The sequence below is a fragment of the Deltaproteobacteria bacterium genome, assembly GCA_029210625.1.
In the GTDB taxonomy this organism is placed as follows: Bacteria; Myxococcota; Myxococcia; order SLRQ01; family SLRQ01; genus JARGFU01.
In genome coordinates this window covers 112,277-224,991 of record JARGFU010000008.1, presented here as the reverse complement: position 1 = coordinate 224,991, position 112,715 = coordinate 112,277, and the positions used below count along the sequence as shown (strand labels likewise).

The window sequence follows — 112,715 nt, the reverse complement described above, 5'->3', positions numbered from 1 at the left end:
ACCGGCGCTTCCTCGAGGCCCTCGAGACGGTCGGCCACCGTCACTGCCACCCCGACGAGCCCGCGGACAAGGACCACACCCCCCGCTACTGGGGCGAGTTCAACCCCTTCCTGAAGGACGCTGCCTACGCGGCCGCCGCGCCCTTCGACGGGAGGACCTTCCTCGCCGACGACGCGCCGGTGGTCGGCGTCGACTGGTACGACGCCCACGCCTTCGCCGCCTGGGCCGGCGGGCGCCTGCCCACCGAGGCCGAGTGGGAGTGGGCCTGCGGCGGCGGCGGCACCACGGGCGCGCAGCGGCGCTGGCCCTGGGGGGACGACTGGCGCACGGGCCACGCGAACATCGGCGGCAAGGGGGATCCCCACGTCTACCCCGTGGCCCCCGGGCACTTCGAGCAGGGCCAGAGCGCCTTCGGCTGCCGCAACCTCGCCGGCAACGCCGCCGAGTGGGTGGCGGACGCCTTCGCCCCCTACCCCGAGACGCCCCGGCGCGACCCGCGGGTCGAGGGGGCGCCGGGCGCCGCGCGGGTGATCCGCGGGGGCAGCAGCCGCAGCGTCCCCTCCCAGGTGCGCTGCAGCGCGCGCGAGCAGCGCGAGCCCACCTTCCGCAACTTCGACCTGGGCTTCCGCATCGGGAGGGACGCTTGAACCGCCCCTCCCTCGTCGCGGCGCTGCTGGCGCTCTTGCTCTCGAGCCCGGCGCTCGCCGCCGCTCCCGAGGACGCCATCTCGATCCCGGCGGGCCCGGCGATCGTCGGCCGGGACGGCGGCCCCGCCGAGGAGGCGCCGGCCCACCCGGTGCGACTGCGCGCCTACCGGATCGGCCGGCACGAGGTGAGCAACGCCGACTTCCTCTCCCACCTGCGCGAGCACGGCGGCTTCGGGACCCTGGAGGGCCAGCCCTACCTGGGCAGCCTGGAGCTTGCCCTCGAGGGGCTCGCCCAGCTCGAGCGCGAGCAGGGCGGGCCGCTCTCGAAGGTCGAGGCGAGCCTCGAGCCGCAGGTCCGGGCGCGCTGGCAGGCGACGATCGCCGCGGTGCGGGCCGCCACCGGCGAGGACGCGCGCGCCGGGATCGCGGGCCTGTCGCTGGAGCCGCACCGCGAGCGGCTGCGCCGCGAGGCCGAGCTGCCGGTGCGCTGGCTGACCTGGCGGGACGCCCGGGTCTACTGCCGGGCGGCCGGCGGCGACCTGCCCACCGAGGCGCAGTGGGAGCGGGCGGCCCGGGGCAAGGGTGGGCGAGCCTATCCCTTCGAGGGCGCCTGGGAGGCGGGCCGCTGCCCGATCGGGCTCGAGGCGCCGGCGCCGGTCGACGCCCACTCCGACTGCGCGACCCCGGAGGGCGCCCGGGGGATGGCCGGCAACGTCTGGGAGTGGACCCTCGACTGGTACGACGCCGGCTACTTCGCCCGCTCGCCCGCGGCCGATCCCACCGGACCCGAGGGCCTGCCCGAGGGAAGGCTGCCGCCCCCCGACCCCGAGGCGATGCTGCTGCGCACCCCCGGCCAGGGCCGGGAGACGGACACCCGCAAGGTCCTCAAGGGCGGCGGCTACGCCAGCCCCTCCGATCACCGCGCGCGCTTCGACGCCCGCAGCACGCGCCGATCGCCGCTCGCCCCCGGCGAGGCCCACCCCGACGTCGGTCTCCGCTGCGTCTGGCCCTAGACCCGGCGACAGAAACAGTAGGTGAAGCTCTGGGCGGAGCCCCAGGGGGTCTCGTGCTGCTCGGTGGCCGAGCCGAGCTTCTCGAAGCTACCGCCGAAGACCGCGTGGAGGCCGTCGGCGTCGTAGCGGACGACGGGCAGGCCGCTGCACTGCTCGGGGCCGTCGGGGGCGAAGGTGGCGACCAGGCAGAGGCCGCCGGGCTTCAGCGCCCGCAGGACCTGCGAGAGGTAGGCGGCCCGGGCCTCCTCCTCGACCAGGAAGTGGAAGACGGCCCGGTCGTGCCAGAGGTCGACGCTCTCCGGCTCGAGCAGGGGCGTGGTCACGTCCCCGACGATCCAGTCGATCGCCGCGCCGTCCTCGCCGAGGCGGGCGCGCGCGGCCTCCAGGGCCGGGGCGGCCAGATCGATCACGGCCAGGTTTCGGTGGCCCCGGGCGAGCAGATCGTCGACCAGGGTGGAGGCTCCCCCACCCACGTCGACGATCCGCGCGTCGGCGGGGAGCGCGCAGCGATCGATGAAGCCCAGCGACTGCTCCAGGTGTGGCCGGTACCAGGAGACCCCCTCCGGGGCCTTCGAGGCGTAGATCTGCTCCCAGTGCTGCCGCCGCTCGCTCACTCCGGATCGTTCTCGTCGTAGACGGGTGTGGGGGTAGGGACCCGGCAGGTCTCCTGCCGGGAAGGGGGGCGAGAGCTCCCCCTTCAGCGCGGGGGTGGGGCCCCGACGGCTTCGCCGGTGGGGCGGGGGTGCGCGGCACCCCCGGTAGTACGGAAAAGCTTCACCATCCAGAAGAGCAGGCCGAGCATGATCACGAAGCAGAGGATGAAGAGGCCGGCGAGGCTCCACTGGGCGTCCACCCGGATGCTGGCGGGGTCGAAGACCTCGCGCAGCTTCACCAGGCGCAGGATGTGGCGGGTGATCACCATCCCCAGCAGGGAGAGGAAGATCAGGGCGCCGCTCGGCACGAACTTCTTCTTGAAGAAGAGGTGGGCCGAGCCCAGGGAGAGGACGACCGCGACCGTCAGCACCCAGATGCCCGAGCTCTGCATGAAGGGCTTGAGGTGATCCCCCAGCATGCCCACGTAGGCGAGGCCAGCCAGGGAGGCGCCGATGAGGCCCCAGAGGTAGAAGGTCTTGCCGATCTTGAAGGCCTCCTCGTTCTCCCGGCCCAGCAGGCCCACGAAGTAGCCGCCGACGGTGAGGGCCCCCAGGAACATGTGCGCCCAGCGGAAGAACCACTCCCCCACCACCGGGTAGATCACCCAGCCGCCGGGGCTGTTGGCGTAGGCCGCGGCCATCTTCTCGGGGCTCTCCGCCATGGCGAAGACGGTGACGTAGACCAGGCTGACGTAGACCAGGCAGGTCAGCGCCACCACCAGCAGGCGGGACTTGCGCTCACCCGAGAGGTCGAAGAGGGCGGCGCCGTAGAAGGAGTAGTAGCCGAGGATGACCACCGGCACGATGGCCAGGAAGAACCAGGCGCTGGTCACCGCCGCCGAGTAGATCACCTGGCCGTAGACCAGCTGGGCGAAGAGCAGGGGCGCCACGCCCAGGGTCACGGTGGCGGCCATCACCGAGGGGAAGGCCTTCACGAAGGTCTGGACGACCGGGTTCTCCCAGCGATCGGTCCACTTGCCCCAGATCATGATCGCCACCCCGCCCAGGACGAAGTTCATCGCCACGAAGTGGAGGGTGAGGGTCAGGATGTGGAGGGTGGTCAGCAGCCAGAGGGGCGCGGAGAGGAAGTCATGGGTGGGAAGGTTCACGATGCGTCCTCCTGGGCGGCGGGCTCGAGCGCCTCGAGGAACTCGATCAGCGCCGCGCGCTCGGTGTCGTCTCCGGTGAAGGCGGGCATCTCCTCGGCGTACTCACCGGCCGAGTCGAGGAGCGCGCCGAGCTCCTCGGCGTCCGAGTCGACCAGCGACTCGCTGATGTCCCGGAAGCCCCCGAGCTCGTGGCAGATCCCGCAGCGCCGGGCGTAGACCTCGGCGCCCAGCGCCTTGCCCGAGAGTCCCGTGATCTCGGCCAGGGGCCGCTGGTCGGTGGCCCGCGCCAGGTAGTCGGCCAGGAGCTGGACCTCCCCCTCGCTCCCGGCGAAGGGGGGCATGTTCCCCTTGATGACCTGGGTGCCCTTGATCACGCCCGCGATGAAGTCGGTGTCCATGCCTCCGAGGGCGGGCTCGAGGGGCTTGTAGCCGTCGAGGGTGTGGCAGTGCCGGCAGGCGTGCCGGAAGAGGTCGGCGCCGGCGTCCTCGGTGCGGTAGGGGATGTGGGTCAGCATCCCCTCCTTCTGGAAGGTCTCGACCTTCGCCACCTCGATCCCGTTGCCGTACATGTAGCCGCCGATGACGTAGGGCTTGCGGGCCGACTCCCGGAACCACTCGAAGGAGCCGAAGGAGAGGATGCCCACGACCATCGCCACCGCGGCGATGGGGAAGACGAAGCGGCGGGAGAGGGCGATGCCGAAGACCAGGAAGATGCCCGCCAGCACGGCGGCCAGCACGTAGGTCATCTTGAAGGCCATCATCGGGGTGGGCATCTGCTCGACGAGGGTCGTGCGCATCGCCTCGGGGATGGCCAGCCAGTACCAGTAGAAGGAGGGCACCGTGATCGCGAGGCCCAGCAGGCCCCAGGCCGTGGTGTGGCGCACCGCCCGGGCCTTGAAGTCGTCGGCCTTCCGGCGAGAGAGGACCATCACGCTCCAGAGGCCCGCCATGGTGATGGCGATGCCGGTGCGGAAGACCAGCGAGGGCCAGAAGGTCGGGTTGAAGTAGCCGTCCCAGAAGCTGCCCGTCTCCAGCCAGGTGCCGGGGGTGAGCATGAAGGTGATGATCCCGTTGATCACCAGGAGCGAGCCCCAGGCCGCGCCGAAGTAGAGCCAGCCCAGCTTGAGGTGGGCCTTCGGGTCCATCTTCTTCCAGCCGTAGAAGTAGAGGATCGCCGCGGCGATCTCGACCACGAACATGGTCCACTCGATCGCCCAGGCCCAGACGTAGTGGCGGATCAGGGCCTCGGTGGCCGCCGGGTTCAGCAGGCCGATGATGAACCAGATGCCGACGCCGGTCAGCGCCCCCATCACCAGGGTGGTCAGCACGAAGAACTTCGAGAGGCCCTCGAGGAAGTCGAGGGTCTCGGTGTCGTTCTTCTTGCGGGCGATGGTCTCGACCACCACCAGGTAGAGGCCGCCGCCCACCGCGAAGTGAGAGATGAAGACGTGGAAGATGGCTAGCCCACCCATGAGGGGGCCGTAGCCGAAGGGGATGTCCCAGAAGGGGTAGCTCAAGATTGCCTCCGGAGTGCGCCTGGGTTGCGGGGGGCACAATAGTCTTCACGGCCGCAGATTCAATGGTGAAAGGAGGGGGGGAGGGCCGCCGCTTCCCTGGTCCTGGGGCCGAGGCTGGTCCTATGATGAGTCCGTCTACTTCTCGTGGGGGGCGACGAGGGAGAGCGCCGATGACCGAACAACGCAGCTTGCCGCGGGTCCCGCTCGACGCCGAGGTGACCCTTCACGACTCAGTCTCCGACGTCGTCGCCCACGGGCGGGTGACCAACATCACCATGGAGGGGATCAGCGTCTCCTCCGACGTGCCCTTCACGCCCGGCCAGGAGCTCAAGCTGCGGGTGGTCGCCGAGGAGGACCGGGAGGCCGGCCTCGAGGAGGCCATGGTGGCGACGCTTCAAGTATTGCGCTGCAGCGAGGAGGGTCCCCCCTTCGAGGTGGCCGGGCACTTCCTCGAGCTGAGCCTGCCCTAGGGCGCTAGCGCAGCTCGAAGAGGTGGGCCGAGCCCCGGGCGCGGGCCCCCACCGAGGTGTCGTGGTGGAGCACCCCCACGACCACCTCCTCGCCGTGCGCCGCCAGGCTCAGGTACCAGTACTGAGCGGCGGCGTTCTGCGGGGGCAGCTCGAGGCTCTCGCCGGGCACCCACCCGGCGTCGCTCTCCTGGAAGACCAGCACGCCGGGGCGCTCGAGGCCGAAGCCGGGCTGCGCGGCCGCCAGGAAGAGCCGGCCGCCGGCCAGCCGCACCTCGGTGGTGTGGCTGGTCGGGTGCCGGGAGGGGGGCGGCAGATCCCCGGGGAGGCGAGGAAAGAGGGCCACCCCCTCCCAGGCCCCACCGGGGCCGGGCTGGTAGATCACCGCCGCGCCGTCGAGGGCCCAGCGGCTGCTGCCACCGGCGATGGCCACCCGGCCCCGCTCGTCCACGTCGACGGCGCCCCCGAAGTGGCTCCAGCGCCAGGGGGGTCCGACCGGCTCCAGCTCGCGCTCGTGGTGGAAGCGGCCCTCGGCGTCCCGGCGGAAGAGGTGCGCTGTGCCCCGGAACCACCACCGGTCGACGTGATCTCTCGGGGCGCCCACCACCAGCAGGTCGCCGGTCCCCGCGAGGCTCATGCCGAAGCCGTCGCCCGGCTCGCCCCGGGGGTGGTGGAGCGCGCCCGCGTGCCGCCACTGCCCGTCCTCGCCGCGCCGGAAGAGGTGGACGCTGCCGGCGGGGTCGAGCCCGCCGCCCTCCTGGGAGGGCGCGCCCACCGCGAGGGTGTCGCCGAAGATCGCCACGGCGTTGCCGAACCAGCTGTGGCCGATGAAGGCGCCCCCGGTAGGCGGGCGCAGGGTGGCCACCACCTGCCAGCGCCCGTCCGGATCCGGCGCGTAGAGGTAGGCGCAGGCCTTCCCCGGGGCGCCGACCAGCAGCGCGTCGTCGCCGAGGGCCACCGCCGCGCCGAAGCGCCCCCCGAGCTTCGGCTGCGGCGCCGGGATCCGCTGGATCGGCCGCGCCCCGTCCCGCCGGTAGAGGTAGACCGCCCCGGCCTCCTTCTGACCGCGGACCTCCGTCAAGGGCGCGCCCACCACCCGGCCGGCGGCCGAGGCGTCGGCCCGGTAGCCGAACCAGTCGCGGGCCGGGGCCTCGCTCGCGGGCAGGAGCTGCTGGCGCTCGCCCGCCCCCAGGCAGAGGAAGATCAGGAGGAGGCAGGGCGCAGCTCGGGCCATGCCCTCTCTACGCACGAGGTCTCGCTGCGATCTGCGAGAACCGGGCTCCTCGGGGCGGAGATGCGAGCAAGCCGGACGCGGGTGGGCCCGGTCGATCGCGCTCGCCGGTCCACCGGGTGTAGGCTGCCGGGAGGCTCGCCCCTCTCGATTCCCCGGTTGGACGGTTCCCCATCGAGGTAGACGACCATCTTCCTGCGCCCCGCCACTCCCCTCCTCCTTGCCGCGCTGGCCGGGCTGGCCGCCTGTCGGGACGCGCCGCCGCCGCCCCGCCTCGAGGCCCTGGTGCCCGCGGGTTGGATCGAGGGCGAGACGGTCACTCTGCGCCTCGAGGGAGAGCACCTCTACTCCCGGGTCCGGGGCGATCTCGTCGATCCGGGGGCCGCGTCGGTCGACGGTCGCTTCCGTGTCGAGCTGGTCGGCGACCCGGAACAGATCGAGGTGCAGGCCGAGCTCGTCGCCGAGGGCCAGCTCGAGTTCGAGTCACCGGCGACCCTGGGCGCCGGGGCTTACCAGCTGAGCCTCAGGGATCCGCGGGGCCGTCGAGCCTCCCTCGCCGCGCCGGTCCTGGTCTCGCCGCCCGGGTCGGTGGTGCCCTGGCCGGCGATCCTGGACGGCCACGCCCACCGAAAGCGGATCGACATCCCGGCCCGAGCTCCGGCGACCACCGAGGGCGACTTCCCGGTGCTGGTCCACCTCGGGCGTGACGCCGAGCTCCGGGCGAGCGCGCTCCCGAGCGGCTGGGATCTGACCTTCGCCGACCTCGCCGGCAACCGGCTCGAACACGAGCTCGAGCACTTCGACCCGGGGACGGGGGAGCTCGTGGCCTGGGTCAAGCTCCCGGTCCTGGACACCGTGGCCGGCACGACCTTCTTCCTCTACTACGGAGATCCCACCGTCGCCGCCGATCCGAGCGTCGCCTCGGTGTGGTCGAGGGGCTTCGAGGGAGTCTGGCACCTGGCCGAGCTCGGCGCGGGCACGGCGGGCGAGTTCCGGGACGCGAGCGCGAGCGCCAACGACGCCACCGGCGGCGACGGGGTGGCGGCCAGCGTCCCGGCCCGGGTGCCGGCCCAGATCGGGTGGGGTCAGGACTTCGACGGCGTCGACGACTTCCTGACCACCGGCGTGAGCCTCATCGACGGTCAGGCCAGGGCCTCGGTGACCCTCTGGGTCCACCTGCGCAGCACGGACAACGCGATCCGCCCGGGGCTGGTCGGCCAGGACAACGCCATGGAGCTGGGCCTCTTCTGGTCCGATCGCATCAACCTCTGGACGCCCGACCAGACCGAGCTGTGCCCGGGCAAGACCGCCCAGAGCCTCTGCACCGCCGAGTTTCCCCTCGACGCCTGGTTCCACCTGGCGGCCACCCTCGACGGGGCCGAGGCCATCCTCTACGTCGACGGTCAGGAGAAGCACCGGATCCCCGTGGCCGCCCTGGGCAGCTCGTCGAGCCCCTTCAACATGGGCGGGCGGATCTTCGAGGCAACCGGTAGCACGATCGATGGGATGATCGACGAGGTCCGCTTCTCGAGCGTCGACCGCACCCCGGAGTGGATCGCCCTCGAGTACGCGAACCAGGCCGACCCCTCGACCTTCCTGCGGGTCGGTCCCGCTGAGGCGCACCCCTAGAGGAGCCGGCCTAGAGGTCCAGCAGGTAGGCGAGGGTGAAGACCAGGGTCGCCCGGGGGAGCTCGATGAGCTCCGGCTGACCCACCTCGAGGGTGAAGACCAGCTCGGCCGAGAGCGAGCCGGGGCCGAGGCGGCGATCGCCGCCGAGGAAGAGCAGCCCGCCCGGGCGAGCGATGACGGCCCGCTCCGGGCCGACCCGCGCCCAGACCAGCCCCAGGTGGGGCCCCACCCCCACGCGGAAGAGGAGCGCCGGGGTCGGGAGCTCGAGGGCGAGCGCCGTCCCCAGGTCGAGCGCCCGGACCCGCTGCACGATGGGCTCCGGCAGGCCGGGCTGGGCCGGGATCTCTCCTCCCCGCCACCAGAAGCCCGAGAGCAGGGAGAGGCGGAGGCGATGGGAGAGGAAGGGCAGGGGGGCATCACCGCGGATCCCCAGGAGCAGGGCGGTCGCCGGCGACAGGGTGCTCAGCACCCCCACCTGGGGGCCCACCCGCAGGCCGGGCGAGGCCTCGCCGAGCCCGACGGCGATCGTCGAGCGTGAGGGGCCGGCGGCGGCGACCACCTCCTTCGTTGCCGCGGGCGGGCGGCCGTCCTCCCTCTCGAGCTCGGGCGCCGAGACCTCGAAGGTCCGCCAGGCCGAGGCGAAGGCCCCGCGCTTCCCCCTCGCCACCACCTGCCAGCGGTAGGCGCCGGGCTCGAGCCCGGCCAGCTCGCAGTCGAGCGCGGACACCGTGCACCCCACGACGACCTCGTCCCCGTCCGCCCGGGCGAGCTTGACCTGGTAGTCCGCTGCCTCGCGGTAGGCCCTCCAGCTCGGACGGAGGGTCGGGGCGTCCGGGGCCTGCACGAAGCCGTCCTCGGGCGCGACCAGGAGCGGGCCGCTGGGTTGCACCTGGAAGCGGCCCCGGGTGACGGGCCCCTTCTCCCCCGCGCTACCGAGGCCCCGCACCGTCCACTCGATGCGTCCGGCCGGGGGCACGGGGAGCCGGAGTCGGTTGGTGGGGCTCTGGTGGAGGGTGGGGGCGAGCTTGCCTCGCCGGAGCGTCACCTCCCAGCCCGTCGCCAGCGGCACCTCGCTCCAGCGCAGCTCGACCTCACCTTCGCCTTCGACGAGGAAGGCGCGGGCGCCGGGGGCGAGGATCTCCGGCGCCGCCAGCTCGACCACGAAGCTGCGAGCCTCGGTGGGGGCCGAGCGGGCGCCGCCCGCGTCGATGCCCCAGGCGCGCCAGTGGAAGCGGCCGAGCCCGGGCACGGGCCGGCGGCTTCGCAGGTCGCCGGTCTCGAAGCGGGTCGTTCCCTCGGCGAGGCGAGGATCGCGGGAGATCTCGACGACGAAGCGGACCGGGGTCAGCTGACCGGGCCGCGACTCGGGTCCGGCGAGCACCAGCTCCATCGTCGCTCCGGCCTCCTGCGGGGTGATCCGGGCGCGATCCGGGGGCGCCTCGAGCCGGGGCGGATCGACCATCCCCAGGGTGATCTCCCTGGTCGCGCTCCACGGGCCGGCCCGGTCGTCCGCGTCCACGGAGCGCACCCGGTAGACGAAGGTGCCGCGGGGCGGATCCTTCCAGACGTAGCGGGTGGTGGGGACCTTCACCTCGAGGACCGGGCGGGCGAAGGCGGGGTCGCTCGCGATCTGCAGCAGGTAGTGATCGGCGCCCAGCACGGGCTTCCAGCGCAGGGTGACCCCGCTGCTGGCCCGGGCGGGGAGCGGGGCGAGCCAGAGCACGATCAACAGCCTCGATCCGAGCCGGCGCAGGCGTACACCGAGCGCGCGGGGCCTCCCCGCGTGGGTGTCGGTTCTCCGGATCATCGCTGCGGTCACCAGGGCCCCCGGCGTCGAGTCCTGGAGACGATACTACGGCAGCGCGTCGCTGTGCCCGAAGCGCCGGGCGGAGGCCTCAGCCCAGGTGCGTCCAGACGCTCTTGGTCTCGGTGTAGAGATCCAGGGCGTGGCCGCCGAGCTCGCGGCCGAAGCCGCTCTCGCCGAAGCCGCCGAAGGGCAGGTCGGGATCGTACATGTTGTAGGTGTTGATCCAGACGGTGCCGGCCTTCAGGGCCTGCGCCACCCGGTGACCCCGGGCGCCGTCGGCGGTGTGCACCGCGGCGGCGAGGCCGTAGGCGGTGCCGTTGGCGATCTTCACGGCCTCGGCCTCGCCCTCGAAGGGGATGACCGAGAGCACCGGGCCGAAGATCTCCTCCCGGGCGATGGTGGCCGCCGGGTCGACGTCGGCGAAGACGGTCGGCTGCACGAAGTAGCCCTTGCCGCCGGTCGCAGAGGTGTCGCGCTCGCCACCGCAGCAGAGGCGGGCGCCCTCGGCCTTGCCCTTCTCGATGTAGCCGAGCACCCGCTCGAGCTGCCCGGCGGAGACCAGGGGCCCCATCCGGGTGGTCTTCTCCAGGGGCGAGCCCAGGGTGAGCTTGCCGGCCTTGGCGGTGACCGCCTCGACGACCTGCTCGTAGATCGGTCGCTCCACCAGCAGGCGCGAGCCCGCGGCGCAGACCTCGCCCTTGTTGTAGAAGATGCCGGTCAGGGCGGTCTTCACCGCCGCGTCCACGTCGGCGTCGGCGAAGACGATGTTGGCGCTCTTGCCGCCCAGCTCCAGGGAGAGGCGCTTGAGCGAGCCGGCGGCGGTGCGCATCACCTGCTGGCCCACCGCGGTCGAGCCGGTGAAGGCGATCTTGTCGACGCCCGGGTGCTCGACCAGCGCCTGCCCGGCGACCGAGCCGAGGCCGGGGATGACGTTCAGCACGCCGTCGGGGAGGCCGGCCTCCCGGGCGATGTCGGCGAGCTCGAGGGCCGAGAGGGGGGTGAGCTCGGCGGGCTTGAGCACCACCGTGCAGCCGGCGGCCAGGGCCGGCGCGACCTTCCACATGGCCATCAGCAGGGGGAAGTTCCAGGGCACGATCGCGCCCACGACCCCCACCGGCTGGCGCAGGGTGTAGAGGAGGGTGCCCGGCTTGTTCAGCGAGGTCTGGCCGTGGAGCTTGGTCGCCCAGCCGCCGTAGTAGCGCAGCAGCTCGGCGGCGAAGGGGATCTCGATCTTGCCGGAGTCGAAGAGGGTCTTGCCCGCGTCCCGGCTCTCGATCGGCGCGATAGCGCCGCGGCGCTCGTCGAGGATGCGCGCCATCTCGAAGAGGATCCGGGCGCGCTGGCCCGCGTCGAGGCCCGACCAGCGGCCATCGTCGAAGGCCCGGCGCGCGGCGGTCACCGCGAGGTCGACCTCGGCCGCGCCCGCGGCCTGCACCTCGGCCAGCACCTCCTCGGTGGCCGGCTCGATCACCTCGAGGGTCGCGCCGCTCGCGGCGTCACGAAACGCTCCGTCGATGAAGAGCTGCCTGAACCGGATCTCGCCGACCTCGCCCATGATCTAGCCTCGCACGAAGGGGTTGGTCTGCCGCTCGCGCCCGATGGTGGTGTCCGGGCCGTGCCCCGAGTGGACGATGGTCTCGTCGTCGAGGCTGTAGAGCCCCTCGCGGATGCTCCGGGCGAGGGTGTCGGCGTCGCCGTCCGGGAAGTCGGTCCGGCCGACGCTGCCCGCGAAGAGGGTGTCGCCCACCAGGACGTGACCATCCAGGAGGAGCGCGCAGCCCCCCTTGGTGTGGCCCGGGAGGTGACGCACCTCGATCTTCAGGGTGCCGAACTCGAGCAGGTCGCCGTCGGAGATCCAGTGATCCACCTTCGGCGTCGGGATCGGCGGCACGCCGAACATCGCGCACTGCTGCGGCAGGGAGGAGAGCCACATCTTCTCCCCCGGGTGAATGTAGAAGGGGAGGCCAAAGCGCTCCTGGAGGGCGTGCACCCCGGCGATGTGATCGATGTGCCCGTGGGTGTTCACGATGGCCCGGGGCGTCAGCCCGTGGTGCTCGAGGCGGCCGACGAGGGCGTCGAGGTCCGCGGCGTCGAAGGAGCCGGGATCGACCAGGACCGCGTCCCCGCTCTCGGGGTCACCGACGATCCACGTGTTCTCCAGGAAGGGCCCCCCTTCGAGGCCTTCGAACAAGAGGGACATGGGAGCTTCCTCGTATCAGGCGAAGGAGGAGCCACAACCACAGGTGGTCGTGACGTTGGGGTTCGTGAACTTGAAGCCCGCGCCCATCGGGCTGCTGACCCAGTCCACCTGGCACCCGGCGAGGTAGCCGATGGAGAGCTTGTCCACGAAGAACGAGATGCCCTGCTGTACCCAGACGGTGTCGCCCGGCCGCGAGCCCTTCTCGAGGTTCATCGAGTACTGGAAGCCGGCGCAGCCGCCGCCGACCACGGCGACCCGGATGCCCAGGTCGGGGTCGGGCTCGGCCTCGAGGGCCGTGCGCATCTGCTCCAGCGCGGCGTCGGTCAGGACCACCGGCCCGGAGGTGGGCAGCTCGGCTGCGGGCGTGCTCTCGTTGGCGGCGTCGGTGCTCATGCAAACCTCCCGATTCGAAGGCGGACAATGTGGATCCGCCCCACCGATGCCGTCAAATGGGGTGCGGCCCTACTGCTGGGCGTGCCTCGCCGCGCGCTCGGCCTTCCGGCGCTCGCGCTCCTCCTCGCGGGAGGCCTCGCGGCTCTTCTGGTTCTCGGCCTCCCGCAGCGCGGCGCGGCCGCCGAGGACCCAGCCGGCGACGAGGCCGACGGCCACGCAGACGGGGATGTAGAGGATGTGGGCCAGCGTGAAGTGCGACTCTTCCATGGGGGCGTCCTACTTTCCGTCCAGCTCCAGGAGCCGGGCCTGGAGGGCGTCGATCTCGGCCTTGAGGGCCGCCTGCCGGCGCCAGAGGTAGAAGAGGTAGAGGAGGGTGAGCAGCCAGATCACCACGTAGGAGACGATCACCAGGGGCGGCGCCTCGATGGGGGACTGCGCGGAGCCGGCGCCGCTGACCTGCTCGTAGCCCGGAGGGGGCGTGGGCGCCTCGGGGGCGGCCGCGGGCTCGGCGGGAGCCTCGGCGGCGGCTTCAGCGGCGGCCTCGGCCACGACGGGCTCGGCGGCCTCGGCCTCCGGGGTGGTGGCGTCGGCCGCGACCTCGCCCTGGGCGAGGCAGAGGGTGGGCGAGAGGAGGAGGAGGGCTGCGATCAGGCGAAGGGTCATCCGTGGATCTCCTCGAGGTCCTCGAGGTGGAGGTGCAGCTCGTCCAGGCGCCCCTCCTGCCGGCCGATGGCCAGGCGGAGGGCATAGAGGACGGCGAAGAGGAAGATGAAGGCGAAGACGCAGGTCCACAGGGCGGTGGCCATGTCGGAGTTCAGGCCGCCCTCGGAGACGAGGCGCGGGGGGTGGGTGCCGCGCCAGAGATCCACCGACCAGTAGATCAGGGGCACCTGCAGCACCGCGAAGATCGAGAGGCCGGCCGCGAGGTTGCGCGCCGAGTGGCCGCCGTAGGCGCGTACCACCAGGTAGGCGACCAGCACCAGCCAGAGGAGCAGGGAGGAGGTCAGGCGCACGTCCCAGACCCAGGGGCGGCCCCAGGCCTTCCATCCCCAGAGGGGGCCGGTGATGAGGACCATCAGGCCGAAGATCACGGCGAGCTCGGCGGCCCCGCGGGCGGCCCGATCGGCGCCGTCCTTCTTGGTGATCAGGTAGCCGATGCTCGAGCCGGCGTTGGCGGCCACGGCCAGGAAGAAGATCCAGGCCACGGGCACGTGGAAGTAGAAGATCTTCTGGACGAAGCCCATCTGGGCCTCGACCGGGGCGTGGAAGAAGGTCAGCCAGGTGCCCCAGGAGAGGAGCACGGCCGAGACCAGCCAGGCGGCGGCGAAGAGGAGGTTCTTCATGGGCTTCCTAGTCTATGACCAGCCGCTCGAAGGTCCAGAGCGCGCCGACGAACATCAGGACGTCGAAGACCCCCAGCAGGGTGAGGAAGAAGTTCAGCTGATCCCAGTGGGGCTCGGCGGAGAAGGCCTGGGTGGTGGCCATCACCCCCGAGATGAAGAGGGGCATCAGCAGGGGGTAGAGGACGATGAAGAGCAGCAGGTCGCGGGCCTGGCTGCGCGCCATCAGCGCCCCGAAGAAGGCCCCCACCACCGAGAAGCCGAGCAGGCCGAGCAGCAGGGTCAGGAGGAGCCAGCCGCCGTGGAGGAAGAGAGGGACGTCGAAGAGCACCGCCACCAGGGGCACGATCAGGGTGCTGGTGACCAGCAGGAAGAAGAAGATGCCCAGGGCCTTGCCCAGGTAGATGGCCGGCCGCTCGGCGGGCGAGAGGAGCAGCGCCCGCAGGCCGTCCGCCTCCCGCTCGCGGTCCCAGGCGCGGGAGAGCCCCAGGGTGCCGGCGAAGGCCAGGGAGACCCAGAGGATGCCCGCGGCCACGTCCGGCAGGGGCGCCCCGCCCCGCACGAAGGCGAAGGAGAAGACCAGGACCACCAGGACCGAGAAGAGCAGCATCGAGATGAGCAGCTCGCCCGAGCGCAGCTCGATCTTCAGGTCCTTGGCCAGCACGGCGCTGGCTTCTCTGAGGATGGCCATGGGGCCCTCCTATCGCCGAAAGCTCGGTGGGGTGTCCAGCCCGCCCGGAGGCGCTCCGGGCCGGCTGGCGATCAGGGTGTGAGGCAATAGTGGACGGTGCCGTTCCAGCGCCGGGGACGGAAGGGTGAGCTGGGGTTGGCGGTCAGCGGGTAGTCGACCCCCACCCCGGTGCGGATCTCGAGGTAGGCGTCCGGGCTGCTGCCGTCGCGGCTGTCCGAGTCGTCCACGGCGCCGAAGCAGCCGCCGGAGAGGAGCAGGAAGGGAAGGATCAGGAGCAGCCCGGAGCGGATGGGAAGGGAGCTCATCGGCACGCCACCTCCAGGAAATCGTTACAGAGCATTCATCGTTAGCACCCGGCTCCGGGGGGTGGATGTGAGCGGCGTCAAGCGCTGGCCCGAGCCTTCACCGCCGCCGTGTGCTGCCGGTAGAGCTCGGAGAGCTGCTCTCCGCTCACCGGCTCCTCGACCACGTGCTGCAGCTTGCCCCGGGCGAGGATCACGGTCCGGTCGGCGAGCTCGGCGGTGACCTGCAGGTCGTGGGAGACCAGCAGGACGATCCGGCCGGCGGCCTTGGCCTGCCGGACGATCTCGATGAGGCGCTCGGAGGCCTCGCGGTCGAGGCCGGTGAAGGGCTCGTCGAGGAGCAGGAGGCGCGGGTCGGTCATCAGGGCCCGGGCCAGGGCCAGGCGCTGCAGCATGCCCCGGCTGTAGGTCGAGGCCGGGCGATCCCAGGCGGCCTGGATCAGGCCGACCTTCTGGAGCATCGCCTCGATGGCCGCGCGCCGCTCGGGCACGTGGTGCAGCTTGCCGAAGAAGTCGAGGTTCTCCCGGGCCGAGAGCTGGGGGTAGACCAGCGCGGCATGGGAGACCAGGCCGATGGACCCGCGCGCCCGCTCGCCCGCCTCCCGGAAGGAGAGCTCGCCGTAGCGCACGCTCCCCGAGGAGGGGGAGAGGAGGGTGGAGAGGATGGCGAGGAGGGTCGACTTCCCGGCCCCGTTGGTCCCGACCAGGGCGGTGACCTCGCCGGCGCGCAGCTCGAAGCTGAAGTTCTGCAGCGCGCGCGTGCGCCCGAAGACCCGGCCGACCTTCTCGCAGGTGACCGTGTCGAAGGTCGGCGCCGCGTGGCTCAAGGGCGCTCCTGCGGCTCCGCGGAGGTGCTCTCCAGGGTCCGCAGCACCGCCGCCAGCTGGTCGATGGCCGCCTGCCGGTCCTCGGTGAAGGCCTCCTCGTCGATCCGGCCCTCGGCCCGGTCGCGCTCGAGCTCCTCGAGGTCGGCGAGGAGGGTGTCCCGCTCCTGGAGCAGGCCCTTGCGGGCGGCGCTCTCGAGCTGCTCGTCCTTCACCGGCGCCAGCCCGAAGCCGAAGCCGACCAGGGCCACCAGGAGCGAGAGGACCAGGGCGTACCAGCGGCCCTTCTGCGAGCGGACCTCGAGGTTGTTGATGGTGAAGCTCAGGGTGCCGGACTGCGGGCGCAGGGTGGCCAGGCGCCACTGGCGGCCGTTGCTCTCCCGGAGCTCCTGCCGCTCGACCTGCGGGCCAGTGAACTCGAGGCCGGGCTCCTCCTGCATGAAGGCGCGGGCGGTGCTCCAGGGCACCTCCACCTTCTGCTCGAAGCGCACGGTCGAGGAGTCGAGGGGCAGGTCGTAGCGCACCTGCACCTCGGTCTGGCCGGGCATGAAGGGGCCGGGCACCGAGGCGCCGACGTGCTCGAGCTGGAAGACGGGGTTCCCGCCGACGCCCGTGACGTTCTTGAAGCCCTTGGCCAGGGGGATGGCGAGGCCGCCCTCGGGCGAGAAGGCGCTCTTGCTCGCGTTCTGGATGAAGAAGACCTCGGTGATCTCCAGCCGGTTGCCCATGTTCTCGAGCTGCACGTGGCTGTCGGGGCCGAAGGAGAGATCCGCGATCGAGGCAGAGGAGGAGGAGAAGACCTTCATCTCCAGGGAGAGGCCCGCGCCCGGCTGCCCGGCGAAGGCCTTCTCGGGGGAGGTGAACTTCACGCCGTCGAAGCGGCCCTCGGCGAAGAGGACCACGCCCACGCGGAAGGGCACGTCGACCACGAAGAGGCCGGCCGCGTCGGTGGTGCCCTCGCCGTAGGTGATCTGGCCCCCGCCGGGGGGCTCGCCGATGAGGCGCAGCGCGAGGCCGGCGACGGGCTCACCCTCCTGGGTCACCTTCACGGTGACCTTCTCGAGGGGGCCGTCCTGCTGGGCCAGCGCGCCCAGGGGGAGCAGGAGGAGGGAGAGGAGGAGGAGCCGGGTGATCGAGGGCTTCATGCCTCACCTCCACCGAGCTTGGTGCCGCAGCGGGTGCAGAACTCGGCGTCCGCCTCGTTGCGGGTCTCGCAGGAGCCGCAGACCACCGGCAGGGGCAGGCGGCTCCCACACTTCTTGCAGAAGCTGGAGTCGGCGTCGTTGGAGGTCTTGCAGCTCGGGCAGGTGACGCCCGTCGAGTCTGCGCTCGCCGGAGCCTCGGCCGCCGGCGGGGCGGCCTTGGTCGTCTCGGCCTTCCGGGGCTCACGGCTCGCTGCGGCGCCGGTGGCCTTGCCGAGGTGTTCGGTGGCCAGGGCCTCGGCCTTCTGGCGCCAGCCCTCGAACTCCTCGTCGATGGCCTTGAGCACCCGCAGGGCGTCGCGCTCGTAGCGGGTGCGGAGCACCTGGAAGTCGCTCTCGTTGATCTTGTTCATGGAGCGGTCGAAGTCGAGCTCCTTGAGCGCGGTGAGGATCTGCTTCTTCTCCTCCTCGAGGGCCGCGTGGCTCGTCAGCGACTCGGCCAGGGAGCTGTCCCGCCTGCCGCGCAGGGAGGCGAAGGTCTCCCCGAGGAGGAGGACGGCGAGGGTCGCCGTGGCGGCGGTCAGCGCCAGGAGGACCCGGGCGGCCGCCGGGTCGGTGCCCCGGCCGAAGCCGATGACGAAGGCGAAGGCGAGGGCGCCGAGGATCCAGATCCAGATCGTTCCGGCCTTCTTCTGCCGGTCACCCCGGGCGGGGACACCGAGCAGGTCCGATGCTGCGATGGGAGTCTTCATGGAGGGAGTCTTTCGTCCGTGCGAGGGAAGGACCGTCAGGCGGTGCTGCTGCTGCCGAGGTGCTTCTTCCGGTGGCGATCCGGCCACATCACGATGACCATGCCGAGGATGAGGAAGGCCGAGCCGATCCAGACCCAGATGACCAGCGGGTTCACGATCAGCCGCAGCATCACGTGGCCGGTGCTCTCATCGAAGCCCGCGAAGATCAGGTAGAGGTCCTCGATGATGCCGGACTTGATCGAGACCTCGGTCGTGGGCTGCTGGCTCTTGCGGTAGAACCACTTGGCCGGGTGCTTCTCGGCGAGGAGCTTGCCGCTCTGATCGAGCACCGAGATCACCGCGGTGTGCTCGTCGCGGTGGGTGGTGCTGCCGACCCGCAGGTCGTCGAAGCGCACGAGGTAGCGGCCGATCGGGGCGGTCTGCCCTCGCGTGATGGAGACGTCGGTCTCTTGCTTGTAGGCCTCACCCGCCCAGCCGAAGAACATCAGCACGATGCCGAAGTGGATGACGTAGCCGCCGTAGCGCCGCTTGGCGCGGCTCATCAGGCCCACCAGGGCGTCGACGGCGCCCTCGCCGGTGTTCCTCATCCGCACCCGGGTGCCGCGCCAGAACTCCTGAATGATGGTGGTCGTGACCAGGCCGCAGAGCGCGAAGTTGACGATGGCCGCCACGCCGCCGGCCTCGGTGGCGCCGAGGGCGACCGAGAGGGAGCCGGTGGCCACGGCGCCGAGCGCCGGCCAGGTGAACTGCTTCTTCAGCGAGTCACCCGAGGCCTTGCGCCAGGCGATGAGGGGGCCGACGCCGGTGAGGAAGAGCAGGATCAGGCCGAGGGGCACCATCCACTTGTTGAAGAAGGGAGGCCCCACCGTGATCTTCTCGCCCATGAAGGCGTCGGAGATCGACGGGAAGATCGTGGCGATGAGCACGAAGTAGGCCATCCCCAGGAGGATCCAGTTGTTCAGCAGGAAGGAGAACTCCCGGGAGAACACGCTCTCGATCTTGATCGGGCTCTCGAGCTCCTTGCGGCGGTAGAACATCAGACCGAAGGAGAGGAGCAGGGAGCCGGAGAGGAAGGTCGTGAAGTAGGGGCCGACGCTCGACTGGGCGAAGGCGTGGACCGACTGCACGACGCCGGAGCGGGTGAGGAAGGTGCCCAGCAGGACGAAGGCGAAGGAGTGGATCACCAGCACCATGTTCCAGTTCTTGAACATGCCCCGGCGCTCCTGGATCATGATCGAGTGCAGGAAGGCGGTGCAGGAGAGCCAGGGCAGGAAGCCGGCGTTCTCCACCGGATCCCAGGCCCAGTAGCCGCCCCAGCCCAGCTCCTCGTAGGCCCAGAGCATGCCGAGGATGAGGCCGAAGCCGAGGAAGAACCAGGCGGTGAGGGTCCAGCGGCGGGAGAGGCGCAGCCAGGTCTCGTCGAGCTTCCCCGAGGCCATCGCGGCCACGCCGAAGGCGAAGGGGATGACCATGCCGATGTAGCCCAGGTAGAGCATCGGCGGGTGGATGGCCATGTAGGGGTTCTGCAGCAGGGGGTTCATCCCCTGGCCGTCGCTGGGCGCCGAGCCGATGAAGGTCTCGAAGGGGTTGGCCGGGAAGAGCAGGAGCAACATGAAGAAGGCCACGTTGCTCATCAGCACGGCGGTGGCGTAGGGCACCAGCCGGGTCTGCTTGCGGTTCCACCAGAGGGCGGCCGCCGAGTAGAGGGAGAGCAGCCAGGCCCAGAAGAGGAGGCTGCCGTCCTGCCCACCCCAGAAGGCGCTGATCACGTAGGCCAGGGGCATCGTCCGGTCGCTGTAGTGCTGGACGTACTTGACGCTGAAGTCCTGGGCCGTGAAGAGGTAGATCATCGCGAAGGCCGAGACCGTGACCAGGGCCGTGGTCGCGAAGGCGGCGACGTAGCCGGCCTGCTCGAGCCGCGGCATGCGGCGGCGATAGCCGACGACGCTGGCGGCGCCCGAGAAGACCGAGACCACCAGCGCGACCATCAGGGTGAGGTAACCGAGTTCGTGCATCTGTAGAGGCTCCCTGTCGGGTGGAGCGGGTGGGCGTTCCCGTCGCCCTCTCTTCAGGAGAGGCTGCCGGGAGGTCGCGGTGTCAGCTGCTGCTCACCCTGCGCGCAGGGTGAGGAATCAGGAGTCCGTGGTCGCCTCCTCGGCGCCGTCGGGGTGGGTGAGGCCGGACTTGTCAGCGGCCTCGTACTTGGAGGGGCACTTGGCGACGACCTCGTGGGCCTCGAAGGTCCCCTTCTCGGTGAGCTTTCCGGCGACGACCACCTCGGCGTCGTCCTTGAAGGTGTCGGGCACGATGCCCGCGTAGTGCACCTGGAGGCTCTTGCCGTTCTTCTCGACCGTGAAGAGGTAGTCGAGGGTGCCCTGCTTGTTGAAGATGGAGCCCTTGGTGACGTGGCCCCCGAGCTTCAGGCGCTTGCCTTGCCAGGCGCCCGGATCGACCATGACCTCGTCGACCTGCTTGTCGTACTCCAGGTTGTCCCCCAGGCTCTGGTAGACCAGAGCCCCCAGCCCTCCACCGACCACGACAACGCTGGCGACGATCTTGATGAGCTTCCTGGACATCGAAGTTGCTCCTGCCGCCCTCGCGGCGACGTTTCATCGTGGGTCCGGAGGCGCTGCCCCGGGGCTACAAAGTGTGGTGCCGTGTACGCCGTATGTCGAGCAAGATCCATACCCCGCGCAGGAGTCGCCTAAGTGCACTGAATGCGCGAGGAGGCCGCACGTCTCGACGCAGACAAGGGGTTTCAGGAAGATGAGATGCGCAATAATTGCACTGTTGGTGGGTGGTATGCCCCTTTGCGCGAGCGCAGCGGTGAGGGTGGGCCAGGTCTACGTCCGCGGCGCGCCGGGCGCCGAGATCGGCGCGCGGGTCCTGGCGCACCTCGAGGCGCAGGGGGCCGGCGCCACCGAGGGGCGGGCCCGGCGGGAGCTGCTGCTGATCGCGCCGGCGAAGGAGGGCGGCTGGCACCTGCTGCTCGACTCCACCCCCTCGGGGGTGGACCCCACCCTGGCTCGCTCCCTGGCCCGCCCTCAGGAGGGCAAGGCCCCCCTGGAGGTCCTGCGCCTCGAGGTCGACGGGGGGACCCTCTCCTGGGCGCGGGCGGCCTCGAAGGGGGGCGAGCTGCCCGATCCGGTGAGGGTGCCCGATCCGGGCTACGGCGCGAGCCCCTTCGAGGGGCCGCTGCCGAAGCTCGCCGACGTGGAGCTCCTGGCCTGGCACTGGCTGGCGGGCCACGACATCGAGTCGGGGGTGCGGCTGGCGGGGTTGGCGGACTTCAGCGAGGCCGCCGCCGGGGCGGGGCGGCCGGCGATCTCCCTGGAGGTGAAGGCCGGCGCGCCGCCCTCCACGCGCGAGGTGCGGGTGCGGATCCCGCCCCCCCGCAAGCTGCCTCCCACCGTGGCCGACACCGAGCTGCCCACCGGGGTGGGCGCCCCCGGGCAGACCATCGACCTGATCCAGCTCTCGGGTGAGCCCGAGCCCGCGGCCCTGCGCCAGCTCGCCAAGGTCCTCCTCGCCATCCAGCGGCGTCACCACCAGGCCGAGCCGAAGCGCCCCTTCTGCCACCTGGTGGAGGAGCCCTACCTCGAGCCGCTCTACGCGCTCCTCGCCCGGCAGAAGGGGCCCTGCCAGAAGACCTACCGGGAGCTGCTCGAGAAGGCCCGGAAGCGGCCGGCTCCGACGAACCCCCGGCCCTCGCTGCGGCTACCAGAAGCCCACGGAGAGTGAGGCGGCGCCATAGCCGGGCGCGGCGTCCCCCGCCAGGCTGCCCCGGATGTCGTAGCCGTAGAGCTCGAAGATCCGCACGTCGATCCCCCCGGTGACGTGCAGGCGCGGGGTGATGCCCTCGAAGCGGGAGGGCTCCAGCCACAGGCCGCCGCGCATCCGCACCCGGTCCGCGATGGGCTCGGTCTCGGTGCCCACCCGCAGGCCGACGGTCGGCCGCGGGTTCACCACCTGAGTGCGCCCCTCGAAGAAGGCCTCGAGGCCCGCGGCGTCGCGCCCGTTCACCTTGCGGGGGAGCACCAGCATCAGGTCGCCGGTCAGGAGCATGCCGTCGATCGCCGGCGGGCTGCCCTCGTCGTTCTCGGTGACGGCCATGCGCTGGTTGAGCGCTCCCTCACCGATCCACCAGGCGCCCCCCAGGGTGAACTGCCAGGGCTCCACCACCGCCTCGGGCAGGTCGGCGGTCAGGGTGCCGCTGTCGGGGACGACCCGCGCCGCCTGGGGCAGGCGCATGGAGAGGCCCAGCCGCCAGCGGCGGCCGGTCGGCCGCCAGAGCACGTTCGCGCCGGCGCCGAGCGCCAGGGCGCCCAGGCCGCGGGTCGCGGTCGTCAGGTCGTAGGCGAGGGTGTGCAGGCCGACGCCCACCACCCAGGCGTCACCGGGAAGGGCCCAGGCGACGCCGGCGGTGGAGCGCAGCACCGTCAGGGAGAGGGCGCGGTCCCCGAGGGAGGGGAAGGCCACCTGATCGATGAAGACCCCGGCGCCGACGCGGCCGAAGCGCAGCAGCCCGCCGGCCGCGACGAGGCGGACGCTGCCGCGGGTGGGGCAGCCGTTGTAGTCGACGTCCTGCAGGTTCGTGGGCACCAGCCAGGTGAGGGTGGCGTCCCAGTCGAACCACCCTCCCTGGTGGGGCCGCCGGTTGGCGAGCGCGGTGAGGGTGTAGGGCACCGCCTCGATGCCCTCGGCCACCGCGGTGAAGGCGCCGCCCATGCCCATGAGGCGCAGCCCGTAGTAGGGGCCCACGGTCGGCGACTCCACCGGGCGGCCGTCGAGGATCTGCGGGACCCGCAGATCGTCGAAGCAGGCCTGGAGCTCGGCCACCGGATCGGAGGACTGCGCGCGGGCGGGGGCCGCCGCCAGGAGGAGGCCGAGGACGAGCCCCGCCGCCCCGGCGACGTCGCTCGCCCGGCTCACCCTCGCCGACGCTCTGGAGGCCTCGCTCACTTCGCCGCAAGGTTATGCGCACGGGGAGTGCGAATCAAAACGGCCGTGCTATCGTGCGACCGCTCGTCGGCCGCCTGCCGGCACCCCCCCCACCTTAGAGAAGGCAAGAGGCTCATGGCCAAGGCGATCATCCAGGGCAAGGAGCACGAGGTCCGCTGCGACCTCATCATCCCGAAGAACTACGGCGTCGCCGTCCTGTCGCAGGAGGAGGTCCCCACGGCCACCGTGAACCTCGGTGTCCGCAAGGCGGCCCTCCACCGCTACAAGATCAACGCGAAGGATCCCGAGGCCGCGCTGCGGCGGGCGCTGGAGCTGATGAAGGCGTCGGGAGAGATCGACGACTACGTCCTCGAGCCGCACGAGGAGGCGCCGCCGCCGCCCCCGCCGAAGGCGAAGCCCGAGCCGAAGGCCAAGCCGGCACCCAAGGCCGCTGAAGCTCCTGCTGCCGAGGCCAAGCCCGAGGCTCCGTCGGAGGGTGAGACGCCCAGGGCGGATGGCTGATCGGGAGCGGATCCGGGCGCTCTGCCACGAGGCCGGCTTCGATCTCGTCGGCTTCGCCCGGGCCGAGGCCCTGGATCCCGCGCCCCTGCGGGCGTGGCTGGCCGCGGGCCACCACGCGAGCATGGACTGGCTCGCTCGCAGCGAGGCCGTGCGCTGTGATCCGCGCCTGCTCCTGCCCGGGGCGCGCAGCGTGATCGCGCTGGCGGTGAACTACCACCAGCCGGGCTCCACCGAGCTGCCGGGCGGAGGCCGGATCTCCCGCTACGCCTGGGGGCGCGACTACCACAAGGTGCTCGGAGGGCGCCTGCGGCGGCTGCGACGGGCGCTCGCGGAGGCGGTGCCGGGGATCGCGCTCTGGGGAGGGGTCGACGCGGTGCCCATCGCCGAGAAGGTCTGGGCCGAGCGCGCCGGGATCGGCTGGATCGGCAAGCACGGCAACCTCATCACGACCGCCTTCGGCTCCTGGGTCTTCCTCGCCACCCTCGTCACCGACCTCGAGCTGCCGCCGGACGCGCCGCACCCCGAGCGCTGCGGCCGGTGCGAGGACTGCCTCCCCGCCTGCCCCACCGCGGCCATCGTCGCGCCGGGGGTGATCGACGCGCGCCGCTGCCTCTCCTTCCACACGATCGAGCACCGCGAGCCCTGGCCCGCGTGGCTCGCCGAGGCGCCCGGCGAGTGGCTCTTCGGCTGCGACGCCTGCCAGGACGTCTGCCCCTGGAACGAGAAACACGCGACGCGCTCGAGCGTCGAGGACTTCGCGCCGCGCGCGGCGATCATGGGGCGATCACTCGAGGCGTGGCGGGACCTCGACGAGGCCGGATACGCCTCGGCGAGCGAGGGGAGCGCGCTCCGCCGCGCGGGCCGGGAGGGGCTCCGACGCAGCGCGCGGGCGCTGCTCGCCCATCATCGATCCGGCGAGGGGGAAGGCTGATCGACCGCGCTCTCGGTCGCTCGATCCAGGGCTCAGAGAGATGGGGCGCGGGCGCCTACCACTCTCGATCGCCGGGTTCAAGGTCTTCCGTCCGGTCGATCGATATGGCCCGCAAAAAAAGTATCCGAAAGCACTTGTGGCGCTGATCCGGCTGTGATCTAAAACAGCCGCCCGATCGGTCTTGGTGAGTGATCGGGAAGGTAGTTGAAATACACATCCTCAACGCAATCAGCGGGGAAAGTGAAAGATGACTCAGGGTCAGTTCAAGAAGGAGTGGGCCGCGCTCGTGCAGAAGCGCATCGAGACCGTGAACAAGAAGGACGCCATCGCGCTCCTCGACGACCTCATCGCCTACATCGCGAAGAACTCCAAGAAGGACAAGGTGAACGTGCCGGGCCTCGGCATCTTCACCGTCCGTGCTCGTCCGGCGCGCTGGGGCCGCAACCCCCAGACCGGTGAGAAGATCCGCATCAAGGCTTCCAAGAAGATCGCCTTCCGCGCCTCGAAGGCCTTCAAGGAGGCCACCGGCACCTACAAGGCCAAGGCCAAGTAAGCGCCCGGTCAGGCAGTAGAGGAAAAGGGGTCTTCCGGTTCGTCCGGGGGGCCCCTTTCCCGTTGGTTCACGCCTTGTCGCTCCCCGGAGGGGGGAATAAGACGCGGGCATGAGCGCGATCGAGATGAAGCTCTTCCACTCCGGCGCCTTCCACGAGGGCGTGGGCCGCCGGAGCGTCCTCCGCCCCTTCGACGGCTCCGAGGTGGGCAGCGTCCACCTCGCCGGCCCCGAGCAGATCGAGGCGGCGCTCGCCTCGGCGGCGGCGGCGGCGCCGGCCCTGCGCGAGACCCCGGCCCACCAGCGGGCGGCCTGGCTCGACGGGATCCGCCAGGGGATCGCCGCGCGGCGCGAGCGCTTCGTCGAGCTGATCGTCGCCGAGGGTGGCAAGCCCCGCCGCTTCGCCGAGGGCGAGGTGGCCCGCTGCCTCACCACCTTCTCCTTCGCCGCCGAGGAGGCCCGCCGCATCGGCGGCGAGGTCCTCCCCTTCGACGCAGTGCCCACCGGCGAGGGCCGCCTGGGGATCGTGCGCCGCTTCCCGGTGGGGCCGGTCACGGCCATCACCCCCTTCAACTTCCCCCTCAACCTCGTCGCCCACAAGCTCGCGCCGGCGCTCGCCGCCGGCTGCCCGGTGCTGCTCAAGCCCGCCGACGAGACCCCCTTGTGCGCGGGGCTCCTCGCCGAGATCTACGCCGAGGTCGGCGTGCTGCCGGGCGCGCTGGCGGTGCTCCCCTGCGAGGTGAAGGACGCGGCGCCGCTGACCGCCGACGAGCGGGTGCGGCTGCTCTCCTTCACCGGCAGCGCCACGGTGGGCTGGATGCTCAAGGGGCTGGCGGGGAAGAAGCCCGCGCTGCTGGAGCTCGGCGGCAACGCCGCGGTCATCGTCCACGAGGACGCCGACCTCGAGCAGGCCGTCGAGCGCTGCGCCTTCGGCGCCTTCGCCCACGCCGGCCAGGTCTGCATCTCGGTGCAGCGGATCTACGTCCACGCCGCCGTCCACGACCGCTTCCTCGAGGCGCTGGTCGAACGCACGAAGGCGCTGAAGTGCGGCGACCCCTCCGACCCCGAGGTCGTGGTGGGTCCGCTGCGCGCCGACCGCGACGCCGACCGGATCCTCGAGTGGGTGAGGGACGCCGAGGCGGCCGGCGCCGTGCGGCACTGCGGAGGCGAGCGCGAGGGGAGGGTGATCACGCCGATGGTCTTCACCGGGGTCGACCCCTCGGCGCGCCTCTCCTGCGAGGAGGTCTTCGGCCCGGTGGTGGTGGTCCACCGCTACGAGGACTGGGAGGAGGCCCTCGCCCGGGTGGACGACTCCCCCTTCGGACTGCAGGCCGGCGTCTTCACCCGCGACGTCGGCAGGGTGATGGAGGCCCACCGGAAGCTGGAGGTCGGGGCGGTGATCCACGACGATGTGCCCACCTACCGGATCGATCCGATGCCCTACGGGGGCGTGAAGGGCTCGGGGCTCGGCCGCGAGGGGCTGCGCTACGCCATCGAGGCCATGACCGAGCCGCGCCTCCTGGTCCTGCGGGGCTGAGTCCTTCGATTCGCTCCCGCCTCCGAGGCGGTGATAAAATCCGCCTCATGGGTCGGGCTGGTCTCTTCGCACTCGTGGTGTCTCTGCTGGCGGTCCCCGGGGGGAGCGCCCTGGCGGCGGTGGGGAGCGTGGAGTGGCAGCTCCAGACCCTCACCCCGGAGCTCCCCTCCAGCCGCGAAGGGATCGCGGCGGCCTGGGATCCGGTCGAGGAGCGGGTGCTGCTCTACGGTGGGCTCGACGCCTCCGGCTACAGCAACGAGCTGTGGTGGTGGGATCCCGTCCTGGAGGCGTACCACCAGGTGCCGACCCAGGCCGTGGCCTGGCCTCGCGCCCGGGCGTTCGGGCGGATGACCTACGATCCCGTGCGCGAGAACTTCCTCCTCTTCGGGGGCCGCGACGGGCTGGGCGTGATGGGGGATCCCTGGACCTTCGATCCCACGACGCGAACCTGGTCGCCGGTGACCGCCGGCACCCTGCCCCTGCCCCGCGAGGGGCAGGTGATGGCCTGGGATCCGTCGACCTCCTCGATCGTCGTCCACGGCGGCACCAACGGCGCCATCGAGCTGGGCGACGTGCAGATCTGGAACGGCACGCAGTTCCTCCAGAGCACGCCCGACGGCGCCAGCCCGGCGGCGCCCACCCTGCGTCGGCACATGGGCTTCTGGGAGCCGAACAGCGCCGAGCTCTTCGTCTTCGGCGGCGAGGCCGGCGGGGCGGAGTCCGCGGCGATGTGGGCCTACAGCCCCACCACCCGGCTCTGGCGCCAGGTGACGCCGGCCACCTCCCCCGGCGCGCGCCAGGACGCGGTGATGGCCGTCGACGCCACCGGCGCCTGGCTCTACGGTGGGGAGGTCGGCGGCGGCCTCCTCGACGACCTCTGGTACTGGGAGTTCTCGGTGGGCGACTGGGTGCTGGCCTCGGGGGCGGTCGCCCCGCTGCCCGCCGCCCGGGCCGCCGCCGGGGCGGCCCTGGATCCGGTGGTGGGCTCCCTCATGGTCTTCGGTGGGGTCACGGCAGCCGGGCGGAGCAGCGAGATCCTCGACTGGTCTCTGGGCGGCACGATCGGCTACGCGCTCCCGACGCCGGGTCCCTTGGGGCCCCTGGCCCGGACCGAGGCGGCGATGGCCTACGACGCGACCAACGACCGCTTCCTCCTCTTCGGGGGCGACACCCAGGGAGGCTTTCCCCTCGCCCGCACCTGGCTCCTCGACGCGACGACCTGGGCCTGGTCCGACCGGCCGCTGCGGGCCAGCGCGCCGCCGGCTCGCAGGCGCGCGAGCATCAGCACCGTGGGCAGCGACGGGACCATCGTCCTCCACGGCGGCGCCGACGCGGCTGGCGCGCTGCTCGCCGACACCTGGCGCTGGAGCCCGGCGACGATGACCTGGACCGAGATCGCCATCGGCACGGGGCCGACCGCCCGCTCCGGCGCCGCGATGGCCTACGAGCGGCAGAGCGGGCGGCTGATCCTCCACGGCGGCCTCGGCGCGGCCGGCCCGCTGGCCGACACCTGGGAGGGCGACGCCGCAGCCGGGACCTGGACGCCGCTCTCGCCGGGCGCGAGCCCGCCGGCGAGGGAGGGGGCGAGCATGGCCTCGCTGCCCACCGCGGGCGTGCTCCTCCACGGTGGGCGGGACGCCACCCAGGACCTCGCCGAGACCTGGCGCTACGATCCGGGCGCCGGCACCTGGGTCGGGGCGTCGCCGACCCTGGAGCCTCCGGGTGTCTTCGACGGCGGGATGGCCCTCGACGAGTGGAGCTACGTGCCGGTGCACTTCGGCGGCGCGACGACCTTCCCCACCCTGACGGTGCGCGGCCCGACGCATGTCTTCGAGGCGGCCGACTGGAGCCTCTTCTCCCCGAGCACGCCGCCCCCCGCTCGCGCGGGCCACGCGATGGCCGCGGCCCCCTCCCGGGGCGGGATCCTGATCTTCGGCGGTCACGACGGGAGCACCGGGCTGGACGACCTCTGGTGGGGCACGATCCCCTCGCCCGATCCGGTGCAGCTGGGCACGCCGGCCCTGGCGCCGCCGGTGGTGGTCTGCCCCCCGACCAGCGCGACCTACGACGTGCAGATCGAGGACGCGGACGGCAGGAAGATCCTCGATCCCGCCAAGGACTCGGCCGGGATCACCGCCACCCTGCTCAACCTGCCGGCGAGCACCCAGCTCATCGGCAGCACCCTCTCCGGGGGAACGCCGCTGCCGGCCATCGCCCAGGTGGGCACCCTCGTGAACGGCACGGTGCGCTTCACCCTGAGCGCCTCCGCGCCGGGGAGCGGAGAGCTGCTCGTCGTCCCCGACCCGGCCGGCTGGCCGAACCTGAGCGTGCCCGTCGACCTCGCGGCCGGCGCGCCCTCCACCGCCGCCTCGACCTTCTTCTCCTCCCACCCGACGGTGGTGACCGGGCTCGACGTCGCGACCCTCACCTTCTCGCCGAGGGACACCTGCGCCAACCTGCTCGGCAGCGGCCAGACGGTGACCTTCACGAGCGTCATCGGGACGATCGGCTCGGTGACCGACAACGGCGACGGCAGCTACGAGACCACCCTCACCACCCAGGGCGCCGACTGCTCCAGCAGCTCGACGCGGCTCGAGGCGCTGGTCGACGGCAGCGTGGTCTCCACCCTCAACGTCGCCCTCGCCTGCAACGTGGCCGACGTGGATCCGGCCTCCCCGGTGACCTCACCCCTCTCCGGCCGCGCCTGCGCGAGCCAGGGCATCTTCGCCGAGGTGACGATCGTCCCGCAGGACAACGCCGGAAACGCGCTGCCCCCCGGGCGGACCATCATCGTGCAGGAGAACCCGCCCTTCCTGATCGCCGGGCAGGTGCGCGAGGGCGTCAACCCCTCGGGCGAGCCCATCTACCGGATCGAGGTCGGCTCGAACCGCTGCAGCCCGACCCCGGTCTCGGTGCGCCTCACCGTCGACGGGGTGCTGCTCTCGACCATCCCGCAGATCCGCTTCGTCTGTGAGGACGTCGATCCGGCGACCATCGGCCTGGTGGCGCCGAGCGTGGCGGTGCCTGCCGACGGAGCGAGCCCCGCCCTCCTGGAGGTGGTGGCCCTCGACGAGTGCGGGAACCCTGCCCACAGCCGGCCGGTCTCCCTGGAGAGCGCCGACCCCGAGGTCACCATCGCCTTCGCGCCGGCGCTGGTGGTGAGCCAGGACGTGGTGGGAGACCCGGCCGACGCGACCGCCGCCTTCGAGGCGCGCAGCGCCCTGCCCGGGACCTTCGACGTGCGCGCCACGGTGGACGGCCGCTCGGCGATCCTGCGCAACGCGCTGACCTTCCTCGAGTCCGGGGGCCTGGCCCTCGTCCACCAGAGCACGACCCGCCGGGGTGTGGCCGGGCAGGTCGTGTCCCTGCGCCTCGAGCTGACCAACACCTACGCGGGGCCGCTCGACGCGGTGATCTTCGAGCCGCGCACCGCGGGCCTGCGGGTGCTCTCGGCCACCGAGGTCATCGATCGGGGGGACGGCACCTTCGAGGTCGGAGGGATGCCGGTCGGCAGCACCGTCACCGTCGAGCTCGAGGCCGTCCTGCAGCCCGGCCGCGCCGTGGCCAGCAGCGAGGTGGACGTGCGCTTCCGCCTGCGCGACAGCGGGCTCGCCGGCCTCGCTCACAGCCCGAAGGTGCAGATCGAGGTGCTCTCGAGCAGCACCGGCGGCTGGGAGTGCGGCACGAGCGGGGAGGCCGGCGCCCCGGCCCTCGCCGCGCTGCTCGCCCTGCTGGGGCTCTCGCTCATCGGCCGCCGGCGCCGCTAGTTGCCCTCGCCCATGTGCATCAGGGGCAGCGGCTTGGTGCTGTCCGAGTCGATGAAGTAGACCTTCGAGGCCGGATCCTTGGAGATGGCCTTGAGGGCGTCGAGGGCCTGCAGCTGGATGTAGGCCGGGTTGCGGGCCGTCGCCTCGTTGATCTTCTGGATCTCGTAGGCCCGCGCGTCGGCGAGCACCCGCTGCTTGGCGGCCTGCTCCTCGGCGGCGCGGCGCTCGGCCTCGGCGGTGGCGATCTTCTGCTCCTGCTCGGTCTTGAAGCGGGCGAGCTCGGCCTTCTGCTTCTCGGCGGCCTGCTCCCGCTCCTTCTTCTGCTCGATGGCCTTGGTGATGAAGGCCGGCAGCTTGATGTCGCGGATCAGCACGTCCTCGACCACCAGCCCCTTCGGGCCCAGGAAGGAGACCAGCTCGGACTTGATCTTCGTCTGGAGCTGCTCCTGGGTCTCCTTGAGGAAGAAGTCCTCGGCCCGCTTGATCGACTTGCCCTGCTCCCGCAGCAGCGAGCGCAGCTTGGGCGTGAGGTGGACGTTGATGGCGCGCTCCTTGGTGCCCGACTCGGCCAGGATCTGGGGCGCCATCTTCGAGTCGAGGCGGTACTGCACCGAGACGTCGATCTGGGTGGTGAGCTGGTCCTGGCTCGGCACCTCGGCGGACTCCATGTAGGTGTCCTTCCGGGAGTCGTAGAGGGTCCAGTTGTAGAGGGGGTTCACCGGGAAGTGCAGGCCCGACTCGTAGCCCTCGGGCACCACCTCGCCGAAGATCGTGGCCACCGCCACGTGGCCCACCGGCACCGACTTGAAGCTGCAGGAGCCCACCCAGGCGGCGAGCAGGATGGCGATGATGAGGATGGGGACGGATTTGTACTTCATGGCTTCCTCGCGATGGGGTGCGGGTTCCAGGAACGACGTTCGGGAGGAGGGGTCGTCCGACCTCCCGATCGTCTGACGGGTCCGAGGCCCGCCGGTCTCGAGAGCCAAGGTAGGGTCTCTCTCCGCTCGCGCCAGCCCCTCATCCCTCCAGAGAAAGCTGGCGCTTTCCGTCCGGGCGGGCTAGATAGCCCTCGTCGTCGGTGTTCTTCCCCGGCGGCCCGGCGAACAACAGAGCCTCGGGAGATCACCGGGGTGCGCCGCTTCGAGATCGACTTCTTGCCCTTCGCTGTTGTGTGGGTCGGAAACCCCTTTCAGCGAAAAGAGCAGAACATGTCCCTCTCCTTCGAGGCCTTCGGCCTCCACGACTCCCTCCTGCGCGGCGTGCGCGAGGCCGGCTTCGAGGCCCCTCGCCCGATCCAGGCCGAGACCATCCCGGCCAGCCTCGAGGGCCGCGACGTGCTGGGTCTGGCCCAGACCGGCACCGGCAAGACCGCAGCCTTCGCGCTGCCCCTGATGCACCGCCTCCTCGAGGGGGGGCGCAAGACCACCCACGGGCCCCGGGCGACGATCATCGCTCCCACCCGCGAGCTGGCCACCCAGATCGCCGCCGAGATGAAGACCCTCTCGGCCTTCACGCCGCTGTCGGTGATCACCATCTACGGGGGCTTCTCGATGAAGCGGCAGATCAACGCCCTGGCGCGTCGGCCCGACATCGTCGTGGGCTGCCCGGGCCGGATGCTCGACCTCGTCGGTCAGGGGGTCCTCAAGCTCGACCGGATCGAGACCCTCGTCCTCGACGAGGCCGACCACATGTTCGACATGGGCTTCCTGCCGGACATCCGCAAGCTGATGATGCCGATGCCCGATCGCCGGCAGAACCTCCTCTTCTCGGCGACCATGCCCAAGGAGATCCGCCACCTCGCCGACGACCTCCTGCGGGATCCCGAGGTGGTCGAGCTGAACCGCTCGGCGCCGGCCGAGACCGTCGACCACGGCCTCTACCTCATCGCCGAGGACCACAAGCGGGACCTGCTGGAGCACCTGCTCGACGCGCCCGGCTGCGAGAGCGCCATCGTCTTCACCCGCACCAAGCACCGGGCCCGGCGGCTCGCCCAGCAGCTCGACCGGGCCGGCCACCGGGCGGTGGGCCTGCAGGGCAACATGAGCCAGGGGCAGCGCGACCGCGCCATGCGCGGCTTCCGTGAGGGCGAGTTCGACGTGCTGGTGGCCACCGACATCGTGGCCCGCGGCATCGACGTCAGCGGGGTCTCCCACGTCATCAACTACGACGTGCCCAACACCCCCGAAGCCTACACCCACCGCATCGGCCGCACCGGGCGCGCCGAGCTCTCCGGCGAGGCCAGCACCTTCGTCACCGGCGTCGACCACGGCTGGCTGCGCGCCACCGAGAAGATGATCGGCGAGAAGATCCCGCGCCGCCGGGCCGAGGGCTTCGAGGAGGAGGCCGAGTCGCGGGACGTGAAGAAGAGCGGCGGCGGCCGCGGCGGCCGTCCGACCGGGCGCCCGGGGGCGCGGCGGGGCCAGGGGAGCGGGGGCCGGAGCCCGAAGGCTGCGGGCCGGCCTGGCCAGAGGAGGAGCGGCGGCGGTGGTGGCGGCGCAGGCGGGAGCCGGCGGCGCCGGCGGAGGAAGCCCGGGGCGGCCTCCGCCTGAGCACCGGCTGAGCCGGGACGGTCTTCCACCCCTACTTCGCCTGGTTGGCGACGGCCTTGGCGGCCTTCTTCGCGGCCTCGGGGTCGCCGAGGTAGCGGTGCGAGATGGGCCGCAGGTCCTCGTCCAGCTCGTAGAGGAGGGGGATCCCGGTCGGGATGTTGAGCCCCGGGATCTCCTCGTCGGAGATGCCGTCGAGGTGCTTCACCAGCGCCCGCAGGGAGTTGCCGTGGGCGACGATCAGGGGCCGCTGGCCGGCGCGCAGCTGCGGGACGATGTGATCGTGCCAGTAGGGGAGCATCCGCTCGACCACGTCCTTGAGGCACTCGGTTGCCGGCAGGACGTCGGGGGTCAGGAAGGCGTAGCGCCGGTCGTGCTTCGGGTGCCGCTCGTCCTCGGGCTCCAGGGCCGGGGGCGGGATGTCGTAGCTGCGCCGCCAGACGTGCACCTGCTCCTCGCCGTGCTTCTCGGCGGTCTCCTTCTTGTTGAGCCCCTGGAGCGCACCGTAGTGCCGCTCGTTGAGGCGCCAGTGGCGCTGCACCGGCAGCCAGAGCCGGTCCATCTCGGAGAGGCACTCGACCATGGTGAGGATCGCGCGCCGCTGCAGGGAGGTGTGGACGACGTCGAAGTCGAAGCCCTCCTCCTTCAGCAGGCGGCCGGCCTGCCTCGCCTCCTCCACGCCCAGCTCGGTCAGCCCCACGTCGGTCCAGCCGGTGAAGCGATTCTCGAGGTTCCACTCACTCTGCCCGTGCCGAAGCAGTACCAGTTTCGTGCTCATGGCGGCGGATGCTGGCACAGGGCCGGGTCCCCGTTCAACCGGGGAGGATCCTTGACGCACCGTGTCGAGGCTCACCAGGGCAGCGCCGCTTACGTTTGGTGGCGGCGCTTCTCCGGGGCGGGAGGCCTGTGCTACCGAGGGGCTCGCCGGTCCGGCGATGCGCCGCCCTTTGGGAGGGTGCGCGGGAGCCAGGACGGACCGGTCATGGGAGGAAGTCCAAGATGCGCTCGCTGCTCGCCCTGACCCTCGGTCTGACCCTGCTGGTCCCCTTCGCCTCCGGCTGCCCCAGCGAGACCGACGCGGTCTCCTGCACCGGTAACGCCGACTGCCCCAACGACCAGCGCTGCGTCGCCGACTTCTGCGAGGCGGTGATCTGCGATCCCGGCTGCCAGACCGGCTTCGAGTGCCGCCACGGCACCTGCGCCTGCCTCGAGGACGCATCCTGCCAGACCGGCGAGGTCTGCGACGCCACCGGAGCCTGCGTCCCCGACACCACCCCTCCGGAGTGCACGGCCGACGACGGCTGCGATCCCGGCGAGATCTGCGTGGACAACGTCTGCGTCGCCTCGCCCTCCTGCGCCGCCGACGCCGACTGCCCGGGCGCGCGGGTCTGCGACGCGGGCGTCTGCGTCGAGGCCTGCGCCCAGGACGGCGACTGCGGCAGCCCGGCCCAGGCCTGGGCCTGCGAGGCGGGGCACTGCAGCCCCCGCTGCCTCTCCGACAACGGCTGCCCGGCCGGCACCATCTGCGACCTGCAGGGCATGGGCGGCATCTGTCACCCCGCCGAGTGCGCCACCCTGGCCGACTGCTCCGGCAGCAACGTGATCTGCGACAGCGCCGACCACGGCCGCTGCCAGGGCATCACCCCCTGCACCGCCGACACGGACTGCACCTTCGGTGAGTGGTGCGGCCTGCCTGCCGACTGCCCGCCGGGCTACGACTGCACGGCCGGCAACGAGTACTGCGTCGCGCGCCCCTCCTGCGTGGTCGACATCGACTGCCAGGCCGGCGAGTTCTGCGACCAGAACTTCTGCTTCGAGGCTACCGGCTGCACCACCCGCGCCGACTGCGGCGCCACCTTCGACTGCGTGGGCGGCCTCTGCGTGCCCGGCGTCTGCCGGGGCCCGGCCGACTGCGCGGCCACCGAGGTCTGCGTGGGCGGCACCTGCGTCACCGAGGGCGGCGGCGCCGCCGTGGACCGGGTGGCGATCCTCTCGCCGGGCGGCGTCCTCCTGCCGGGGGAGAGCCGCGGCCTGATCGCCGTGGTCTACGACGGCAACGGCGACGCCATCCCGGGCGCCATCGTCACCTGGGCGAGCAACGCCACCGGCAGCGTGGACGTCGACGCGGCGGGCACCGTGACCGGCGGCAGCACGCCGGGCGCGGCCACGATCACGGCGGCCTCGGGCGGCCAGTCCGACACCGTCGACTTCATCCTCCTCGATCCCCTCGGCGGCGACTTCCGGGTGACCGTCCTCGACGGCGACACGGGCGATCCGGTGTCCACCGCCACGGTGCAGGTGGAGCCTTCTTCCAGCAGCGCCCTGGAGGCCACCGTGGACGCCACCGGCGTGGCCCGCTTCACGATGAGCTCCTTCCCGGCCAACGTGCACGTCTACGACGACGCCCACGACTACGTGAGCCTCTTCGGGGTCACCGCCGACGATCTGGTGGTGCCCCTGCCCCCGCAGTCGAACACCGGCCTGGTGGCCGGCCTCACCGGCAGCATCTCCTACGCCCAGGTGACCACCACCGGCGACGCCTCGGTCGGCCTGGCGGGCGCCTCCTTCGGGCAGAGCCTCTCGGACCTCGATCTCGGCGCGGTGATGGGTGACACCTTCGTGGTCACCATCCCGGGCCTCGGGCAGCAGATGCCCCTGCCCGGCGGCATGACCGCCGAGGCCTCCTTCGGGGGCTTCCCCATCCAGCTGAAGACCACCTGGTACGCCCGGGGTGAGCCCGGCCTGCGGGCGGTCTGGGCCTTCGGCGGCAAGGTCGGCTTCGACCGCTTCCAGGGCGGCGGCGGCGCGGCGGGCACCCTCGCCGGCATCCTCCCCCTCTTCGGCCTCTTCGAGCACGGCCTCGAGCCGCGGGTCCTGGTCTCCTCTCAGGCCACCATCGTCGACACCGCCGACATCGACGGCGACGGCAACACCACCGAGCTGGTCCCGGACTGGAACGCCTTCCCCCGCCGGACCCTCACGCCCGCCCAGGCCCAGACCCTGCGCCTCCACGTGGATCCGGCGCCGATGCCCACCCTGGCCGGCGCCCCCACCGACACCGTGATCCTGCTGGCCGGCGTGCGCAGCGGGCGGCTGGGCCTGACCCCGCTGGGCCTCTCGGCCACCGAGCTCGAGAACACCGGCGACACCGAGGCTCCGCCCGTGACCATGCGCCTCACGCCGGTCTACGGCGGCCTCGAGGTGGGGCAGTACCAGCTGCTGGCGATGGCCGCCTCGACCTCCGGCGGCGGCGGCGGCTTCGACATGCCGACCCAGGCCTCGGCCCGGGTGCTGACGGCCTCCAACCTGCCCACCGACGTGGCCCTCGATCCCTTCCTGGCCTTCCCGGAGGCGACCGCCTTCGCGGCCGGCACCCGGACCCTGGCGGCAGAGAACGCCAGCGGCGCCGACCTCCACCGGGAGCGGGTCGCCGCTGCCGGCCGGGCCTGGATCATCTACGGCCCGCAGACCGGCGGCAACTGGGTGCTGCCCGCGCCGCCCTCCGGCATGGACGATCCGGCGGCCAGCCCGCTGCAGGTGACCATCAGCGTGCTGGAGCTGACGGCCGGGGACTACCAGTCCCTGACGGCGGCCACGGGAGCGACCCTGCAGTCGCTCGACGAGGTGACCGCCGCCTACGCGCGCTTCATCCAGTAGCGCTGACGCGCCGGGACAGATAGCGCGCGATCAACAGCGCCAGCGTGATCAACCGGCCGCCGAGCCGATCTTCTTGAAGTCGCCGGCGACCGCGTAGGGCATGCCGCGGCCGGTGTCGATCGGCTCGCAGCGCGTCACCTCGATCACGCCGGTGAGGGCGTTGGTCAGGCGCAGGGGCGGGTCGACCTTGATCTCGACGAGGGTGCCCGGCTCCAGGGCGCGGTCGCTCTCGAAGGAGAGGCCGCCACCGCTGACGGTCTTGGCGTAGCCCTCGACCACCTCCTCGGTGCCCTCGATCCGGTACTCCATCACGCACCCGAGGCGCATCCGGGGGAGACGACGGCGATCCTTCTTGCTGCTCACGGCCAAGAACATGGGAACCTCCTCGAGGGTTCAGCGACTTCCAGCTTCAGGTAGGAGAGGCGGCTCGCCGGACCCACCGGCGACCTGCGAGTCGACCGTAACGTAGAATCCGCGGCCGTCCAGTTTTTCGCCTGGACCCCGGTGGTTCCAGGGGAGCTCGGGTCGATTGCCAAAGGAGGGGTCGGGGCGCTAGGAAGGGCACATGTCCGAAGGCGTCGGCACCTCGCTCGAGACCCATCCCTTCCAGACCTTCTGGAACTGGCTGCAGCTGCACCTCAACTGCGTGCTGCGCGCCGGCTCGGCCTCGGCCATCGTCTTCGACGACGACGACCTGCACTGGCACTTCGGCATCGAGGACGACGACACCTACCTGGTGCAGGTGATCCGGGGGAAGCGCATCCAGGCCGAGCTGGTGCTGCACCCCTCGGAGGTCGCCTACGTGCAGGCCAGGCCCGGGGACCGCAGCGACGAGTTCCTCTTCGAGCTCGTCCCGCCCACCGCCGACGCCGAGCCGATCTTCCACTTCGTGATGTCCCACGGCCTCGAGGCCGACGAGGCCGAGTCGGGCGCCGGCGCCCGCTGGACTCACTGACCCTCAGTCGATCGACCCAGCAGCTCCGGGTGCCTCGAGCAACTCGGGCTGCTCGACATATCGAGCCATGTTCTCCAGGCTCTTCACGCAGTAGAAGCCGTCGTTGATCCGCTCGTCGAAGGTGTAGCGGATCGGCACCACCTCGCGCACGCCGACGGTGTCGTCCTCCTTCACGTAGGGGACCTTCTTCGTCTTCCCGACGACGGCGAAGAGGGGGACCGTGCCGTACTCGAAGAGGTGGTGGTAGGCGGCGTCGAGGCCGACGCTGCCGAGGTTCGCCACGAAGAGGCTGGCGTAGAGGGGGTCGTTCTTGAGCATCGCCCCCGGGATCAACCCCCAGTAGTCGGCCACCCGCAGGAACCAGACGAAGAAGCGGATGAGCGAGCGAGGCAGGTAGCTGGCGAGGTTCATCTCCTTCTCGGAGGAGGTGTCCTTCTCCGCCTTGCCCACGCCGACGGCCTCCTTCACCCGCTCGCCGACCTTCGCGAGGGTGTCCTCGGCCTCGAAGATCACCTTCACGGTCGTGAGCTTGGCCTTGTCCGAGAACTGCTTCTTCACCGCGAAGGAGATCGCGACCTCCTCGCGCTGGTAGATCTTCCGGCCGGCGACGAAGCGGTTGAGCCCCGGCCGCTCGGCCAGGGCCCGGGCCATCGCCGCCAGGATGACCTGGAAGAGGTTCACCTCCTCGTGCTGTGCCAGGTAGGCGCGCGTGCCCGTGATCGGGATCTCCTGATCGAAGTAGACGATCGCCTCGGTCCGCGTCGGCATCAGGTGAGGCATGATCTTGCGCAGCACGTGCTCGCGCTTCGGCCGGACTCCGTCGCTCCTGCCCAGGATCCCCATCGTGCTCTCCTTTCGAGAGAGCTACAGCATACCGGCGATGTGCGCTCCGATGGCGAGGGAAGCCGTCGCGGCCGGGGAGGGGGCGTTGAGGACGTGCGTGACGGGGCCGTCGCTCAGGATCACGAAGTCGTCGGCCAGGCGCCCGTCGGGGAGGAGGGCCTGCGCCCGGATCCCCGGGCGGCCGGGCCGCAGATCCGACGCCTTCAGCCCCGGCAGGAGCCTCGCGGCGTCCGCGGCGAAGCGCCGCCGCGAGTAGGAGCGGCGCAGCTCGGCGAGGCCCGTGCGCAGGTTCTGGCGCATGAGCCGGCGCAGCCCCCGGCTGCGGAGGCTCTCGGTGGCGTCCCGCAGGGAGAAGGCGCCCCGCCGGTAGCCCTCCCGGGCCCAGGCCAGCACCGCGTTGGGCCCGCAGGAGACCCGGCCGTCGATGTGGCGGGTGAGGTGCACCCCCAGGAAGGGGTAGCGGGGATCGGGCACGGGGTAGATCAGGCCCTTCACCCAGGCGGCCGCGGTGGGCTTGAGCTCGTGGTACTCGCCCCGGAAGGGGACGATCCGCACCGGGCTCGAGAGGCCGCTCTTCTCGGCCAGCCGGTCCGAGTGGAGGCCGGCGCAGGCGATGGCCCGGCTTGCGCGCAGGAGGCTGCCGTCATCGAGGTAGACCGCCGCCGCCTCGGGGCTCGCCGCGATCAGGCAGGTGACCGCGCAGCTCCGGCGGATCTCGCCACCGGCGGCCTCGATCTTCTCGGCGAGCTTCCGGGCCACCTGACCGAAGTCGACGATGCCCGCGTCCCGCACGTGGAGGGCGGCCAGCCCCCCGGCGTGGGGCTCGAGGGCGTGGAGGCCGGCCGCCTCGACCAGCTCGCAGTCGACGCCGTTCTCCTCTCCGCGGGCCAGGAGCAGGTCGAGGGCCGGCAGCTCCTCGGGGCACGCCGCGACGATCACCTTCCCGCAGAGCTCGAAGGGCACGCCCTCGGCGGTGCAGAAGTCGATCAGCTGCTCGCGGCCCGCCCGGCAGAGCCGGGCCTTGGCGGAGCCCGGGGTGTAGTAGATCCCCGAGTGGATCACCCCCGAGTTGCGGCCGGTCTGGTGCGCGGCGAGCTCGGCCTCCTTCTCCAGGACCAGGACCCGCCAGTCGGGGTGGGCCACCAGCGCCGCGTGAGCGCAGGCCAGGCCCACGATGCCGCCCCCGACGACGATCAGATCGTGAGAGGGGGGCGCCGGTCTGCCATCAAAGTCGGGCACGCGCGGACTCGATCTCGGTCGAGGAGAGCGCGTTGGCCGCCGTCTCGAAGGCCTCGTCCTCGGCCGAGGCCAGACCTGCCTCGGCCTCGCGGGCGAGCAGGGCCGTGAGGTAGGTCACGAGCTCGGTCAGCTCGCGGGCCTCCTCCCCGGAGGCCGTCTTCAGGGCGTGGCCCGCGCGCAGCAGGCTCGCCTCGAGGGCGACGAGGGCCGTGAAGGCGTCGGCGACGCCGGCCAGCCGCAGCTGGTGCTCCATGATCCGCGGGCCGTACTTCTTGGCCATGGAGGAGAGCAGCGTGCGGGTGCGGGCCTGGAGGGCGTCCCAGCGCTCGCCCTGGGCCTTCAACGCCTCGGGCAAGAGCCCGGCGATGGCGCCGGCCTCGGTGCCGGCGAAGGGCAGCGCGCCGGCGGCGAGGTGGAAGCGCAGGACCTCGTTGGCGCCCTCGAAGATCTGCGTGATCCGGCAGTCGCGCAGGATGCGGGCGACGCCCACCTCCTCGATGAAGCCGGCGCCGCCGTGGATCTGGATGGCCTCGTCGGCGATCTCGACGGCGCCGTCCGAGCAGAAGATCTTGGTGGCGGTGGAGGTCCAGATGACGTCCGAGCCGTGGCGGGCCTGGAGCAGCCCGGTGAGGCGCACCAGGCTCTCCATGGCGTAGATGCGCGCCCGCATCCGGGCGAGCTTCTCCCGGACCTGGCCGAACTCGGCGATGGGCTTGCCGAACTGCCTGCGGGTGAGCGCGTGGCTCATCGCCATCTCGTAGGCGGTCTTGGCGCCGCCGAGGGCGCCGGCGCTCATCAGGGTCCGGCCCCAGGCCAGGATGCAGTTCATCAGGTCCAGGCCCTTGCCGGGCTCGCCGATGACGCGGTCGGTGGAGACCCGCAGGTCCTCGAAGGTCAGGCCGGTGGTGGAGGAGGCGCGGATGCCGAGCTTGTCCTCCTCGCGGCCGACCTCGAGGCCCTCCATCGTCTTCTCGAGGAAGAGGAGGGAGTAGCCGCGGCGGGCGCCGCCGAGGCCCGGGGTGCGGGCCAGCACGGTGAAGACGTCGGCGAAGCCGCCGTTGGTGACGTAGACCTTCTCACCGTTGACGGTGAGCAGGGTCGGGTCTTCCTCGTCCATCACCCCGGTGGTCTTCACGCCGGCGATGTGCGAGCCGGCGCCCGGCTCGGTGGCGGCGAAGGCCCCGATCAGCTCGCCGGTGGCCATCTGCTCGAGGAACTTCGCCTGCAGGTCGTCCGAGGCGTAGGCGATCATCCCGCGCAGGCCGAGGCCGTTGTGCAGGCCGATGGAGACCGCCACCGAGCGGTCCACCCGGGCGATCTCCTCGATGATCCGGCCGGAGCCCACCAGCGAGAAGCCGGCGCCGCCGAACTTCTCGGGGATGGTCAGGCCGTAGAGGCCCATCTCGGCGGCCGAGGCCCGGATCTGCGGGGAGATCGCGTGCGCCTCCTCGATGGCGGCGGCGTCGAGCGTGTCGTTCGCCCAGCGCCGCACCGGGTCCACGAGCATCGAGACGCTCTCGGCTTCCTCGGCGGTGGCCCCCACGAGATTCAGCGCCTCGGCGAGCGCTGCGTGATCCTCGTGAATCCTCTCGAAAGCGTGAACGGTCTCGGTGCCCATGGTGTACCTCTAGAACTGAACGGTGCTGCGTTGGTGCGAACGCTCGTCGAACTCGGCCTGACGACCCCGGTAGAACTCGCGCCACAGGTAGAGGTAGCCCTCCTGCAGGCGCTCCGGGCTCATCTGGTGCGGCTCGAAGACCACGTTCGCGTCGTTGTAGTGCTTCCAGGTGTGGTCGAAGATCCGACCCTCCTCCTGGTAGCGGTGCCAGATCGGGGTGCCCGGGTAGGGGGTCGAGACCACGAACTCGGCCAGCTCGATCCCGGACTTGCTGGCGAACTCCAGCATCCGATCGAAGGTGCCCTCGTCGTCACCCTCGTTGCCCACGAGGAAGGAGACGTAGGGATCGATCCCGAACTCCTTGCAGCGGGCGATGACCTTGTAGGCCTTCTCCAGCGCCTTGGGGTCGTTCGGGCCGAAGGCGTTGCGGGTGATGGGGTCGAAGCCGCCCACCAGGTAGAAGCGATCCATCCCCGTCGACCGCATCTGCTGGAGCAGCGTCGGATCGAGGTTGAGGATCATCGGCATCGAGATGCCGAGGTAGGAGATCTTCACCTTCACACCCTCCTGCTGGAGGCGCAGGGTGGTGTCGAGGAACTCCCGCAGGTGCTTCCGGGCGCCCTGGAGGCCGAAGATCGAGGTGTCCTCGGTCAGGGAGACCATCTTGCCGGCGTCGGCGTAGGCCCGCATCGTCGCCTCGAGCTGCTCCTGCGAGTAGAAGCGCATCTTCTTGCCCATGTGGATGGGCAGCACGCAGGCGTCGCAGGTGAGGGGGCAGCCCCGGGAGAGCTGGAAGGGGTAGTCGTCCGGGTGGTGCCCCTCGGTCTCGGCGTTGAAGTAGAGGTCGACCCGCGGGACCGGCGAGGTGGAGAGGTCGTGCGGCGGCGCGACGTACTTCTTCTTCAGCGAGCCCTTCTCGGCGTCGGCCAGGAGGTCGGCCCAGACCGGCTCACCCTCGCCCACGACCACGGCGTCGACGTGCTCGGCGACGACGTCGGGCATCTGGGTGGGGAAGATGCCGCCGGCGACGACGGTCTTGCCCGCCGCCCGCATCTGGTCGGCGATCTCCAGGGCCCGGGTCGCGGCCGGGGTGAAGAAGGAGAGGGCGACGACGTCGGTCTCGAGGCCGGCGTCGACGGGCGTCAGGCGGTCGTCGATGAAGGCGACCTCGTACTGCTCGGGGGTGGCGGCCGCCACCGAGGCGATACCCAGGGAGGGCGGGCCGAGGTACTCGTCCGCCGGGACGAACTCGAGGAGCTCGGGGTGCGCCTCGGCGTGCCGCTCGAAGCCGGGATAGACGAAGGTGACCTTCATCACGCGCCTTCCAGGTGGGCGGCGAGGGAGGTGATCACCTCCTCGACGGTGGCCAGATCCATGACCTCCTCGAGGTCGGGATCGATCTCGAAGGTCTCGCTCACGCGGGAGAGCAGCTCCATGCTCTGCAGGGAGTCGAGGCCCAGGTCCTCGCGGAGGCGATCCTCGCCCTTGATCTCGCCCGGCTCGGCGCTGACCAGCTCGGCCACGATCTCGAAGACGGCGGTCTGAAGTTCTTCCTTGCGGTCGCTCATGCTGTTCTCCTGGCGGGGGTCTCCCGCGGAAGGAATCCGTTCTTGCGATACCACCCGACGGCGGCATCCAGGGTCTCGTTCAGGGGGCGGGGCGAGAGGCCCAGGGAGGCCCTCGCCCGGGAGATGTCGACGAACTGACCGTCGCCGATGGCATCCGCCATCTCGCGGGTCAGCAGCGGGCGGCCCTTGCCCTCGGCGAGGACCCGCGCCTCCTCGGCGTGGGCCAGCGCGCGCGCGGCGGCCAGATCGAGGCGTCGCGCCGGGACGGGGACCTCGAAGCGATCGGCGATCTGCTTCACGAAGTCCTCGACCGTGATGTTGTGGCCGCCGAGGATGTAGCGCTCGCCGGGCTTGCCGCGCTCGGCCGCCGCGATGGCGGCCTCGGCCAGATCGCGAGCGTCGATGAAGTTCACCTTGCCCTCGATCCAGAAGTCGAGCTTCTCCGAGAGCTGGCCGAGGAGGAAGAAGCCGGTGCCGACCTTGTGGTCGTAGGGGCCGAGCACGCCGGTGGGCATCAGCTCGACGACCTCGAGCCCCTCTCCGTTGGCCGAGAGGGCGGCCTCGGAGAGGGCCAGCTTGATCGCGGCGTAGGTGTCCCCCTCCTCCGGAGCGGTCAGTCCGTCCTCCTCGGTGGCCAGCGCCCCGGCCGGCGCCTTGCCGACGGTGGAGACGGTGCCCACGTAGACCACCCGCCGCAGGCCGGCCTCGCGGGCCGCCTCGAGGACGCCGCGCAGGTGGCGCACGGCCATCTCGACCTGGGCCTCGGTGTCGACCGAGTAGCGGGGATAGTGGCCGGCGGCGAAGTAGAGGGTCTCGCGCCCCTCGAGGGCCTCGGCGAGGCCCTCGCCGGTCTCGAGATCGGCGGGCACCAGCGGCAGCTTCAGCCGCCGGGCGAAGATGGTGTTGCTCGACTTGCGGCGGGTGGAGACGACGTCCTCTCCGCGGGCGAGGAGCGCCTCGCAGAGGTTCAGGCCGATGAAGCCCGTGCCGCCGACCACCACCGAGCTCATGCCGCGCTCTCCTCGCGCAGCAGCGTGCGGATCGCGGCCCGGCGGGCGCTGGCGTCGCCCTCGCCGAGGTGCCCCGGGGCCAGGTGGAGGATGCGGTCGGCGCGGATGCCGAGCTGATCGAGGAGGGTGGCGCTCAGGGTGTTCTCGAAGGCCTTCCGGGCCTTCGGATCCGCCTCGTCGAAGGCGGGCCCCTCGAGGACGAGCAGGAGGTCCTCGGTGCCGCTCTCGGCGTTGCCCGTCGCCAGGGCGGTGACGCGCCGGCCCTCCAGCACGCCGGCGTCGAGGAGCACCTGCTCCACGTCGTCCGGGTAGTAGTTGCGCCCCATCTTGATGACCATCTCCTTGAGGCGGCCGGTCACGAAGAGGCGGCCATCCTCGATGAAGCCGAGGTCACCGGTCTGCAGCCAGCCCCCGGCCTTCAGCTCGGAGGTGCGCTCGGGGCGGCCGTGGATGCCCTCCATCAGGCAGACGCCGCGCACGACGATCTTGCCCTGGTGCCGCTCGGGGAGGAGCTCGCCGGCGGCGTCCACGATGGCGATCTCCTGGCCCGGCAGAGGCCGGCCCACCGAGGCGACGGGCGCGCCTGCTTCCGGCGAGGGAGAGGCGGCGACCAGCTCGCCCTTCTCGATGGTCGCGTCGAAGGGGTAGGTCTCGTAGGTGCGATCCAAGAGCGGGCAGGTCGCGGCCAGGGCGTTCTCGGCCAGGCCGTAGAGGGGATAGAAGGCCGACTTCTGGAAGCCCACCCCGGCGAAGCGCTCGGCGAAGGCGTCACAGGAGTCCGGCTGCACCTGCTCGGCGCCGTTCAGGGCCAGGCGCCAGCTGGAGAGGTCGACCCCCTCGAGGTAGCGGTCGCTCACCCTCCGCACGCAGAGGCGGTAGGCGAAGTTGGGCGCGGCGGAGAGGGTGGCCTTGAAGGTCGAGATGGCCTGCAGCCAGCGGTAGGGCCGCATCAGGAAGGCCTCGGGGGCCATCACGTAGGAGGGGAAGCGGAAGTAGAGGCTGGAGCAGAGCACGCCGACCAGGCCCATGTCGTGGACCAGGGGGATCCAGCTCATGCCCACGTCGTCCTCGCCCAGGGCCAGGGCCTGCCCGACGCCGGCGACGTTCGAGAGGAGCTGACGGTGAGTGAGGCGGACGCCGCCCGGCAGGTGGGTGCGGCCGGAGGTGTACTGCAGGAGCGCGAGGCCGTCGGGAGAGAGCGCGGGGAAGTCCGCCGCCGGAGCCTCGTCCGCCCGCAGGGCCTCCATGGTCTTCACGCGCCCGGGCTTGCCGAGGCCCTCCATCACCCGGCCGAGGGACTCCTCGGCCCGATCGGTGGTGATGCAGTGGCTCGCCCCGGCGTCGGCGACGATCCGGGCGACGGTGCCCTCCACGTAGGCGTCGATCCGGCCCATGGTCAGGGGCAGGGGCCAGGGGACGGGCACGCCTCCGGCCAGGAGGGTGCCGAAGAAGGCCTCGAGGAAGTCCGGGCCGGTGGGGAGGAGGAGCACCACCCGCTCGCCGGGCTCGAGCTCCCAGGCCAGCAGGGCCCGGGCGAAGGCCTCGGAGCCCGCCTGCAGGGCGCCGAAGCTGACCTCGGTGGGCTCGTTCTTGGCGTCGAGGAAGCCGAGGTAGGTGCGATCGGGGTGGGAGCCGGCGGCCCGGGCCAGGGCGGCCGGGAGAGTCTCCACCTCGAGGGCGGGCATCGGCGGACCCTCGAGGTGAGCGAGGGGGAGCCGGGTCTCGGCGGTGTCGGGGAGCGCGGTCATGAAAGGGCGCCTCGGTCTCGGGAGGCCGGCAAAGGGACCACGGCGATCGAGCGCCGGTCGCCAGGCCTGGTTCCGGCGAAGGAAAGGGGGCCGCAAACTACCCACCCCCAGCAGCAAGATCAATCACGCAAGCCGCTGTTTTGGCGGTCTTTTTTGGTCTGACCAACTGCAAAAAAGCGAAGCCCCCCTCCGCTTCCGGAGAGGGGCTGCTTCCCCCCCTCCCGCGAGCGGGAGAGGGGCGCGGCGTGAGGGCCGCTAGAGGGTCTTCAGGTAGACCTCGAGGGCCTCCTTCTGCACCGCGTTGAGGCCGTCGGCGTTGTGGCCGGTCTGCAGGCCGCGAGAGAAGGCCTCCTGCAGGGTGCGGGCCGAGCCGTCGTGGAGGTAGGGGCCGGTGGCGAAGACGCCCTTGAGGGTGGGCGTGTTCACCAGGCCGCCGCCGGAGGCGGTCGGGTGCTGCTGACCGTCGGTGAAGGAGGTGCCAGCGTGGCAGCCGGCGCAGTTGGACTGGAAGAGGATCCGGCCCTCGTCGAGCTGCGCCTGGGGCAGGATCTCGGCGGCGGGGTTGTCCGGCGGGCTGATGGTGTCCATGTAGGCCAGGATGTCCTCGGCCTCGGTCTGGGCCAGGCCGCGGCCGCCCATCCAGGAGACCATCACGTGGGCCAGGCTATCGAGATCGGGGCTCGAGCCGTCCCAGGCGAAGGGGGCGGTGTCGGCCAGATCCCAGAGGGCCGGGGTCTGGATGCCGATCCGGTTGTCGGGGTCGATGGGGTTGATGCGGCCGCCGGCCAGGGACCAGTTCAGGCTGTCGGTCCGGCCGTCGGGGTGGCACGAGGAGCAGGAGACGCCGCCCAGATCCGGCTCGGTCATGCGGGGGTCGACCGCGGAGTAGAAGAGGCGGCGGCCGTTCTCCTGGGCCGGGGTGAGCTGGGGCTCGTTGAAGACGATCTCGTTGGTGGTCACCAGGCGCTCGCCCTGCCGCTCGACGACGGAGATGCTGTAGTCGAAGGCGTTGTGGACGTAGGCCGCCGAGAGGTCACCGCGGACGGCCAGGCCGGTGGGGCGGGCGCCGACCCGGACCAGGTCGACGATGCCGCGCTCGGGATCGAGGAAGGTCGGCCACTGCTTGTTGCGGGCCGAGACGATGGCCAGGGCGTTGGAGTTGTGGTCGGCCACGTAGATCCACTCGCCGGTGGAGTCGACGACCAGGGAGCTCGGGGCGTCCATGGAGTCCTGGTTCGCCGCGGCGCAGAACTCGTCGTCGGTGGAGGCGAGCATCTGGCCCGGGTAGTCGCGATCAGGGTCGGACGCCGGGGTCGAGGCCGAGAGGATCATGTTGCGAGAGGTGGAGGCGGTGGAGACCGCCGGCGCCACGGCCAGGTTCAGGTTGTCGTTGGTGAAGCCGTCGGTGCCGGTCCGCGCCAGCACGTGGGCGATGTAGGCCCGGTCGCCGTCGGGGGAGAGGACCACGTCGGCGGGCTGGTTCGGGACGCGCTGCGGGCCGTTGCCCATGAAGCAGTTCTCGGACTGCTCGTGCTCGATCTCCATCTCGTCCTCGAGCTCACCGCTCTCGACGTTGATGATGGCCACTCGCGAGGAGAGGAGGTCGGTCACGTAGGCGGTCTTGCCCAGCGCGGTGACGGCCCAGGGGGTGCCACCGACGCGGATCTCGCCGACGTTGCCGAGGGTCTGGGCGTCGAGGACGGAGACGGTGCCCGAGGTCGAGTTGGCGACCAGGAGGTTGCCGTCCTCGGTCAGGGTCATGCCGACGGGCTCACCGCCGACCGAGCCGGTGGCCTCGACCTCCATCGAGCCGGCGGGGATGCGCATCACGGTGCGGCCGGCGCGGTTGGTGACCCAGACGGTGTCGTCGGGGCCGACCAGGATCCGCTCGGGGGCCGAGCCCACGGGGATGTGGCCGAGGACCTCCATCGTCGCGGTGGCGATGATGGTGACCCGGTTGTGATCCGTGTCGGCGACGAAGAGCGTCGCGTCGTCGGAGGTCAGACCCAGGGAGCCGGAGCTCCGGGGAACGTAGTTGCCCTGGTTGGGGCACCCGACCAGAGCCAGGGTGGCGACCAGGGTGGTGCCGATGGCAAGCTTCTTTCGCATGGCCTCTCCTTCGTCCTCTCGCGTCCTTGCGGCTATCGAATTCGTCGGGGCAGGGACGCCGACCGGCGTTCCTCCCTCGAAGGGGATCCTTTAGCAAGCCACGGGCCAGCGCCTGGATCGGTTCAGTCGCCGCGGGCCAGGCGTGCCAGCTTCCGGGAATGACCAGTGATCCAGGGGGGTTGGAGAACGAGGCCCCGCCCCCCCGGACAGGTGCCACCCGAATGTCAGGCGAGCATGGGTGCGGTGGGAGTGCGGCAGCCGCGTCAGGGGGGTGGCACCCGATCGGGGCGGATCGGGCCCCTCGCTACTCTCCCCAGGCCGCGATCTGCCTCTGGACGAGCACTCCGAGCAGTCTACGGCGGTAGTCCGGATCGGAGAGCACGTTGGGCAGCGGTGTGCACTGACGGCACACCCGTTCCGCGATGGCACGCCCGAGGGCGGCATCGGCCCGCTCCCCTTCGTACGCCTGGAGGCCGGTGACGATCTTCGGGCGGGGTCCGAGCACGCCGACCGCGATCCGGATGTCGTGCAGGGTCGCACCTTCCCGCACCTCCGCCGAGAGCCCGACCCCCACCAGGGGGAAGTCCACCGCGCCCCGGACCGCCCACTTCTGGTAGGCGCTGCGCCGCAGGGGCGCGGCCGGGGGGATCCGCAGGGAAACCAGGATCTCGCCGGGCCCGAGGGTGAGGGGTTCGCGGCCGTCCTTGCCCCGCAGGTCCTCCACCGGCACCCGGCGCTCGCCCGCCGGGCCGGCGATCACCGCCTCGGCCCGCAGGGCGGCGAGGGCGGGGAGGGTGTCGCCCGAGAGCGCCGCGACGCAGTTCTTCCCCTTGGGGACCACGTGGCAGACCTCGCCCTCGCTCTTCAGGCAGCCCCCGAGGGAGGCCCGCCAGGCCGGGCTCCGGTTCACCCAGCGGCAGCGGACGTCGAGGCAGACGTTGCCGCCGAGGGTGCCCATCTGCCGGGCCTGGGGGTGGGCGACCTCACCGGCAGCCTCGGCCAGCGCCGTCGCGCGCAGCCGGATGCGGGGATCGGCGGCCACCTCGACCAGCTTCAGGTTCGCCCCCAGGACCAGGGTTCCGTCCGCCTCCTCCCGCAGGCCGCGCAGCTCGGCGAGGCCCTCCAGGGAGATCAGGGTGTCGACCTCGTGCAGGCGGTGCTTGAGGTTCACCAGCAGGTCGGTGCCCCCGGCCAGCAGCCGGGCGCGGGGGCCGCCGGCGCGCAGGAGCTCGATCGCCGCGGCCAGCTCGGTGGGCCGCGCGAGGGCGAAGGGAGGGAGGCCCATCATGCGGCACCTCCCTCGTCGGTCGTGGCCTCGAGGCGGGCGTCGAGGGCCGCCAGGACCTTCTCGGGGGTCAGCGGCAGGGTGTCGATCCTCACCCCGATGGCGTCGAAGACGGCGTTGGCCAGGGCCGGGATCACCGAGTGCAGCGGCCCCTCGCCCGCCTCCTTGGCGCCGTAGGGCCCGTGGGCGTCGGGGGCCTCCACGACGATGGCCTCGATGGGCGGCGTGTCGACGCTGGTGGGGATCCGGTAGTCGAGTAGATCGGGGGCGAGGAGCCGCCCGCCAGGGCCGACCTCGTGGTGCTCCATCAGCGCCTCGCCCAGGCCCATGTAGCAGGAGCCCTCGATCTGCCCCTCGACCAGCAGGGGGTTGAGGGCCCGGCCGCAGTCGTGGGCGCACCAGACCTTCTCCACGCCGATGACGCCGGTCTCCGGGTCGACGATCACCTCGACCACGTGGGCGGTGGCCGAGAAGGCCGGCGTCGCGCCGATGGCGCCGCCCCGGTAGTCGCCGTGCACGTCCTTGGGGGTGTGGTAGTAGCCCGTCGCGCCGAGGGTGCCGAAGCGCGCCTCGGCCAGGGCGAAGGCCTCGGCGATGGGCAGGCTGCGGGAGGGGTCGGTGATGTCGAGGGCCAGGCGGCCGGCGAGGGCGACGTTCTTCTTCTCGATCTCCCAGGCCTCGGCCACGGCCTGGCGGACCTTCGCGGCGAGCTGGCGGGTGCCGTGGAGGGCCGCGTGCCCGGCCATGAGGGTGATGCGGCTGGAGTAGGCGCCGAGGTCGACGGGGGTCAGATCGGTGTCGGCGCTGACCACCCGCACGTCGGTCAGCTCGACCCCCAGCTCCTGGGCGCAGACGGCGGCGAGCATCGTGTCCGAGCCCTGCCCGATCTCCGAGGCGCCGCTGAAGATCCGCACCCGGCCGGAGCGATCGGCGGCGACCTGCACGGCCGAGAGGGGCATCTCGTTGGGGTAGACCGGGTAGTTGGTGCCGCTGATGTAGGCGCTGCAGGCGACGCCGAGGCCGTGCCCGAAGGGCAGCCTGCCGCGGCGCGCCTTCCACTCGCTGCGCCGCTCGACCTCGTCCAGGCAGGTGAGTAGGCCCAGGGACCCGACCCGCAGCTCGTTCACGGTGCGGGTGTTCTCGCCGATGAAGTTCCGGCGGCGCAGCTCGATCGGATCGATCCCCAGGGCGTGGGCCGCCTTGTCGAGGGAGACCTCCAGGGCGAAGCGGGGCTGCACCGCGCCGTGGCCTCGCTTGGGGCCGCAGGCTGGCTTGTTGGTGTAGGCGCGCCGGCTCCGGTAGCGGTAGGCGGGCAGCCGGTAGGGCAGGGCGGTGAGCTGCCCGGAGTAGTAGGTCGTGATCAGCCCGAAGGAGGCATAGGCCCCGCCGTCGAGGAGGAGGTCGGCCTCGTAGCCCTGCAGCCTCCCCTCGTCGTCCACGGCGAGCTTCGCGTGCACGGCGGTGGGGTGCCGGCCGCGGTGGGCCAGGAAGACCTCCTCCCGGGTGTAGAGGATCTTCACTGGCCGGCCGGTGCGCAGCGAGAGGAGCGCGACGCAGAACTCGAGGTCGAAGGGCTCGGACTTCCCGCCGAAGCCCCCGCCCACCGCCGGCTGCACCACCCGGATCCGGTTCGGCGGCAGCTCGAGGACGCGGGCCAGTGCCCGGTGGAGGTAGTGGGGTACCTGGGTGGCGGAGTGGACCGTGAGCAGCCCGTCGGCGCCCACCTCGCCGATGGCGCAGTGGGGCTCGATGGCGGCGTGCGTGGTGCCGTGGAAGAAGTAGTCCCCTTCCACAACCGTCGCAGCCTCATCGCCTGCGCCGGGGTCTCCGAACGAGAGCTCGATCTCTTTCGTGAGGTTGCCCTTCCGCTTCGGGTGCGGGTGGAGGACCGGGGCGCCCTCGCGCAGAGCCTCCTCGGGATCGAGGACGTGCGGCAGCACCTCCCACTCGACCTCGATCAGGCCGCAGGCGGCCTCGGCGGTGGCCTCGTCGAGGGCCGCCACCGCCGCCACCGCGTCCCCCACGAAGAGGGCGCGCTCGACGGCCATCACGTGCTCGTCCTCGGTCCAGGGGATGATCCCGTAGGGGGTCATCAGGTCCTGCCCGGTGATCACCGCCTCGACGCCGGGCAGGGCGAGGGCCGCCTCGACGTCGATGGAGACGATCCGCGCGTGGGCGTGGGGCGAGCGCAGGATCTTGCCGTGGAGCATCCGCGGCAGGCAGAGGTCGTCGGCGTAGATCGCCGCGCCCGTCACCTGGGCCGGCCCGTCGATTCGCCCATGGCGGCGGCCGATCACCGGCGCGTGGCCGGGGGTCTCCCGGGGCGGTCGGGCCTGGTCGGCGTAGCGCTCGAGGTCCCGGGGGAGGGGCGGGGTCTTCATGAGCCCCCCTCCTCTCCCGCTCCGGGGGCCCCGCGCCGGGCGGCCACCTCGAGGGTGGCCTCGGCGACGGCGTCGAGGATCTTGGTGTAGCCGGTGCATCGGCAGAGGTTGCCCGAGAGGGCGTGAGCGATCTCGCCGTGCTCCGGCGCCTCCGATCCGGTGTAGCTCTCGGCGAAGTGCACCGAGGACATCAGCATCCCCGGGGTGCAGAAGCCGCACTGGGCCGCGCCGTGCCGGACGAAGGCCGCCTGCACCGGGTGGAGCTCGGGGCCGTCGGCCAGCCCCTCGACGGTCCAGATGTTCTTCCCCTCACAGAGGGTGGCCAGGGTCAGGCAGGCGAGGGCCGGCTGCCCGTCGATGAGCACCGTGCAGGCGCCGCAGTCCCCCTTGTCGCAGCCCTGCTTGGTGCCGGTGAGGGCGAGGCGGTAGCGCAGCACCTCGAGGAGGGTCTCGTTCGGGGCACAGGGGAGCACCCGCGTCTCGCCGTTGACGAGGAGGCGCAGCAGCGCGGGGGCGGGGTCGGGGAGGGTCATCGCTTCCTAAGGTATGGAAATCACTGTCCGGGCCGGGGCCCGTTGCGGGTCGATCTACGCATTCTCGGGTGGACAGTGGTACACCACGGCCGCTCTGACGCAAATCGGGATGAAGGGAGCACCTCATGTCGTCCAACCAGCACGAGCAGAAGCTCGTCTACGACTGGAACACTCGCAAGCGCCGCCACCCCCTCACCGAGGGGTCGGTGATGCTGCAGGACGAGACCCTGCGAGACGGTATCCAGGGCCCCTCGGTCAAGGATCCGACCATCGAGGAGAAGAAGCGCTTCATCGAGCTCTCCGCGGCCCTCGGTATCCACTCGATCAACCTCGGCCTGCCCGGCGCGGGTCCGCGGGCGGTCGAGCACGTCACGGAGCTGGCCGAGTTCATCATCGAGAAGAAGCTGCCCATCAAGGCGAACTGCGCGGCGCGGACCCACCTGAATGATGTGCGCCCGATCGCCGAGATCAGCCAGAAGGTCGGGATGCAGCTCGAGGTGATGGCCTTCCTCGGCACCAGCCCCATCCGGCGCTTCGTCGAGGAGTGGGAGGTCGAGAAGCTGCTGAAGTTCAGCTCGACCGCCATCGAGTTCGCGGTGGGCGAGGGCCTGCCGGTGACCTTCGTCACCGAGGACACCGTGCGCTCGACGCCCCAGGACCTCTCGGTGCTCTTCCGCAACGCCATCGAGTGCGGCATCCACCGCCTCACCCTCTGCGACACCGTCGGCCACGCCACCCCCGACGGCGTGAAGAACCTCATCGAGTTCACCAAGGACATCATCGAGTCCTCGGGGCGCGAGGTGGGCATCGACTGGCACGGTCACAACGATCGGGGCCTGGCGCTGACCAACACCCTCACCGCCATGGAGTACGGCGCCACCCGCCTCCACGGCACGGCGCTGGGCATCGGCGAGCGCGTCGGCAACGCCTCCCTCGATCAGCTCCTGGTGAACCTCAAGCTCCTCGGTGAGTTCGACGGCGACCTGACCAACCTCCCCGAGTGGGTGAAGCTGATCTCGGAGGCCACCGACACGCCCATCCCCAAGGGCTACCCCGTCGTCGGCACCGACGCCTTCCGGACCGCCACCGGCGTGCACGCCGCCGCGGTGATCAAGGCCGAGAAGAAGGGCGAGGACTTCCTCGCCGATCGAGTCTACTCGGGCGTCCCCGCCTCGATGGTGGGGGAGTCCCAGCGCATCGAGGTGGGCCCGATGAGCGGCCTCTCGAACGTCCTCTACTGGCTCGACAAGAACGGCTACGAGGTCAGCGACGAGCTGGCCCAGGCCGTCTTCGCCGGCGCCAAGGCCGCGGACCACGTCCTCACCGACGACGAGGTCCACGCCCTGGCGAAGGCGCGGTAGCCAGGGCTACCCGGCCACCCGATCCAGCACCACGGCGGCCAGGCGGCCGGCGTAGGTGGTCAGCTGCTTGACCGCGATCTCCTCGTTGGCCTGGTGGTAGGTCTTCTCGTTGCCGGGGGACCAGCCCACCGCGTCGATGCCCTGCTCGACCAGGGCGTGGGCGAAGGTGCCGCCGCCGGTGCCGACGATCTGGGCCTTCGGGGCGTGGGCGAGGATGGTCTTCACGATCGGCGCGTCGGGCTTCACCGCGATGGGCGGCGCACCTCGCCGGGCCTCGACCGTGAAGCGCAGCCCCTTTCGCTTCTTCGCGATCCCGGCGCAGAGGTCCTTGATCTGCTTCTTGATCGCGGCCTCCTTCTGTCCGGGCACGTAGCGGATGTCCACCACGGCCTGGGCCAGATCCGGCACCGCGTTCGCGGCGTTGCCGCCCTTGATGATCCCCACGTTGAGGGTGGGGCGCCCGAGGATGGGGTGCTTGGTGTGGGGCATCTTCATCTTCTCGAGCTCGAGCACCAGCTGGGCGAGGCCGTAGGCGGCGCTCACCCCCTGGGAGGGATCCATCGCGTGGGCGGACTTGCCGCGTACGGTGATCGAGAGGCCCAGGCGACCCTTCTCGGCGATGTTGATCTCCTTCATCTCGCCGGCGATGTCCGGCACCACCGCCTCGTCACAGGCGATCTTGCCGTTGGCGAGGAGCCAGTCGAGGCCGTAGCCCGCCTGCACCTCCTCGTCGGGGAGGGCGGCGAAGATCACCTCGCCCGGGATCTGCTCGGCCTGCTCCGAGATGATCTTGAAGGCCGCGAGGGCCGAGACGAGCGGCCCCTTGTTGTCGAGGACGCCCCGGCCGTAGAGCTTGCCGCCCTTCTCGTGGGCGTCGAAGGGATCGAAGCGCCAGGCGCTGCGGTCCCCGGAGGGGACCGTGTCGGTGTGGAGCAGGAGCATCATCCGCCGGGCTCCCTTCTCCTTGCGGCCGACGCTGGCGAAGAGGGCCGGGCGCTCGGGGATGCGGCCCTCCCGGTGATGGGGCAGGTGCCAGCCGTCGAGGACGCGCTCGAGGCGCTCGACCACTCGCGCCTCGTGACCGGGCAGGTCCATGCCGTCGGGCCCCTCGCCGGGGTAGTCGGCCGGGTCGTAGTTCACCGTGCGCACCCTGGCGATCTCGATGGTGGTCTCGACGATGAAGTCGCGGAGCTCCTCGCCCCGGGCATGGATCTGCTTGATCTCGGTCTTGTTCATGTTCGACGCCTCCGGCGTTGGGGGGGTGCCGCAGCCTATTCGGAGAGGACCTCCTCCAGGAAGGCCGAGAACTGAGTGAAGGAGAAGGGCTTGTGGAGCAGCCGCACCCCCTCCTCGAGCACGCCCTTCCTGGAGAGGATGTCGGCCGTGTAGCCGGAGAGGAAGGCGTGGCGCAGGCCGGGGAGCTGGCTGCAGAGCTGCTGGGCGAGGGCGTGGCCGTCCATCCCGGGCATCACCACGTCGGTGAGCAGCAGGTGGAGCTCCTGGCCGTGGAGCTCGGCGACCTCGAGGGCCTGCTCGGGGCCGTTGGCGGTCAGCACCCGGTGCCCCAGGTGTTCGAGCATCATCTGGGTGGTCATGAGCACCCGCGGGTCGTCCTCGACCAGGAGGATGGTCGCCGGCTCGCCCTCGGCCAGGCGCAGGGGGGCAGGGCGAGCCTGGGCGGTCAGCTCGACCTCGACCGCCGGGAGGTACACGGTGAAGGTCGCCCCCTCGCCCGGCCGCGAGGCGGCGCGGATGAAGCCGCCGTTCTGCTGCACGATGCCCTGGACGGTGGCCAGCCCCAGGCCAGTGCCCTTGCCGATCTCCTTGGTGGTGAAGAAGGGCTCGAAGATCATCGGCAACACCGTCTCGTCGATGCCGCTCCCGGTGTCGCTGACCGTGAGCCGGGCGTAGTCCCCCGGCGGCAGCCCCGTCTCTCCGGCGAGGTCGTCCTCGTCGAGGTTCTGCACGGTGGTCTCGAGCGTGATGGTGCCCTCGCCCTCGAGGGCGTCGCGGGCGTTCACGCAGAGGTTGGTCAGGATCTGGTCGAAGTGCGAGGGATCGATGCGCACCTTCGTCCGGGCGTCACCGCGCTTCCAGACCAGCTCCACGTCTTCACCGATCAGTCGGCCGAGGAAGCGCAGGATCTCCTGGAGCTTCTCCTCGAGGTCGAAGACCTGCGGCGCCGAGGGCTGGCGCCGGGCGTAGGCGAGGAGCTGCCTCGTGAGCTCCCCCGAGCGCAGCGCCGCGTCGCGGATCTCCTCGAGGTACCCGCGCAGCTCGCCGGGGAGCTGGGTCTCTCGCAGCAGCGCCATCTCGGCATGGCCGATGATCACGCCCAGGACGTTGTTGTAGTCGTGAGCCACGCCACCGGCGAGGCGTCCGATCGACTCCATCTTCTGGGACTGGAGCAGCTGGAGGCGCAGGCGCTCCTTCTCGCTCTCGGCCCGGACCCGGTCCGAGACGTCCAGGACGATGCCGATCCGCTGGTTCTCTCCCTCGGCCGACGCCGGGAGCCAGGTCCCGTGCTCCCAGACCACCTTCTCCTCTCCCCCCCGGTCGATCAGCCGGTACTCCAGCTCGAAGGGCTCACCGGCCACGGCGGCCTCTCCGATCCGGGCCTCGACCCCTGGCAGATCGTCGGGGTGGATCAGGCTGGCGAAGGGGATCGCCCCGGGTCCGACCAGCGCCTCCACCGGGTGGCCGGTGAGCGTCGCGGCGCCGGCGCTGACGGTCTCCATCCTCCAGCCGGGGCGGGCGAGGCAGCGATAGACCATCCCCGGCAGGTTGCGGGCGATCGCCGCCAGCATCCGCTCGCTCTCGGCGAGCTGCTCCCGGCTGGCGACCAGGCTCTCCTGCCCCGAGAGGACCCGCCGGCGCAGGACGAAGACCAGCAGGGCGAGCACCGCCCCGAGGAGGATCAGGCCCGCCAGGGCGCTCCAGACCGCCCGGGGGGTGACCTGCTCCACGGCGAGATCGCGATGCAGCCAGAAGCGCAGGCGCCGGTGGTAGAGGGAGCTCGGCTCGGCCCGCCAGGCGTGCAGGTGGCGGTCGAGGGTCCGGAGCAGCTCGGGGTTCTTCCCCCGGGCGACGGCGAAGTAGATGGGGAAGGGGTGGAAGACCACCCCGGTGTCGACCACGCCCCTGGCCCTGCCATGAGCGGCGCCGTAGGTGTTGTTGACCACCCCGGCCTCGGCCCGCCCCTCCCGGAGGGCCTCGAAGACGGTGTCGAAGTCCTCGACCTCCACGAGCTCGCTCTCGATCCCGAAGCCCCGCATGGTCTCCTCGAAGACCGCGCGGTTGTAGTCGCCCCGCATCACCGCGACGCGCTTGCCGCGAAGATCGAAGACCGAGTGCAGCTCCTGCCCCTCGGTCGTGTAGACCTCGCTCCAGACGTGGAGCAGCGGCACCTCCCCGTAGTCGAGGAAGGCCTCCCGCTCGGGGGTGCGCGCGACGCTGGTGAGGAGGTCGAGCTCGCCGGCGCGCGCGCGGGCCAGGCCCTCGGCCCAGCCGCCGGGGACGTACTCGAGCTCCCAGCCCTCCTGGCGAGCCGCCTCGTCCAGGAGATCGACGAAGAAGCCCTGGGCCGCGCCCTCGGGGGTCAGCGAGATGGCGGGGGGCAGGTCGAAGACGGCGACCCGCACCTTGCGCGCCTCGGCCCGGGACGGGGCCGGGAGCAGCGCGGCCAGCAGGATCAGGGCGAGGCCCGGACGCAGGAGCGTGACCATGCTCGGTCTGCCAGGTGAGGTGAGGGTCTGGTCCACGGGGGCGTGCTCGAGGGGGGGGCTGGGGCCGGTGCAGGGCACCCTAGATCGAAGGGCACCCTCCGGGACAGGATCCGGGGTGGCCGGGGCGCTCCCTCCATCTGGGCTAGGATGCCGGGCACCATGAGCTTCGAAGCGAGGATTCTCCCGGTGGTCGAGAAGGAGGCCTTCCCCCTGGGGCTGGCCGTCAACTACGGCATCGGCAGCCGCGAGGTCCGCGACGCGGTCGAGGCGGGCGTCAACTACCTCTTCTGGAGCGGGATGAGGAAGGGGCGCGCCTTCCTGGGGGTGAAGGAGGCGCTGGCCGGCGATCGGGAGCGGATGATCTTCGCGGCGGGGACCGGCGGCCCCTTCGGCTTCCAGTACCGCCGGGGGGTCGAGGGCCTCCTGCGCAAGTTCGGCATCGACTACGTCGACGTCTTCCAGATGTACTGGCTGGGGGTGACCTCCTGGGACACCCGCGGCGTGATGGACGAGCTGCTGGCCCTGCGCGAGGAGGGGAAGATCCGCGCGATCGGCGTGACGATCCACGACCGCCCCCGGGCCGGCCGCCTGGCCGCCGAGAGCGAGCTGGACATGCTGCAGATCCGCTACAACGCGGCTCACCCGGGCGCGGAGAAGGAGATCTTCCCGTACCTGCCCGCGGGGGAGGGCGCCCGGGAGCGCTTCCTGGTCGCCTATACGGCCACCTCCTGGCGCAAGCTGCTGATGGCGCCGAAGGGCTGGGAGGGCCGGGTCCCCGACGCCGCCGACTGCTACCGCTTCTGCCTCTCCCACCCGGCGATCCCCCTGACCCTCACCGGCCCGGCCTCCGCCGAGCAGCTCGCGGCGAACCTCGCCGGGCTCGAGCGGGGGCCGATGTCGGAGGAGGAGCTCGCCTGGATGCGCGAGCTCGGGAAGCTCGTCCACGGCTGATCGCCTCGGGGCCTCTTTTCGCCCCGGAGGGCTTGGGAGTACACCTGCGCTCGCTCCCAACCGCGGTCCCCGACCGCACAGCCACGAGACCCAACCATGAAGAAGCTCCTCGCTCTCGCCCTCGCGTTCTGTCTCTCCCCGGCCGCCAGCGCCTCTCCGCCCGAGGCCGCCACCGGCGCCGACCACACCGTGGAGGCGCCCGCCGGCGCCCACGCGACCCACGCCAACCACGTCGGCGTCTTCCTCGGCGGCACCACCTTCCTCGGGGATCACCCCCAGACCGTGCTGACCGCCGGGCTCGACTACGAGCGGCGCCTCTCCGAGCTCTTCGGCGTCGGCCTCCTCGTCGACTTCCCGATGGACCTCGGCCACTACAGCTTCGCCGTCCTCGCCGCGCCGATGCTGGTCGTCCACCCCGTCGCCGGCCTCAAGGTGATCGTCGCCCCCGGCCTGGACTACGCCCACGAGGAGGCCGCCTTCGTCGCACGCGCGGGGATCGGCTACGACCTCCACCTCGGGGCCTACACCCTCGCGCCGACCTTCAACTTCGACTACGTGCTCGCCGAGCACCCCCACCAGGCGCTGGTCTTCGGCCTGGCTCTCGGCCGCGGCTTCTGATCCTCCGGGCGGCGGCTCAGCCCTCGGCCGGGCCGTCGCTCTCCTCGCGCCCCTCGAGGGAGAGGCCGCGCTCGGCGGCCTTGCGCTCCTCGGAGGCGCGCTTGGACTCGAAGAGGCGGCGGCCCTTCTCGGTGACCTCGCCCACCTTCAGGCTGTGATCCTGCGGCGGGCGGTCCCGATCGCGGGGGCCGCGCGCCTCGGCCTCCTCCCGCTGCGCCTTCAGGCGGCGGTCGAAGTCGATCCGCCAGGCCTCGAAGGTCGGGAACTCGAAGGCCGGATCCTGGCCGTCGAAGAGGATCCGGCGGGCGATGGCGTCGCGGTCGACGAAGACCGGGTTCAACTCGGCCGGATCGTAGCCCTCGCCCCGGTCGAAGAGGCCGGCGCAGATGGTCTTGAGCGAGCAGGGCTCGCAGGCGTCGGCGTAGAGGTGGCCCCACTCGGTCTGCCGCACCGTCTGCTTGGCGTCGAGGAAGTGCACGATGCGCTCCTCGCCCTTCACGATCTTCCGCGTCTCGGTGCTCGCCCAGGCGAAGTCGGTCATGAAGCACAAGGGGACCTTCTCCACCCGGAAGGTGCGGCCGGACTTCTGCAGGAGGGAGCAGGCCCGGGTGAGGGAGACCTCGAAGTCGACCAGGCGGTGGAGGTAGTGGGCCTGGTTCGCCTCGGCCCGGCCCATGGAGGGGTCGAGGTTGTTCCAGACGAAGTGCCGGACGTAGGGGTGGTGCTCGATGAAGTAGCGGATGTTCTCGTCGAGGTGGTCGGCGTTGAGCTTGTTGATGACGCAGTTGAGGTTCACGTCGATGCCGAACTTGTGGGCGTTCTCGATCGACCTCAGCGCCGCCGGGAGGGTGTCCTCGGTGCCGCGCAGCTGCGCCTCGATCTCCGGGCGCACCGAGTAGACCGAGATGTGCGCCAGCTGCAGGCCGGCCTCGGCCATGTCCCGGGCGAAGCCCTCCTCGGAGAGGCGCGAGCCGTTGGTGATCATCCGCACGTGCAGGCCCTGGTCGCGGGCGTAGCGGCAGATGGCCGGCAGCTCGGGGTGGAGGGTCGGCTCGCCGCCGGTGAGGATGACGCCGTAGTAGCCCCGCTCGACGAAGTCGTCGACCAGCACCTTCATCGAGTCGAAGGTGTGGACGTAGGGCGTGACCGGGTTGCTGCAGAAGCCACAGACGTGGTTGCAGTGCCTCACCACCTGGATGTAGCCGAGATTCGCCACGGGCGAACACTCTAACCCGCCCCCCACCCAAAGTCGGCCCGATTCGGGTATCCTCCGGAGGATCATGAGGCACCTCGTCACCTGCTCCCTCGCCGCTTCCCTCGTGCTTCTCCTGGCCGCCTGCGGCGGCCGCAACGAGCCGGACTTCGACACGCCGAACCGGGACGGAGGACGGGACGCGGGCGTCGACGGCGGCGACGATGGCGGGGGCTGGCCCGACGGCGGCGAGGACGGCGGCAGTTCCGACGCAGGCGGAAACCCCGACGGCGGCGACGACGGCGGGATCCCCGACGGGAGCCTCCCCGACGGGGGTGACGACGGCGGCACCGGGACCCCGATGCGGGCGATCATCACCCTCACCGACATCCCGCAGGTGCCCCTCTCGACCGTCGAGGCGGTGGTCACCGACGTCTTCGATCCTCCCCCGCCCGCCGGCTGCAGCAACGAGGCCTACGATCCGAACGCGCCGACCACCCTGCCCGGCTTCGACGCCGGCCAGATCGTCGTCGGCGGCCTCGCGGGCAGCGCGGTGACGCTGAACCCCGTCGCCGTGAGCGGCGGCGTGGAGTACCAGCCGGCCGGCTCCGTGCCGCGGCCCCTCTTCAACGAGGGCAACGTGATCACCGCCAACGCGATGGGCGGCCCGGACCTCGGCGCCTTCTCGATCAACCTGACGACCCCGCAGGAGATGGCGCTGATCTCGCCGACCCCCGGCGCGACGGTGGCTCAGCAGCCGGCCTCCTCCCCGATGACCATCACCTGGACGCCGGGCGGCGGCGACCTCGTCGTGATCACCCTGACCCCGGCCGACCTCTTCTACCTCTCGGCGATCTCCGGGACGATGCTGGTCTGCGTGACCAACGACACCGGCAGCTTCGAGGTGCCGGCGCAGTACCTCGCCCCGGTGCGGGACGGCGGCGCCCAGAACGGCAACGCCTTCCTCGGGGTGACCCGCTCGGCCAGCGTCACCAACCTCCTGGCCGGCGGCTCCCAGGCCGTGCTCTGGGCCGGGCGCTCCGAGGGCGCCGCGATCCACCTGCAGTAGCGCCTACTCGCCGGCGGCCGGATCGTCGCGGTCCTTCCGGGCCACGACGCGGAAGGCGTTCGACCAGCCGCCCTTGCGCAAGGCCCGCTCGGCCACGCGATCGACGATCCAGCCCGCGGGCAGGAGCCAGAAGCCCAGGGCCCAGACCAGGTCGTGGCGCACCCAGTCGGCCATCGTGGGCGCCGGCAGCCAGGGCCTCCCGGGGCTACCCGCCAGGCGGGTGACGAGGATCCAGGAGGCCATGAAGAAGTCCACCGGGATGTGGGCGCTGCCCCGCGCCCAGCGCACCGGCGTGAAGCCATGGCGCTGCAGCAGCTCGTCCACGTGGCGCGGCGCCAGGAAGTGCTGGTGCTGCGGCTGGAAGAAGGGGATCCAGTGGCGGCCGAGGAGCTTCGGGAGCTTCGACTCGGGGTCCGGGATCTCGATCATCAGGTGCCCGCCCACGGGCAGCACCCGGGCGGCGGCCTCGATCTCCGCCTCTTGATCGCGGACGTGCTCGAGGTAGTGGCTCATGCTCACCACGTCGTAGCGGCCCAGCCCCTCGGCGGACTCGGGGAAGAGCCCGCGGTGGCCCTCGTCCACCCAGCCCCGGCGCTTCGCGGCCTCGACGCTGTCGGCGAGGTCGAGGATCTCGAAGCGGCAGCCGGGGAAGTGCTCGCGCGCGATCACGCAGAAGTGGCCGTGGCCCCCGCCCACGTCGAGCCAGCGCTTCGGATCCGAGAGCCCCTCCAGCGCCTGCGCCCGCGCGTGGTAGGCCGGCAGGGAGGCGCCGAAGATCGTCTCCATCCCGGCCTCGCCCAGGCCGTCGTAGAAGTCCCGGTAGTAGAAGGAGAGGCCCTCGAGGGAGAGGCGGGGGTTCTGGAAGATGAGGGAGCAGTCGCCGCAGCGCTCCAGGGTGAAGGTGCCGGGCTTCTGCTGGTAGAGGTCGCCGGTGGTGAGGTGCTCGTAGAGGGTCTCGCCGCCGCAGTGGGGGCAGGCGGTGCGGCGCGGCTCGAAGAAGCTCGCGGTGCCCCCCTCGAGGAGGCCGGCGTAGGCCGAGCGGGCCTCGGGGAGGGCCAGGCGCTGCTCGCCGCTGCCGGCGCGCACCAGCCGCCCCCAGCGCCAGAGGGTCAGGGGGACCCGCAGGAGGGTCAGGGCGCCGGTGTCGGCGGGCTGCGCGCCCCGGCCGGCGGTGATCAGCAGGGGCTGGAGGTGGAAGACCAGCAGGGCGATCAGCCCCGGGGCCGGCGCCAGCACCAGGGTCAGCAGCAGGAGCGCCAGCACGCCGCCCTGGGCGCCCAGGACGAAGGGCGCCCCCCGCCCGACCACGGCGTCGAAGAGGGTGCGCTCCTCGGCCATGCTCCGGGGACCGGCTCGCAGCCCCGGGGCCAGGGCCAGGCCCGAGCCGTGACCGCTCGCCTCGCGCCGGGTGGTGCAGCGGCGGATCTCGCCGGCGGCCTCGAGGAAGGCCGCCAGGCTCGGCAGCTCGCCCTCGGTGAGCTCGAGGCCGCAGCGCTCGACGAGCGCCCGGCGAACGACCAGCACCTGACCGGCGCTGCGCACCGGGCGGAAGGGATCCTCGCGCCAGCGCTCGGGATCATAGGTCGCCAGGAGCCCTAGCAGCCCCTCGGCCGGCAGATCACCGGGGATCAGGTCCACCGCCTCCCAGCCCTGCTCCTCGGCCAGGGCGACGGCCGCGCGCAAGGTGTGGCGGGAGAGCTCGGCCCCGGGGGCCAGCAGGTGGGTCCACTCCGAGAGGTCCGCCTCGTCGGCGCCAGCGCTCTCGGGTCCGAAGGGGAGGCGAGGCAGCTTCGCCAGCCGTCCGCGCAGGCGCCAGACGTCGCCGAGCCAGAGGGCGGCGAGGATCAGGGCGACCCAGCTCACGCGCGCGTCCCCGCCCCGGCGTCGAGGGCGATCAGGGCCTCGGCCGCCGCCTCGGCGCCGCCGGCGCGCTTCAGGCTCTCGCCGATCGCCGCGGCCCGCGCGGCGTAGCCCTCGTCGGAGAGGATCGCCTCGAGGGCCTCGCGGATCTCGGCGGCGCCCGAGCGCGAGAAGCGCAGGCGCAGGCCGCAGCCGGCGGCGACCACCTGTTCGGCGATCACCGGCTGGTCGTCGCGGATCGGAGCGACGAGGAGGGGCAGCCCGTGGGCGAGGGACTCGCTGACGGTGTTCTGGCCGCCGTGGCAGATCACCGCCGAGAGGTGGGGCAGCAGCTCGAGCTGCGGGACGAAGTCGCGGCGGATCACGTTCGTCGGAAGATCGCCCACCCTCCCCTCCGGCGCAACGAGGATGCCCTGCACCTCCATCGCCGCGAGGGCCTCGGCGGCGGCGGCGAAGAAGCGGGCGCCCCGCTCGGCGTTCACCGTGCCGAGGCTGACGAGGACCTTCGGGCGGGAGGGGTCGAGGGCCTCCCAGGGGAAGTCCACCGGCGGACCCTTCCGGCCCAGGGAGGGTCCGACGAAGCGGATCTGCTCCGGGAAGCTCTGGTCGGGGGCGGCCAGCTCCCGGCTGGAGTAGACCAGCACCAGGTGGGGCGAGCGATCGGGCTCGGGGGTCGCGGGGAGGCCCGCCTCGGCCACCAGGGCGGCGAGCTGCTCGTCGAGCCACGCCTGCACCTTCGGCAGCCCGGCCAGGGGCGCGGTCACCCCCGCCGAGGTCGAGCAGGAGGTGGCCCAGGGCAGCCCCCGCTGCCGGGCGACGAGGGCGCCGGCCACCGCCTGCTGATCGACCAGGAGGACGTCCGGGCGGTAGTCGTCGAGCACGGCCGGCAGCTGGGGCAGCATCGCCCGGGCCAGGGGCACCAGGAAGTCCTCCCAGAGGAACTTCAGGCTCGCCAGGCCGCGCACCTTGTTCGAGCGGTCGGTCATCGTCCGCAGGAGCCCGGCCGGCACCGCGTCGGGCAGCTCGTAGCGGCGGGCCGAGGCCGGCAGCCGGGCGTCCAGCGCGCCGGGGTGCCCGACCCAGGCCACCTCGTGTCCCCGGCGCTCCAGGGCGGCCCCCACCGCGAGGGTGGGGTTGATGTGACCTGCGAGTGGGGGGACGATGACGAGGAAGCGGGCCATGGGGGCACCGGGCGTTCTATCACGGCCGGTGAATTCTCCGGGGGGGTGTCGCGTCCCAGGCTCCGCGGCCGCCACGCACACTCTTCGAGGGAGGGACCCATGCAGCGCCTGCTCACCGCTCTTCTCGCCGTCGCGATCCTCGCCCCGGCCACGGCCTTCGCCGGCATCTCGACCAAGATCCCGGCCGAGAACTACCAGCTCTTCCGCACCGAGTCGGGCGTCACCGGCGCCTTCGGCCTGGGCAACCCCGGGGCCTACGGCTTCGGCGCGATCGCGGAGCCGAAGGTCAACCTGATGGACAACCTGGCGGTGGGCCTCCGCATGGAGGCTGCCGTGCTCTTCATGGGCAGCTTCGACGACGGCGGCAACAGCGTCAGCGTGGGCATGCGCCTGAACGCCGCCGGCTACCTCAAGGGTGAGTGGTTCTTCACCACCTCGAAGGTCCGGCCCTTCGTCGGCTTCGGCTTCGGCGCCATGACCTCGGCGGGCCTGGGCGGCGGCACCAGCGGCGCCTCCATCGACGCCGGTCGCACCTTCGCCATCGCGCCCCAGCTCGGCATCAACCTCGGCGGCTTCCGCATCGCCGCCACCTACCACCTGGTCTTCGGCAAGGCCCTGGTCACCATCGGCGCGGGCAGCACCCAGGAGATCTCCCGGGACTACCTGGCCATCGAGCTGACCGGCCGCTTCGGCGGCAAGCGCACCAAGGCTCGCGCCACCCCTGGCGCCGTCGAGCCGCCCGCCGCCGCGCCCGCCCCCGCCCTCGAGGAGGCCCCGGCCGGCCCCGAGGCCGAGACCACGAGATCCGGGAAGAGGGTCGTCGCGCCGTCCTCCCGGGTCGCGTCCATGGCCCGGACCACGACCGTGTAGCTCACGTCCGGGTCCGCGCTGAGGGTGATCTGCCGGGCGTCGGGGTGCAGGTCCTTGAGCGCCCGCAGGTGATCGACGAGCTGCTCGAAGGGGTGCCGCCCCTCGATCAGCGGGAGGTCGGGGCCCGCCAGGGTGCCCTCGGTCGCTCCCGAGCGCAGGAGGAAGCCCTCCTGGCCGATGTGGAGGGTCACCCGGAGCTGCTCCTCCGGTGGGGCGTCATCGTCGCGCAGGCCAGGCGGCGTCGTCTGGCGGGCCTCGATCACCGAGACCCGCAGGAAGCTGGTCGAGAGCAGCAGCGCGGGGATCAGGATCAGGATGAGGTTCATGAAGGGGACCATCCCCGTGCTGCGGGGTGGCTCCCAGGGTCGTCGCGTCCTCTGACGTCTCGCCATCGCGGGCCTCCTGGTGCGTATCGACCCCGAGGTCCAGCCAGGGTTCCCGACCGCCGGGAGGGGATTCGGTCCTAGAATGGCCGGCGATGAAGGTCATCGATCTCTCCCACGCGATCCACCCGGAGATCCCCGTCTACCCGGGCACCGCGCCGCCGGTGATCACCCGGGCCAACACGATCGAGGCGGACGGCTTCGCCGAGCTGCGCCTCGAGCTCTTCACCCACACCGGGACCCACCTCGACGCGCCCTGCCACGTCCTGGAGGGCGCTCCCTCTCTTGATCAGCTACCGGCCGGGAACTTCCTCGGCCCGGGGGTGATCCTCGACCTCGGCGGGTGCTCGACTCCCGAGCTCGACCTCGCGCTCCTCGAGCCCCACGCGGAGCGCCTGGAGGGGGCGGCCTTCGCCCTCCTGCACACCGGCTGGTCCCGCCACTGGGGCAGCGAGCGCTACTTCGAGGCCTTTCCCCACCTGACGCCCCGGGCCGCCGGGTGGCTCGCCCGGCGCGGCCTGAAGGGCGTCGGCATCGACACCCTCTCGGTCGATCCCCTCGCGAGCGAGGACCTCCCCGCGCACCGCCACCTGCTGGGCCAGGGGATGGTCATCATCGAGAACCTCACGCGCCTCGCCGAGGTCCCGGCCGGCGCCTTCACCTTCTCCTGCCTGCCGCTGCCGATCCGCGGGGGCGACGGCTCGCCGGTGCGGGCGGTGGCGATCGTCGACTGAGCGAGGCCTCGTCCCGACCTGGCGTGGAGGATCGATGAGCAAGGAGAAGGCGAGAGACGACAAGGGAGCCCTGATCTTCGCCGCGGTGGTCGTGGGCCTGATCTTCCTCGCGGGGTTCTACCTGGCCTTCGTCGTCTTCCCCCGGCAGATGCAAGAGCGCCGGGAGCTCGAGGCCGTGCCCACGGTGAGCAGGGGGCAGCTCGTGCAGGAGACTCTCGGAGAGGCTGTCCTGGTGACGGGCACGCTCCTGGACAACCCCGTCATCAAGGGTGAGGACCTCGTCGCCTACCGGTCCGAGCGTTGGGAGGTGCGCTACCGGGACGGGGAGAACGAGGGACGATGGTGGGGAGACGAGGAGCGTTGGCCGCGGCTGCGGGTGGCGATCGAGGGAGGGGTCGTGCAGACCGCCTCCGGTCCACCGACGGCTCGCAGCGCCATGGCCCATGAGCTCCTGGAGCCCCACGCGGATGAGCGGGTCGCCGACCACGAAGGGACTCCCTTGCCCCACGGGTCACTCCGCTTCCTCGGAGTCAGGAACGGAGATCGGGTGACCCTCGTGGGCAGAGTCGATCGCGAGGCGACCCTGAAGGTCGACTACTTCCACGCCGGCACCCGTGAGCAGCTGCTGGATTCACTCCTGCTCAACGCCCGCATGATCCAGATCTTCGGGCTGCTCCTCATGGCGGCCGCTGCCGTGATCGGCGCGGTCGTGGTTCTCAAGAAGCGGTGAGGCCTCCCCCCGATGGCGCCCCGAGCCACCGGCCTCGGTGGGGTTTAGCGCAGGGCCAGCCAGGCCAGCAGGCGCTCGGTGAGGAGGTCGGTGGCCTCCCAGAGGATCGAGTGGGTCGCGCCGGGGACGATCTCCAGGCGAGCGTCGGGCAGGCGGGCGCAGAGGCGCTCGCCGGCCGCGCGCTGATCGGAGGCGCCGCCGTAGAGGGCGAGGACCGGCGCGGTGATGCGCTCGTAGGCCGCGTCCTCGTGGGTCGGCGAGGTCTCCAGGTCGTCGAGGAGGCTGGTCTCCTTCACCAGCGTCCGGGCGGCGTCGGCCAGGCGGTTGCGCTTGCGGGCGCTGTGGCGGCCGAGCCAGCTCTTGAAGTCCGAGGCGATGCGGCTGTCGGCCGCGTCGCCCTCCAGCGAGAGGGTGGCGCGCATGTTCCCGGCCCAGCCGGGCTCGGGGAGCAGGGCGTCGACCAGCGCCAGGCTGGCTACCCGCTCCGGGTGCTCGAGGGCGAGGCAGATCGCCAGCAGGCCGCCGAAGGAGTTGCCCACCACCTGCACCGGCTGCTCGACGCCGAGGGCGTCGAGGACCCCGACGATCTCGCCGGTCAGCTCCGGCAGGGTGTAGCCGCTCGCCGGCCGCTCGCTCCGCCCGTGGCCGCGCAGGTCGTGGAGCACGACCCGGCGCTCGGCGGCGGCCTTGCCGGCGACGGTGAAGAACCAGGAGGAGAGGTTGTCCATCACCAGGCCGTGGAGGAAGAGGGCCGGGGCTCGCTCGGCCCGGTCCTCCCCCGGGCTCTGCCCCAGGCTCTGGACGTGGAGCTTCAGGCCACCGACGAGGACTTCAGCCACCGAGGAACTCCTTCACCGCCTCGCCCACCGCGTCGGGCGACTCCACCGGCAGGAAGTGCCCGCCGGGCAGGGTGACGAGCCGCGCGGCCGGCATCACCCGGGCGAGGCGCTCGCCGGTCGGCAGGCAGAGGGAGTCCCGGCCGTAGAGGGCCAGGGTGGGGGTCATCAGGCCGCCGAGGTCCGTGTCGTCGACGTCGGTCATGGCGAAGAGGTCGGCGAGCAGGGAGGTCTCCTCGACCAGCGTGCGCACCCGCTCCACGAAGCGCCGGCCGCGCCGACCCCCCTCGGCGACGGCCGCCTGCACGGCCGGCGGCAGGGAGGCGAAGAGCCCCTCGACGTCGATCTGCGCGGGATCGGGGATCACGCCGGCCGAGGCCGGGGGCAGGGGCAGCTCGCAGAGCACGAGCTTCGCCACGCGCTCGGGCCGCCGCAGGGTCGCCATGAGGGCGACGAGGGCGCCGAAGCTGTGGCCGACCAGCACCACCGGTCCGCTCTTCACCTCACAGGCGCCGAGCACCGCGCCGAGGTCCACCAGGTGATCGTGGAGGGCGTAGCCCCGCGCCGGGGTCGCGCTGCGCCCGTGGCCCCGCAGGTCGTAGAGCACCACCTTGCGCTGCGCCGCCAGGGCCGGGGCCAGGGAGAAGTACCAGGTGGCCATCGAGCCCACGAGCAGGCCGTGGAGGAAGATCACCGGCGGCGGTGGGGGCCGGGGGGCTTCGGGGCCGGGCCCGAGGGTCTGGACGTGGAGCTCGAGGCCGCCGGCGTCGATCAGCGGCACGACTCGATGTGCTCCACCACGTCGCCCACCGACAGCTCCAGGATCGCGTCGAGCTCCATCCCCGAGAGCCAGCCCACGAAGTCGATGCCCTCGCCGAAGGCCTCGGCGAGCTTCTCCGAGAGGGCGACCAGCTCGATGCTCTCGAGCTCGAGATCCTCGGAGAAGGAGGTCTCGGGGCCGATGGTCACCTCCGAGGCCCAGGCCTCGCCGACCACCTCCACGATGCAGCCGCGAACGGCGGCGAGGATCTCCGGCTTGCTGGCCTCGGTGCTCATCGCGCAGGAGCATAGCAGCCCCCCGGCGCCCGGTGGCCGCGAAACCGTGAACCTCAGGTCGTGGTCTCTCCGTTGCGGTCGAGCGCCTCCCGCACCGCGGTGAGGAGGGTGTTCGCCTTGTAGGGCTTGGAGATCAGGTGCTGCTCGGCCCCCCGGGGGAGGTGGTTGCGGATCCTCTCCGGCGTGTAGCCGCTGGTGAAGATCACCGGCACCTCCGGAAAGCGCGCCCTCATCCACTCGGCGACCTCACGCCCGGTGCGCCGGGGCATCATCACGTCGAGGACCGCGAGCGCGACCTGCGGGCCGCGCTCCTCCAGCAGCGCGATGGCCTCCTGACCGTCCCGGGCCGCGAGCACCTGGTAGCCCGCCTGCTCGAGGAGCTTGCGGGTCAGCTGCAGGACGGCCTCCTCGTCCTCGGCCAGGAGGAGCAGCTCGGTCCCGCCGCCGAGCGCGGTGATGGGGGTGGGCTCCGGTGCCTCCCGCAGGTCCTCCATGGTGTGGGGGAGGAAGGCCGAGAAGCGGCTGCCCTCGTCGGGCGCGCTCTCCACCTCGATCCACCCTCCGTGCTGGAGGATGATCCCGTAGACCGTCGAGAGCCCGAGGCCAGTGCCCGCGCCGATGCCCTTCGTGGTGAAGAAGGGCTCGAAGATCTGATCGCGGACGGTCGGCGTCATGCCGGCGCCGTCGTCGGCGATCTCGAGGAGCACGAACTGGCCCGCGCGGGCGTCCGGGTGACGGAGCGCGTCCCTCTCGTCGAGCTCCACTCGCCGGGTCCGCAGAGAGATGGTGCCCCCTGCCGCGAGGGCGTCGCGGGCGTTGACGCAGAGGTTCATCACGACCTGCTCGATCTGCCCGGGGTCGGCCAGCACCTGGCTGTCGCTCCCCTCGTGGGTGACCTCCAGGGTGATGTTCTCGGGGATCAGCCGCCCGAGCATCTTCATCATCCCGTCGCAGAGCTCGGCGAGCGCCAGGGGCGCCGGGGCCAGCACCTGCCGCCGGCTATAGGCGAGCAGCTGGCGGGTGAGCTCGGCGGCCCGCCGGCCCGCCTCCCCGATGGCGCCCACGTCCTGCTGCATCGCGGGCCTGAGCTGGGGGTTGCGGGCGAGGAGCTCGGTGTGGCCCAGGATGGCCTGGAGGATGTTGTTGAAGTCGTGCGCGACGCCGCCGGCGAGGGTGCCGACCGCCTCCATCCGGCTCGCCTGGCGCAGCTTCGCCTCCATCTGGCGGGCCTCGGTGACGTTGGTGAAGAAGCCGACCGTGCAGGGGCGCCCGTCGATGGTGGCGGCGGTCGCGGTGATGTTCACCAGGATCGTGCTGCCATCCTTGCGCAGGCAGGGCAGGTTGGGGGCCAGCAGCTGATCACCGCGGGTCTGGCGCTCGAAGGCCTCGCCGACCTCGGGGAGGGCCTCCTTCGGGTGGATGTCCTCCACCCCCAGCTCGAGGAGCTCCTCCCGGCTGTAGCCGAGCAGCTCGCAGGCCGCACCGTTGCAATAGACGAAGCGGCGGGTCGCGCTGTCGGCCACCAGGATGCCCTCGACCGCGGCCTCGAAGACCGTGCGGAAGCGCAGCTCGGACTCCTCCAGGGCGGAGGCCGACTCGTGTGCGGCCTGGAGCCGGCCGATCACCGTCCGGCCGCCGGCGACGAGGCCGAGGAGCGCGAGCAGGTAGATCCCGAACTGGGCGACCAGGCCGGTCATCAGGCCGCTCCGGTTGGCGCGCTCCAGGCGGGAGAGGGAGATGGAGGTGGACCAGCCGCCCCGGAGGTCACCCACCTCGAAGCCCTGCTTCCCGTGGCAGCCGAGGCAGCGCTCCTCGATCCGGATGGGCTCGAGGAGACGCAGGACGGTCTCACCCTCCACCCGGATGACCTCGTGGATCCGCTCTCCGCCCTCCTGCAGCCGCAGGAGCATCTTGCGCTCCCAGGGATCGGGGGCCGTCTCTGGCTGGCGAGGGTTCAGGGTGGTCAGGCGTCCCTGGGACCCGACCTCGGAGAGCGTGTCCGAGGCGTGCACGGCGCGCAGCAGGTGGGCGGCCTCGACCCGGACGAGGCGCCGCCCATCCACGGTGTCGATCTCCTGCTGGGAGCCGGGCTCGCCCACCTCGTGGTGCTCCCCGATGAAGTCGTGCTCGACCCAGACCCCCCGGCTCCTGGCGACCCAGTGCCGGAGCACCAGATCCTGCTCGGTGGCCGCGCGAAGGAGGCCGAGGGCCTGCTCCACCTGGATCCGGCGGTAGGCCCGGAAGGTCATCGTCATGGAGGTCGCGATGATGACGGACCAGGCGAGGGCGCCGATCCGCAGCCAGAGCCTCACCCGCTCGGGGGTCGCCGCCTGCAGGCCTGCCGGACTCGCCGTCGTGCCTCCCGCTCGTCCCCGATCCCCCAAGATGATCTCGACCGTAGATCACCCCTGGCGGGCGAACAACGATCGGCCTCCCCTTCGCGCAGCTCCCTGGGGGCTTTCACCGGGGTCGTCAGGGGGCGGCGAAGACGCCCCAGAGCAGCGCGGCGGTGAAGACCAGCTCGAAGCCGAGGATCATCTTGCCCAGGGTCTTCGAGTAGCCCTGCGGCGCGAGCTCACCGGCGGCGTCCATCTCCCGGATGAGGGGGTGCAGCCTCCAGAAGTAGGTGCCGATGGTCAGGATGAGCACGCCCACCGAGACCTGCAGCAGGAGGGGGCCGCCCAGGAAGACGATCACCAGCAGGAGCCCCAGGAAGATCAGCTTGGTGCCCGCGACCCAGAAGGTCAGGTAGCGCACCAGCCGGTGGAGCCCGGGGTGGGCCTTCGCGCCCTCGTAGGCCTCGAAGACGCCCATGGCGTTGGCCCGCCGGGTCTGCGGCGCGAAGTAGAGCGCGGCGACGTTCGAGAGCTCGAGGAAGACGAAGGCGAGGACGACATATCCGAGGAGGCTCATGCTGCCCTCGCAGCAAAACCAGAAATCACGATTCCTGATCGCCTCTGGCTTGCAGGCCGCACCCGCCTGCAGCGTCAGGCCTCGGTCGCATAGCTCAGGCTATGCTCCCTCACCCTTCCTTGCATCCGGGCACGTCCGCGTCGCCAGCGACTGCTCGGGAATCATGATCTCTGGTTTAGCGCATCACCGGTCGGAAGCCAATCAGTCGGGGCGGCAGATCAGGCAGCTTCCCTCCTCGCAGTAGGTCCGCTCCCCCGGGCGGGCCTCGCAGTCGGTGCTGCTGCTGCACCAGGTCTCCTCCCGATGAGGTGAGAACCCCTCGGGGCACTCGATCCGCTCGAAGGGATCGTTGCGCTCCTCGAGCTCCTTGTCGGCGCCCAGGCAGAGGACGGCGCCGATGGGACAGCCGCCCAGGAGGAAGACCAGGGTGAGCGCGATGGCGGTGGGTCCACGCATGGACCCGATGTTAGCGCGACCAGTGGACTCGCAGCAGCTGCTCACCTGCCTCGTAGTGGTAGTCGAGCTCTCCGTCGTAGGCGCGCTGGAGGGCGACGCCGATGCAGCGGGGCAGGTGCAGGTCGGTGGTCGAGACCTCGAGGACGTCGCCGTCCTCGACGATCGACATGATGCGGTGGAGGGGCCGCTCCATCTTCTCGGCGTTCTCGCGGTTGAGGACCAGGCCGAGGACCTCCTCGCGGTGCTGACGGAAGAAGGGTCCCTCGATCGTCACGATCCCGGCCGGGTAGTGATCGTCGATCCGGTTGCAGGCGGGGCAGCGGTGTTCGGCCGCCCCCTCGGGTCGCGAGGCCCACTGCCAGCGCCCCCTGTGGAAGACCGCCCCGCAGTCCGGGCAGGCCGCCGGCTCGGAGACCTTGCCGCTGCTTCGATAGGCGTCGTGCTCGCTCTTCTGGATGCGACGATCCAGCCGCGTGCCGTTCGATCCCATGGTCAACCCCCGGGCGGATCTCGTCCGCCTTGGGCTCCGGTCGATCTGGCGGAAACTCCCCGCCGGAGCCCCCCACGGGGCGCCCGCACGATCCACTCTAGGTCCGCCGGGGCCGCCGGGCAGGCGTCAGATCCTGCGCTTCCGGGGCCTCTACCGGCCCCGATGCGCCTTCCCGGCGCCGATGCTACTCATTCCTGGAATGCACTCGAACTCCCGGACGTAGGTCCCACCCGGAGGCGGACGATGGCGGAGAAGAAGAAGCGTGGCTCGTTCTCGATGGCGGTGCTGGTGGTCCTGCTCCTCATGGGGGGCTCCTGCACCGGCGGCCTGATCTGGCTGGCGAGCAGCGGCGGCGTCTCGAAGGGGACGGTGCTGGAGATCCGGCTCGACGGTCCCCTCACCGAGGGGCCGACCAAGGACATCTTCGCGGAGCTCTCGGGCCAGAAGCCCCTCTCGCTCTACTCCCTGCGTCAGGGGCTGCGCGCGGCGGCCGAGGACGACGACATCGCGGCGGTGCTGGTGGAGGTCTCCACCCCGGCCATGGGCATGGCGAGCCTGGAGGAGGTCGCCTCGGAGCTCGATCGCTTCCGGGAGAAGTCGGGCAAGCCCCTGCACGTGCTCCTGCAGACCGACATGGTCTACGAGCCCCACGTCTACCTGGCGGGCGCGGCCACCAAGAGCTGGGCGACGCCCACGGCCTTCTGGATGCTCAACGGCCTCCAGGTCGACGTGCCCTTCTGGAAGGGCACCCTGGAGAAGCTCCACATCGAGCCCGACTTCATCATGTTCAAGGAGTACAAGTCGGCCGGCGAGCCCTACAGCCGCTCGGAGATGAGCGAGTACTTCCGCGAGGCCATCACCGACGTCGCCGGCGATCTGCAGGACCTCTGGTACGAGCGGGTCGCCGCCCGCACCGGCGTCGATCGCGAGAAGCTGAAGGCCCTGGTCGATCAGGGGATGCAGACCGGCGAGGAGGCGAGGGCCCTCGGCCTCTTCGACGCCTACGGCTACCTCGACGAGGTCGAGGAGGAGCTGCGGACGGTGGCCGGCACCGACGAGTACGAGTCGATCTCGATCGGCCGCTACCTGATGAAGGTGAAGGACAAGGTCCGCGGCGAGCACATCGCCGTGATCTTCGGAGAGGGGCAGATCGTCGCCTCCCGCCAGAGCGGAGGTCTCTTCGGGGGCGGGATGCTCCACGGGCCGGTGGTCGCCGCGCACATCCGCGAGGCGGCCGACGAGGAGGACGTGAAGGCCATCGTCTTCCGGGTCAACAGCCCCGGCGGCTCGGCGGTGGGCTCGGACCTGGTCTGGCGGGAGATCGAGCGGGCGCAGAAGCTCGGCAAGCCGGTGGTCGTCTCGATGTCGGACGTCGCCGGCTCGGGCGGCTACTGGGTCTCGATGGGCGCCGACGCGATCGTCGCCCAGCCGGCGACCATCACCGGCTCCATCGGCGTGGTCTTCGGCAAGTTCAACCTCCGCGGCTTCTACGAGTGGATCGGCGCCAACGTCGAGACGATCAAGTTCGCCGAGAACTCGGACATCATGAGCGAGTTCGCCAGCTTGAGCGACGAGCAGCGCGCTCGCACGGTGAGCGTCCTCGACAGCCTCTACACCGACTTCAAGCGGAAGGTCGGCGAGGGCCGCTCGATCGAGCTGCCGAAGGTCGAGGAGCTCGCCAAGGGCCGCATCTGGAGCGGCCGGGACGCGGTCGGCAAGGGCCTCGTCGACGAGACCGGCGGCCTCGAGACCGCGGTGCAGCTCGCCGCAAAGAAGGCGGGCCTCGGCGAGGACGTGAAGCTGAAGGCCTACCCCGAGCCCAAGGACCTCTGGCAGATGATCCAGGACGGCGAGCTGGGCGCCTCGGTGCAGGCGGCGCAGCCCCTGCCCGACGCGGCGGCGATCGAGGCCTGGCTGCGGGATCTGGAGCAGCCGCGCACCCTCGCCCTGATGCCCGACGTCCAGGTGCGCTGATCGGCTGTTGAACCTCCGCTGGTTCGTGGTACTCGGGGGCCGAGCTCTTTCGGCATCCCAAACCCGATCCTCGCGAGGAATCGATCATGGCCAAGATGAAGCCCGGCGTCGTCACCGGTGAGCGTTACGTGGAGTTCGTGCAGGCTGCCAAGGAGGGCGGCTACGCCTACCCGGCGGTGAACATCGTGGGCACCAACTCGGTGAACGCGGTGCTCGAGGCCGCGGCCGTCGCGGGCTCGGACGTCATCGTCCAGCTCTCGAACGGCGGCGCCGAGTTCTACGCCGGCAAGGGCATGAAGGACGGCTTCCAGGCCAAGGTCCTCGGCGCGGTCTCCGCCGCCCAGCACATCCACCTGCTGGCCGAGCACTACGGGGTCTGCGTGGCCGTGCACACCGACCACGCCGACAAGAGCCTCATCCCCTGGGTCGAGGCGCTGGTCGCCGAGTCGGAGAAGCACTTCGAGAAGACCGGCACGCCCCTCTACAGCTCGCACATGCTCGATCTCTCGGCCGAGAGCATCGACTTCAACCTCGGTGAGTCCGCCCGGATCCTCGAGCGCATGGCCAAGATGGGCATGAGCCTGGAGATCGAGCTGGGCGTCACCGGCGGCGAAGAGGACGGCGTCGGCCACGACCTCGAGGAGGGGGCGGACAACGCGCACCTCTACACCCAGCCCGCGGACGTGCTGCTGGCCTACGAGAAGCTCTCCTCGCTCGGTCACTTCTCCGTCGCCGCCTCCTTCGGCAACGTGCACGGCGTCTACAAGCCGGGCAACGTGAAGCTGCGCCCCGAGATCCTGAAGGCCTCCCAGGCCCTGGTGAAGGAGAAGCACGGGACGGGCGACAACCCCCTGCACCTGGTCTTCCACGGCGGCTCGGGCAGCGAGCCCGAGAAGATCGCCGAGGCGGTGAGCTACGGGGTCTTCAAGATGAACATCGACACCGACACCCAGTTCGCCTTCGCGAAGCCCATCGGCGACTACGTCAAGGCGACGCCGGTGGCCTTCGAGCACCAGATCGATCCGGACGACGGCAAGCCCTACAAGAAGGTCTACGACCCCCGGAAGTGGCTGCGGAAGGGCGAGGAGTCGATGGTGACCCGCCTGCAGCAGGCCTTCGACGACCTGGGCTCCAAGGGCAAGGGCCTGGCGATCTGAGGATGCGTCTCGAGGCGAGGAGAGGGTGGGCGGCGCTCTCCTCGTCGCTGCTCGTGCTCGTCCTGCTCGTCACGAGCTGCACGCCGGCCTACGTCATGCCGACGGACCTGGACCGCTCGCCCTGCACCCAGGCCTGCCGGAACGACTACGACGACTGCGAGAGCGCCCGCTCGAGCTCGACCCTCCTGATGGCGCCCTGGATCGTGACGGCGGCCGCGGCGGCGGCGGCCGGGGTGGTCCTCGCGGTCGTCGCGCTCGTCGCCGGCGGGGGGGGATCCGGATGCTCCGGTGGCGGGTGCGGTAACGGACCCGACCTCAAGGCGCGCCCCTATTGCGGCCAGGCCCTGACCCTCTGCGTGCAGCGGTGCGATCCATGATGCGCCTGCTGCTCGTCAGCGCGCTGCTCTCCTGCGCGGGCTGCTCCCTGATCGCGGTCCCCTACGTGGGAGAGAAGGCCCGGGAGCAGCAGGAGCCGCCGGTCTGCAACGAGAGCTACCTCGCCCCGGTCGGGGACCACGCGATGGCCGGCCTCTTCTGGCCGGCGGTGGGGATCGGCGGCGCCTTGCTGGCGGCCAACACGCCCCGCCTCTCCGACACCTGCCAGGAGCGCCGGACCGGCTTGCTGATCGCCTTCCCGGTGACGGCGGCGCTCGCCACGATCGTCCACTGGCAGTCGGGTCAGCGCGGGCTGAAGGACGCCGCCTTCTGCCGGGCGATGAAGACCTCCTGGGCCTGGAAGGATCGGTCGCCTCCGCCGCCGATGGCCGCGCCGCCGGCAGCGTTGGTGCCTCCAGCAGAGTTCGTTCCGCCGGCCGAGGCCGCGCCGCCGCCGATCGAGGCGCCGCTCTCCCCGCCGCCCGTCGAGGTGCTGGACGCCCCCTAGTCCGGTCGCAGGGCCCAGGCCACCAGGTGGCCCAGGTCCACCCGCAGCTCGACCCAGAGCTCTCCGACGCGCAGGCCGCCCGGCCGGCCCTCGCTCACGGCGTCCGCCTCGCGGGGCCCGGCCTCCCCGCCGCGCGCGGCCAGGCGGGAGGCGATGGCCCGGGCAGCGCAGACGTGGAGCCGGGCGTCGAGGTCGTCACCGGCGCCCGCTGCGCGCGCGGCATCCAGCTCGTCGCTGGCGAAGCTCGCCTGGCGGGCGCCGGGCGGCAGGCTGCCCAGGGGGTAGAGCGCGATGGCCACCTCGCCCTTGCGGGAGGCGAGGGCCACCGCGAGATCTCCGGCGGTGGCGGCGTCCACCTTCAGCTCGCCAGCGTGGGGGCCGGCCAGGCGCAGGCCCTCCTCGTGATCGCCCAGGAGCGGGAGCGTGGAGGGGAAGATGGCCTCGCCAGGATCGGCGAGCTCGGCGCCCTGCTCCAGCAGGCTCCGCACGGCGTCCTTCCCGGCGATGCGCGCGTGGAGGTAGGCGCGCTGCGCCTGGGGCGCCGAGGCCAGGAGGGTGGTGCGCTCGTGCTCCGAGAGCATCCGCCGGATCAGCCAGTCCCGGGAGGGCGGCCGGCAGCGCGCGGCGTCGAAGAGGAAGTAGGGCTCCCGGCGCGCCGAGAGGCGGTGGCGCTCGGGGTGCTGCAGCACCTTCCAGGTGTCCGGATCCGAGGGGAAGCGGTGGTCGGCCCAGCCGCGGATCCGGCACCAGACCTGCTCGCCGCGCAGGACCTCCATGTCCCCCACCAGGCGGCGATCGTCGCAGTGAGTGATCCGCACCCGCGCGTCGAGGAGCTCGCCAGCCTGCGGGTGCGGGCCGAAGCGCTCGAGGGACTCCAGGCCGATCGGCATGGCCAGCTTGTCCTCGGTGCGGGTCGCCATCAGCCAGAAGCCGAAGAGCTGACCGAGGGAGTCGAGGAGGGCGCCGGGCCCCTCGGTGACCTTGAGCTTGCCCTCCACGCCGCCGGCGCCGAGCGCGCCGATGGTGTGCACGCCCTGGTAGGCCGGCCCGTGGAACATCCAGCGGTCGGCGTAGAGGGTGGCCGCGTCGATGGGCGGCGGGCCGGCGTCGGCGAGAGGGGGGAGCTGGCTGGCCGGCGGCGCGGGGTAGGCGTCGGCGAGGCGGACGGTGCCCTCGCAGAAGCCCTCGATGGCGACGTGGGCCCGATCGTCTCCCCGGGGCTCGGCGACGAGCTGCACCTTCGCCGCCGGGTGCACCCGCAGCCACTGGTGCATCCGCAGCTCCTCGAGGGCGACGGGGGTGCGGCCGGGGAAGGCCTTGCGGGCGAGCTCCAGGAGGAGCTCGATCGACATCGTCATCGGCACGACGGGATCGCGCTCGGCCAGGGTCGCCCCCTCGCCCTGCGGGTAGAAGCTGTGATCGATCAGCTCGGGCACGGTGCGCACCGAGAGGGTGCGCTGCTGCCGCACGGGCCGGCTCCGCCCCCGCAGCGCCTGCTGGTAGGTCTCGAGGATCTCCGCCTGCATCCGGGAGAGGTCCTCGAGGGTCGCCTCGACCTCGTCCCGCAGGGGATCCCGCAGCGCGCCGCGGGCGGGCGGGGGCAGGCGAGGGCCGGCGCTGCCGAAGGGCAGGGGCTCGCCCACCGAGATGAAGGGCGCACCCAGGGGGAGCTCCAGGCCCCTCGACCCGGTCTCCACCCCGCCGCCGGAGGCCGCCTCCCGGCCGGGCCGCCTGGCGCGGTCGATCCCGGCCCAGAGGTCGATGCCCTCCACGAAGAGGGCCGCGCCGAGGCGGGCGAGGGACTCGAGGCCGCCGCGCTTCGGATCGCTGACGCTGACCGTCAGGTGGGGGCGCGCGCCGAGGGTGTCGGAGACGAAGCCCGGCAGGCTGCCGGTGCCCACCTGCACGAAGATCGAGTGGCCGTGATCGTAGAGGGCCTCGATGAGCTCCCGGAAGCGCACCGGCTCGACGAGGTGGCGCAGGGCGAGCTCGCGCACGGCGTCGGCGCCCACCGGGAAGGGGCTGCAGGTGGTCGCCGACCAGACGGTGGTGTGCGCCGCCTCGATGGGCAGCCGCTCGAAGTGCGCGCGGTGGGGGTCGAGGTAGTCGTCGAAGAGGCGGGAGTGGAAGCCCGAGCGGAAGGGGAGGATCTGCACGACCGCGCCGCGGGAGAGCAGCCGGGCCCGGGCGGTCTCGATGCTCTCCTCCTTCCCGCAGAGGATCACCTGGTGGGGGCAGTTGTCGTGGGAGAGGCCGATGGCCTCCAGATCGGTCATCGCGTCGAGGGCGTCGTCCACCGAGCAGGCGGCGGCGGCGAAGAGCACGCCGGGCACCTCGAGGGCCTGCCCGCCGCTCTCCTCCAGGAAGGCCTCCACCGCGCCCTGCGGCAGGAGGCCGCCGTGGATCATCGCGCTCCACTCGCCGATGCTGTGCCCGGCCATCGCGTCGGCGAAGAGGCCGATCCGGGAGAGCAGCTCGAAGCAGAGCTGGTTGACCCGGTAGATCCCCATCCCGGTGCGGTCGATGGCCTCGGGGCGGCGGGGCGCCTCCTCGGCCTCGAGGGCCTCGAGCTCCGGCGGCAGCGAGAGGTCGAAGTGCTCGGCGAGCTCGCGCACCCGCGGGCGGAAGTCGGCGTCCACCCCCGGGAAGAGGAAGGCCACCTTGCCGCCTTGCAGGGCCAGGCCCTCGGGGGCGAACCAGATCCCGCCGCGGCCCCGCCAGGGCTCACCGCGCTCGACGACCCGGCGCGCCCGGGCGAGGCGCTCGGGGGTGGGCTGGAGGACGGCCAGCCGGCAGGGGCCGGTGCCGATCGGCCCCTCGCCGCGCTCGAGGGCCGCGAGGAGCGCGGCGGGCGAGTCGCCAGCGAGGCGCAGCACCTCGGGCAGCCCCGTCCGCTCCTCGTCGGGGAGGCCGGGGAAGGAGGGCTCGACCCGGTCGAGGGCCTGCACCCGGTGGGTCCGGCGGCTGCCCGCCGGGGCCTCGGAGAGCACCACGTGGGCGTCGATGCCACCGAAGCCGAAGGCGTTCACCGCGGCGACGCGCTCCTCTCCCGGGCCGGTCGTCCAGGGCCGGGCCGCGACGTGCACCTCGAAGCGGGTGGCCGCCAGCTTCGGGTGGGGCTCCTCGCAGTGGAGGGAGGGCGGCAGGCTGCGGTGGAAGATCGCCAGGGCCGCCTTGATCAGCCCCGCGGCGCCCGCCGCCGGCATGGTGTGACCGATCATCGACTTCACCGAGCCGAGGCTGGCGCGCGGGCCCTCCCCGGCCGGGCCGAAGAAGCGGGCCAGGGTTTCGAGCTCCACTCCGTCCCCGGCGGTGGTGCCCGTGCCGTGCCCCTCGACCAGCCCGATGTGGGCGGGCTCGAGGCCCGATCCCTCCCAGGCCCGCTCCAGGGCCAGGCGCTGCCCCTCGGCCCTCGGCTGCATCACCGAGGTGCCCCGGCCGTCGCTCGCCGAGCCCACGCCGCGGATCACCGCGTAGATGCGGTGACCGGCGGCCTCGGCGTCCTCGAGGCGCTCGAGGAGGAAGAAGCCCGCGCCCTCGCCGATGAGCAGGCCGTCGGCGCGAGCGTCGAAGGGGCGGATCGCCTCGCTGCGGGAGAGGGCGCCGAGCTGCGCGAAGACGCTCCAGAAGGTCGGGTCCTGCACCAGGTGGATGCCCCCGGCCAGGACGTGATCCGCCCGGCGGGTCTCGAGGAGGAGCATCGCCTGCTCGACCGCGAGGAGGCTGCTGGCGCAGGCGGCGTCGAGGGTGAAGGCTGGCCCGCGCAGATCGAGGCGGTTGGCGATCCGGGAGGCGGCGAGGTTCGGCACCAGGCCGATGGCGGTGTCCGGACCGTAGGGGCCCGCCGCCTCCTGGTAGGCGTCCTTGATGGCCTCGATCCGCGACAGGGGCAGGTCCGGGAGCAGCCGCCGCAGCAGGCCGGCGAGCTGCTCGGCGCCCCGCACGCTCTGATCGGCCCGCACCAGCCCCGGTCCCAGGTAGCCCCCCCGGCCCAGGATCACCGCGGTGCGGCTCCGATCGAAGCCGCCCTCGGTGTAGCCCGCGTCGGCGAAGGTCGCGGTCGCGAGGTCGAGGGCCAGGAGCTGATCGGGCTCGGCCCCCCGGGCCGCCACCGGCATCAGGCCGTGGGCGGCGACGTCGAGGTTGATGCTCGCCCCGAGGAAGCCGCCGCGGCGGCAGGGGAGCCGGTCGATGCTGCTGGTGCTCGCGTCGAAGAAGACGCCCGGGATCCGCTCCTCCGGGACCGGCCCGATCGCGTCGTGACCGGCGGCGATGTTGCGCCAGAACTGCTCGACGTCCTCGGCGCCCGGGAAGCGTGCGCCCAGTCCGACGATGGCGATGCCGCGCGAGTTCGCCATGGCGAGATCAGTCGAAGCGCTCGGGATCCGAGCGCAGGTAGAGGACCTGGGGGCCGTCGTCCTCGCGCGCGAGCTCCTCGAGGAGGCAGCGCACGCCGTCCTCGGGGGCGATGAGGCCGATGCCGCGGCGGGCGTACTCCTTCTCCAGGGTCGCGTCGATCATCCCCTCGCCTCCGCCCCAGGGGCCCCAGTCGATGGAGAGCACGCGCCCCTCGAGGCGGCGGTTCATCGAGGTGGCGAGCTTGTCGAGGACGTCGTTGGCGGCGGCGTAGTCGGCCTGCCCGCGGTTGCCGAAGGCGCCGCTGACGCTGCCGAAGAAGACGACCTGCCCGATGTCGGGCTTGAGGTGCGCCTCGAGGGTGAGCGCCCCCTCGACCTTGGTGTCGACCACCCGCTGGAAGCCCTCGGCGTCCTTGTCGCGCAGGAGCCGGTCGTCGAGCACCCCGGCGCCGTGGATCACCAGGTCGATGCGGCCGTGGCGCTCGTAGACGGAGTCGATCAGGCGCCCGAAGGCCGAGCGATCGCGCACGTCGCAGGTCTCGTACTCGAAGCTCGCCCCCGTGGTCTTCAGGGCGGCGAAGGTCGCGCGCAGCGCCCGCTCACCGAGGAGGGTCCGGCAGATGCGCTCGACCTCGGCCGGGCTGGAGGCGAGCTCCAGCTCGACCACCTTCCGGCGCAGCTCGACGGCGGTGGTGGCGCCGCGCAGGGCCTCGTTCTCCGGAGCGGCCGGGGCGGCGCTGCGTCCCACCAGGATCAGCCGCACGCCCTTCCTCGCCAGGGCCAGGGCGACCCGGGCGGTGATGCCCCGGGCGCCGCCGGTGAGGAGCACGACCGAGCCCTCGGGGAGGGAGAAGCTCGCCTCGCCCTTGCCCGGCCGGGGGGACTCGACCACCCGGAGGACCTGCCGCTTTCCGCCGAACCAGCCGACCTCGGCGATGTCATCCTGGGCCATGGCCTCGGAGAGGAGATGCTCGGCCTTGGTCTCGGCGTCGTCCCGGGGATCGAGGTGCACGGCGCGGACCCGCGCCTCGGGCCACTCCCGGGCGATGGTCTTGAAGAGGCCGGCGACGCCGGCGGCCGGCAGCAGGTCGCCGCTGCTCTCCCGCCCGAAGCCGGGGCCGAGGGTGGTGGCCGCGATCACGGCCCGGGCGCTGGCACCCAGGGCCTTGCGGGCCATGTCCGCCAGCGCGAAGAGGCGGTGGCTCTGCCGCGCCTCACCGTCGCGCAAGAGCGGATCGAGGAGCACCAGCCGATCGCCGGCGTCGATGCGCAGCGGATCGGTGGCGACGCGCACGTGCGCGCCCGCTCCCTCCAGCCGGCGGCGCAGGACGCCCCGGAGGGTGTCGTCGCCGCCGTGGAGCACGAAGGTCTGGCCGGCCAGCGAGCTCCCGCGGCGCTCGAGGGGCGGGGCGTCGGCGACCTCGAAGACGAAGCGCAGGGTCGCCTCCGGGATCTCGGGCGCCGGCGCCTCCTCCTCGGACGCGGCCGGGGCCTCCTCGTCCTTGCGGAGCTGCTCCTCCAGCCACTCGAGGATCCCGCGGAGGGTCTTCACCCGGGAGAGCTCCTCGACCAGGCGGTCGCGCTCGTCGTCCGAGCCGCCGCCCAGGCCCAGCTGCTCGGCCAGCAGGCCGATGATCTCCACCCGCTTGATCGAGTCGATCGAGAGGTCCGCCTCCAGGTCGAGGTCCAGCTCGAGCATCGACTCGGGATAGCCGGTGCGCTCGCTGACGATCTGCATCAGCACCTCGGCGGGATCCCTCTCCTCGGGTGGGGCGCCGGAGGGCGCCGGGGCGCTCACCGCCTCGAGGGCGGCGCGCTCGGCGGGGGCGCTCGGGCTGGCCGTGGTCTCGATCACCGGGCCCGCTGCTGGCGGGGTGCCGCCGAGGAAGGTCAGGAGCACGTCGCGCTGGGCCGCGGCCAGGGTCCGCACCCCGCGCAGGTACTCCACCATCACCTCGCCGCGCTCACCGGTCGGGCCTCCCAGCCCCAGGCCGGCGCCCGGTCCGACGCCGAGGGGCTGCTCGACCACCTGCAGACCGTGGACCGGCGGCTCGCCCCGTCGCGGCACGGCGCGGTGACCGTCCACCTTCCAGGCGGCCGGCGAGGTGAGGGCGGCGGGCGACTCGAGGTCGAGGGGCCGGCCCTCCCGGCCGGCGAAGAGGGGCGCCGGATCGAAGGCGACGCCGGCGGCGGCGAGGCGGCCCAGGGTGTGGAGCAGGCCGGTGAGGCCGTCGCGTCCCGGCTGCTCCAGGCTCACCGCCAGGTGGGGGCGGTCACCGAGGATCTTGCCGGTCAGGTCGGTGAGCACCCGCCCGGGGCCGACCTCGACGAAGACCCGCGCGCCGTCCTCGTACATCGCCTCGATCTCGTCGAGGAAGCGCACCGGCCGGGCCACGTGCTCGGCGAGCAGCCGACGGATGGTGCCAGGATCATCGGCGTGCGGGGCGGCCTCGGTGTTGCTGTAGACCGGCAGCGAGGGGGTCTTCAGGGAGACGGTCTCCAGGTAGCGGCCCAGGATCTCGGAGGCGCCGGCGACGATGGGAGAGTGGAAGGCGCAGGCCACCGGGATCCGCCGGGCGGCCAGGCCGTCGGCGCCGAGCTTCTCCACCGCCCGCTCGATGGCGGCCTCGGTGCCCGCGATCACCGTCTGCTTGGGGGCGTTGTAGTTCGCGAGGGTGACCTCGTCGTTGCCGGCGAGGGCGGCGGCGACGACGTCGGCGCTGGCGCCCACCGCCGCCATGGTCCCGGGATCCTCGGAGCTCTCGGCGGCCTCGAGGATGGCCTCGGCGCGGGCCCGCGAGAGCTCGAGCAGATCCTCGGGCTCGAGGGCGCCGGCGGCGCAGAGGGCGGCGAGCTCACCGTAGCTGTGTCCGGCCACCATCGCGGGGTCGAGCTGCAGGGAGCCGAGCAGGCGGAAGGCCGCGAGGTCGACCAGGCCGAGGGCGGGCTGCGCCACCCGGGTGTCGGTGACGGCCCGGCGCTGCCGCTTGGCGGCCTCGGGGTCGAAGGCCGCGGGAGGGTAGATGGTCCGGGCCAGCTCGAGGTCGAGGTCGAGGAGAGACTGCAGCCAGGGGAAGGCGACGAAGAGCTCGGCCAGCATCCCCGGGCGCTGGGAGCCCTGCCCGGGGAAGAGGAAGGCGAGCTTCCCGCCGGCGAGCTCGTGGCCCTCGGCCGGGTAGATCCCGTCGCCGGCCATCCCGGCGCGGGCGCCGACCAGCTTCTCCTTCAGCTCGCTCGGGGTGGAGGCGACGATCGCCAGCTGCACTGGCGCACCGGCGTCGCCGCGCGCGTTCAGCGCGGCGGCCAGCTCCCGCAGGCACCAGGGCTCGCCCTGCTCGAGGACGGCGGCCAGCCGCCCGAGGTCCTCGGGATCCCGGAAGAGGAAGAGCTCGGCCGGCCACTCGATCAGGCCCGGCGCAGGCGGCGCCGAGGGGTCCTCGTGGGCGGCGAGGATGGCGTGGAAGTTCGTCCCGCCGAAGCCGAAGGCCGAGACCGAGGCGGCGTGCTCCCGGCCCGGCCAGGGCGCGGCCTCCCGTCGGAAGACGAAGGGGCTGGCGCCGGGCTCCCAGGCCGGGTTGGGCTTCTCGATGTGCAGGGTGGGGGGCAGGGTGCGGTGGTGGAGGGAGAGGGCGACCTTGATCAGGCCGGCCAGGCCCGCCGCGCACTTGGTGTGGCCGATGTTCGACTTCACCGAGCCCAGGGTGATGGTGCCCGGCAGGACGCCGGCGGCGGAGTAGGTCTCGGTGAGGGTGCCCAGCTCGGTGCGATCCCCGACGACCGTGCCGGTGCCGTGGGCCTCGGTGAGCCCGATCTGCGCCGGCGAGAGCCCGGCCCGGTGGTAGGCGCGATCGAGGGCGCGCTTCTGCCCCTCCTTGCGGGGCGCGGTGAGCCCCAGCGAGCGGCCGTCCGAGGAGCCCGCCACGCTCTTGACCACGGCGTAGATCCGGTCGCCGTCGCGCTCGGCGTCGGCCAGGCGCTTGAGGGCCACCACCGCGACGCCCTCACCCAGGGCGATGCCGTCCGCCTTCGCGTCGAAGGTGCGGCAGCGCCCGGTCGGCGAGAGGGCGTGGGTGGAGGCGAAGAGCAGGTAGTCACCGATGGCGTTGTGCAGATCCGCGCCGCCGCAGAGGACGAAGTCCGAGGTGTGCGCCGTCAGCTCCTTGCAGGCGAGGTCGAGGGCGGCCAGGGAGGAGGCGCAGGCGGCGTCGACCGTGTAGTTCACGCCCCCGAGATCCAGGCGGTTGGCGATGCGGCCGGCGATGACGTTGGCCAGCACCCCCGGGAAGGAGTCCTCGGTGAGGGAGGGCAGCGCGCGATCGAGGGCCTCGGGCAGCTCGCCGAGGTACTGACGGTAGAGGTTGCGGAAGCCGTAGGCCGCCGAGAGATCGGTGCCGGCTTCGGCGCCGAAGATCACCGAGGTGCGCTCGCGATCGAAGTCGCGCTCGCCGTAGCCGGCGTCGATCAGCGCCCGGCGGGCGACCTCCAGGGCCAGGAGCTGCACCGGCTCGATGGCGGCCAGGCTGTTGGGGGGGATGCCGAAGGCCAGTGGATCGAAGTCGATGGGCGAGAGGAAGCCACCCCACTTCGAGGGCGTCCTCTGCCCGTCCTGGGAGTCGGGGTCGTAATAGAGCTCCTGGTTCCAGCGCGAGGCGGGGACCTCGGTCACGCTGTCGACGCCCAGCACGACGTTGGACCAGTAGCGGGGCAGGTCGGGTGCGCCCGGGAAGATGGACGCCATGCCGACGATGGCGACGTCGGCGGGCGGGATCGCCCGGCGCTTCCGCTCGGGGATCCGCAGGCCCTCGAGGTAGCGCTGGGTGCCGACGCTCACCTCGCGGTGCAGCTCGGCCAGGGTGGTGGGCTCGGCCCGCAGCGCGGCCACCTGGCCGAGCATGTACATGCCCTCGCGCCGCTGGGTCTCGGGCTCGACATCGAGGAGGGCGTCGCCCTCCCGGCGGATGCCCTTGGAGGCGATGCGCAGCCGGCCGAGGTTGAGCGACTCGAGGGCCGCCCAGATCTCCTTCGGGGTCTTGCTCTCGGCCTCCAGCTGCACCCGCGCCTCCTGGAAGGTGTCGACGTAGTGGGTCTCCATGCAGCGGGAGGCGTGGCCGGGAGAGGTCTCGAGGAGGACGGTCTCCTCGCACTCGATGGCGGCTTCCTGGAAGCCCTGGACGATGGCGCCGCTCCGCACCGCCTCCTCGGTGAAGAGGTAGGCGGTACCCATGAGGATGCCGATCTTCGCGCCCCGGGCCGCCAGGGGCGCGGCGAGGGTGGCGACCATCGCGGCCGAGCGGGCGTCGTGGATGCCGCCGGCGAAGAAGATGTGCAGCTCCTCCGGGGCGTCGAAGTCGAGCAGCCGCGTGAGCTGCTGCTCCCAGAGGGTGAAGGAGGAGCGAGGCCCCACGTGGCCCCCGCACTCCCGTCCCTCGAAGATGAAGCGGCGGGCGCCCTCCCGCAGGAAGAGATCGAGGAGGCCCGGCGAGGGGACGTGGAGGTAGGTGGCGATGCCCTCGGCCTCGAGCTGGCGGGCCTGGGCGGGGCGGCCCCCCCCGATCAGGGCGGCGGTCGGGCGGGCGGCGAGGATCGCCTCGAGGTGGGCCTTGCGGATGGCCTCGTCGACGAAGCCGAGGATGCCGACGCCCCAGGGGCGATCGCCCATCCGCTCCGCCGTCTCCTGGAGGAGGGCCATCGCGCGCTCGCGGGGCAGGAGGGCGAGGGCGAGGAAGGGCAGGGCGCCCGCGGCGGAGACGTCGTCGGCGAAGGCCGCCACGTCGCTCACCCGGGTCATCGGGCCCTGCGCCACCGGCACCTCGATGCCGTGGGCCCGCGCCAGCGGCCCCCCCGGCGCGAGCGAGCCCAGGGAGCGTGCCTGGTGGAGGTGCCCCCCCACCGCGTCGCGGATCGCGCTCACCAGCGCCCCGGCGGTCGGGTGCCGGGCGGCCAGGCCGGCGGCCAGCGCCGCCTCCTGTCCCAGGGGCAAGAGCTGCTTCTGCAGATCGTCCCCGCCGAGGGAGGCCGGCAGCCGCGTGCCGAGCTCGGCCAGCGGGATGTCGGGCCGGGCGAAGACCCGGATGTCCCCGATGCGCGCGGTCTCGCTCCCGTCGATGCCGCGCAGCGCCTGCTTCACCCCTTCCGGGAGGGTGCTCTCCTTCACCAGGGCCAGCTGGCTGTCGATCACGACGCCGGCGGCGCCACCGGCGTAGGCACCGGCCGCGGTGTGGATCCCGATCCCCCCCTGCACCCAGACCGGCCGGTCCGAGACCCGCAGGAGGCGCTGGAGGAGGACGTAGGCGCTGACCTTGCCGACCCGGCCGCCGCTCTCCGCGCCCTTGGCGATCAGCCCGTCGGCGCCGCCGGCGAGGGCCCGGTGCGCCTCGCGCACCGACCCCACCTGCACGAGCACCCGCCGGCCGCGGTGGCGCTGCGGATCGTCGGTCGCGGGGAGCAGGACGGTCTTGCAGTTCTCGGGCAGGGCGGGGGCCTCGACCCCCTCGGGGATCCGCACGCCGAAGGGCCGCCCCCAGCGCTCCAGCTCCGCCAGGGCCACCCGGGCCGCCTCGGGATCGCGCCCCAGGTCCAGCACTCCGAGGGCGCCGGCCTTCTCCAGTGCCCGGACCAGACCGGGGTCGGGGCGTTCGAAGGGCGTGATGCCGATGACGAGCTCGTGTTGCGTGGCCATGCGTGTGTTTCGCTTGCTCGAGGCGAGCCTCTCCCGACCCGAGGCGTCCCTCGGCGTCAGCAGCCAAAGCTACCACGGGCCCCGCAGGCGATCGATTTTCGCCCCGGAGCCGGAAGAGGGGGGCCTTCAGTCGGCGAACTCGCCGAGCATCTCGGAGACGAGGCCGCGGACCTCCTCCGGGTCGAGGGGCTTGGCGATCAGCGCCGCGAGCTCGTTGAGCCCGTGGCGGGCGGCGAGGCCATCCAGATCCGGATCACCGGTGATCAGCATCGCCGGCAGGTCCGAGAAGCTCGGGATCTCCCGGGCGGCCCGGCAGAGCTCGAAGCCGCTCATCCCCGGCATGTGCACGTCGGTGATCAGGAGATCGGGCTGGAAGGAGGGGATGTTCTGCAACGCCACCTCGCCCGACTCCGCCTCGAAGAAGACGTAGTCCCTTCCGACGAAATAGGCCGGCAACAACATGCGGACGGTCCGCATATCGTCGACGATCATGATCCTTCTCGGATTCCGCTGCTGCTCCAAGATGCTCCACCAGCCCCCGGCGGCCCCAAACCGGTAAGACCATACTCGATTCTCCCCAGGGGGATCATCGTCTCGGTGCGTCGAAAATTCGGCGGTGCCGTCGGGGGCTCCGGGGCGAGGCGATCCCGGCTAGTTTCCGACCCATGCCCCCCGAGCCCACCCTGATCGAGAGCCTCGACCGGCTGATGGAGGCGGCCTGGTTCGAGAACCTGATGATCGCCTACTTCTGTGTCATGGCCTTCGTCGCCGCGATCGTCGCGATCGCCAAGGGCCGCAGCCTGCTCTGGGGGGTCCCGATCGTCCTCTTCCCGCCGACCCTGATCCTCCTCCTGCGGCTGCCCCGGACCCGGCGGGCCGAGCAGGTGCAGTGCCAGGCCTGCCTGCAGTGGAACCCCCTGCGCCGGACGACCTGCGCCCGCTGCGGGCTCTCCCTCGACGACGCCTCGTCGATGGTCGACTGAAGAACTCTCCCGAAAGACACGACGGCGCCTGCCGGGTGAAGGGAGGCGCCGTCGAGGGGAGCGTGCAGTCGATCGGAGCGCCCTCTTGCCAGAGCATCGTCCGTGCCAGGCGTGCCAGAGGGGGAGGTGGTGCGTTTCCCCTTTCGATCCGGTGACTTGGGTCGCGAGGGCGGGACTGGGCGCGCCGTCATGACGCAAGGCGCAGCGCTCGAGACGCTGGCGGACGCAAAATTGTCGTGGGTGGTCATTTGGCCCACGCGGCACCGGCCTCTCCCCGCCCTCCCTTCCCCGGGCGGCCCTTGACGCGGCCCACCCCGGAGGGGGAAGAGTCGTGGACATGGCAGGCGAGAAGCACGCACCCCTGGAAGCCCTGAAGAACGCCGAGGCCCGCTGGCGGGAAGAGACCTACGAGCCCGCGCGGCGCAAGAACGCCGAGCGGCGGGAGTCCTTCGAGACACTCTCGGGCTTGCCCCTGGAGCCGGTCTCCACCCCCGCCGACTGGCCGCCGCCGGCCTTCCTCGAGAAGCTGGGCTTCCCGGGGGAGTACCCCTTCACCCGCGGCGTGCAGCCGACCATGTACCGGGGCCGGCACTGGACCATGCGGCAGTACGCCGGCTTCGGCACCGCCAAGGAGTCGAACGCGCGCTACCGCTACCTGCTGGAGCAGGGGACCACCGGCCTCTCGGTGGCCTTCGACCTGCCCACCCAGATGGGCCGCGACTCCGATCACGAGCGCGCCCGGGGCGAGGTCGGCCGGGTGGGGGTGGCGATCGACTCGGTGGAGGACCTCGGCGTCCTCCTCGACCAGATCCCCCTGGACACGGTCTCGACCTCGATGACCATCAACTCCACCGCGGCCTACCTCCTGGCGGCCTACCAGGTGCAGGGGGAGCGCACCGGCGTCGCGCCCGAGCGCCTGCGAGGGACGATCCAGAACGACGTCCTCAAGGAGTACATGGCGAGGGGCACCTACATCTATCCGCCGGGGCCGGCGCTCCGGATCATCACCGACGTCTTTTCTTATGCGGCTAGAAGCTTGCCAGCCTTCAACACCATCAGCATCAGCGGCTACCACATCCGGGAGGCCGGCTCGACGGCGGTCCAGGAGGTGGCCTTCACCCTCGCCGACGCGATCGCCTACGTCGAGGCGGCGCAGAAGGCCGGGCTCGAGGTCGACACCTTCGCCCCGCGCCTCTCGTTCTTCTTCAACGTCCACAACGACTTCCTCGAGGAGATCGCCAAGTTCCGGGCGGCCCGGCGCCTCTGGGCCCGGATCATGAAGGATCGCTTCGGCGCGAAGGACCCGCGCTCCCAGATGCTGCGCTTCCACAGCCAGACGGCCGGGGCGACCCTGACCGCCCAGCAGCCCGAGGTGAACGTGGTGCGGGTGGCCCTGCAGACCCTGGCCGCGGTCCTCGGCGGCACCCAGTCCCTGCACACCAACTCCCTCGACGAGGCGCTGGCCCTGCCCACCGAGCACACCGCCCGGATCGCCCTGCGCACCCAGCAGGTGGTGGCCCACGAGTCGGGCGTGACCTCCCTCATCGATCCCCTCGGCGGCGCGCCGGCGATCGAGCTGCTCACCGATCGGATCGAGGCCGAGGCCGAGGCGCTGATCGCCAGGATCGACGGCCTCGGCGGCATGGTCGAGGCCATCGCCGCCGGCTGGCCGCAGCAGGAGATCCAGGAGTCCGCCTACCGCTACCAGCTCTCGGTCGATCGGGGCGATCGCAAGATCGTCGGGGTGAACGCCTTCGTGGACGAGGACGAGACGGCCCGCATGGATCTCCTCCGCGTCGATCCGGCCCTCGAGGCCGAGCAGTGCGAGGCCCTCGCCCGGCTGCGCTCCGAGCGCGACGGCGCGGCGGCCGGCAAGGCGCTGCAGGCCGTCGAGCGCGCGGCCCGCGGCGACGAGAACCTCCTGCCGCCGATCCTCGAGGCGGTGCGCGCGCGCTGCACCCTCGGCGAGGTGAGCGACGCGCTCCGGGAGGTCTTCGGCGAGTACCAGGAGGTCCCGGTCCTCTGATGTCAGCGGCCCCGGCGCTCCCCCGCGACTTCGGCGGCTACCGGCTGGACAAGGTCCTCGGGACCGGGGCGATCACCACCGCCTTCCTCGCGACCGAGCGCGCGAGCGGCGCGCGGGTGGTCCTCAAGCAGATCCACAAGTACCTCCTCGAGCAGCAGGAGGAGGTCGATCTCTTCGTCTCCGAGGCGCAGGTGCTCGCCGCCCTCGACCACCCGAACATCGGTCGCATCCTCGACGTGGGGCTGGTGGAGGACGTGCCCTACCTCTCCCTCGAGTTCATCTCGGGGCGAGACCTCACCGAGGTGCTGCTCAAGCGCGAGCGGATGGAGAAGCGGCCGCTGCCCCTGCCGCTCTGCCTCCACGTCGGGCGCTCGGTGGCCCGGGCGCTCTCCCACGCCCACCTGCGGAAGGACGACCAGGGTCGGAGCCTGCGGATCGTCCACCGGGACGTCTCACCCAACAACGTCATCCTCTGCTTCGACGGGGGCGTGAAGCTGGTCGACTTCGGCATCGCGCGCTCCAGCCTGCGCGCGACCCGCACCGCGGTGGGGATGATCCGGGGGACGCCGGGCTACATGTCCCCGGAGCAGCTGCGGGCGGACCTCGTCGATGGCCGCTCGGACGTCTTCGTCCTCGGCGCGCTGATCTACCGGATGATCGCCGGCCGCCCGGCCTTCCCGGTGGAGGCGGGCAACCTCGAGTCCTACCGACGGCCGCTCACCGAGGAGGCGCCGCCCCTCCACCTGGTGCGGCCCGACGTGCCGGAGGCCCTCTCGCTGCTGATCGCCGAGGCGATGCGCAAGGACATCATCGAGCGCCTCGAGAGCGCCGAGGCCCTGGCCCGTGGCCTGGAGGTCATCGCCCGGGAGCACGACGCCGAGGGCAGCCCGGAGCAGGTCGCCGATCTGCTGGCGTGGCTCTTCCCCGAGGCCGCCGAGCTCTCGGAGCAGGTCGAGGAGGAGGGGCTGGCCGGCGGGGAGGCCCGAGCCCGAGGCGAGGCCCTCTCCTACGTGCGCGACGATCCCGGGGTCGCGCTTCCGGACTTCGGCGACGCCGACTCCAGCGAGTCGACTCAGGCCTCCGAGCGGCCGATCACCTTCGTCGAGGTGACCGACCCGGGGCCGGTGGGCGGGGCCACGGCCGAGGAGGGCGTCACCGTCGACGAGGAGGCCTTCGGGGGCAGCCTCGACGACACCTTCCTCGACCGACTCCCCCCCGAGCTCCTCCTGGCCCGGGGCCCGCCGACGGTGGACGCGCCGCCGCCCCACATGACCCCGGCGGCCACCCCGGCGCTGCCCTCACCGGACGCGGCGCCGGTGGCGGTGAAGCGCTTCGGGGTCACCACCGCGCGGCGCGAGGAGCTCGCGGCGGGCGCTCGCCGCCGCTCCCTGTTTGGCGCCGTCGGCATCGTCCTCGGCCTGGTCGCCCTGGCCGTGCTGGCCGGCTACCTCTTCTGAGGCGGCGCATCAGCGGTGGTCCTCCGAGGCGTGTCGGATCCTGGCGCTGCCGAAGCGCACGGCGACGCGGACGATCAGCCGGGGAGGCCGGGCCAGGTCGGTGGGGAAGCGCTCGCTCTCCTCGCGCTCGTCCCGCTCGCGCCGGTGATCTCGGCCGTGCCGCCGGCGCCGCTTCTGGTTCGGTCGCGTCACCTCGCCGAAGACCACCGAGGTCTCGAGGCGGTAGGGCACCCGGGGATCGAGGAGGACGGTGGCCTCGCCGAAGGAGACCTGCACGTCCACCGTCTCGGGCTCCTGCGGGTCGAGGTGCGTGAGGTCGATGAAGCCCTCGCCGAAGGTCACCCGGTAGGCGTGATCCGCCCCGGTGGCCGCGGGCAGCTCCTGGCCCCGGATCATCGCGGCCAGCATCCGCAGCCAGCTGCGCCCCACCAGCGCGCCGCCCGCCAGCAGCAGCGCCGGGATCACGATCAGGCCGCCGAGGCCCACCGCCAGGTCGACGCCCGCCGCGACCGTCACCACCCCCGCCGCGACGCCTGCGTCTCGCAGGAAGGTGGAGGGCACGGCCGGCGCGGGGACGGCGAGCGCGTCGGTGGCCGGCGCGCCGGCCGGAGCCAGCTCGGCGGCGGCCGCCTGCGCCCTCTTCTCGACGGCCCGCGCGAGGGCCTGCCGCGAGACGCCCACCTCCTCGGCGATGGCCTCGAGCTCCTCGTAGGTGACCCCCTCGTGATCGGCGGTCGCGGAGCGGTCGCCCTCGCTGGCCTGCCGGACGATCTCGCCCACCTCTTCGATCGAGAAGGTCCGCGCCCTGGGATCCTGCGACATGGCGGCACGCTAGCAGCCCAGCGAGGGCGTCGCCACGGTCGCGCGATCCTTCCGGGGTCGCCGCAGGGCAAGTTTTTTCAGCCTGATCTTTCGCCCTTCCACAGACCTGTTGCAGATCGGTCTTTTCCTTTACGGGGGCCTTCGCCCGAAGAGAATGCCCGCATGACCGAGGTCATCGAGCTCGCACTTCACGCCCGTGCCCGCCGCCTGCTGCTGCTCCTGCTGCGCCGGCACGGGCTCGACTTCTTCCTCGACCACCGCCCGGAGGAGCACTTCCCCCGGATCGACCCGCGCAAGGTCGACATGGTGGTCCAGCTCTCCCGCCGGGCTGGCGCCCAGTGGCCGGTGGGCACCGACCCCGAGAGCCAGGAGATCTCGGCCCGGACCATGGTCCGGCGGATCCTGATCCGGCGGTTGGCGACGCGCCTGGTCGAGGCTCAAGGCTAGGAGCGCGGGCGCGAGCAGGGACCGTCGCGAGGGCCCCCTTGAGGTAAGCTGGGGGCCCGTGAGACGCAGCTTCCTTCCCCTCCTGCTCGCCCTGGCCTGCCTCTGGCCGGCGGCCGGCGCGAGCGCCCAGCGCCGCCGGGAGCCCACCCTCTTCGTGGGCTGGACCGAGCTCGACCGGGCCGAGGCCGAGGAGCGCAACCCCGACTTCCTCTACGAGGCCGCGACCCTGCGGCCCGGGACCATGGGCATCGCGGCGGGGCTGGGCTTCCCCTTCCTGGTGGTCGACGGCGGGGTGGGGATCAGCGAGAGCACCGACCTGCGGGTCGGCGTGCGGGCCCTCTACGGGCTGATGTCTCGCCTCGAGGTCGAGGGCCGCGTCCGCCTGATGGGCGGCCGGGAGGACTTCGCGCTCGCCCTGCGCCTCGCCGGAGGCTACGCCTTCTACCAGGCCCAGCGGGTGGCGGTGGCGATCTCCGGCACCCGCGACGCCTCGACCTCGGTCGGGCTGGTGGCCTCGATCCGCAGCAGCCAGGGGGCGGTCTTCTTCGTGGAGACCTCGGGGCAGCTGGCCTTCGACTTCCACCCCGAGCCCCAGGCGCTCGGGGGCATCCCGCCGGCCTTCCTGCTGGTGGGCAACCTGCCCATCCATGCCGGGGTGGAGCTTCGGATCTCCCGCAGCTTCCACCTCTCCAGCATCATCGGACTCGACCTTCACTTCACCTCGCCCGAGAACCCGCGGGCCGAGCCACCGGTGATGCCCTACGTGGCCGTCATGCTCGACGTGCTGCACTGATAGCCCCGCCCCGGGGAAGCCGGGCGGGAGACTGGAGGAGACGATGCGAGTTTCGGTGCTGGGGGGAGGCTCCTGGGGGACGGCGCTGGCCGACGTGCTGGCGCGGCAGGGCAACGAGGTCTCGCTCTGGCTGCGCGACACCGCCGTGGCGCAGGACATCAACGGCAAGCACGAGAACACCCGCTACCTGAAGGGGCACGTCCTCCCCGACACCCTGACGGCGACCACCTACCTGCCCTCCTCCCTCAAGGACGCCGAGGCCGTGGTGGTGGTGATCCCGACGCCCTCCATCCGGGAGGTCCTGCGGGAGCACGCCCACTCTATCCCCACCCAGGTGCCGATCATCGCGGCCAGCAAGGGCATCGAGAACGGCACCCTGATGACGGTGGCGCAGATCCTGGAGGACGTCCTCCCCGAGGTCTACGAGCCCTACCTGGCCTTCCTCTCCGGGCCCTCCTTCGCCAAGGAGGTCTGCGCCCAGCAGCCCACGGCCGTGACCATCGCCGCCTCCTGGCACAAGGTCGCCGAGCGTTCGCAGGCCCTCTTCACCGCCCCCTACTTCCGCACCTACACCTCGACCGACGTGCTGGGGGTGGAGGTCGGCGGGGCGCTCAAGAACGTGATGGCCATCGGCGCCGGCATCGCCGACGGGCTGGGCTTCGGGCACAACACCCGGGCCGCGCTGATCACCCGGGGTCTGGCGGAGATCTCGCGGGTGGGCACGGTGATGGGGGCGAACCCGCTGACCTTCATGGGCCTGGCCGGCATGGGCGACCTGGTGCTCACCTGCACCGGGGGCCTCTCCCGGAACCGCACCGTCGGGGTGGAGCTGGGCAAGGGCAAGAAGCTCGAGCAGATCCTCGAGGAGCTGGGCATGGTCGCCGAGGGCGTGAAGACGACGGCCTCGGCCCACGATCTGGGCAAGAAGCTGGGGGTCGAGATGCCCATCACCGAGGCGGTCTACCAGGTGCTCTACGAGGGCAAGTCACCGAAGCAGGCCGTGGTCGAGCTGATGAGCCGCGCGCCGAAGTCCGAGAACCAGTAGGTCTTGTCCGCCGGGATCCTCGCCGCCCTGGTCGCGGGGGCCTTCGTCACCTCGATCCTCTCGGCCATCGTGGGGATGGGCGGGGGGCTGACCCTCCTGGGGCTGATGACGGCCCTCCTCCCGCCCACCTGGGTGGTGCCGCTGCACGCGGTCGTGCAGCTCTTCTCGAACTTCACCCGGACGCTCGTCTTCCTGCGGCAGGTCAGCTGGAAGATCTTCCTGATCTACCTGCTGCCGATGATCGGCGGCGTCGCCCTGGCCACCTCGCTCTGGCAACCCACGAAGATGGGCTACCTCAAGCCGGCGATCGGGCTCTTCATCCTGGCCTTCCTCGCCTGGCGCCGCTTCGGCGCGCCGCGCTTCGGTCAGCGAAACCTCCCCCTCTGGACCTTCGCCCCGGTGGGGCTCTTCGTCGGCTTCCTCACCCTCTTCGTCGGCGCCACCGGGCCCTTCGTGGCCCCCTTCTTCCTGCGGGACGATCTCTCGAAGGAGGAGATCGTCGCGACCAAGGCGGCCTGCCAGTCCATCGGGCACGCCCTCAAGATCCCGGCGTTCCTGACCCTGGGCTTCGACTTCCAGCCCCACCTGGGCCTGGTCGCGGCGATGGTGGTCGCGGTGATCCTGGGGACGGTGCTGGGCAAGGCCATCCTCCACCGGATCTCCCGGCCTTTCTTCCTTCTCCTCTTCGAGAGCGTACTGGTGGTCATGGCCCTCTGGCTTCTGCTGGGGGCAGCCTTCGGCTAGGTTCTGACGCACACGGGGAGGAAAGATCTCATGCGAAGCAAGCTCATCGTCATCGCTCTGGCGCTCACCTTCGCGGCTCCGGCCGCGGCCCAGAACTCGCCGCCGCCGGCGCGCCGGCAGGCCGAGCTGCCGAACCTCGGCAAGATCCGGAAGAACCGGTACATCGGTGTGGGCCTGGGCACCGGCACCCTGGCGAGCGGCTTCTCGGCCAAGTACATCGTCGGCGACGCCCTGGCCTTCCAGGCCAACCTCGGTGGCTGCCACCGCTGCGTTCGGCGGACGAATGGGTACTGGTACTACGGTGCCTACAACGGCATCGCCGCGAGCATCGACGTCCTCCTGGAGATGCCCGGGGTCCGGCGCAACGAGATCGTTCGCTTCGGTTGGTACCTCGGCGCCGGCGGCGGACTGGGTATCGATGAGTTCGGCAGCTCACTTGGCCTCGCCGTCGCTGGCGTCATCGGTGGCAGTCTCGAGTTCGTGCCGATCCCCATCGATCTCGCCCTCGAATACCGCCCGAACGTGCGTATCTTCCTGGGCGGTGCGGCAGCGGGTTTCGATTTCGGACTCGTCACGGCCCACATCCGCTTCTACATCCTCTAGAGCCCCCACCAAGGAGCCTCCCATGACCGTGGTCGCTGGCCTCGTCGGCCTGCGCCCCGCCCCCGAGCGGGTCGCCAAGGTGAGCTGTCCCCCCTACGACGTCATCAAGGAGGGGACCCCCCTCGAGGCGAAGCTGCAGGCGGAGGACGACAGCCTCTTCCACGTCACCCTCGGCGACGCGCCGGCCGCCGCCCTCACCAGCCTGCGGGCCCGCAACGCGCTGATCGACGACAACGAGCCGGCCTTCTACGTCTACGAGCAGACCTGGGAGCTACCCACGCCGGGGCAGCGGACGGGGGTCTTCCTCGCCTGTGAGGTCACCGACTACGCCGAGCACCAGGTCATCCGCCACGAGAAGACCTTCGACGCGAAGGTGAAGGGGCGGATCGCGCTGGCCGAGTCCACCGGCCACACCTTCGGTCCCGTCTTCCTGCTCACCCGAGCCTCGCTGAAGGGCGCCTTCGCCTCCGTGAAGGAGGAGGCACCCCTCTACGACTTCGTCTCGGACTTCGGGCCGGGGACCGAGCTCACCGGCATCGCCAGCAAGGTCTGGCGCGTCCCCGAGGAGAGCGAGGCCGGGCGGACGATCCAGGCCGCCATCGGTGAGCACCCGCTCTACATCGCCGACGGACACCACCGCTACCACGCCGCCCTGCGGAACGAGCAGACCCACACCCTCGCCTACGTCACCGAGGAGGCCGAGATCCTGGCCTACGATCGGGTGGTCAACGGCACGGTGCCCTTCGCCGAGGTGCGCGAGAAGCTCGACCTGAAGCCGGTCGAGGCCTTCGCCACCCCCGGGAAGCACGCCTTCTGCCTCCACTCGAGGGAGGGCACCTGGCTGCTCGAGGCGAAGGAGGTCCCGGAGGACGTGGTGGGGCGCCTCGACTGCTCGATCCTCGAGCGGGAGCTCTACCCCCACCTCGGGCTCTCCCACGATCAGATCGTCGATCCGGCGCACTTCGACTACTACCCCGAGTCGGCCCTCGACGAGATGAAGGCGCAGGTCGCGAGCGGCAAGTACGAGCTGGCCGTCGCCCTCCACCCGGTGAGCATCGGCGAGCTCATGGCCGTGGCCGACGCCGGCCTCGAGGACCCCGAGATCGTCATGCCCGAGAAGAGCACCTTCTTCGCGCCGAAGATCCTCTCGGGGCTCTTCGTCTACCGGCACGCGCGACGCTGATCAGGGGGCGGGGCAGGCGGTGCGGTAGTCGCCCCGGCCGTCGACCCGGGCCCGGACCCGGCCGAGGGAGGGCTGCCAGTCGGTCACCTCGCAGCCCTCGAGCTCGGCGCAGGGGACTCCGTCGCGCAGGACCCGGGGCCGGACCTCGCAGGTCTGCGCCTCGAAGCTCAGCAGGATGAAGCCGTCGAGGTTCGTGAGCGCGGGGTGCCGCGCGATGACGATCCGATCCTGCTGGACGTCGATCTTGTCTCCCAGGCCGACGTTGCCGGGGATGGTCAGCCCGCTGCGGTCGACCCAGCGCGCCTCGCCCCACTCGTTCCCCCACGAGAGCTGGTTCCGCTTGCCCTCGCCGGCGTCCAGGATCGCATAGACCTCCTCGTCCTCGGAGGTGAAGGCGTTGTCCTCGATGCGGGCGCCCTGGGCGTCGAGGCAGAGCACGCAGCCCGAGTAGGTCGTTCCGACGAAGGTGTTCCGGGAGAGGGTCACGTCCACCTGGCCCCGGGAGAAGATCCCGAGATCACCGGCGCAGGTGTTGCCGCGGATCTCGATGTCCTCCCCGCCCCAGACGGAGAGGCAGCAGAGCAGGTCCTCGGCGAAGACGTTGTCCAGGATCCGGGCGCCGCGGGCCGCGACCTCCTCGCCCCCCGGCTCGAGGAAGTGCAGGCAGTTCACCGATCCGCAGCGGTGGAAGAGGTTGCCCTGGATCAGCCCGCCCTCCTGCGAGGTGAAGCGGGCGTCGTAGGGATCCCAGTAGGACATGGCCTCCAGAAACCAGCACGGGACCGCCTACAGCATGGGGCCGCCGGATCGCTCCCGGAAAGAGGGAATCGACCGGCCCCCCCCCGGAAAAGACGGGGGGTCAGGCCCGGCGTCCGGGAGGGGCTAGAGGCAGAACCAGGGCAGCCCGCTGACCCCGTTGGCGGGGCACTCGAGGCAGATGAAGCAGCCGGCGCACTGGCTGTTCGTGATCTGGTCCATCGTCGCCTGGTTCTTGATGCAGGTGCCGGCGACGCAGCTGCCCGGCACGTCCGGGAGGGTGCAGAGCGCCGGGGTGTCGTCGGGGTTCCAGTCGTCGGTGCAGGCGGCGCCGTCCTCGTAGAGGCAGTGGGCGTAGGTGCCGCTGCCGGTGCCGTTCACCTGGCAGCGGCCCTGGTTGCACTGGCCAGTGCCGATGGTGCAGGCGATGCCGGTGATCCCGTCCGGGAGGGTGGAGAGAGCGTAGCTGCAGGTGTAGGTGCCGCCGCCGGGCACGCAGGTGTCGATCGTGCAGGGGGTGCCGTCGTCGCAGGGGTTCCCCACGCAGGGGTCGCCCGAGCAGGTGTCGCCGGCGCAGCCGTAGTCGCAGGTGATGTCGGGCAGCCGCTGGAAGACGCAGGTGCCGGTGGCGCTGTTGCAGGTGCCGATGGCCTGATCGTAGCGCTCGATGATGCCGGTGCCGTCGCCCTGGTTGGTGCAGGTCTGCCCCGGCGGGGTGCAGGTGGTGCGGGCCCCCTCGCACTGGCCGTTGGCCGTGCAGGCGGCGCTCGGCACGCAGGGGTCGCCGCTGTCGCAGGGCTCGCCCTCCGCGAGGAGGGTGTAGTCACAGACCCCGCCGGTGCAGGTGCCGGTGGGCTCGTAGCACTGGTCGTTGGGCGGGCTGTCGCAGGAGATCCCGATGCAGGGGTCGGGGGCGCAGGCGCCGTTCAGGCAGCCGAAGGGGCAGGTCTCGTCGTTGAAGAGCTTCTGGCAGACCCCGTTCTGGCACTCGCCCTCGATGAGGTAGGTGCGGCGGGTGTTCATGTCGACGCAGGCCGGCGCGGGGGGCGCGGCCGGATCGCTGCAGGGCGTGGTGTCGGCCATCGCGGTGTAGCTGCAGGTGCCGCCGCTGCAGGTCCCGTTGGCCTGGTAGCAGTAGGGGTTCGGCGGCTGCTGGCAGCTCTTGCCCAGGCAGGGGTCGGGGGCGCAGGCGCCGGCGGTGCAGCCGAAGGTGCAGGTCTCGTCGCTGGTCTCGAACTCGCAGGTCCCGTCCACGCAGCGGCCGCCCGGGAGGTAGACCCGGGCCGTGGTGCTGTTGAGGCACAAGGGGGAGGGGGGCGTGCTGCAGTCGACGCCGTGGCAGGGGCCGGGGTCGATGCCGAAGCCGGTCACCGTCAGGAGGTACTCCGGCAGGTTGGTGCTGTCGTTGTTCACCACGAAGGAGGTGGAGTACTCGCCCTCGCGGATGGGGGCGAAGCGCACCCGCAGGGTGGTGCTGCGGCGGGGCTGGATCTCGGTCTCGTCGTACTCGATGGCGAAGGCGCCGCCCATCGTGTCGCCGGTGATGTCCCCGAGGGAGACCAGCAGATCCCCGTTGTTGGCCAGGGTGATGGTCCGCTCGTCGGCCTGGGCCAGGAGGACGTTGCCGAAGTCGATGCTGTCCCCCGAGGGGGCCATCAGCCGCTGGGCGGCGATGATGCCCTCCTTGCGGCAGCCGGAGGACACCAGCAGCACGAGCGCCAGCCCGGACAGCAGGAAGAGACCCCTCGAACGAACACTCTCGAAAGTCATCGGACCCCCAATACGGCACCGCGGACAGCACGGCCGACTCATCGAACCCGGTCGGGAACCTAGCCGAAGCGGGACCGGTTCCGGAAGTGCCAGGCGCCTGGGGGGCCGGAACGTAAGGCCCGGCTCTAGAGCCCGTAGCGGGCGATCTTGCGCAGAAGGGTGCTGCGGCCGATCCCCAGCGAGCGGGCGGCCTCGCTGCGGTTCCCGTCCACGCTCTCGAGGACCCGCCGGATGTGCTCCCGCTCGACCTCCTCGAGGGTGGCGGCGGGCCCGAGCTCGAGGGCGCCGGGCTCCCCCGCGCGGCTCCGCTCGGCCCCCCGATCGGGCAGGGGCAGGTCGGCGGGCTGGATGACGGTCTCGTCGCAGATGACCACCGCGCTCTCGATGCAGTGCTCGAGCTCCCGCACGTTCCCGGGCCAGCGGTAGGAGAGCAGCCGGCTCCAGGCCCCCTCGGAGAGGGCCGGGACCTCGCGGCCGTGGCGCCGGGCCGTGCTCTGGATGAAGTGCAGCACCAGGCGCCGCAGGTCGGCCTCTCCGCGCTCCCGCAGCGGGGGCAGGAGGATGTCGACCACCCGCACCCGGTAGTAGAGGTCGCTCCGGAAGCGGCCCTCCTTCACCATCTGCTCCAGGTCGCGGTTGGTGGCGGTGACCACCCGGACGTCCGCCTCCACCTGCTCGGTGCCGCCCACCCGCAGGAAGGTGTGATCCTGCAGGACGCGCAGCAGCTTGGACTGGGCGGAGAGGGGCAGCTCCCCGATCTCGTCGAGGAAGAGGGTGCCGCCGGCGGCCGCGTCGAACTTCCCCTCGGCCCGGGCGTCGGCGCCGGTGTAGGCGCCCTTCTCGTGGCCGAAGAGCTCGTTCTCGATGAGGCTCTCGGGGAGGGCGGCGCAGTCCACCTTCACGAAGGGGCCCTCGCTGCGCCGGGAGTTCACGTGCACCGCCCGGGCGAAGAGCTCCTTGCCCGTGCCGCTCTCGCCGTGGATGAGCACCGTGGCCTCGGAGCGGGCGGCGCGGGTGGTGAGGTCGTAGGCGCGCTGCATCACCGCCGACTCGCCGATGATCCGGTTGAAGCGGCTGTCGACTTTCCCCTGGGCGACCCCGGCGGGGGCGGCCTCGCCCCGGAAGAGGGCGTCGTAGAGGGTGGTGGCCTCCACCGCGGCCGCGGCCTGCTCGGCCAGGGCGGTGAGGGTCATCTCATCGTCCCGGGTGAAGGGGCCGCCCTGCTTGTTGAGCAGCTGCACGACCCCGATCAGGTCGCCCTGGCTGTCCCGGAGGGGCACCGCCAGGATCGAGCGCGTCTCGTAGCCCGTCCGGGCGTCGATCCCCGAGAAGAAGCGGGGGTCGGCGTTGGTGGTGGGCACGTTGAGGGTCTCGCCGGTCTGCGCGACGTGCCCGGCCACCCCCTGGCCGAGGGCCAGCCGGATCTCCGAGAGCTCGGGCAGGTCGGCGGCCTTGGAGAAGAGCTCCTCCCGCGCCCGGTCCAGCAGGTAGAGGGTGCCCCGGTCGGCCCGCATGGCCTGGGCGATGCGGCGCACCACCCCGGTCAGGAGCTCGCCGAGGGCGACCTCCCGGTCGAGGAGCTCACCGAGCACCAGGAGCGGGTCGCCAGGTCGTGGAGGAGAGGTGCCCACCGCGCCTCGCAGTCTATCTCGAATCCTGGCGCGTGCGATGGCCACCCTAGAACCTCACCACCTCGCCCTCCCGGGCGGCGCGGGTCCAGGGGAAGAGCCCCCGGGCGTCGCGCTCCATCCGGGCGACGAAGGCGTCATCGTGGGTGGGGTCGTGGTGGAAGAGGGCCAGGGTCTTGGCCCCGCAGGCCCGCGCGATCCGGGCGGCCGCCTCGTGGGTGGAGTGACCCCAGCCCCGGCGGCTCGGCCCGAAGGTGCCCTCGTACTCGTCCGGCGTGTACTGGGCGTCGTAGATGAGCAGGTCCACCCCGCGGGCGAGCTGGAGGAGGGCCTCGTCGAGCTCTCCGTCCGCGCGGTGCTCGGTGTCGGTGGCGAAGCAGACGCTGTGGCCCTCCGCCTCGATGCGGTAGCCCAGGCAGCCCTGGGGGTGCTCGAGGCGCCGGGTGAGGATCTCGAAGGGCCCCAGGGCGAGCCGGTCACCGTCGTCCAGGTCCCGGAAGCGCTTGTCCGCGCCCATCGCCTCGAGGGGCACCGGGAAGTTCGGCGCCTCCATCTGACGGGCCAGGGCCCCGCGCAGGTCCATGGGCTCCTCGCTCCCGCCGGCGGCCTCGGAGGGGCCGTAGAGGGTCAGCTCGGTGCCCGGGACGTAGGCCGGGGCGAAGAAGGGGAAGCCCTGGATGTGGTCCCAGTGCAGGTGGGTGAAGAGGAAGGAGGCCTCGATCGGCACGCGGCGGTCGCCCTGCCGGGCCGCCTCCAGGAGGTGATCCCCCAGGGCGCGCACCCCGGTGCCGGCGTCCAGGATGAGCCGCTCACCCTGGCTCTCGACCTCGACGCAGGTGGTGTTGCCGCCGATCTTCCGGGTGGCCGGTCCGCTGCTGGCCACCGAGCCTCGCACGCCCCAGAACCGGATCTTCATCTCACTGCCTCCTTGGTGGGTCATTCGACCTCTCCAGACTGCAGTCAGCGTGCCACTCTCCAAGTACCTGAAATCAGGTACCGCCGCTTCGAATTGAGCCACTTCGAGTCAATCGTCTGCGTCGAAATGATTCAATTCAGGACCGGAATTCGAGCATTTCTTGACCTGAACCTTCTGGATGGTTGAAATGGCGGAGGAATTGTCGCGCCACCGGGCGCCCTTGACCTGCCCGAAGCAAGCGGAGAGGCCCATGGCCACCGAGACCATCCGGGTGTCGGCAGTGATTCCTGCCAGCCCCTACCGAATCTACCAGGCCTGGCTCAACGGTCTGGAACATGGCGCCATGACCGGCGAGAAGGCTTCCTGCGAGCCCTGGCCCGGGGGGCGGCACACCGCCTGGGGAGGGTACATCTGGGGGATCAACCAGGACCTGGACCCCAGCCGGCGGATCCTCCAGTCCTGGCGCTCGACCGACTTCCCCTCCGGCGCGGACGACTCGACGATCGAGGTCCTCTTCGAGCCCGCCGAGGGCGGGACCCGGGTGGTGATCGAGCACACCAACGTCCCCAGGGGTCTCGGCAAGCGCTACGAGCAGGGCTGGCGAGACTTCTACCTGGCGCCGATGCGGGCCTACTTCGCCACCGGCGCTCCGCGGACCCGCGTCGCCGCCGAGGCTGCCCGCAAGACGAGCCAGGCCCGGGCGAAGCGCGCCAAGCAGCGCTCCCAGGCCGAGCGGATGGCGGGTGGCCGGAAGCGGAACAAGCCCTCGAAGGCCGAAGCCGCGAAGAAGGTCGCGAAGAAGGCGGCCAAGCCGGCGGCCAAGAAGGTGGCGAAGAAGACCACCAAGAAGGTCGCCAAGAAGAAGATCGTCAAGAAGGCGGCCAAGAAGACCGCCAAGAAGGCGACGAAGAAGACGGCCGCCAAGAAGGCGGTCAAGAAGGCCGCCGCCAAGAAGAAGGCGGCCAGGAAGAAGTAGGCCGCGGCCTAGCTGTCGCCGCCCGCCTCGCTCATCCGCTTCAGCTCGTCGAAGCCCGGCAGGCTGTCGAGGTCCGGCACCAGCACGATCTCGATGCGGCGGTTGAGGCCGCGGTCCTCCTTCGTCTCGTTGGAGGCCGTGGGCTTGTACTCGCCGAAGCTCGCCGCCGAGACCCGCTGCGGGGGCAGGCCGCCGTCGATCATCGCCTTGACCACGTTGGTGGCCCGGGCCGACGCGAGCTCCCAGTTGGAGTTGAACTTGGCGGTGCGGATCGGGACGTCGTCGGTGTGGCCCTCGATCTGGAAGCGGCGGCCCTCCATGGCGGCCAGGAGGCCGGCGACCTCCACGATGGCGTCCTTGCCCTCCTGGGAGAGGGCGGCGGAGCCGGAGGTGAAGAGCACGTCGGTGGCCATGGCCACGACCATCCGGCCGTCGACCATCTTCACCTTGAGCTTTCCGGTGTCGATGAGGGGCTTGAAGCGATCGAGGAGGCTGCGGAACTCGGCGATCCGCGCCTCGGCGGCGGCCTTACGGGCCTTCAGATCCGCCAGCGCCTCCTTCATCTCCTCGATGGAGCCCTTGAGCTTCGACTTGTCCCGCACGGTCTCGGCCAGCTGCTCCTGCAGGCCGGCGCGCTCCTGCTCGAGGGTGACGCGATCGGCCTCGGCCTTGGTGAGGCGGCGGCCGAGCTCCTCGATGCGGCGGTTGAGCTGGTCGACCTTCTGCCGCTCACCGGCCAGGGCCTGCTCGGCGTCGACGATCCGGGCGTCGCGGTCGTCGATCTGGGTCTGCATCGCCCGGGTGGTGGCGTCGAGCTGCGCCTGGAGGGCGTCGTACTTCTTCTGGCTCACGCAGCCGGTCGCGAGGATGCCCGCCACCACGATGGTTCCCATGAAACGCTTCATCACTACGCCCCCTTTTGAATCGGAGTGAGCTGTGGGTACTGCGTTGGCACCGAAGCGGTAGCGCGGTGCGGAGGGGCGGTCAAGGACCGCCGAGACTTCGGTCATCGGTCTTCGGTCATCGGTCCGTCCTGGCGGGTCATACGATTGGAAGCCGGAGAGCGACCACTGAAAACGGACGAGGGAGGACCGCGCCGTTGTATCCGGAGCGCCCCTTCGGTCAGAGTGAGCCCATGGGGAGCGAGAAGCGGGGCCTCTGGGTCCGACTCACGACACCCTGGGGCACCCCACCTCCCGAGCGCTACGACTGGCGCGAGCGCATCTTCTGGCTGGTCGTCGCCGTGAGCTACTACCTCTTCGGCTGGTTCGTGGTGGGCAAGCTGGTGGCCTGGCGCGGGGTCTTCTACGACCTCTCCCTCCCCATCGATCACCGGATCCCGCTCTGGGTCGGCTTCTCCTGGGGCTACGCCTCGATCTTCGGCCTCATCGCCCTCATCATCCTCCTGGTCCGGGATCGAGAGATCTTCCTGAAGGCGGCGCGGGGCTTCCTGATCCAGTCCTCGATCGCCTTCGTCGTCTTCATCCTGGTGCCGGTGAGGATGGTCGGCCGGCCCGACGAGCTCGCCGGGAGGATGGAGGGGGTGAGCGCGGCGCTCACGGCCTTCTTCTACTCGGTGGACCCGCCGCTGAACCTCTTCCCCTCGATGCACCTCTGCCTCGGGGTCTTCTCCGGCCTGGTCCTCATCGAGGACCGGCCCGCCCTGCGCTGGCCGGTCTACGCCGTGATCCTCTGGATCGCCCTCTCGGTCCTCTTCGTGCGTCAGCACTACCTCCTCGACGCGGTGGCCGGGACGGCCATGGCGCTCTTCTTCCGCTGGTGGCTCTACCGGCGGCCGGCCAGGCGGGCGGCGAGCGCCTCGAGGTGAGCGGGGGTGGTGCCGCAGCACCCCCCCACGATGCTCGCCCCCGCCTCGACCCAGCGCTGCGCCACCCGGGCGAAGGTGGCGGGGTCCAGGGGCGGCCCCGCGTGCCCCTCCTGGACCGCCCCCGCGTTCGGGTAGACCCCCCAGGGGAGCCCGAACTCACCCAGGAGCGGGTAGACCGCCTCGACCACCGCCAGCGGAACGCAGTTGAGCAGCAGCGCGTCGGCGCCGGTGAGGTTGGCGTTGTCGAAGGCGTCCACGAGATCGTCGAAGTCGAGCAGGTCGCCCGAGGGGCCCGCGCTGAAGGAGAGCCAGACCGGCAGGCCGGTGCTCGCCGCGGCCCGGGCGGCGCTGTGCCCCTCGCCCACGTGGGTGAAGGTCTCGCAGAGTAGGAGGTCCACCCCCGCGTCGGCGAGCACCCCCGCCAGGGCGCGGTGCTCGGGGCCGGGATCCGGAGGGGAGAGATCGGGGCGCCAGCAGTCCTCGAGGGGCGCGATGGAGCCCGCCACCCGTACCTCGTGGTCCACGCTCGCGGCGGCCTCCCGGGCGAGCTCCACCGCGCGGTGGGCGACCTCCTCCCAGCCCTCACCGAGGGCTCGGAAGGTCGTGCGGAAGGTGCAGGCGGTGAGCACCTCGGCCCCGGCGCGGGCGTAGGCGAGGTGGAGCTCACGCACCGCCTGCGGGTGGTGGAGGACGGCGTGCGCGCTCCAGTCGGGGGCCGGCAGCGCGAGGCCGGAGGCCTCGAGGGCGGTGCCCATGGCGCCGTCGAGGAGGATCAGCTCCCGGTCGTCGAAGCGCGGCATCGCTTCCGATGCTACCGGTTTTCCCGGGTGGGTGTGTGGCGGTGCCGGCCGGCGGCAAGGCGGCTATGCTGGGGACAGGTCATGACCTTCTCCCGCAGCCAGCAAGAGGCCCTCCTCGCCAGCGCCCGCGCCGCCATCGAGGCCGAGCTGGATCAGCGCGCGCTCACGCCGCCGAGCGAGGCGGAGCGCGAGCGGCTCTCCGAGCGCTGCGGGGTCTTCGTGACGGTGCGCAACTCGGGGCGCCTGCGGGGCTGCCGGGGCATCCTCGATGCCCATGGCCCCCTGTGGGAGATCGTTCCGGAGATCGCTCGCCTCTCCGCCTTCGACGACCCCCGCTTCGCGCCCTATCGTCCCGACGAGCTCGAGGGCCTCGAGCTCGACATCTCCCTCCTCCACGGCCGGCGCGTGGTGGAGGAGCCGGATCGTCCGGGCGCCATCGTCCTCGGGAGGGATGGCCTCCTCCTCACCCACCACGGGCACCGGGGCTTCCTGCTGCCTCAGGTCGCCACCGAGCACGGCTACGACCTGCCGACCTTCCTCGATCGCCTCTGCAACAAGGCCGGCCTGCCCGACGGCGCCTGGAGGGATCCCGGCGCTCGCATCGAGGCCTTCGAGGTGGAACACTTCGACGGCTAGGGAGGGTCCCTGGCCTCGAAGAAGAACGACCCCGGCTCCGCCTCCGATCCCTACCGTGGAATTCATCAAGCCGTTCCTGGCGTCGATCACCGCCACCGACGATCCTGCTCCGGAGATCGTCGAGATGCGGGAGAAGCTGCTCGCGCTCTTGCTGCTGAGCTTCACGATCCTGTCTGCCGCTCCGGTCGGCCTCGGCAGCTACCTGTCGCTCCGGAACGATCAGCCCGTCTTCGCCCTGGCCTATCCCGTGCTCTACGCCATGGTCTTCCTCGCCGCTGTGCTGGGCCGGCGGCTCTCCTTCCGGGTCCGCGCCAACGCCCTCCTCGTCTTCGGGGTGGGGATCGGCGTCACCGATCTCTTCCGGGTGGGCCTGGGGGGGGTCGGGGTGGCGGCCCTCACCGCCTTCTCGGTGATCGCCGCCATCCTCTACGGTGTCAGGGCGGGCCTCGCGGTCCTGGCGCTCTCCATCGTCAGCGTGATCGTGGCAGGCGCGGCGCTGCTGACGGGCCTCGTCCAGCCCGAGAGCGAGGCGCTCCTGACCACCTACTCCCCGGTGGCGTGGATCACCGCGGCCATGATCATCACCCTCTTCGCCCTCGTGCTGATCCTCGCCCCCGAGACCTTCCGTCGCCGTCTGCAGCTCTCTCTCCGGGAGGAGGAGCGCAAGACGGAGGACCTCACCCGCACCGTCGGGAAGCTCCGGCAGGAGGTGGAGGCCCGCATCGTGGCCGAGGCGGCCCTCGGAGAGAGCGAGCGGCGCTTCCGGCAGCTCGCCGAGCTCCTCCCCGAGACCGTCTTCGAGACGGATCTGGAGGCGCGGCTCACCTTCGTGAACCGGGCCTGCGTCGAGGTCTTCGGCTACACCGAGGCCGAGCTGACCTCGGGGATGACGGCCATCGACATGCTCGTCCGCGACGACGTCGAGCGCGCCGCGAGCGGGATGGTGCGGGTGATGAGGGGCGAGGACCTGGGCCTGCGGGAGTACACCGCGCGCCACAAGAGCGGCGCCGAGATCCCGATCCTCCTGCGCTCCGCCCCGGTCCACCGCGGCGGCGAGCTGATCGGCCTGCGGGGCATCGTCATCGACATCAGCGAGAAGCGGCGGGTCGAGAAGCACCTCGCTCAGGCACAGAAGATGGAAGCGGTGGGTACTCTGGCCGGGGGGATGGCCCATGACTTCAACAACCTGTTGATGGGGATCCAGGGGAGGGTCTCGCTCCTGCACGCCCGGAAGGACGTCCCGGAGGGGGCCCTCACCCACCTCTCGGTCATCGAGGAGCACATCGAGAGCGCCGCGGGCCTCACCCGCCAGCTCCTGGGGCTGGCGCGGGGTGGCAAGTACCAGCCGGCCGTCACGGATCTCAACCAGCTCGTCCAGCGGTCGCTCGAGTTGTTCGCCCGCACCCACAAGTCCCTCACCCCGGTCCTCGATCTCCAGGAGGACCTCTGGAGCGCCCGGGTGGACCGGCACCAGCTCGAGCAGGTCCTCCTCAACCTGCTGCTCAACGGCTGGCAGGCCATGCCCGAGGGAGGGGAGCTCGCCGTCCGGACCCGGAACCTCGAGCTCGACGCGGATCACGCGGCCGCCATGGACCTCGGGGCTGGCGTCTACGTCTGCATCGCCGTCGTGGATACGGGGGTGGGCATGACCGAGGAGGTCCGCCGCCGGATCTTCGAGCCCTTCTTCACGACCCGGGAACAGGAGCGCGGCACGGGCCTCGGCCTCGCCTCCGCCTACGGGATCGTCCGCAACCACGGTGGCGCCGTGGAGGTGGAGAGCGCGCCGGGAGAGGGCTCGACCTTCCGGGTCCTGGTCCCGGCCGAGCCGGAGGAGGAGCCGGTGCAGCGCAAGGAGGTGGCGGAAGAGCTCCCGGGGGGCAGCGAGACCATCCTCGTCATCGACGACGAGGCGTTGATCCTGAGCTCCATCCAGCCGCTCCTCGAGATGCTCGGCTACCGGACCCTCACCGCCAGCAGCGGTCGCGCGGCCCTCGAGCTGCTCGAGGCGGACCCGGCCCGCGTGGACCTCATCATCCTCGACATGGTCATGCCGGGGCTCGACGGTCCGGCGACCTTCGAGCGGATCCGGCAGATCCCCTGTGAGGCGAGGGTCCTGCTCTCCAGTGGCTACAGCGTCGAGCAGTCGACCGCAGCCCTGATGGAGCAGGGCTGCGCTTTCCTGCAGAAGCCCTACCGGATCGAGGAGCTCGCCCGGAAGCTCCGCGAGCAGCTCGATCAGTCGCCGGCGTTGAGCCAGGCCTCGTAGGCCTCGAAGCCGTAGTCGCGGCCGAGGAAGTCGCGGACCATCACCGCCGCGTCCTTCGAGCCGCCCGGCGCGAGCACGAGCTTGCGGTAGCGCGCGGCGACCTCGGGGTTGGTGATGCCCTCCTTCTGGAAGACGCTGAAGAGGTCCTTCGAGATCACCAGCGACCACATGTAGGTGTAGTAGATCGCCGAGTAGCCGTAGAGGTGGCCGAAGCTGGTCTGGAAGTAGGTGTCCTCGACGTAGGCGAAGGGGCTGTAGCGGGCCTGCAGCTCCTTGAGCAGGGCCGTCGTGTCGATGGTGGCGGGATCGGCCTCGTAGAAGTTCAGGGAGACCGAGGCGTAGAACATCTGGTGCGCCGTGAAGGTCCCCTTCCCGAAGTCGCGGGCCCGGCGCATGGCCTTCACCAGCTCGTCGGGGATCGGCTCGCCCTTGGCGTTGGTGGCGAAGGTCTTCAGGGTGCTGGCGTCCCAGGCCCACTCCTCGAGGATCTGGGAGGGCGCCTCGACGAAGTCCCACTCCGTGCGGAAGCCCGAGACCTCGACCCACCGGTGATCACCCCCGAAGAGGTGATGGATGAGGTGGCCGAATTCGTGGAAGAAGGTCTGCACCTGGTCGTGCTCCATCGGCCCCTCGGCGGGGAAGTTGCACACGAGGGTGGCCATGGGCTCCTGGCGATCGACGATGCCGGTGACCATCGGGAAGGCGGCGGCGTGCTTGTACTTGTCCTCGCGGGGGTGCATGTCGAGGAAGAAGCGGCCGATGACCTGGCCGCCATCCAGCAGCTCGTAGGCCTCGACGCTCTCGTGCCAGGTCTCGGCCTCGACCTTGCGGATCTCGACGCCGAAGAGGCGGCCGGTCATGGCGAAGATGCCGTCGCGCACCTTGGCGTAGGTGAAGTACTCCCGGACCTTCTGGGAGTCGAAGGCGTACTTCTCCTTCTTCAGGAGCTCCTCGAGGTAGCCCTTCTGCCAGTCGCCCACCTCCTTGGCCTCGGGTAGCTCCTTCTGGAGGCGCGCCAGCAGCTCGGCGTAGTCGCGGTCCGCGCGGGCCTTCGAGGCCTTCGCGATCTTCTCGATGAAGTCGCGAGCCGCCGCGTTGCTCTTGATCATCTTGTCTTCGGTGACGTAGGCGGCCCAGCTCTCGTAGCCCAGCAGGGTGGCGAGCTCGTGGCGCTTCTTCAGCAGTTGCCCGAGCACCTCCAGGTTCTGGGGGTGACCGCGCTGCTTGAAGACCCGGTAGAGCTCGAGCCGGGCGGCGTCGTCCTTCGCGTAGGTGAGGAAGGGGATGTAGTCGGGGTAGTCGGTGGTGATGATGATCTTGCCCGCCTCGTTCGGGGCGTGGGCGTCGATGTAGTCCTGGGGCAGGCCGGCCAGCCGCTCGACCGAGTCGAGCTCGATCTTCTGGACGTCCTCGCGGATGTTCTTGCCGAAGGCCTGGCCGATGGTGACCAGCTCCTCCTGGAGGGCGGTGACCTTCTTGCGGGTGGCCTCGTCCTTGTCGACGCCGGAGCGGCGGAAGTCCCGCAGCAGGTGATCGACCAGGCGCCGGGTGACCTCGTCCTCCTGGCTGACGTCGAGCGCCGAGACCGCGTCGAAGAGGGGCCGCGAGAGACCCAGGGCGGTGACCAGCTTCTCGAACTCCTGCTCGCAGCGGTCGGCGACCTCGCGGAAGGAGGCGTCCGGGTGGACCTCGCGCATCAGCGAGGCCGTGTTCGCGCCCCGGTCCAGGCCGATCCAGATCTCGTTGAGGGGCTCCAGCACCGAGTCGACGGTCTTCTCGCCCTCGAGAGCCTCGAGCGCGGCGATCTGCTCCTTCGTGGTCTTCAGCAGGGCGTCGCACTCGGCCTCATAGGCCTTCGCCGCCTCGCTGCGGGGCGTATTCGCCTCGTCCTTCGCCGGCTGGGTCTCGCCCTCGCTCTTCGTCATCTTCTCCACCGCCTCGCTCGGCGCCTCACCGGTCCTGGGGGTGCAGGCCGCCGCCGCGGCCACCATCGTCGTCAGGAAGATCCATCGATTCACGCCGGTCTCCATTGCTCAAGAAAAGAGGGTTCGAGAAGCGGGCGCAGACAAGGCCATGGCGTGGCGCTTGTCAAGCGGCGCCCCGCGAGGGGGTAGGTTCAGCGCAGCGCGCCGCTGGCGGGCCCCCGGCCCACGAAGCGGACCGGCGCCTCCAGGGTGCGCTCCAGCCAGGCGAGGTAGGCCGCCTCGCCGCGGGCGCGGATCGGCGCGAGGCGCGCGGTCGCGCTCGCCAGCGCGCGGCCCAGCGCCGCCTGGGCCTCGAGGTCCTCGCCCGGGGCGGGCGGGGGCGCGAGGGGGCGGTCGAGGCCCTCGTGCTCTTCCACCTGCTGCCAGGCCGGCAGCGCGCCGAGGCGATCGAGGTGGGTGAGGGCGAGGCCGTCGATCCCGCCGTTCGCGGCGATGGCGTAACGAACCAGGGGCGGGTCGAGCCAGCCCCGGCGGAAGGAACCCTGCCAGCCGGGCCCGCCGTTGTGGGGCTCGGGCAGGAGGGAGGCGAGCTCGGGGGCCTCGGAGGGGAAGGGGCCCGGGCCGTGGCGGGTGGCGTAGATCCGCAGGACGCCGAGGCGAAGGGGGAGCTGGGGCAGCGCCCGGGCGGCGAGCCAGCCCTCGGCCCCCTCGCTGGTGCAGCGGCTCCAGGTGGTGTGGGGATGGAAGCCGGCCCGCTCGTCGAGGAGGACGCCCTGGGCCCCCTCGAAGACGAGCGGCCCCTCGCCGAAGGTGGCGTCGTCGAGGGCCTCGTCCTCCTCGAGGTGGATCGCCTCGAGGACCGGAGCGATCAGCTCGCGCCAGCGAAGCACGACCTCGGGGTCGCGCAGGAGCGCGAGCTCCTCCTCGCAGCGCGGGTCAGAGAGGTCGAGGGCGAGCGCCTCCGCCGCCCGGAGACACCGGTGGCGGATCCGCTCGAGCCGCTCGCCCGGATCGGCGTCCCGCAGGTCGCCGGCGCGCAGCACGTCACCCGGGTGGTCGAGGGCGTCGCGCACCGTCTCGCCGACGCCGACCCCGCAGGTGCCGTGGGGCGAGGCGCCGCGGGCGAGCTCGCGCAGGCGCCCGAGGGCCTGGTGGAAGGGGGTCGTGACCCGGCAGGTGGAGGCGAGGTGCAGGCGCGACAGCGCGTCCTCGACGCCTACCTCCCGCAGGTGCGCGGCCTCGAAGCGCACCGCGCCGGGGTGGAAGACCACCGGCGGGGCCAGGTAGGTGCGCACGCCGGGCACGAAGGTGCCGGCGCCGAGCTGGGAGAAGGTGTGGTGCCGCCCCTGCGGGCTGACGACGTTGTGGCCAGCCTGCGCGCCGCCGTTGAAGCGGATCACCCAGCGCGCGCCCTCGTGTCGCACGAGGTGATCGGTGACCGCGCCCTTGCCCGCGTCGCCGAAGCCGAGGTCGACGACCATCCACGCCCGGGAGGCCACGGCGCCCTAGTCGTCCGGCAGGCGGTAGGGCGAGGCGCCCATCGCCACCCCGGGGACGGGGACGCCCGGGTCGATCGAGGGCGAGGGGCAGCCGTCCCGCCCCAGCGAGGCGGCGAAGGGCATCAGCGCCCGCGCGATGCGGTTCACCCGCTCCCGCGGCTCCCCGTCCTCGGCGAGGCCGGCGGCGATCTGATCGAGGTCGCGCAGCCCGCGGTCGAGGGCGATCAGGCTGGCGGCGGCGAGGCAGGTGTCGTCCGGGTGCTCGAGGCAGACGACCCGGTCGCCCAGCAGGTCGCGCCACTCGCGCTCGCAAGCCGAGCGGCGGGCCAGATCCGGGATGAGGAAGAAGGGCTCGAAGAGGTGCTGCACCTCCTCGACCACCGCGGCTGTCGGGAAGTCGGTGTCGATCTCGTGCCCCAGCACCGAGAGGACGATCTGGCGGGCGAGGCGCGGGTAGGGCTTCTCGTCGCCGGTGAGGAAGAGGTAGCCCCGCTGCCCGCGCTTGAGGTGGCAGTCCATCGCGACGTGGCGGGCGGCGAAGAAGAGGGCGAGCTCGTAGGACTCGCGATCGCCGCGGCCGCCCCCCGACTCCAGCCAGCAGGAGGTCAGCCACTGATCCATCAGCTCGGCGGTGGACTCGAACTGACCGATCTGCAGCGGTGCGCGATCGCCGGTGGCG

95 protein-coding genes (2 of these 95 running past the window's edge) are annotated in these 112,715 nt (G+C 71.7%); 36 read left to right on the top strand and 59 right to left on the bottom strand.

Annotation, left to right across the window (positions count from 1 at the left end; all coding sequences use genetic code 11):
* Positions 1 to 647, top strand: partial view of an SUMF1/EgtB/PvdO family nonheme iron enzyme gene (locus tag P1V51_09865; protein ID MDF1563341.1) — the 3' portion only. Its footprint begins 313 nt before the window's first position; only the last 647 of its 960 coding nucleotides appear in the window; its start codon lies off the left edge, out of view; it ends in the stop codon at positions 645 to 647.
* Positions 644 to 1,660, top strand: coding sequence for an SUMF1/EgtB/PvdO family nonheme iron enzyme (locus P1V51_09860; protein ID MDF1563340.1), 1,017 nt, complete (start codon positions 644 to 646; stop codon positions 1,658 to 1,660). Before P1V51_09865 ends, P1V51_09860 begins: the two co-directional genes overlap by 4 nt.
* Here the strand turns inward: P1V51_09860 and P1V51_09855 are convergent.
* The 3 genes from P1V51_09855 to P1V51_09845 all read right to left on the bottom strand — a co-directional run bounded on the left by P1V51_09855 (position 1,657) and on the right by P1V51_09845 (position 4,939).
* Entirely contained in the window at positions 1,657 to 2,274 is a 618-nt protein-coding gene (locus tag P1V51_09855) for a class I SAM-dependent methyltransferase (protein ID MDF1563339.1), read from the bottom strand. The two genes, P1V51_09860 and P1V51_09855, sit on opposite strands and share 4 nt — an antisense overlap.
* Positions 2,275 to 2,357: 83 nt before the next feature.
* Complete coding sequence (locus P1V51_09850) at positions 2,358 to 3,422, bottom strand: hypothetical protein (GenBank protein MDF1563338.1); 1,065 nt, start codon at positions 3,420 to 3,422, stop codon at positions 2,358 to 2,360.
* Positions 3,419 to 4,939: a c-type cytochrome gene (locus P1V51_09845; GenBank protein MDF1563337.1), complete on the bottom strand. Its 1,521-nt coding sequence runs from the start codon at positions 4,937 to 4,939 to the stop codon at positions 3,419 to 3,421. The genes P1V51_09850 and P1V51_09845 overlap by 4 nt, the downstream gene beginning before the upstream one ends.
* 170 nt (positions 4,940 to 5,109) lie before the next feature.
* Here P1V51_09845 and P1V51_09840 point away from each other — a divergent pair, with 170 nt between their 5' ends.
* Complete coding sequence (locus tag P1V51_09840; GenBank protein MDF1563336.1) at positions 5,110 to 5,409, top strand: PilZ domain-containing protein; 300 nt, start codon at positions 5,110 to 5,112, stop codon at positions 5,407 to 5,409.
* Positions 5,410 to 5,413: 4 nt separating this feature from the next.
* On the opposite strand, the gene P1V51_09835 is transcribed toward P1V51_09840, so the two are convergent.
* Positions 5,414 to 6,640, bottom strand: a complete 1,227-nt coding sequence (locus P1V51_09835; GenBank protein ID MDF1563335.1) for a hypothetical protein — start codon at positions 6,638 to 6,640, stop codon at positions 5,414 to 5,416.
* A 282-nt stretch (positions 6,641 to 6,922) separates the two neighbouring features.
* On the opposite strand from P1V51_09835, the gene P1V51_09830 reads away from it, so the two are divergent.
* On the top strand, positions 6,923 to 8,266 hold the full coding sequence (locus tag P1V51_09830) for a DUF2341 domain-containing protein (protein MDF1563334.1): 1,344 nt from the start codon (positions 6,923 to 6,925) through the stop codon (positions 8,264 to 8,266).
* Positions 8,267 to 8,276: 10 nt separating this feature from the next.
* Here the strand turns inward: P1V51_09830 and P1V51_09825 are convergent, their stop codons facing one another.
* From P1V51_09825 to P1V51_09760, 14 genes are all read right to left on the bottom strand, one after another.
* Positions 8,277 to 9,989 carry a hypothetical protein gene (locus P1V51_09825; GenBank protein MDF1563333.1) on the bottom strand — a complete coding sequence of 571 codons (1,713 nt, stop codon included), beginning with the start codon at positions 9,987 to 9,989 and terminating at the stop codon, positions 8,277 to 8,279.
* A gap of 172 nt (positions 9,990 to 10,161) precedes the next feature.
* Entirely contained in the window at positions 10,162 to 11,628 is a 1,467-nt protein-coding gene (locus tag P1V51_09820; GenBank protein ID MDF1563332.1) for an aldehyde dehydrogenase family protein, read from the bottom strand.
* Between the two features lie 3 nt (positions 11,629 to 11,631).
* The gene (locus P1V51_09815; GenBank protein ID MDF1563331.1) at positions 11,632 to 12,273 is read right to left on the bottom strand and encodes an MBL fold metallo-hydrolase; all 642 of its coding nucleotides are present in this window, start codon (positions 12,271 to 12,273) and stop codon (positions 11,632 to 11,634) included.
* A gap of 15 nt (positions 12,274 to 12,288) precedes the next feature.
* Positions 12,289 to 12,666 (bottom strand): iron-sulfur cluster assembly accessory protein, encoded by a 378-nt coding sequence (locus tag P1V51_09810; GenBank protein ID MDF1563330.1) that lies wholly within the window; start codon positions 12,664 to 12,666, stop codon positions 12,289 to 12,291.
* A gap of 69 nt (positions 12,667 to 12,735) precedes the next feature.
* The gene (locus P1V51_09805; protein ID MDF1563329.1) at positions 12,736 to 12,933 is read right to left on the bottom strand and encodes a hypothetical protein; all 198 of its coding nucleotides are present in this window, start codon (positions 12,931 to 12,933) and stop codon (positions 12,736 to 12,738) included.
* Positions 12,934 to 12,942: 9 nt separating this feature from the next.
* Positions 12,943 to 13,329, bottom strand: a complete 387-nt coding sequence (locus P1V51_09800; GenBank protein MDF1563328.1) for a CcmD family protein — start codon at positions 13,327 to 13,329, stop codon at positions 12,943 to 12,945.
* A complete protein-coding gene (ccsA, locus tag P1V51_09795; protein MDF1563327.1) occupies positions 13,326 to 14,009 on the bottom strand; it encodes a cytochrome c biogenesis protein CcsA in 684 nt (227 codons plus the stop codon). The genes P1V51_09800 and ccsA overlap by 4 nt, the downstream gene beginning before the upstream one ends.
* Positions 14,010 to 14,016: 7 nt before the next feature.
* Positions 14,017 to 14,697: a heme exporter protein CcmB gene (locus P1V51_09790; protein ID MDF1563326.1), complete on the bottom strand. Its 681-nt coding sequence runs from the start codon at positions 14,695 to 14,697 to the stop codon at positions 14,017 to 14,019.
* A 71-nt stretch (positions 14,698 to 14,768) separates the two neighbouring features.
* On the bottom strand, positions 14,769 to 15,002 hold the full coding sequence (locus P1V51_09785; protein MDF1563325.1) for a hypothetical protein: 234 nt from the start codon (positions 15,000 to 15,002) through the stop codon (positions 14,769 to 14,771).
* Positions 15,003 to 15,079: 77 nt separating this feature from the next.
* Complete coding sequence (locus tag P1V51_09780; protein ID MDF1563324.1) at positions 15,080 to 15,826, bottom strand: ABC transporter ATP-binding protein; 747 nt, start codon at positions 15,824 to 15,826, stop codon at positions 15,080 to 15,082.
* The gene (locus tag P1V51_09775; protein ID MDF1563323.1) at positions 15,823 to 16,968 is read right to left on the bottom strand and encodes a hypothetical protein; all 1,146 of its coding nucleotides are present in this window, start codon (positions 16,966 to 16,968) and stop codon (positions 15,823 to 15,825) included. The genes P1V51_09780 and P1V51_09775 overlap by 4 nt, the downstream gene beginning before the upstream one ends.
* On the bottom strand, positions 16,965 to 17,717 hold the full coding sequence (locus P1V51_09770; protein MDF1563322.1) for a zinc ribbon domain-containing protein: 753 nt from the start codon (positions 17,715 to 17,717) through the stop codon (positions 16,965 to 16,967). The genes P1V51_09775 and P1V51_09770 overlap by 4 nt, the downstream gene beginning before the upstream one ends.
* 35 nt (positions 17,718 to 17,752) lie before the next feature.
* A complete protein-coding gene (locus tag P1V51_09765; protein ID MDF1563321.1) occupies positions 17,753 to 19,732 on the bottom strand; it encodes a heme lyase CcmF/NrfE family subunit in 1,980 nt (659 codons plus the stop codon).
* A gap of 117 nt (positions 19,733 to 19,849) precedes the next feature.
* Positions 19,850 to 20,293 (bottom strand): cytochrome c maturation protein CcmE, encoded by a 444-nt coding sequence (locus tag P1V51_09760; GenBank protein MDF1563320.1) that lies wholly within the window; start codon positions 20,291 to 20,293, stop codon positions 19,850 to 19,852.
* 226 nt (positions 20,294 to 20,519) lie between these two features.
* On the opposite strand from P1V51_09760, the gene P1V51_09755 reads away from it, so the two are divergent.
* Entirely contained in the window at positions 20,520 to 21,458 is a 939-nt protein-coding gene (locus tag P1V51_09755; protein MDF1563319.1) for a hypothetical protein, read from the top strand.
* On the opposite strand, the gene P1V51_09750 is transcribed toward P1V51_09755, so the two are convergent.
* On the bottom strand, positions 21,435 to 22,649 hold the full coding sequence (locus P1V51_09750; GenBank protein ID MDF1563318.1) for a hypothetical protein: 1,215 nt from the start codon (positions 22,647 to 22,649) through the stop codon (positions 21,435 to 21,437). The two genes, P1V51_09755 and P1V51_09750, sit on opposite strands and share 24 nt — an antisense overlap.
* 144 nt (positions 22,650 to 22,793) lie before the next feature.
* Here P1V51_09750 and P1V51_09745 point away from each other — a divergent pair, with 144 nt between their 5' ends.
* The 5 genes from P1V51_09745 (at position 22,794) to P1V51_09725 (ending at position 29,965) form a co-directional block, all read left to right on the top strand.
* Complete coding sequence (locus tag P1V51_09745; GenBank protein ID MDF1563317.1) at positions 22,794 to 23,180, top strand: hypothetical protein; 387 nt, start codon at positions 22,794 to 22,796, stop codon at positions 23,178 to 23,180.
* Positions 23,173 to 24,111 carry a tRNA epoxyqueuosine(34) reductase QueG gene (gene queG / locus P1V51_09740; protein ID MDF1563316.1) on the top strand — a complete coding sequence of 313 codons (939 nt, stop codon included), beginning with the start codon at positions 23,173 to 23,175 and terminating at the stop codon, positions 24,109 to 24,111. The genes P1V51_09745 and queG overlap by 8 nt, the downstream gene beginning before the upstream one ends.
* Positions 24,112 to 24,358: 247 nt before the next feature.
* A complete protein-coding gene (locus P1V51_09735) occupies positions 24,359 to 24,664 on the top strand; it encodes an HU family DNA-binding protein (protein MDF1563315.1) in 306 nt (101 codons plus the stop codon).
* 109 nt (positions 24,665 to 24,773) lie between these two features.
* On the top strand, positions 24,774 to 26,198 hold the full coding sequence (locus tag P1V51_09730; GenBank protein ID MDF1563314.1) for an aldehyde dehydrogenase family protein: 1,425 nt from the start codon (positions 24,774 to 24,776) through the stop codon (positions 26,196 to 26,198).
* A gap of 47 nt (positions 26,199 to 26,245) precedes the next feature.
* Positions 26,246 to 29,965 (top strand): kelch repeat-containing protein, encoded by a 3,720-nt coding sequence (locus P1V51_09725; GenBank protein ID MDF1563313.1) that lies wholly within the window; start codon positions 26,246 to 26,248, stop codon positions 29,963 to 29,965.
* Here P1V51_09725 and P1V51_09720 read toward each other — a convergent pair.
* Complete coding sequence (locus tag P1V51_09720; GenBank protein ID MDF1563312.1) at positions 29,962 to 30,843, bottom strand: prohibitin family protein; 882 nt, start codon at positions 30,841 to 30,843, stop codon at positions 29,962 to 29,964. The genes P1V51_09725 and P1V51_09720 overlap by 4 nt on opposite strands.
* Before the next feature lie 330 nt (positions 30,844 to 31,173).
* Here P1V51_09720 and P1V51_09715 point away from each other — a divergent pair, with 330 nt between their 5' ends.
* A complete protein-coding gene (locus P1V51_09715; protein MDF1563311.1) occupies positions 31,174 to 32,514 on the top strand; it encodes a DEAD/DEAH box helicase in 1,341 nt (446 codons plus the stop codon).
* A 31-nt stretch (positions 32,515 to 32,545) separates the two neighbouring features.
* On the opposite strand, the gene gpmA is transcribed toward P1V51_09715, so the two are convergent.
* Complete coding sequence (gpmA, locus tag P1V51_09710) at positions 32,546 to 33,289, bottom strand: 2,3-diphosphoglycerate-dependent phosphoglycerate mutase (protein MDF1563310.1); 744 nt, start codon at positions 33,287 to 33,289, stop codon at positions 32,546 to 32,548.
* A gap of 221 nt (positions 33,290 to 33,510) precedes the next feature.
* Here gpmA and P1V51_09705 point away from each other — a divergent pair, with 221 nt between their 5' ends.
* Positions 33,511 to 36,168: a hypothetical protein gene (locus tag P1V51_09705; protein ID MDF1563309.1), complete on the top strand. Its 2,658-nt coding sequence runs from the start codon at positions 33,511 to 33,513 to the stop codon at positions 36,166 to 36,168.
* 48 nt (positions 36,169 to 36,216) lie between these two features.
* On the opposite strand, the gene P1V51_09700 is transcribed toward P1V51_09705, so the two are convergent.
* Entirely contained in the window at positions 36,217 to 36,543 is a 327-nt protein-coding gene (locus tag P1V51_09700) for a PilZ domain-containing protein (protein MDF1563308.1), read from the bottom strand.
* A 190-nt stretch (positions 36,544 to 36,733) separates the two neighbouring features.
* Here P1V51_09700 and P1V51_09695 point away from each other — a divergent pair, with 190 nt between their 5' ends.
* Entirely contained in the window at positions 36,734 to 37,123 is a 390-nt protein-coding gene (locus tag P1V51_09695; protein MDF1563307.1) for a hypothetical protein, read from the top strand.
* A 3-nt stretch (positions 37,124 to 37,126) separates the two neighbouring features.
* Here P1V51_09695 and P1V51_09690 read toward each other — a convergent pair whose 3' ends face one another.
* The 11 genes from P1V51_09690 to P1V51_09640 form a co-directional block, all read right to left on the bottom strand.
* On the bottom strand, positions 37,127 to 37,966 hold the full coding sequence (locus P1V51_09690; protein ID MDF1563306.1) for a 2-oxo acid dehydrogenase subunit E2: 840 nt from the start codon (positions 37,964 to 37,966) through the stop codon (positions 37,127 to 37,129).
* A gap of 21 nt (positions 37,967 to 37,987) precedes the next feature.
* Positions 37,988 to 39,205, bottom strand: coding sequence for an L-2-hydroxyglutarate oxidase (gene lhgO / locus P1V51_09685; protein MDF1563305.1), 1,218 nt, complete (start codon positions 39,203 to 39,205; stop codon positions 37,988 to 37,990).
* Positions 39,192 to 40,823: an acyl-CoA dehydrogenase family protein gene (locus P1V51_09680; protein MDF1563304.1), complete on the bottom strand. Its 1,632-nt coding sequence runs from the start codon at positions 40,821 to 40,823 to the stop codon at positions 39,192 to 39,194. The genes lhgO and P1V51_09680 overlap by 14 nt, the downstream gene beginning before the upstream one ends.
* Before the next feature lie 9 nt (positions 40,824 to 40,832).
* Complete coding sequence (locus tag P1V51_09675) at positions 40,833 to 42,137, bottom strand: radical SAM protein (GenBank protein MDF1563303.1); 1,305 nt, start codon at positions 42,135 to 42,137, stop codon at positions 40,833 to 40,835.
* On the bottom strand, positions 42,137 to 42,391 hold the full coding sequence (locus tag P1V51_09670) for an acyl carrier protein (GenBank protein MDF1563302.1): 255 nt from the start codon (positions 42,389 to 42,391) through the stop codon (positions 42,137 to 42,139). Before P1V51_09670 ends, P1V51_09675 begins: the two co-directional genes overlap by 1 nt.
* Positions 42,388 to 43,401: an NAD-dependent epimerase/dehydratase family protein gene (locus P1V51_09665; protein ID MDF1563301.1), complete on the bottom strand. Its 1,014-nt coding sequence runs from the start codon at positions 43,399 to 43,401 to the stop codon at positions 42,388 to 42,390. The genes P1V51_09670 and P1V51_09665 overlap by 4 nt, the downstream gene beginning before the upstream one ends.
* The gene (locus P1V51_09660; GenBank protein MDF1563300.1) at positions 43,398 to 45,149 is read right to left on the bottom strand and encodes an AMP-binding protein; all 1,752 of its coding nucleotides are present in this window, start codon (positions 45,147 to 45,149) and stop codon (positions 43,398 to 43,400) included. Before P1V51_09660 ends, P1V51_09665 begins: the two co-directional genes overlap by 4 nt.
* A 255-nt stretch (positions 45,150 to 45,404) precedes the next feature.
* Positions 45,405 to 47,258 (bottom strand): hypothetical protein, encoded by a 1,854-nt coding sequence (locus tag P1V51_09655; protein ID MDF1563299.1) that lies wholly within the window; start codon positions 47,256 to 47,258, stop codon positions 45,405 to 45,407.
* Between the two features lie 304 nt (positions 47,259 to 47,562).
* Complete coding sequence (locus P1V51_09650; GenBank protein ID MDF1563298.1) at positions 47,563 to 48,546, bottom strand: FAD binding domain-containing protein; 984 nt, start codon at positions 48,544 to 48,546, stop codon at positions 47,563 to 47,565.
* The gene (locus P1V51_09645; protein ID MDF1563297.1) at positions 48,543 to 50,924 is read right to left on the bottom strand and encodes a xanthine dehydrogenase family protein molybdopterin-binding subunit; all 2,382 of its coding nucleotides are present in this window, start codon (positions 50,922 to 50,924) and stop codon (positions 48,543 to 48,545) included. The genes P1V51_09650 and P1V51_09645 overlap by 4 nt, the downstream gene beginning before the upstream one ends.
* Complete coding sequence (locus P1V51_09640; protein MDF1563296.1) at positions 50,921 to 51,457, bottom strand: (2Fe-2S)-binding protein; 537 nt, start codon at positions 51,455 to 51,457, stop codon at positions 50,921 to 50,923. Before P1V51_09640 ends, P1V51_09645 begins: the two co-directional genes overlap by 4 nt.
* A gap of 125 nt (positions 51,458 to 51,582) precedes the next feature.
* Here P1V51_09640 and P1V51_09635 point away from each other — a divergent pair, with 125 nt between their 5' ends.
* Positions 51,583 to 52,818: a LeuA family protein gene (locus P1V51_09635; protein ID MDF1563295.1), complete on the top strand. Its 1,236-nt coding sequence runs from the start codon at positions 51,583 to 51,585 to the stop codon at positions 52,816 to 52,818.
* Positions 52,819 to 52,824: 6 nt separating this feature from the next.
* Here P1V51_09635 and P1V51_09630 read toward each other — a convergent pair whose 3' ends face one another.
* Together P1V51_09630 and P1V51_09625 are read right to left on the bottom strand one after the other, a co-directional pair.
* The gene (locus tag P1V51_09630) at positions 52,825 to 54,054 is read right to left on the bottom strand and encodes a M20/M25/M40 family metallo-hydrolase (protein MDF1563294.1); all 1,230 of its coding nucleotides are present in this window, start codon (positions 54,052 to 54,054) and stop codon (positions 52,825 to 52,827) included.
* A gap of 35 nt (positions 54,055 to 54,089) precedes the next feature.
* Positions 54,090 to 56,543 carry a transporter substrate-binding domain-containing protein gene (locus P1V51_09625; protein MDF1563293.1) on the bottom strand — a complete coding sequence of 818 codons (2,454 nt, stop codon included), beginning with the start codon at positions 56,541 to 56,543 and terminating at the stop codon, positions 54,090 to 54,092.
* A gap of 159 nt (positions 56,544 to 56,702) precedes the next feature.
* Between P1V51_09625 and P1V51_09620 the strand changes: the two genes are divergently transcribed.
* Complete coding sequence (locus tag P1V51_09620; GenBank protein MDF1563292.1) at positions 56,703 to 57,494, top strand: aldo/keto reductase; 792 nt, start codon at positions 56,703 to 56,705, stop codon at positions 57,492 to 57,494.
* A gap of 96 nt (positions 57,495 to 57,590) precedes the next feature.
* Positions 57,591 to 58,112: a hypothetical protein gene (locus P1V51_09615; protein MDF1563291.1), complete on the top strand. Its 522-nt coding sequence runs from the start codon at positions 57,591 to 57,593 to the stop codon at positions 58,110 to 58,112.
* Positions 58,113 to 58,128: 16 nt separating this feature from the next.
* Here the strand turns inward: P1V51_09615 and P1V51_09610 are convergent, their stop codons facing one another.
* On the bottom strand, positions 58,129 to 59,328 hold the full coding sequence (locus tag P1V51_09610) for a radical SAM protein (GenBank protein MDF1563290.1): 1,200 nt from the start codon (positions 59,326 to 59,328) through the stop codon (positions 58,129 to 58,131).
* A gap of 64 nt (positions 59,329 to 59,392) precedes the next feature.
* Between P1V51_09610 and P1V51_09605 the strand changes: the two genes are divergently transcribed.
* Positions 59,393 to 60,373 (top strand): hypothetical protein, encoded by a 981-nt coding sequence (locus P1V51_09605; protein ID MDF1563289.1) that lies wholly within the window; start codon positions 59,393 to 59,395, stop codon positions 60,371 to 60,373.
* Positions 60,374 to 60,376: 3 nt separating this feature from the next.
* Here the strand turns inward: P1V51_09605 and P1V51_09600 are convergent, their stop codons facing one another.
* From P1V51_09600 to P1V51_09590, 3 genes are all read right to left on the bottom strand, one after another.
* Complete coding sequence (locus P1V51_09600) at positions 60,377 to 62,236, bottom strand: class I SAM-dependent methyltransferase (GenBank protein MDF1563288.1); 1,860 nt, start codon at positions 62,234 to 62,236, stop codon at positions 60,377 to 60,379.
* Positions 62,233 to 63,414 carry a glycosyltransferase gene (locus tag P1V51_09595; protein MDF1563287.1) on the bottom strand — a complete coding sequence of 394 codons (1,182 nt, stop codon included), beginning with the start codon at positions 63,412 to 63,414 and terminating at the stop codon, positions 62,233 to 62,235. The genes P1V51_09600 and P1V51_09595 overlap by 4 nt, the downstream gene beginning before the upstream one ends.
* 659 nt (positions 63,415 to 64,073) lie before the next feature.
* Complete coding sequence (locus P1V51_09590; GenBank protein ID MDF1563286.1) at positions 64,074 to 64,610, bottom strand: biopolymer transporter ExbD; 537 nt, start codon at positions 64,608 to 64,610, stop codon at positions 64,074 to 64,076.
* 152 nt (positions 64,611 to 64,762) lie between these two features.
* On the opposite strand from P1V51_09590, the gene P1V51_09585 reads away from it, so the two are divergent.
* Together P1V51_09585 and P1V51_09580 are read left to right on the top strand one after the other, a co-directional pair.
* A complete protein-coding gene (locus tag P1V51_09585; protein ID MDF1563285.1) occupies positions 64,763 to 65,401 on the top strand; it encodes a cyclase family protein in 639 nt (212 codons plus the stop codon).
* Between the two features lie 34 nt (positions 65,402 to 65,435).
* Entirely contained in the window at positions 65,436 to 66,131 is a 696-nt protein-coding gene (locus P1V51_09580) for a hypothetical protein (GenBank protein MDF1563284.1), read from the top strand.
* Between the two features lie 44 nt (positions 66,132 to 66,175).
* On the opposite strand, the gene P1V51_09575 is transcribed toward P1V51_09580, so the two are convergent.
* From P1V51_09575 to P1V51_09545, 7 genes are all read right to left on the bottom strand, one after another.
* Positions 66,176 to 66,970, bottom strand: a complete 795-nt coding sequence (locus tag P1V51_09575) for an alpha/beta hydrolase (protein ID MDF1563283.1) — start codon at positions 66,968 to 66,970, stop codon at positions 66,176 to 66,178.
* Positions 66,963 to 67,748 carry an alpha/beta hydrolase gene (locus P1V51_09570; protein ID MDF1563282.1) on the bottom strand — a complete coding sequence of 262 codons (786 nt, stop codon included), beginning with the start codon at positions 67,746 to 67,748 and terminating at the stop codon, positions 66,963 to 66,965. The genes P1V51_09575 and P1V51_09570 overlap by 8 nt, the downstream gene beginning before the upstream one ends.
* Complete coding sequence (locus tag P1V51_09565; protein MDF1563281.1) at positions 67,739 to 68,023, bottom strand: phosphopantetheine-binding protein; 285 nt, start codon at positions 68,021 to 68,023, stop codon at positions 67,739 to 67,741. The genes P1V51_09570 and P1V51_09565 overlap by 10 nt, the downstream gene beginning before the upstream one ends.
* A gap of 53 nt (positions 68,024 to 68,076) precedes the next feature.
* Positions 68,077 to 70,335 carry a response regulator gene (locus P1V51_09560; protein ID MDF1563280.1) on the bottom strand — a complete coding sequence of 753 codons (2,259 nt, stop codon included), beginning with the start codon at positions 70,333 to 70,335 and terminating at the stop codon, positions 68,077 to 68,079.
* A 160-nt stretch (positions 70,336 to 70,495) separates the two neighbouring features.
* Positions 70,496 to 70,936 (bottom strand): hypothetical protein, encoded by a 441-nt coding sequence (locus P1V51_09555; GenBank protein MDF1563279.1) that lies wholly within the window; start codon positions 70,934 to 70,936, stop codon positions 70,496 to 70,498.
* 201 nt (positions 70,937 to 71,137) lie between these two features.
* Positions 71,138 to 71,392, bottom strand: coding sequence for a hypothetical protein (locus tag P1V51_09550; GenBank protein ID MDF1563278.1), 255 nt, complete (start codon positions 71,390 to 71,392; stop codon positions 71,138 to 71,140).
* 10 nt (positions 71,393 to 71,402) lie between these two features.
* Positions 71,403 to 71,882, bottom strand: coding sequence for a BCAM0308 family protein (locus P1V51_09545; protein ID MDF1563277.1), 480 nt, complete (start codon positions 71,880 to 71,882; stop codon positions 71,403 to 71,405).
* A 243-nt stretch (positions 71,883 to 72,125) separates the two neighbouring features.
* On the opposite strand from P1V51_09545, the gene sppA reads away from it, so the two are divergent.
* The 4 genes from sppA (at position 72,126) to P1V51_09525 (ending at position 75,896) form a co-directional block, all read left to right on the top strand.
* The gene (gene sppA / locus P1V51_09540; GenBank protein MDF1563276.1) at positions 72,126 to 73,856 is read left to right on the top strand and encodes a signal peptide peptidase SppA; all 1,731 of its coding nucleotides are present in this window, start codon (positions 72,126 to 72,128) and stop codon (positions 73,854 to 73,856) included.
* An 86-nt stretch (positions 73,857 to 73,942) separates the two neighbouring features.
* Positions 73,943 to 75,013 (top strand): class II fructose-bisphosphate aldolase, encoded by a 1,071-nt coding sequence (gene fbaA, locus P1V51_09535; protein MDF1563275.1) that lies wholly within the window; start codon positions 73,943 to 73,945, stop codon positions 75,011 to 75,013.
* Between the two features lie 2 nt (positions 75,014 to 75,015).
* Positions 75,016 to 75,390 carry a hypothetical protein gene (locus tag P1V51_09530; protein MDF1563274.1) on the top strand — a complete coding sequence of 125 codons (375 nt, stop codon included), beginning with the start codon at positions 75,016 to 75,018 and terminating at the stop codon, positions 75,388 to 75,390.
* Positions 75,387 to 75,896: a hypothetical protein gene (locus P1V51_09525; protein MDF1563273.1), complete on the top strand. Its 510-nt coding sequence runs from the start codon at positions 75,387 to 75,389 to the stop codon at positions 75,894 to 75,896. Before P1V51_09530 ends, P1V51_09525 begins: the two co-directional genes overlap by 4 nt.
* Here the strand turns inward: P1V51_09525 and P1V51_09520 are convergent.
* The 3 genes from P1V51_09520 to P1V51_09510 all read right to left on the bottom strand — a co-directional run bounded on the left by P1V51_09520 (position 75,893) and on the right by P1V51_09510 (position 87,425).
* Entirely contained in the window at positions 75,893 to 80,254 is a 4,362-nt protein-coding gene (locus P1V51_09520; protein ID MDF1563272.1) for a beta-ketoacyl synthase N-terminal-like domain-containing protein, read from the bottom strand. The genes P1V51_09525 and P1V51_09520 overlap by 4 nt on opposite strands.
* Before the next feature lie 7 nt (positions 80,255 to 80,261).
* Complete coding sequence (locus P1V51_09515) at positions 80,262 to 86,933, bottom strand: SDR family NAD(P)-dependent oxidoreductase (protein ID MDF1563271.1); 6,672 nt, start codon at positions 86,931 to 86,933, stop codon at positions 80,262 to 80,264.
* Positions 86,934 to 87,059: 126 nt separating this feature from the next.
* On the bottom strand, positions 87,060 to 87,425 hold the full coding sequence (locus P1V51_09510; protein ID MDF1563270.1) for a response regulator: 366 nt from the start codon (positions 87,423 to 87,425) through the stop codon (positions 87,060 to 87,062).
* 173 nt (positions 87,426 to 87,598) lie between these two features.
* Here P1V51_09510 and P1V51_09505 point away from each other — a divergent pair, with 173 nt between their 5' ends.
* The 3 genes from P1V51_09505 to P1V51_09495 all read left to right on the top strand — a co-directional run bounded on the left by P1V51_09505 (position 87,599) and on the right by P1V51_09495 (position 91,399).
* Positions 87,599 to 87,916 (top strand): hypothetical protein, encoded by a 318-nt coding sequence (locus P1V51_09505; protein ID MDF1563269.1) that lies wholly within the window; start codon positions 87,599 to 87,601, stop codon positions 87,914 to 87,916.
* Positions 87,917 to 88,253: 337 nt separating this feature from the next.
* Positions 88,254 to 89,942, top strand: a complete 1,689-nt coding sequence (locus P1V51_09500) for a methylmalonyl-CoA mutase family protein (protein MDF1563268.1) — start codon at positions 88,254 to 88,256, stop codon at positions 89,940 to 89,942.
* A complete protein-coding gene (locus tag P1V51_09495) occupies positions 89,942 to 91,399 on the top strand; it encodes a serine/threonine-protein kinase (protein ID MDF1563267.1) in 1,458 nt (485 codons plus the stop codon). The genes P1V51_09500 and P1V51_09495 overlap by 1 nt, the downstream gene beginning before the upstream one ends.
* 9 nt (positions 91,400 to 91,408) lie before the next feature.
* Here the strand turns inward: P1V51_09495 and P1V51_09490 are convergent, their stop codons facing one another.
* On the bottom strand, positions 91,409 to 92,221 hold the full coding sequence (locus tag P1V51_09490) for a hypothetical protein (protein MDF1563266.1): 813 nt from the start codon (positions 92,219 to 92,221) through the stop codon (positions 91,409 to 91,411).
* Between the two features lie 162 nt (positions 92,222 to 92,383).
* On the opposite strand from P1V51_09490, the gene P1V51_09485 reads away from it, so the two are divergent.
* From P1V51_09485 to P1V51_09460, 6 genes are read left to right on the top strand one after another with little or no spacing between them, the layout of a single operon-like run.
* Positions 92,384 to 92,668 carry a hypothetical protein gene (locus tag P1V51_09485; protein MDF1563265.1) on the top strand — a complete coding sequence of 95 codons (285 nt, stop codon included), beginning with the start codon at positions 92,384 to 92,386 and terminating at the stop codon, positions 92,666 to 92,668.
* A gap of 58 nt (positions 92,669 to 92,726) precedes the next feature.
* Positions 92,727 to 93,461, top strand: coding sequence for a hypothetical protein (locus tag P1V51_09480; protein MDF1563264.1), 735 nt, complete (start codon positions 92,727 to 92,729; stop codon positions 93,459 to 93,461).
* A gap of 43 nt (positions 93,462 to 93,504) precedes the next feature.
* Positions 93,505 to 94,506 (top strand): NAD(P)H-dependent glycerol-3-phosphate dehydrogenase, encoded by a 1,002-nt coding sequence (locus tag P1V51_09475; GenBank protein MDF1563263.1) that lies wholly within the window; start codon positions 93,505 to 93,507, stop codon positions 94,504 to 94,506.
* Between the two features lie 3 nt (positions 94,507 to 94,509).
* The gene (locus P1V51_09470; protein MDF1563262.1) at positions 94,510 to 95,250 is read left to right on the top strand and encodes a sulfite exporter TauE/SafE family protein; all 741 of its coding nucleotides are present in this window, start codon (positions 94,510 to 94,512) and stop codon (positions 95,248 to 95,250) included.
* Positions 95,251 to 95,280: 30 nt separating this feature from the next.
* On the top strand, positions 95,281 to 95,853 hold the full coding sequence (locus P1V51_09465) for a hypothetical protein (protein ID MDF1563261.1): 573 nt from the start codon (positions 95,281 to 95,283) through the stop codon (positions 95,851 to 95,853).
* Positions 95,854 to 95,875: 22 nt separating this feature from the next.
* On the top strand, positions 95,876 to 97,036 hold the full coding sequence (locus P1V51_09460) for a DUF1015 family protein (protein ID MDF1563260.1): 1,161 nt from the start codon (positions 95,876 to 95,878) through the stop codon (positions 97,034 to 97,036).
* Here P1V51_09460 and P1V51_09455 read toward each other — a convergent pair whose 3' ends face one another.
* From P1V51_09455 to P1V51_09440, 4 genes are all read right to left on the bottom strand, one after another.
* Positions 97,037 to 97,795, bottom strand: a complete 759-nt coding sequence (locus tag P1V51_09455; protein MDF1563259.1) for a hypothetical protein — start codon at positions 97,793 to 97,795, stop codon at positions 97,037 to 97,039.
* Positions 97,796 to 97,918: 123 nt separating this feature from the next.
* On the bottom strand, positions 97,919 to 99,562 hold the full coding sequence (locus tag P1V51_09450) for a choice-of-anchor D domain-containing protein (GenBank protein MDF1563258.1): 1,644 nt from the start codon (positions 99,560 to 99,562) through the stop codon (positions 97,919 to 97,921).
* A gap of 125 nt (positions 99,563 to 99,687) precedes the next feature.
* Positions 99,688 to 101,193, bottom strand: a complete 1,506-nt coding sequence (locus tag P1V51_09445) for a sigma 54-interacting transcriptional regulator (GenBank protein ID MDF1563257.1) — start codon at positions 101,191 to 101,193, stop codon at positions 99,688 to 99,690.
* A 46-nt stretch (positions 101,194 to 101,239) separates the two neighbouring features.
* Positions 101,240 to 102,106, bottom strand: coding sequence for an MBL fold metallo-hydrolase (locus P1V51_09440; protein MDF1563256.1), 867 nt, complete (start codon positions 102,104 to 102,106; stop codon positions 101,240 to 101,242).
* 250 nt (positions 102,107 to 102,356) lie between these two features.
* On the opposite strand from P1V51_09440, the gene P1V51_09435 reads away from it, so the two are divergent.
* Complete coding sequence (locus tag P1V51_09435) at positions 102,357 to 103,082, top strand: SRPBCC domain-containing protein (protein ID MDF1563255.1); 726 nt, start codon at positions 102,357 to 102,359, stop codon at positions 103,080 to 103,082.
* Positions 103,083 to 103,090: 8 nt separating this feature from the next.
* Here P1V51_09435 and P1V51_09430 read toward each other — a convergent pair whose 3' ends face one another.
* Entirely contained in the window at positions 103,091 to 103,987 is an 897-nt protein-coding gene (locus P1V51_09430) for an OmpA family protein (GenBank protein ID MDF1563254.1), read from the bottom strand.
* A gap of 230 nt (positions 103,988 to 104,217) precedes the next feature.
* On the opposite strand from P1V51_09430, the gene P1V51_09425 reads away from it, so the two are divergent.
* The gene (locus P1V51_09425) at positions 104,218 to 104,910 is read left to right on the top strand and encodes a phosphatase PAP2 family protein (GenBank protein ID MDF1563253.1); all 693 of its coding nucleotides are present in this window, start codon (positions 104,218 to 104,220) and stop codon (positions 104,908 to 104,910) included.
* Here the strand turns inward: P1V51_09425 and P1V51_09420 are convergent.
* Positions 104,868 to 105,710 (bottom strand): homocysteine S-methyltransferase family protein, encoded by an 843-nt coding sequence (locus tag P1V51_09420; protein MDF1563252.1) that lies wholly within the window; start codon positions 105,708 to 105,710, stop codon positions 104,868 to 104,870. The genes P1V51_09425 and P1V51_09420 overlap by 43 nt on opposite strands.
* 81 nt (positions 105,711 to 105,791) lie before the next feature.
* Between P1V51_09420 and amrA the strand changes: the two genes are divergently transcribed.
* Both amrA and P1V51_09410 read left to right on the top strand, forming a co-directional pair.
* On the top strand, positions 105,792 to 106,346 hold the full coding sequence (amrA, locus tag P1V51_09415; GenBank protein MDF1563251.1) for an AmmeMemoRadiSam system protein A: 555 nt from the start codon (positions 105,792 to 105,794) through the stop codon (positions 106,344 to 106,346).
* Between the two features lie 55 nt (positions 106,347 to 106,401).
* A complete protein-coding gene (locus tag P1V51_09410; protein MDF1563250.1) occupies positions 106,402 to 108,612 on the top strand; it encodes an ATP-binding protein in 2,211 nt (736 codons plus the stop codon).
* Here the strand turns inward: P1V51_09410 and P1V51_09405 are convergent.
* The 3 genes from P1V51_09405 to P1V51_09395 all read right to left on the bottom strand — a co-directional run.
* Positions 108,582 to 110,630 (bottom strand): Zn-dependent oligopeptidase, encoded by a 2,049-nt coding sequence (locus P1V51_09405; GenBank protein MDF1563249.1) that lies wholly within the window; start codon positions 110,628 to 110,630, stop codon positions 108,582 to 108,584. The genes P1V51_09410 and P1V51_09405 overlap by 31 nt on opposite strands.
* Positions 110,631 to 110,728: 98 nt before the next feature.
* The gene (locus P1V51_09400) at positions 110,729 to 112,036 is read right to left on the bottom strand and encodes an adenylosuccinate synthetase (protein ID MDF1563248.1); all 1,308 of its coding nucleotides are present in this window, start codon (positions 112,034 to 112,036) and stop codon (positions 110,729 to 110,731) included.
* Positions 112,037 to 112,042: 6 nt separating this feature from the next.
* On the bottom strand, positions 112,043 to 112,715 hold the 3' portion of the coding sequence (locus P1V51_09395) for a VWA domain-containing protein (GenBank protein ID MDF1563247.1). Its footprint extends 311 nt past the window's final position; the window shows 673 of its 984 coding nt (coding positions 312-984); its start codon lies beyond the right edge, outside the window; its stop codon occupies positions 112,043 to 112,045.

What these genes read in the sequence shown, in the direction of transcription:
- P1V51_09840 (MDF1563336.1), top strand. Translation starts at nt 5,110, where the DNA reads ATGACCGAACAACGCAGCTTGCCGCGGGTCCCGCTCGACGCCGAGGTG.
- P1V51_09835 (MDF1563335.1), bottom strand. Translation starts at nt 6,640, where the DNA reads ATGGCCCGAGCTGCGCCCTGCCTCCTCCTGATCTTCCTCTGCCTGGGG.
- P1V51_09820 (MDF1563332.1), bottom strand. Translation starts at nt 11,628, where the DNA reads ATGGGCGAGGTCGGCGAGATCCGGTTCAGGCAGCTCTTCATCGACGGA.
- P1V51_09815 (MDF1563331.1), bottom strand. Translation starts at nt 12,273, where the DNA reads ATGTCCCTCTTGTTCGAAGGCCTCGAAGGGGGGCCCTTCCTGGAGAAC.
- P1V51_09810 (MDF1563330.1), bottom strand. Translation starts at nt 12,666, where the DNA reads ATGAGCACCGACGCCGCCAACGAGAGCACGCCCGCAGCCGAGCTGCCC.
- P1V51_09805 (MDF1563329.1), bottom strand. Translation starts at nt 12,933, where the DNA reads ATGGAAGAGTCGCACTTCACGCTGGCCCACATCCTCTACATCCCCGTC.
- P1V51_09800 (MDF1563328.1), bottom strand. Translation starts at nt 13,329, where the DNA reads ATGACCCTTCGCCTGATCGCAGCCCTCCTCCTCCTCTCGCCCACCCTC.
- ccsA (MDF1563327.1), bottom strand. Translation starts at nt 14,009, where the DNA reads ATGAAGAACCTCCTCTTCGCCGCCGCCTGGCTGGTCTCGGCCGTGCTC.
- P1V51_09790 (MDF1563326.1), bottom strand. Translation starts at nt 14,697, where the DNA reads ATGGCCATCCTCAGAGAAGCCAGCGCCGTGCTGGCCAAGGACCTGAAG.
- P1V51_09785 (MDF1563325.1), bottom strand. Translation starts at nt 15,002, where the DNA reads ATGAGCTCCCTTCCCATCCGCTCCGGGCTGCTCCTGATCCTTCCCTTC.
- P1V51_09775 (MDF1563323.1), bottom strand. Translation starts at nt 16,968, where the DNA reads ATGAAGCCCTCGATCACCCGGCTCCTCCTCCTCTCCCTCCTCCTGCTC.
- P1V51_09770 (MDF1563322.1), bottom strand. Translation starts at nt 17,717, where the DNA reads ATGAAGACTCCCATCGCAGCATCGGACCTGCTCGGTGTCCCCGCCCGG.
- P1V51_09765 (MDF1563321.1), bottom strand. Translation starts at nt 19,732, where the DNA reads ATGCACGAACTCGGTTACCTCACCCTGATGGTCGCGCTGGTGGTCTCG.
- P1V51_09760 (MDF1563320.1), bottom strand. Translation starts at nt 20,293, where the DNA reads ATGTCCAGGAAGCTCATCAAGATCGTCGCCAGCGTTGTCGTGGTCGGT.
- P1V51_09755 (MDF1563319.1), top strand. Translation starts at nt 20,520, where the DNA reads ATGCCCCTTTGCGCGAGCGCAGCGGTGAGGGTGGGCCAGGTCTACGTC.
- P1V51_09745 (MDF1563317.1), top strand. Translation starts at nt 22,794, where the DNA reads ATGGCCAAGGCGATCATCCAGGGCAAGGAGCACGAGGTCCGCTGCGAC.
- queG (MDF1563316.1), top strand. Translation starts at nt 23,173, where the DNA reads ATGGCTGATCGGGAGCGGATCCGGGCGCTCTGCCACGAGGCCGGCTTC.
- P1V51_09735 (MDF1563315.1), top strand. Translation starts at nt 24,359, where the DNA reads ATGACTCAGGGTCAGTTCAAGAAGGAGTGGGCCGCGCTCGTGCAGAAG.
- P1V51_09730 (MDF1563314.1), top strand. Translation starts at nt 24,774, where the DNA reads ATGAGCGCGATCGAGATGAAGCTCTTCCACTCCGGCGCCTTCCACGAG.
- P1V51_09725 (MDF1563313.1), top strand. Translation starts at nt 26,246, where the DNA reads ATGGGTCGGGCTGGTCTCTTCGCACTCGTGGTGTCTCTGCTGGCGGTC.
- P1V51_09720 (MDF1563312.1), bottom strand. Translation starts at nt 30,843, where the DNA reads ATGAAGTACAAATCCGTCCCCATCCTCATCATCGCCATCCTGCTCGCC.
- P1V51_09715 (MDF1563311.1), top strand. Translation starts at nt 31,174, where the DNA reads ATGTCCCTCTCCTTCGAGGCCTTCGGCCTCCACGACTCCCTCCTGCGC.
- gpmA (MDF1563310.1), bottom strand. Translation starts at nt 33,289, where the DNA reads ATGAGCACGAAACTGGTACTGCTTCGGCACGGGCAGAGTGAGTGGAAC.
- P1V51_09705 (MDF1563309.1), top strand. Translation starts at nt 33,511, where the DNA reads ATGCGCTCGCTGCTCGCCCTGACCCTCGGTCTGACCCTGCTGGTCCCC.
- P1V51_09700 (MDF1563308.1), bottom strand. Translation starts at nt 36,543, where the DNA reads ATGTTCTTGGCCGTGAGCAGCAAGAAGGATCGCCGTCGTCTCCCCCGG.
- P1V51_09695 (MDF1563307.1), top strand. Translation starts at nt 36,734, where the DNA reads ATGTCCGAAGGCGTCGGCACCTCGCTCGAGACCCATCCCTTCCAGACC.
- P1V51_09690 (MDF1563306.1), bottom strand. Translation starts at nt 37,966, where the DNA reads ATGGGGATCCTGGGCAGGAGCGACGGAGTCCGGCCGAAGCGCGAGCAC.
- P1V51_09680 (MDF1563304.1), bottom strand. Translation starts at nt 40,823, where the DNA reads ATGGGCACCGAGACCGTTCACGCTTTCGAGAGGATTCACGAGGATCAC.
- P1V51_09675 (MDF1563303.1), bottom strand. Translation starts at nt 42,137, where the DNA reads ATGAAGGTCACCTTCGTCTATCCCGGCTTCGAGCGGCACGCCGAGGCG.
- P1V51_09670 (MDF1563302.1), bottom strand. Translation starts at nt 42,391, where the DNA reads ATGAGCGACCGCAAGGAAGAACTTCAGACCGCCGTCTTCGAGATCGTG.
- P1V51_09665 (MDF1563301.1), bottom strand. Translation starts at nt 43,401, where the DNA reads ATGAGCTCGGTGGTGGTCGGCGGCACGGGCTTCATCGGCCTGAACCTC.
- P1V51_09660 (MDF1563300.1), bottom strand. Translation starts at nt 45,149, where the DNA reads ATGACCGCGCTCCCCGACACCGCCGAGACCCGGCTCCCCCTCGCTCAC.
- P1V51_09655 (MDF1563299.1), bottom strand. Translation starts at nt 47,258, where the DNA reads ATGCGAAAGAAGCTTGCCATCGGCACCACCCTGGTCGCCACCCTGGCT.
- P1V51_09650 (MDF1563298.1), bottom strand. Translation starts at nt 48,546, where the DNA reads ATGATGGGCCTCCCTCCCTTCGCCCTCGCGCGGCCCACCGAGCTGGCC.
- P1V51_09645 (MDF1563297.1), bottom strand. Translation starts at nt 50,924, where the DNA reads ATGAAGACCCCGCCCCTCCCCCGGGACCTCGAGCGCTACGCCGACCAG.
- P1V51_09640 (MDF1563296.1), bottom strand. Translation starts at nt 51,457, where the DNA reads ATGACCCTCCCCGACCCCGCCCCCGCGCTGCTGCGCCTCCTCGTCAAC.
- P1V51_09635 (MDF1563295.1), top strand. Translation starts at nt 51,583, where the DNA reads ATGTCGTCCAACCAGCACGAGCAGAAGCTCGTCTACGACTGGAACACT.
- P1V51_09630 (MDF1563294.1), bottom strand. Translation starts at nt 54,054, where the DNA reads ATGAACAAGACCGAGATCAAGCAGATCCATGCCCGGGGCGAGGAGCTC.
- P1V51_09625 (MDF1563293.1), bottom strand. Translation starts at nt 56,543, where the DNA reads ATGGTCACGCTCCTGCGTCCGGGCCTCGCCCTGATCCTGCTGGCCGCG.
- P1V51_09620 (MDF1563292.1), top strand. Translation starts at nt 56,703, where the DNA reads ATGAGCTTCGAAGCGAGGATTCTCCCGGTGGTCGAGAAGGAGGCCTTC.
- P1V51_09615 (MDF1563291.1), top strand. Translation starts at nt 57,591, where the DNA reads ATGAAGAAGCTCCTCGCTCTCGCCCTCGCGTTCTGTCTCTCCCCGGCC.
- P1V51_09605 (MDF1563289.1), top strand. Translation starts at nt 59,393, where the DNA reads ATGAGGCACCTCGTCACCTGCTCCCTCGCCGCTTCCCTCGTGCTTCTC.
- P1V51_09595 (MDF1563287.1), bottom strand. Translation starts at nt 63,414, where the DNA reads ATGGCCCGCTTCCTCGTCATCGTCCCCCCACTCGCAGGTCACATCAAC.
- P1V51_09590 (MDF1563286.1), bottom strand. Translation starts at nt 64,610, where the DNA reads ATGAACCTCATCCTGATCCTGATCCCCGCGCTGCTGCTCTCGACCAGC.
- P1V51_09585 (MDF1563285.1), top strand. Translation starts at nt 64,763, where the DNA reads ATGAAGGTCATCGATCTCTCCCACGCGATCCACCCGGAGATCCCCGTC.
- P1V51_09580 (MDF1563284.1), top strand. Translation starts at nt 65,436, where the DNA reads ATGAGCAAGGAGAAGGCGAGAGACGACAAGGGAGCCCTGATCTTCGCC.
- P1V51_09565 (MDF1563281.1), bottom strand. Translation starts at nt 68,023, where the DNA reads ATGAGCACCGAGGCCAGCAAGCCGGAGATCCTCGCCGCCGTTCGCGGC.
- P1V51_09555 (MDF1563279.1), bottom strand. Translation starts at nt 70,936, where the DNA reads ATGAGCCTCCTCGGATATGTCGTCCTCGCCTTCGTCTTCCTCGAGCTC.
- P1V51_09550 (MDF1563278.1), bottom strand. Translation starts at nt 71,392, where the DNA reads ATGCGTGGACCCACCGCCATCGCGCTCACCCTGGTCTTCCTCCTGGGC.
- P1V51_09545 (MDF1563277.1), bottom strand. Translation starts at nt 71,882, where the DNA reads ATGGGATCGAACGGCACGCGGCTGGATCGTCGCATCCAGAAGAGCGAG.
- sppA (MDF1563276.1), top strand. Translation starts at nt 72,126, where the DNA reads ATGGCGGAGAAGAAGAAGCGTGGCTCGTTCTCGATGGCGGTGCTGGTG.
- fbaA (MDF1563275.1), top strand. Translation starts at nt 73,943, where the DNA reads ATGGCCAAGATGAAGCCCGGCGTCGTCACCGGTGAGCGTTACGTGGAG.
- P1V51_09530 (MDF1563274.1), top strand. Translation starts at nt 75,016, where the DNA reads ATGCGTCTCGAGGCGAGGAGAGGGTGGGCGGCGCTCTCCTCGTCGCTG.
- P1V51_09525 (MDF1563273.1), top strand. Translation starts at nt 75,387, where the DNA reads ATGATGCGCCTGCTGCTCGTCAGCGCGCTGCTCTCCTGCGCGGGCTGC.
- P1V51_09520 (MDF1563272.1), bottom strand. Translation starts at nt 80,254, where the DNA reads ATGGCGAACTCGCGCGGCATCGCCATCGTCGGACTGGGCGCACGCTTC.
- P1V51_09515 (MDF1563271.1), bottom strand. Translation starts at nt 86,933, where the DNA reads ATGGCCACGCAACACGAGCTCGTCATCGGCATCACGCCCTTCGAACGC.
- P1V51_09510 (MDF1563270.1), bottom strand. Translation starts at nt 87,425, where the DNA reads ATGATCGTCGACGATATGCGGACCGTCCGCATGTTGTTGCCGGCCTAT.
- P1V51_09505 (MDF1563269.1), top strand. Translation starts at nt 87,599, where the DNA reads ATGCCCCCCGAGCCCACCCTGATCGAGAGCCTCGACCGGCTGATGGAG.
- P1V51_09500 (MDF1563268.1), top strand. Translation starts at nt 88,254, where the DNA reads ATGGCAGGCGAGAAGCACGCACCCCTGGAAGCCCTGAAGAACGCCGAG.
- P1V51_09495 (MDF1563267.1), top strand. Translation starts at nt 89,942, where the DNA reads ATGTCAGCGGCCCCGGCGCTCCCCCGCGACTTCGGCGGCTACCGGCTG.
- P1V51_09490 (MDF1563266.1), bottom strand. Translation starts at nt 92,221, where the DNA reads ATGTCGCAGGATCCCAGGGCGCGGACCTTCTCGATCGAAGAGGTGGGC.
- P1V51_09485 (MDF1563265.1), top strand. Translation starts at nt 92,384, where the DNA reads ATGACCGAGGTCATCGAGCTCGCACTTCACGCCCGTGCCCGCCGCCTG.
- P1V51_09475 (MDF1563263.1), top strand. Translation starts at nt 93,505, where the DNA reads ATGCGAGTTTCGGTGCTGGGGGGAGGCTCCTGGGGGACGGCGCTGGCC.
- P1V51_09465 (MDF1563261.1), top strand. Translation starts at nt 95,281, where the DNA reads ATGCGAAGCAAGCTCATCGTCATCGCTCTGGCGCTCACCTTCGCGGCT.
- P1V51_09460 (MDF1563260.1), top strand. Translation starts at nt 95,876, where the DNA reads ATGACCGTGGTCGCTGGCCTCGTCGGCCTGCGCCCCGCCCCCGAGCGG.
- P1V51_09455 (MDF1563259.1), bottom strand. Translation starts at nt 97,795, where the DNA reads ATGTCCTACTGGGATCCCTACGACGCCCGCTTCACCTCGCAGGAGGGC.
- P1V51_09450 (MDF1563258.1), bottom strand. Translation starts at nt 99,562, where the DNA reads ATGACTTTCGAGAGTGTTCGTTCGAGGGGTCTCTTCCTGCTGTCCGGG.
- P1V51_09440 (MDF1563256.1), bottom strand. Translation starts at nt 102,106, where the DNA reads ATGAAGATCCGGTTCTGGGGCGTGCGAGGCTCGGTGGCCAGCAGCGGA.
- P1V51_09435 (MDF1563255.1), top strand. Translation starts at nt 102,357, where the DNA reads ATGGCCACCGAGACCATCCGGGTGTCGGCAGTGATTCCTGCCAGCCCC.
- P1V51_09430 (MDF1563254.1), bottom strand. Translation starts at nt 103,987, where the DNA reads ATGAAGCGTTTCATGGGAACCATCGTGGTGGCGGGCATCCTCGCGACC.
- P1V51_09425 (MDF1563253.1), top strand. Translation starts at nt 104,218, where the DNA reads ATGGGGAGCGAGAAGCGGGGCCTCTGGGTCCGACTCACGACACCCTGG.
- P1V51_09420 (MDF1563252.1), bottom strand. Translation starts at nt 105,710, where the DNA reads ATGCCGCGCTTCGACGACCGGGAGCTGATCCTCCTCGACGGCGCCATG.
- amrA (MDF1563251.1), top strand. Translation starts at nt 105,792, where the DNA reads ATGACCTTCTCCCGCAGCCAGCAAGAGGCCCTCCTCGCCAGCGCCCGC.